Source organism: Nocardia sp. NPDC004340, assembly GCF_053602575.1.
On sequence record NZ_JBSGDW010000002.1, the window covers coordinates 282,745 to 394,571 of the forward strand.

The 111,827-nt window shown below is 68.5% G+C and carries 112 protein-coding genes, 2 tRNA genes, 1 pseudogene and 1 riboswitch (3 of these 116 cut by a window edge); of the genes and pseudogenes, 54 read left to right on the forward strand and 61 right to left on the reverse strand.

What is annotated here, in order from left to right:
* Position 1, forward strand: partial view of an HIT family protein gene (locus ACWEOI_RS08795; protein ID WP_452359299.1) — a 1-nt sliver only. It extends 491 nt beyond the left edge of the window; just 1 of its 492 coding nucleotides falls inside the window; its start codon lies beyond the left edge, outside the window; the stop codon is cut by the window's left edge — 1 of its three bases falls inside, at position 1.
* On the opposite strand, the gene ACWEOI_RS08800 is transcribed toward ACWEOI_RS08795, so the two are convergent.
* A protein-coding gene (locus ACWEOI_RS08800; RefSeq protein WP_452359300.1) for an ATP-grasp domain-containing protein crosses the window boundary here: on the reverse strand, positions 1–288 show its 5' portion. Its footprint begins 3 nt before the window's first position; the window shows 288 of its 291 coding nt (coding positions 1–288); the start codon lies at positions 286–288; the stop codon falls past the left edge of the window. The genes ACWEOI_RS08795 and ACWEOI_RS08800 overlap by 4 nt on opposite strands.
* A gap of 95 nt (positions 289–383) precedes the next feature.
* Here ACWEOI_RS08800 and ACWEOI_RS08805 point away from each other — a divergent pair, with 95 nt between their 5' ends.
* Positions 384–1,043, forward strand: a complete 660-nt coding sequence (locus tag ACWEOI_RS08805; RefSeq protein ID WP_433673471.1) for a DUF6304 family protein — start codon at positions 384–386, stop codon at positions 1,041–1,043.
* A gap of 20 nt (positions 1,044–1,063) precedes the next feature.
* On the opposite strand, the gene ACWEOI_RS08810 is transcribed toward ACWEOI_RS08805, so the two are convergent.
* The 6 genes from ACWEOI_RS08810 to ACWEOI_RS08835 all read right to left on the reverse strand — a co-directional run bounded on the left by ACWEOI_RS08810 (position 1,064) and on the right by ACWEOI_RS08835 (position 4,983).
* Positions 1,064–1,138 (reverse strand) — tRNA-Asp (locus ACWEOI_RS08810).
* A gap of 42 nt (positions 1,139–1,180) precedes the next feature.
* Positions 1,181–1,597: a PIN domain-containing protein gene (locus ACWEOI_RS08815; protein WP_452359301.1), complete on the reverse strand. Its 417-nt coding sequence runs from the start codon at positions 1,595–1,597 to the stop codon at positions 1,181–1,183.
* Positions 1,594–1,812, reverse strand: a complete 219-nt coding sequence (locus ACWEOI_RS08820; RefSeq protein WP_357280055.1) for a type II toxin-antitoxin system VapB family antitoxin — start codon at positions 1,810–1,812, stop codon at positions 1,594–1,596. Before ACWEOI_RS08820 ends, ACWEOI_RS08815 begins: the two co-directional genes overlap by 4 nt.
* A 101-nt stretch (positions 1,813–1,913) precedes the next feature.
* On the reverse strand, positions 1,914–2,738 hold the full coding sequence (locus ACWEOI_RS08825) for an ABC transporter permease subunit (protein WP_433668129.1): 825 nt from the start codon (positions 2,736–2,738) through the stop codon (positions 1,914–1,916).
* The gene (locus ACWEOI_RS08830; protein WP_452359302.1) at positions 2,735–3,631 is read right to left on the reverse strand and encodes a carbohydrate ABC transporter permease; all 897 of its coding nucleotides are present in this window, start codon (positions 3,629–3,631) and stop codon (positions 2,735–2,737) included. The genes ACWEOI_RS08825 and ACWEOI_RS08830 overlap by 4 nt, the downstream gene beginning before the upstream one ends.
* Positions 3,628–4,983: an ABC transporter substrate-binding protein gene (locus ACWEOI_RS08835; RefSeq protein ID WP_452359303.1), complete on the reverse strand. Its 1,356-nt coding sequence runs from the start codon at positions 4,981–4,983 to the stop codon at positions 3,628–3,630. Before ACWEOI_RS08835 ends, ACWEOI_RS08830 begins: the two co-directional genes overlap by 4 nt.
* Positions 4,984–5,340: 357 nt before the next feature.
* Between ACWEOI_RS08835 and ACWEOI_RS08840 the strand changes: the two genes are divergently transcribed.
* The 5 genes from ACWEOI_RS08840 to ACWEOI_RS08860 all read left to right on the forward strand — a co-directional run bounded on the left by ACWEOI_RS08840 (position 5,341) and on the right by ACWEOI_RS08860 (position 10,502).
* Positions 5,341–7,656, forward strand: coding sequence for a carbon starvation CstA family protein (locus ACWEOI_RS08840; RefSeq protein WP_452359304.1), 2,316 nt, complete (start codon positions 5,341–5,343; stop codon positions 7,654–7,656).
* A 7-nt stretch (positions 7,657–7,663) separates the two neighbouring features.
* Positions 7,664–7,903, forward strand: coding sequence for a YbdD/YjiX family protein (locus ACWEOI_RS08845; RefSeq protein ID WP_452359305.1), 240 nt, complete (start codon positions 7,664–7,666; stop codon positions 7,901–7,903).
* A gap of 68 nt (positions 7,904–7,971) precedes the next feature.
* Entirely contained in the window at positions 7,972–9,606 is a 1,635-nt protein-coding gene (locus ACWEOI_RS08850; RefSeq protein WP_452359306.1) for a DNA-3-methyladenine glycosylase 2 family protein, read from the forward strand.
* A gap of 35 nt (positions 9,607–9,641) precedes the next feature.
* A complete protein-coding gene (locus tag ACWEOI_RS08855) occupies positions 9,642–10,160 on the forward strand; it encodes a methylated-DNA--[protein]-cysteine S-methyltransferase (RefSeq protein WP_452359307.1) in 519 nt (172 codons plus the stop codon).
* 69 nt (positions 10,161–10,229) lie between these two features.
* Complete coding sequence (locus ACWEOI_RS08860) at positions 10,230–10,502, forward strand: DUF2277 domain-containing protein (protein WP_433668141.1); 273 nt, start codon at positions 10,230–10,232, stop codon at positions 10,500–10,502.
* A gap of 4 nt (positions 10,503–10,506) precedes the next feature.
* Here the strand turns inward: ACWEOI_RS08860 and ACWEOI_RS08865 are convergent, their stop codons facing one another.
* Both ACWEOI_RS08865 and ACWEOI_RS08870 read right to left on the reverse strand, forming a co-directional pair.
* Positions 10,507–13,752, reverse strand: coding sequence for an AAA family ATPase (locus tag ACWEOI_RS08865; RefSeq protein WP_452359308.1), 3,246 nt, complete (start codon positions 13,750–13,752; stop codon positions 10,507–10,509).
* Between the two features lie 415 nt (positions 13,753–14,167).
* Positions 14,168–15,325 (reverse strand): annotated as a pseudogene (locus tag ACWEOI_RS08870) (exonuclease SbcCD subunit D); the annotation flags it as partial.
* A gap of 135 nt (positions 15,326–15,460) precedes the next feature.
* On the opposite strand from ACWEOI_RS08870, the gene ACWEOI_RS08875 reads away from it, so the two are divergent.
* Both ACWEOI_RS08875 and ACWEOI_RS08880 read left to right on the forward strand, forming a co-directional pair.
* Positions 15,461–16,624 carry a DNA recombination protein RmuC gene (locus ACWEOI_RS08875; protein WP_433668144.1) on the forward strand — a complete coding sequence of 388 codons (1,164 nt, stop codon included), beginning with the start codon at positions 15,461–15,463 and terminating at the stop codon, positions 16,622–16,624.
* A 117-nt stretch (positions 16,625–16,741) separates the two neighbouring features.
* Complete coding sequence (locus ACWEOI_RS08880; RefSeq protein WP_452359309.1) at positions 16,742–17,899, forward strand: DUF6542 domain-containing protein; 1,158 nt, start codon at positions 16,742–16,744, stop codon at positions 17,897–17,899.
* A 149-nt stretch (positions 17,900–18,048) separates the two neighbouring features.
* Here ACWEOI_RS08880 and ACWEOI_RS08885 read toward each other — a convergent pair whose 3' ends face one another.
* Entirely contained in the window at positions 18,049–19,065 is a 1,017-nt protein-coding gene (locus ACWEOI_RS08885) for a 4-hydroxy-3-methylbut-2-enyl diphosphate reductase (protein ID WP_433668148.1), read from the reverse strand.
* A gap of 114 nt (positions 19,066–19,179) precedes the next feature.
* Here ACWEOI_RS08885 and ACWEOI_RS08890 point away from each other — a divergent pair, with 114 nt between their 5' ends.
* From ACWEOI_RS08890 to ACWEOI_RS08900, 3 genes are all read left to right on the forward strand, one after another.
* On the forward strand, positions 19,180–19,884 hold the full coding sequence (locus ACWEOI_RS08890; RefSeq protein ID WP_433668150.1) for a lipid droplet-associated protein: 705 nt from the start codon (positions 19,180–19,182) through the stop codon (positions 19,882–19,884).
* A 266-nt stretch (positions 19,885–20,150) separates the two neighbouring features.
* On the forward strand, positions 20,151–21,377 hold the full coding sequence (xseA, locus tag ACWEOI_RS08895; RefSeq protein WP_433673472.1) for an exodeoxyribonuclease VII large subunit: 1,227 nt from the start codon (positions 20,151–20,153) through the stop codon (positions 21,375–21,377).
* Positions 21,377–21,601, forward strand: a complete 225-nt coding sequence (locus ACWEOI_RS08900; RefSeq protein WP_433668152.1) for an exodeoxyribonuclease VII small subunit — start codon at positions 21,377–21,379, stop codon at positions 21,599–21,601. The genes xseA and ACWEOI_RS08900 overlap by 1 nt, the downstream gene beginning before the upstream one ends.
* A 52-nt stretch (positions 21,602–21,653) precedes the next feature.
* On the opposite strand, the gene ACWEOI_RS08905 is transcribed toward ACWEOI_RS08900, so the two are convergent.
* Positions 21,654–22,235: a DUF4245 domain-containing protein gene (locus tag ACWEOI_RS08905; RefSeq protein ID WP_433668154.1), complete on the reverse strand. Its 582-nt coding sequence runs from the start codon at positions 22,233–22,235 to the stop codon at positions 21,654–21,656.
* A 184-nt stretch (positions 22,236–22,419) separates the two neighbouring features.
* Between ACWEOI_RS08905 and glpX the strand changes: the two genes are divergently transcribed.
* The 3 genes from glpX to ACWEOI_RS08920 all read left to right on the forward strand — a co-directional run bounded on the left by glpX (position 22,420) and on the right by ACWEOI_RS08920 (position 25,839).
* The gene (glpX, locus tag ACWEOI_RS08910; RefSeq protein WP_433668156.1) at positions 22,420–23,451 is read left to right on the forward strand and encodes a class II fructose-bisphosphatase; all 1,032 of its coding nucleotides are present in this window, start codon (positions 22,420–22,422) and stop codon (positions 23,449–23,451) included.
* A 154-nt stretch (positions 23,452–23,605) separates the two neighbouring features.
* Positions 23,606–24,997: an aspartate ammonia-lyase gene (locus ACWEOI_RS08915; RefSeq protein WP_433668158.1), complete on the forward strand. Its 1,392-nt coding sequence runs from the start codon at positions 23,606–23,608 to the stop codon at positions 24,995–24,997.
* 86 nt (positions 24,998–25,083) lie between these two features.
* Positions 25,084–25,839 (forward strand): isocitrate lyase/phosphoenolpyruvate mutase family protein, encoded by a 756-nt coding sequence (locus ACWEOI_RS08920; protein ID WP_433673473.1) that lies wholly within the window; start codon positions 25,084–25,086, stop codon positions 25,837–25,839.
* Between the two features lie 16 nt (positions 25,840–25,855).
* Here ACWEOI_RS08920 and ACWEOI_RS08925 read toward each other — a convergent pair whose 3' ends face one another.
* Positions 25,856–27,034 (reverse strand): FAD-dependent monooxygenase, encoded by a 1,179-nt coding sequence (locus ACWEOI_RS08925; protein ID WP_452359310.1) that lies wholly within the window; start codon positions 27,032–27,034, stop codon positions 25,856–25,858.
* Between the two features lie 103 nt (positions 27,035–27,137).
* Here ACWEOI_RS08925 and ACWEOI_RS08930 point away from each other — a divergent pair, with 103 nt between their 5' ends.
* Positions 27,138–27,866, forward strand: a complete 729-nt coding sequence (locus tag ACWEOI_RS08930) for a TetR/AcrR family transcriptional regulator C-terminal domain-containing protein (protein ID WP_433668162.1) — start codon at positions 27,138–27,140, stop codon at positions 27,864–27,866.
* A gap of 49 nt (positions 27,867–27,915) precedes the next feature.
* Entirely contained in the window at positions 27,916–28,338 is a 423-nt protein-coding gene (locus ACWEOI_RS08935) for a limonene-1,2-epoxide hydrolase family protein (protein ID WP_357091684.1), read from the forward strand.
* Positions 28,339–28,528: 190 nt separating this feature from the next.
* Here the strand turns inward: ACWEOI_RS08935 and ACWEOI_RS08940 are convergent, their stop codons facing one another.
* From ACWEOI_RS08940 to ACWEOI_RS08950, 3 genes are all read right to left on the reverse strand, one after another.
* Entirely contained in the window at positions 28,529–29,386 is an 858-nt protein-coding gene (locus tag ACWEOI_RS08940; RefSeq protein ID WP_452359311.1) for an acyl-ACP desaturase, read from the reverse strand.
* A 185-nt stretch (positions 29,387–29,571) separates the two neighbouring features.
* Entirely contained in the window at positions 29,572–30,972 is a 1,401-nt protein-coding gene (locus ACWEOI_RS08945) for a PhoH family protein (RefSeq protein WP_452359312.1), read from the reverse strand.
* A 243-nt stretch (positions 30,973–31,215) separates the two neighbouring features.
* Entirely contained in the window at positions 31,216–31,587 is a 372-nt protein-coding gene (locus ACWEOI_RS08950) for a DUF488 domain-containing protein (protein WP_452359313.1), read from the reverse strand.
* A 22-nt stretch (positions 31,588–31,609) separates the two neighbouring features.
* Here ACWEOI_RS08950 and ACWEOI_RS08955 point away from each other — a divergent pair, with 22 nt between their 5' ends.
* The gene (locus ACWEOI_RS08955) at positions 31,610–31,882 is read left to right on the forward strand and encodes a hypothetical protein (protein WP_433668166.1); all 273 of its coding nucleotides are present in this window, start codon (positions 31,610–31,612) and stop codon (positions 31,880–31,882) included.
* 14 nt (positions 31,883–31,896) lie between these two features.
* Here ACWEOI_RS08955 and ACWEOI_RS08960 read toward each other — a convergent pair whose 3' ends face one another.
* On the reverse strand, positions 31,897–32,217 hold the full coding sequence (locus tag ACWEOI_RS08960; RefSeq protein ID WP_452359314.1) for a hypothetical protein: 321 nt from the start codon (positions 32,215–32,217) through the stop codon (positions 31,897–31,899).
* 61 nt (positions 32,218–32,278) lie between these two features.
* Here ACWEOI_RS08960 and ACWEOI_RS08965 point away from each other — a divergent pair, with 61 nt between their 5' ends.
* Complete coding sequence (locus ACWEOI_RS08965; protein WP_357280118.1) at positions 32,279–32,587, forward strand: glutaredoxin domain-containing protein; 309 nt, start codon at positions 32,279–32,281, stop codon at positions 32,585–32,587.
* A 60-nt stretch (positions 32,588–32,647) separates the two neighbouring features.
* On the opposite strand, the gene glyA is transcribed toward ACWEOI_RS08965, so the two are convergent.
* Both glyA and ACWEOI_RS08975 read right to left on the reverse strand, forming a co-directional pair.
* Positions 32,648–33,946 (reverse strand): serine hydroxymethyltransferase, encoded by a 1,299-nt coding sequence (gene glyA, locus ACWEOI_RS08970; protein WP_433668170.1) that lies wholly within the window; start codon positions 33,944–33,946, stop codon positions 32,648–32,650.
* Positions 33,947–34,052: 106 nt separating this feature from the next.
* A riboswitch (ZMP/ZTP riboswitch) is annotated at positions 34,053–34,138 on the reverse strand.
* A gap of 286 nt (positions 34,139–34,424) precedes the next feature.
* Positions 34,425–35,621, reverse strand: coding sequence for a DUF885 domain-containing protein (locus ACWEOI_RS08975; protein WP_452359315.1), 1,197 nt, complete (start codon positions 35,619–35,621; stop codon positions 34,425–34,427).
* A 240-nt stretch (positions 35,622–35,861) separates the two neighbouring features.
* On the opposite strand from ACWEOI_RS08975, the gene coaA reads away from it, so the two are divergent.
* Positions 35,862–36,794, forward strand: coding sequence for a type I pantothenate kinase (gene coaA / locus ACWEOI_RS08980; protein WP_357091711.1), 933 nt, complete (start codon positions 35,862–35,864; stop codon positions 36,792–36,794).
* Between the two features lie 74 nt (positions 36,795–36,868).
* On the opposite strand, the gene ACWEOI_RS08985 is transcribed toward coaA, so the two are convergent.
* Together ACWEOI_RS08985 and ACWEOI_RS08990 are read right to left on the reverse strand one after the other, a co-directional pair.
* A complete protein-coding gene (locus tag ACWEOI_RS08985; RefSeq protein ID WP_452359316.1) occupies positions 36,869–37,474 on the reverse strand; it encodes a hypothetical protein in 606 nt (201 codons plus the stop codon).
* Between the two features lie 80 nt (positions 37,475–37,554).
* Positions 37,555–38,382, reverse strand: coding sequence for an isoprenyl transferase (locus ACWEOI_RS08990; protein WP_433668175.1), 828 nt, complete (start codon positions 38,380–38,382; stop codon positions 37,555–37,557).
* Between the two features lie 95 nt (positions 38,383–38,477).
* On the opposite strand from ACWEOI_RS08990, the gene trhA reads away from it, so the two are divergent.
* The 3 genes from trhA to ACWEOI_RS09005 all read left to right on the forward strand — a co-directional run bounded on the left by trhA (position 38,478) and on the right by ACWEOI_RS09005 (position 41,551).
* Entirely contained in the window at positions 38,478–39,182 is a 705-nt protein-coding gene (gene trhA, locus ACWEOI_RS08995; protein WP_357280126.1) for a PAQR family membrane homeostasis protein TrhA, read from the forward strand.
* A 57-nt stretch (positions 39,183–39,239) separates the two neighbouring features.
* Complete coding sequence (locus tag ACWEOI_RS09000; RefSeq protein ID WP_452359317.1) at positions 39,240–40,817, forward strand: adenylate/guanylate cyclase domain-containing protein; 1,578 nt, start codon at positions 39,240–39,242, stop codon at positions 40,815–40,817.
* Between the two features lie 245 nt (positions 40,818–41,062).
* Positions 41,063–41,551, forward strand: coding sequence for a hypothetical protein (locus tag ACWEOI_RS09005; protein WP_452359318.1), 489 nt, complete (start codon positions 41,063–41,065; stop codon positions 41,549–41,551).
* A 65-nt stretch (positions 41,552–41,616) separates the two neighbouring features.
* Here ACWEOI_RS09005 and ACWEOI_RS09010 read toward each other — a convergent pair whose 3' ends face one another.
* Positions 41,617–43,695 carry a thioredoxin domain-containing protein gene (locus tag ACWEOI_RS09010; RefSeq protein WP_452359319.1) on the reverse strand — a complete coding sequence of 693 codons (2,079 nt, stop codon included), beginning with the start codon at positions 43,693–43,695 and terminating at the stop codon, positions 41,617–41,619.
* A gap of 558 nt (positions 43,696–44,253) precedes the next feature.
* On the opposite strand from ACWEOI_RS09010, the gene ACWEOI_RS09015 reads away from it, so the two are divergent.
* The 3 genes from ACWEOI_RS09015 to ACWEOI_RS09025 all read left to right on the forward strand — a co-directional run bounded on the left by ACWEOI_RS09015 (position 44,254) and on the right by ACWEOI_RS09025 (position 46,731).
* Entirely contained in the window at positions 44,254–44,658 is a 405-nt protein-coding gene (locus tag ACWEOI_RS09015; RefSeq protein ID WP_452359320.1) for an alpha/beta hydrolase, read from the forward strand.
* Positions 44,659–44,752: 94 nt separating this feature from the next.
* Entirely contained in the window at positions 44,753–45,547 is a 795-nt protein-coding gene (locus ACWEOI_RS09020) for a maleylpyruvate isomerase family mycothiol-dependent enzyme (RefSeq protein WP_452359321.1), read from the forward strand.
* Positions 45,548–45,678: 131 nt separating this feature from the next.
* Positions 45,679–46,731 carry an extracellular catalytic domain type 1 short-chain-length polyhydroxyalkanoate depolymerase gene (locus ACWEOI_RS09025; protein WP_452359322.1) on the forward strand — a complete coding sequence of 351 codons (1,053 nt, stop codon included), beginning with the start codon at positions 45,679–45,681 and terminating at the stop codon, positions 46,729–46,731.
* A gap of 32 nt (positions 46,732–46,763) precedes the next feature.
* Here the strand turns inward: ACWEOI_RS09025 and ACWEOI_RS09030 are convergent, their stop codons facing one another.
* The 9 genes from ACWEOI_RS09030 to ACWEOI_RS09070 form a co-directional block, all read right to left on the reverse strand.
* A complete protein-coding gene (locus ACWEOI_RS09030; RefSeq protein ID WP_452359323.1) occupies positions 46,764–47,237 on the reverse strand; it encodes a hypothetical protein in 474 nt (157 codons plus the stop codon).
* A gap of 89 nt (positions 47,238–47,326) precedes the next feature.
* On the reverse strand, positions 47,327–47,542 hold the full coding sequence (locus tag ACWEOI_RS09035) for a hypothetical protein (protein ID WP_433668190.1): 216 nt from the start codon (positions 47,540–47,542) through the stop codon (positions 47,327–47,329).
* Positions 47,543–47,727: 185 nt separating this feature from the next.
* Entirely contained in the window at positions 47,728–47,877 is a 150-nt protein-coding gene (locus tag ACWEOI_RS09040; protein WP_433668192.1) for a hypothetical protein, read from the reverse strand.
* A gap of 118 nt (positions 47,878–47,995) precedes the next feature.
* On the reverse strand, positions 47,996–48,313 hold the full coding sequence (locus tag ACWEOI_RS09045) for a DUF1048 domain-containing protein (RefSeq protein ID WP_379279216.1): 318 nt from the start codon (positions 48,311–48,313) through the stop codon (positions 47,996–47,998).
* A gap of 1 nt (position 48,314) precedes the next feature.
* Entirely contained in the window at positions 48,315–48,671 is a 357-nt protein-coding gene (locus ACWEOI_RS09050) for a DUF1048 domain-containing protein (RefSeq protein WP_433668193.1), read from the reverse strand.
* Positions 48,668–48,976 carry a helix-turn-helix transcriptional regulator gene (locus ACWEOI_RS09055; protein WP_433673476.1) on the reverse strand — a complete coding sequence of 103 codons (309 nt, stop codon included), beginning with the start codon at positions 48,974–48,976 and terminating at the stop codon, positions 48,668–48,670. Before ACWEOI_RS09055 ends, ACWEOI_RS09050 begins: the two co-directional genes overlap by 4 nt.
* Before the next feature lie 347 nt (positions 48,977–49,323).
* Complete coding sequence (locus ACWEOI_RS09060; RefSeq protein ID WP_452359324.1) at positions 49,324–50,187, reverse strand: alpha/beta fold hydrolase; 864 nt, start codon at positions 50,185–50,187, stop codon at positions 49,324–49,326.
* A gap of 64 nt (positions 50,188–50,251) precedes the next feature.
* A complete protein-coding gene (locus tag ACWEOI_RS09065) occupies positions 50,252–51,199 on the reverse strand; it encodes a DUF1254 domain-containing protein (protein ID WP_452359573.1) in 948 nt (315 codons plus the stop codon).
* A gap of 210 nt (positions 51,200–51,409) precedes the next feature.
* Complete coding sequence (locus tag ACWEOI_RS09070; RefSeq protein WP_452359325.1) at positions 51,410–52,807, reverse strand: DUF1254 domain-containing protein; 1,398 nt, start codon at positions 52,805–52,807, stop codon at positions 51,410–51,412.
* A 281-nt stretch (positions 52,808–53,088) separates the two neighbouring features.
* Here ACWEOI_RS09070 and ACWEOI_RS09075 point away from each other — a divergent pair, with 281 nt between their 5' ends.
* The 3 genes from ACWEOI_RS09075 to ACWEOI_RS09085 all read left to right on the forward strand — a co-directional run bounded on the left by ACWEOI_RS09075 (position 53,089) and on the right by ACWEOI_RS09085 (position 56,578).
* Positions 53,089–53,466, forward strand: a complete 378-nt coding sequence (locus ACWEOI_RS09075) for a hypothetical protein (protein WP_452359326.1) — start codon at positions 53,089–53,091, stop codon at positions 53,464–53,466.
* A gap of 189 nt (positions 53,467–53,655) precedes the next feature.
* Complete coding sequence (locus ACWEOI_RS09080; protein ID WP_433668199.1) at positions 53,656–55,560, forward strand: alkyl sulfatase dimerization domain-containing protein; 1,905 nt, start codon at positions 53,656–53,658, stop codon at positions 55,558–55,560.
* Positions 55,561–55,642: 82 nt separating this feature from the next.
* Positions 55,643–56,578, forward strand: coding sequence for an SGNH/GDSL hydrolase family protein (locus ACWEOI_RS09085; RefSeq protein ID WP_452359327.1), 936 nt, complete (start codon positions 55,643–55,645; stop codon positions 56,576–56,578).
* Between the two features lie 61 nt (positions 56,579–56,639).
* On the opposite strand, the gene ACWEOI_RS09090 is transcribed toward ACWEOI_RS09085, so the two are convergent.
* Positions 56,640–57,149: a hypothetical protein gene (locus ACWEOI_RS09090; RefSeq protein ID WP_433668203.1), complete on the reverse strand. Its 510-nt coding sequence runs from the start codon at positions 57,147–57,149 to the stop codon at positions 56,640–56,642.
* 285 nt (positions 57,150–57,434) lie between these two features.
* On the opposite strand from ACWEOI_RS09090, the gene ACWEOI_RS09095 reads away from it, so the two are divergent.
* Positions 57,435–58,859 carry an MFS transporter gene (locus tag ACWEOI_RS09095; RefSeq protein WP_452359328.1) on the forward strand — a complete coding sequence of 475 codons (1,425 nt, stop codon included), beginning with the start codon at positions 57,435–57,437 and terminating at the stop codon, positions 58,857–58,859.
* 138 nt (positions 58,860–58,997) lie between these two features.
* Here ACWEOI_RS09095 and ACWEOI_RS09100 read toward each other — a convergent pair whose 3' ends face one another.
* Together ACWEOI_RS09100 and ACWEOI_RS09105 are read right to left on the reverse strand one after the other, a co-directional pair.
* Positions 58,998–60,380: a flotillin family protein gene (locus ACWEOI_RS09100; RefSeq protein ID WP_452359329.1), complete on the reverse strand. Its 1,383-nt coding sequence runs from the start codon at positions 60,378–60,380 to the stop codon at positions 58,998–59,000.
* 42 nt (positions 60,381–60,422) lie between these two features.
* A complete protein-coding gene (locus ACWEOI_RS09105) occupies positions 60,423–60,632 on the reverse strand; it encodes a hypothetical protein (RefSeq protein WP_357091767.1) in 210 nt (69 codons plus the stop codon).
* 139 nt (positions 60,633–60,771) lie between these two features.
* Here ACWEOI_RS09105 and ACWEOI_RS09110 point away from each other — a divergent pair, with 139 nt between their 5' ends.
* A complete protein-coding gene (locus tag ACWEOI_RS09110) occupies positions 60,772–61,464 on the forward strand; it encodes a hypothetical protein (RefSeq protein ID WP_452359330.1) in 693 nt (230 codons plus the stop codon).
* Positions 61,465–61,474: 10 nt separating this feature from the next.
* Here ACWEOI_RS09110 and ACWEOI_RS09115 read toward each other — a convergent pair whose 3' ends face one another.
* A complete protein-coding gene (locus tag ACWEOI_RS09115) occupies positions 61,475–62,521 on the reverse strand; it encodes an AraC family transcriptional regulator ligand-binding domain-containing protein (protein ID WP_452359331.1) in 1,047 nt (348 codons plus the stop codon).
* Positions 62,522–62,692: 171 nt separating this feature from the next.
* On the opposite strand from ACWEOI_RS09115, the gene ACWEOI_RS09120 reads away from it, so the two are divergent.
* Positions 62,693–63,160: a VOC family protein gene (locus ACWEOI_RS09120; RefSeq protein WP_433668212.1), complete on the forward strand. Its 468-nt coding sequence runs from the start codon at positions 62,693–62,695 to the stop codon at positions 63,158–63,160.
* A gap of 219 nt (positions 63,161–63,379) precedes the next feature.
* On the opposite strand, the gene ACWEOI_RS09125 is transcribed toward ACWEOI_RS09120, so the two are convergent.
* Both ACWEOI_RS09125 and mca read right to left on the reverse strand, forming a co-directional pair.
* Entirely contained in the window at positions 63,380–63,667 is a 288-nt protein-coding gene (locus tag ACWEOI_RS09125) for a hypothetical protein (protein ID WP_379095766.1), read from the reverse strand.
* On the reverse strand, positions 63,667–64,548 hold the full coding sequence (gene mca / locus ACWEOI_RS09130; protein ID WP_433673478.1) for a mycothiol conjugate amidase Mca: 882 nt from the start codon (positions 64,546–64,548) through the stop codon (positions 63,667–63,669). The genes ACWEOI_RS09125 and mca overlap by 1 nt, the downstream gene beginning before the upstream one ends.
* A gap of 173 nt (positions 64,549–64,721) precedes the next feature.
* On the opposite strand from mca, the gene ACWEOI_RS09135 reads away from it, so the two are divergent.
* Positions 64,722–65,138 (forward strand): DUF4307 domain-containing protein, encoded by a 417-nt coding sequence (locus ACWEOI_RS09135; RefSeq protein ID WP_357091780.1) that lies wholly within the window; start codon positions 64,722–64,724, stop codon positions 65,136–65,138.
* A gap of 247 nt (positions 65,139–65,385) precedes the next feature.
* Positions 65,386–65,877 carry a transcription elongation factor GreA gene (greA, locus tag ACWEOI_RS09140; RefSeq protein WP_433668214.1) on the forward strand — a complete coding sequence of 164 codons (492 nt, stop codon included), beginning with the start codon at positions 65,386–65,388 and terminating at the stop codon, positions 65,875–65,877.
* Between the two features lie 75 nt (positions 65,878–65,952).
* Here greA and ACWEOI_RS09145 read toward each other — a convergent pair whose 3' ends face one another.
* Entirely contained in the window at positions 65,953–67,098 is a 1,146-nt protein-coding gene (locus ACWEOI_RS09145; protein WP_379274514.1) for a cystathionine gamma-synthase, read from the reverse strand.
* Between the two features lie 95 nt (positions 67,099–67,193).
* Between ACWEOI_RS09145 and ACWEOI_RS09150 the strand changes: the two genes are divergently transcribed.
* A complete protein-coding gene (locus tag ACWEOI_RS09150; RefSeq protein WP_452359332.1) occupies positions 67,194–68,369 on the forward strand; it encodes an acyl-CoA dehydrogenase family protein in 1,176 nt (391 codons plus the stop codon).
* A gap of 74 nt (positions 68,370–68,443) precedes the next feature.
* A complete protein-coding gene (locus tag ACWEOI_RS09155; protein ID WP_433668217.1) occupies positions 68,444–68,791 on the forward strand; it encodes a DUF6401 family natural product biosynthesis protein in 348 nt (115 codons plus the stop codon).
* Between the two features lie 57 nt (positions 68,792–68,848).
* Here the strand turns inward: ACWEOI_RS09155 and ACWEOI_RS09160 are convergent, their stop codons facing one another.
* Both ACWEOI_RS09160 and ACWEOI_RS09165 read right to left on the reverse strand, forming a co-directional pair.
* Positions 68,849–70,054: a mechanosensitive ion channel family protein gene (locus ACWEOI_RS09160; RefSeq protein ID WP_452359333.1), complete on the reverse strand. Its 1,206-nt coding sequence runs from the start codon at positions 70,052–70,054 to the stop codon at positions 68,849–68,851.
* A gap of 197 nt (positions 70,055–70,251) precedes the next feature.
* Entirely contained in the window at positions 70,252–70,899 is a 648-nt protein-coding gene (locus tag ACWEOI_RS09165) for a transglycosylase SLT domain-containing protein (RefSeq protein WP_433668221.1), read from the reverse strand.
* Positions 70,900–71,630: 731 nt separating this feature from the next.
* Between ACWEOI_RS09165 and ACWEOI_RS09170 the strand changes: the two genes are divergently transcribed.
* The gene (locus ACWEOI_RS09170; protein ID WP_452359334.1) at positions 71,631–72,200 is read left to right on the forward strand and encodes a hypothetical protein; all 570 of its coding nucleotides are present in this window, start codon (positions 71,631–71,633) and stop codon (positions 72,198–72,200) included.
* Positions 72,201–72,291: 91 nt separating this feature from the next.
* Here the strand turns inward: ACWEOI_RS09170 and ACWEOI_RS09175 are convergent, their stop codons facing one another.
* Positions 72,292–73,680: a cystathionine beta-synthase gene (locus tag ACWEOI_RS09175; protein ID WP_433668223.1), complete on the reverse strand. Its 1,389-nt coding sequence runs from the start codon at positions 73,678–73,680 to the stop codon at positions 72,292–72,294.
* A gap of 81 nt (positions 73,681–73,761) precedes the next feature.
* Here ACWEOI_RS09175 and ACWEOI_RS09180 point away from each other — a divergent pair, with 81 nt between their 5' ends.
* From ACWEOI_RS09180 to ACWEOI_RS09190, 3 genes are all read left to right on the forward strand, one after another.
* Positions 73,762–74,226, forward strand: a complete 465-nt coding sequence (locus tag ACWEOI_RS09180) for a hypothetical protein (RefSeq protein WP_433668224.1) — start codon at positions 73,762–73,764, stop codon at positions 74,224–74,226.
* 116 nt (positions 74,227–74,342) lie between these two features.
* Positions 74,343–75,560, forward strand: coding sequence for an acetyl-CoA C-acetyltransferase (locus ACWEOI_RS09185; RefSeq protein WP_357280193.1), 1,218 nt, complete (start codon positions 74,343–74,345; stop codon positions 75,558–75,560).
* A gap of 157 nt (positions 75,561–75,717) precedes the next feature.
* The gene (locus ACWEOI_RS09190) at positions 75,718–76,056 is read left to right on the forward strand and encodes a DUF1330 domain-containing protein (protein ID WP_433668226.1); all 339 of its coding nucleotides are present in this window, start codon (positions 75,718–75,720) and stop codon (positions 76,054–76,056) included.
* A gap of 95 nt (positions 76,057–76,151) precedes the next feature.
* On the opposite strand, the gene ACWEOI_RS09195 is transcribed toward ACWEOI_RS09190, so the two are convergent.
* From ACWEOI_RS09195 to ACWEOI_RS09220, 6 genes are all read right to left on the reverse strand, one after another.
* Positions 76,152–77,015: a Bax inhibitor-1/YccA family membrane protein gene (locus tag ACWEOI_RS09195; protein WP_433668228.1), complete on the reverse strand. Its 864-nt coding sequence runs from the start codon at positions 77,013–77,015 to the stop codon at positions 76,152–76,154.
* 141 nt (positions 77,016–77,156) lie between these two features.
* Positions 77,157–78,083, reverse strand: a complete 927-nt coding sequence (locus ACWEOI_RS09200; protein ID WP_452359574.1) for an LLM class F420-dependent oxidoreductase — start codon at positions 78,081–78,083, stop codon at positions 77,157–77,159.
* Positions 78,084–78,097: 14 nt separating this feature from the next.
* Positions 78,098–79,246 (reverse strand): class I SAM-dependent methyltransferase, encoded by a 1,149-nt coding sequence (locus ACWEOI_RS09205; protein ID WP_452359335.1) that lies wholly within the window; start codon positions 79,244–79,246, stop codon positions 78,098–78,100.
* Positions 79,247–79,338: 92 nt separating this feature from the next.
* Entirely contained in the window at positions 79,339–80,766 is a 1,428-nt protein-coding gene (locus tag ACWEOI_RS09210; RefSeq protein ID WP_452359336.1) for an MDR family MFS transporter, read from the reverse strand.
* A 107-nt stretch (positions 80,767–80,873) separates the two neighbouring features.
* Positions 80,874–82,550 (reverse strand): DUF885 domain-containing protein, encoded by a 1,677-nt coding sequence (locus ACWEOI_RS09215; protein WP_452359337.1) that lies wholly within the window; start codon positions 82,548–82,550, stop codon positions 80,874–80,876.
* Between the two features lie 59 nt (positions 82,551–82,609).
* Complete coding sequence (locus tag ACWEOI_RS09220; RefSeq protein WP_452359338.1) at positions 82,610–83,527, reverse strand: ribonuclease Z; 918 nt, start codon at positions 83,525–83,527, stop codon at positions 82,610–82,612.
* A 106-nt stretch (positions 83,528–83,633) separates the two neighbouring features.
* Between ACWEOI_RS09220 and ACWEOI_RS09225 the strand changes: the two genes are divergently transcribed.
* Together ACWEOI_RS09225 and ACWEOI_RS09230 are read left to right on the forward strand one after the other, a co-directional pair.
* A complete protein-coding gene (locus tag ACWEOI_RS09225) occupies positions 83,634–84,104 on the forward strand; it encodes a DUF6153 family protein (RefSeq protein ID WP_452359339.1) in 471 nt (156 codons plus the stop codon).
* 89 nt (positions 84,105–84,193) lie between these two features.
* On the forward strand, positions 84,194–84,844 hold the full coding sequence (locus ACWEOI_RS09230; RefSeq protein ID WP_452359340.1) for a DUF305 domain-containing protein: 651 nt from the start codon (positions 84,194–84,196) through the stop codon (positions 84,842–84,844).
* Positions 84,845–84,944: 100 nt separating this feature from the next.
* On the opposite strand, the gene ACWEOI_RS09235 is transcribed toward ACWEOI_RS09230, so the two are convergent.
* Both ACWEOI_RS09235 and ACWEOI_RS09240 read right to left on the reverse strand, forming a co-directional pair.
* On the reverse strand, positions 84,945–85,232 hold the full coding sequence (locus ACWEOI_RS09235; RefSeq protein ID WP_357092367.1) for a hypothetical protein: 288 nt from the start codon (positions 85,230–85,232) through the stop codon (positions 84,945–84,947).
* Positions 85,233–85,379: 147 nt separating this feature from the next.
* A complete protein-coding gene (locus ACWEOI_RS09240; RefSeq protein ID WP_433668241.1) occupies positions 85,380–86,837 on the reverse strand; it encodes an amino acid permease in 1,458 nt (485 codons plus the stop codon).
* Between the two features lie 288 nt (positions 86,838–87,125).
* On the opposite strand from ACWEOI_RS09240, the gene ACWEOI_RS09245 reads away from it, so the two are divergent.
* Positions 87,126–87,998 (forward strand): hypothetical protein, encoded by an 873-nt coding sequence (locus tag ACWEOI_RS09245; protein ID WP_433668243.1) that lies wholly within the window; start codon positions 87,126–87,128, stop codon positions 87,996–87,998.
* 1 nt (position 87,999) lies between these two features.
* On the opposite strand, the gene ACWEOI_RS09250 is transcribed toward ACWEOI_RS09245, so the two are convergent.
* On the reverse strand, positions 88,000–88,788 hold the full coding sequence (locus ACWEOI_RS09250) for a hypothetical protein (RefSeq protein ID WP_452359341.1): 789 nt from the start codon (positions 88,786–88,788) through the stop codon (positions 88,000–88,002).
* A 24-nt stretch (positions 88,789–88,812) separates the two neighbouring features.
* Between ACWEOI_RS09250 and ACWEOI_RS09255 the strand changes: the two genes are divergently transcribed.
* Positions 88,813–89,745 (forward strand): alpha/beta fold hydrolase, encoded by a 933-nt coding sequence (locus tag ACWEOI_RS09255; RefSeq protein ID WP_452359342.1) that lies wholly within the window; start codon positions 88,813–88,815, stop codon positions 89,743–89,745.
* Positions 89,746–89,751: 6 nt separating this feature from the next.
* Here ACWEOI_RS09255 and ACWEOI_RS09260 read toward each other — a convergent pair whose 3' ends face one another.
* Positions 89,752–90,792 (reverse strand): NAD(P)-dependent alcohol dehydrogenase, encoded by a 1,041-nt coding sequence (locus ACWEOI_RS09260; protein WP_433668248.1) that lies wholly within the window; start codon positions 90,790–90,792, stop codon positions 89,752–89,754.
* Positions 90,793–90,932: 140 nt separating this feature from the next.
* On the opposite strand from ACWEOI_RS09260, the gene ACWEOI_RS09265 reads away from it, so the two are divergent.
* Together ACWEOI_RS09265 and ACWEOI_RS09270 are read left to right on the forward strand one after the other, a co-directional pair.
* Positions 90,933–92,396: a flavin-containing monooxygenase gene (locus tag ACWEOI_RS09265; protein ID WP_452359343.1), complete on the forward strand. Its 1,464-nt coding sequence runs from the start codon at positions 90,933–90,935 to the stop codon at positions 92,394–92,396.
* Positions 92,397–92,401: 5 nt separating this feature from the next.
* On the forward strand, positions 92,402–93,319 hold the full coding sequence (locus ACWEOI_RS09270) for an alpha/beta hydrolase (protein WP_452359344.1): 918 nt from the start codon (positions 92,402–92,404) through the stop codon (positions 93,317–93,319).
* A gap of 18 nt (positions 93,320–93,337) precedes the next feature.
* Here ACWEOI_RS09270 and ACWEOI_RS09275 read toward each other — a convergent pair whose 3' ends face one another.
* The 7 genes from ACWEOI_RS09275 to ACWEOI_RS09305 all read right to left on the reverse strand — a co-directional run bounded on the left by ACWEOI_RS09275 (position 93,338) and on the right by ACWEOI_RS09305 (position 103,239).
* Positions 93,338–93,907 carry a TetR/AcrR family transcriptional regulator gene (locus tag ACWEOI_RS09275; protein ID WP_379274474.1) on the reverse strand — a complete coding sequence of 190 codons (570 nt, stop codon included), beginning with the start codon at positions 93,905–93,907 and terminating at the stop codon, positions 93,338–93,340.
* A gap of 161 nt (positions 93,908–94,068) precedes the next feature.
* On the reverse strand, positions 94,069–95,304 hold the full coding sequence (locus ACWEOI_RS09280) for a cytochrome P450 (RefSeq protein WP_357091854.1): 1,236 nt from the start codon (positions 95,302–95,304) through the stop codon (positions 94,069–94,071).
* A gap of 83 nt (positions 95,305–95,387) precedes the next feature.
* On the reverse strand, positions 95,388–98,060 hold the full coding sequence (locus tag ACWEOI_RS09285; protein WP_452359345.1) for an alkaline phosphatase family protein: 2,673 nt from the start codon (positions 98,058–98,060) through the stop codon (positions 95,388–95,390).
* Between the two features lie 101 nt (positions 98,061–98,161).
* Positions 98,162–99,298, reverse strand: coding sequence for a BTAD domain-containing putative transcriptional regulator (locus ACWEOI_RS09290; protein WP_452359346.1), 1,137 nt, complete (start codon positions 99,296–99,298; stop codon positions 98,162–98,164).
* Between the two features lie 218 nt (positions 99,299–99,516).
* Entirely contained in the window at positions 99,517–101,685 is a 2,169-nt protein-coding gene (locus ACWEOI_RS09295) for an ArnT family glycosyltransferase (protein WP_452359347.1), read from the reverse strand.
* A gap of 231 nt (positions 101,686–101,916) precedes the next feature.
* The gene (locus ACWEOI_RS09300) at positions 101,917–102,786 is read right to left on the reverse strand and encodes a hypothetical protein (RefSeq protein WP_452359348.1); all 870 of its coding nucleotides are present in this window, start codon (positions 102,784–102,786) and stop codon (positions 101,917–101,919) included.
* 93 nt (positions 102,787–102,879) lie between these two features.
* Positions 102,880–103,239, reverse strand: a complete 360-nt coding sequence (locus tag ACWEOI_RS09305) for a hypothetical protein (protein WP_357091868.1) — start codon at positions 103,237–103,239, stop codon at positions 102,880–102,882.
* A 179-nt stretch (positions 103,240–103,418) separates the two neighbouring features.
* On the opposite strand from ACWEOI_RS09305, the gene ACWEOI_RS09310 reads away from it, so the two are divergent.
* From ACWEOI_RS09310 to ACWEOI_RS09335, 6 genes are all read left to right on the forward strand, one after another.
* A complete protein-coding gene (locus ACWEOI_RS09310) occupies positions 103,419–104,666 on the forward strand; it encodes a hypothetical protein (protein ID WP_452359349.1) in 1,248 nt (415 codons plus the stop codon).
* Entirely contained in the window at positions 104,663–105,151 is a 489-nt protein-coding gene (locus tag ACWEOI_RS09315; RefSeq protein ID WP_452359350.1) for a hypothetical protein, read from the forward strand. Before ACWEOI_RS09310 ends, ACWEOI_RS09315 begins: the two co-directional genes overlap by 4 nt.
* Positions 105,152–105,387: 236 nt before the next feature.
* Positions 105,388–106,233: a universal stress protein gene (locus ACWEOI_RS09320; protein ID WP_433668267.1), complete on the forward strand. Its 846-nt coding sequence runs from the start codon at positions 105,388–105,390 to the stop codon at positions 106,231–106,233.
* Positions 106,234–106,311: 78 nt separating this feature from the next.
* A tRNA-Leu gene (locus ACWEOI_RS09325) sits at positions 106,312–106,385 on the forward strand.
* Positions 106,386–106,550: 165 nt separating this feature from the next.
* Positions 106,551–107,693 (forward strand): hypothetical protein, encoded by a 1,143-nt coding sequence (locus ACWEOI_RS09330; protein WP_452359351.1) that lies wholly within the window; start codon positions 106,551–106,553, stop codon positions 107,691–107,693.
* A gap of 28 nt (positions 107,694–107,721) precedes the next feature.
* On the forward strand, positions 107,722–108,576 hold the full coding sequence (locus ACWEOI_RS09335) for a hypothetical protein (protein WP_452359352.1): 855 nt from the start codon (positions 107,722–107,724) through the stop codon (positions 108,574–108,576).
* Positions 108,577–108,604: 28 nt separating this feature from the next.
* Here ACWEOI_RS09335 and ACWEOI_RS09340 read toward each other — a convergent pair whose 3' ends face one another.
* From ACWEOI_RS09340 to ACWEOI_RS09355, 4 genes are all read right to left on the reverse strand, one after another.
* Positions 108,605–108,817 carry a hypothetical protein gene (locus ACWEOI_RS09340; protein WP_452359353.1) on the reverse strand — a complete coding sequence of 71 codons (213 nt, stop codon included), beginning with the start codon at positions 108,815–108,817 and terminating at the stop codon, positions 108,605–108,607.
* A gap of 101 nt (positions 108,818–108,918) precedes the next feature.
* A complete protein-coding gene (locus ACWEOI_RS09345) occupies positions 108,919–109,425 on the reverse strand; it encodes a hypothetical protein (RefSeq protein ID WP_452359354.1) in 507 nt (168 codons plus the stop codon).
* A gap of 11 nt (positions 109,426–109,436) precedes the next feature.
* A complete protein-coding gene (locus tag ACWEOI_RS09350; RefSeq protein ID WP_433668273.1) occupies positions 109,437–110,669 on the reverse strand; it encodes a DUF6973 domain-containing protein in 1,233 nt (410 codons plus the stop codon).
* Positions 110,666–110,959: a hypothetical protein gene (locus ACWEOI_RS09355; protein ID WP_404204479.1), complete on the reverse strand. Its 294-nt coding sequence runs from the start codon at positions 110,957–110,959 to the stop codon at positions 110,666–110,668. Before ACWEOI_RS09355 ends, ACWEOI_RS09350 begins: the two co-directional genes overlap by 4 nt.
* A gap of 178 nt (positions 110,960–111,137) precedes the next feature.
* On the opposite strand from ACWEOI_RS09355, the gene ACWEOI_RS09360 reads away from it, so the two are divergent.
* Entirely contained in the window at positions 111,138–111,485 is a 348-nt protein-coding gene (locus ACWEOI_RS09360; protein WP_404204481.1) for a YbaB/EbfC family nucleoid-associated protein, read from the forward strand.
* Positions 111,486–111,659: 174 nt separating this feature from the next.
* Positions 111,660–111,827, forward strand: partial view of a hypothetical protein gene (locus ACWEOI_RS09365; protein WP_452359355.1) — the beginning only. It continues 183 nt past the right edge of the window; 168 of the gene's 351 nt are visible here — the first part of the coding sequence; the start codon lies at positions 111,660–111,662; its stop codon lies off the right edge, out of view.

A 111,827-nucleotide genomic window follows, 5' to 3' on the forward strand; every position in this document is an offset into this window, starting at 1 on the left:
GAACCCGTCACTCGCCGACGCGTCTCCAGGCCGTGCTGAAGCGAGTAGCTCGCTCCATCGGCGCATGATCAGCTCCGTATAGCGGTCGGCGGTGATGGCGTACGCGCCCAGGGCGTAGCCGTCATTGGCCTCGACCAGTGCGTTTTCACCGGTGGACAGAACGCCGAAGTCGATGCCATATGCGCTGGGGGCGGTGCCCGAACGGTGCTTCAGCCCTTGTTCCAGCAGCATCTCCTTGGGCCGCATCGGGCCCTTCCCCGAGTACTGGAGAAACGCGGTGGCGAACATCAGCCAATCCTGCCCTACCGGACTGCCGGGATTCGTGCGCGAAAGCGAGCGGCATCCAGACGTGCAGCAGGACAATTGGTTTCGTGGAGGGTCGAATGCGGGCGTGGTCGTTTCCTGGCAGTTATGAGGATGGGCGGGGGCGGGTGGCGATCAAGTGGCGGATCGAACCGTACGAGGTGGCGGGGTGGGCGGGAGGGTACGAGATTTCGACGGTGGTTCGGGGGATACCGCTCAGCGGGGGTGATTTGGACTGCATCGAGCCGGATCCGCCGGATCCCCGGGCGCGGGAGGCGCTGTCGCTCGATGATCGGTTCGACGCGCTCACACGGTGCAGGCTCACCGGCGAGTTGCCGTGCACTGTCGTGGTCTCGGGGGTTCGGCGCGCGGAGGTCGTCCGGTTCACGTTGGATCTCACGCCGGATACACAACGCGACAAGCTGCGTCTCAGCTTGACGCTGAATGGCGCAACGTACGAAACCGATTGCCATGCTTTTGAAACCGGGCTACAGGAACTGATCGCGGCGTTGCCGGAGGGCACATCGCTGGTGTGCTGCTACACCTGCCTTTATGCCGATTACTCGCCGGTGAGCGGCCCGATCATGGGCATGCGCTGCTACCGCGAGGCCAAGGAGCAGTACCTCGCCGTCAGGACCGAACCCGATATCTGGAATGTCCCGGCGACCGAGGCAGTCCCCGAAACGTACCTATGTTCGCAGTACCGGGTCCGCATCCCCGGCACCGGTTACCGCGGATAGCCGCCGCGACGACTACTGGGTGGGCATGGAGGCGGGGATCGAACCCGCGACCTTCACACTGACAGTGAGACCTCTACCAACTGAGCTACTCCATGCCCACGTTCACACTATCGGTGGCGTCAATCCAATATGCGCTGCTAACGCGGGGGGTCTGCGACGAAAACGACCGGCTGACGCGTGACGCGCGAGATGGTTGCGAAATCGTGGTCGTCACAGAGGATTGCGAGCCGGTGATGCTCCGCGGTGGCGGCGATCAGCAGGTCGACGGGGCCGGCCGACCGATGTGTCCCCTGCTCGGTCATCAGCTGCTGAACGGCTTCCGCGCGTTCGTACACCTTGTCCGGCATGGCAACCCAGGCGAACAGATCCCGCAGCAGTCGCTGCTTCTCCAGCCTGTCCGCCAAGGACCTTGCCGAATAGAGGAATTCGAGTTCGACGACAGGGCAGGTTGCGATGACACCCGCCGTCAGCTGATCCATCCACGACTGACGGAGCTTGTCCTGCAGGATTCGAAAGAGACCCGACGTGTCGATGAGATAGAGGGCTGGAGTCACTTCCGGTAGGCCGCCTTGTTGTCGAGGAATTCATCGAAGTCGCCGCGATCGGCCATCTCGCCGAGCCGAGCGAGCGCACGGACCCGTACCAGCCGCTGTCCCACTTCGCGAAGCGCGGCGTTGACCGTGTCCTTCTTGGTCTTCGTGCCTAGCACCTCGGCTGCGATCGCGAGAGCCTCTTCATCGATCTCGATCGGAGTCTTCGAGCCGGCCATTGCGCAACCTCCAGATATCCAGGAACTCCATGTCGGATACCCAAGGTTACCAACCGTCGCGACCAGGGACAATGATGCACTCCGACATGGGGTCGGACGGGCTAGCGGCCGCCGAGGCCGGAGAGGGCTATGCCTCGGACGAAGGCTCGTTGGGCCAGGGCGTAGATGAGGAGGAGGGGGAGGAGGATGACGGTGGCGGCGGCCATGAGGAGGGGCCAGTTGGTGGAGTATTGGCCTTGGAGGCGGACGAGGCCGAGGGTGGCGGTGGCGTAGTCGTTGCGTTGGATCATGATCAGGGGCCAGAGGAAGTCGTTCCAGACCGTGATCCAGGTGAGGACCGCGAGGACCATGACGGCGGGTTTGGTGTGCGGGAGGAGGACTCGCCAGTAGGTCTGCCAGGGGGTGCAGCCGTCGAGGGTGGCGGCCTCCTCCAGTTCTACTGGGAGGGTTCGGAAGAACTGGCGCATGAGGTAGGTGCCGAAGGCGCTGCCGAAGAGGCCGGGGACGATCATGGACCAGGGGGTGTCCATCCAGCCGAAGGCGCGCATCAGCAGGAATTGCGGGATGACGGTGACGGTCAGCGGGACCATGAGGGTGGCCAGGTAGCCGAGGAAGAGGGCCTCGCGGCCGGGGAACTCCAGGCGTGCGAAGGCGTAACCGGCCAGGGAGCAGAAGAAGACTTGGCCGATGGTCACGCAAGCCGCGTAGACGACGGTGTTCAGGAGCATGTGGCCGAGAGGGATGGAGGCGAAAGCTTCTCGGTAGTTGGACCATTGGGGATGGGACGGCAGCGGGGCGGCGTCGGTCAGTTCGCCGTCGGACTTCAGGGAGGCCGAGATGGACCAGAGGATCGGGGTGAGGGCGCACCAGGCCACGGCGATCAAGGCCAGGTAGGTGAGGACGGCGGAGGTCAGGCGGCGTTTCATCGGTCCACCTCGGCGCGACGGGCCAACCACTGCTGAATGAGGGTGAAGGCCAGCAGGATCGCGAAGATGATCCACGCAAGGGCCGAGGCGTAGCCGACTTCGTAGAAGCGGAAGGCGTTCTGGAACAGCATGATTCCCAGAACGTAGGTGCCGGTCTCGGGGCCACCGTTGCTGCCGGTCAGCGCGTACGCCTGGTCGAAGGCCTGGACGGAGTTGATGACCGTGATGACGAGGACGAAGGACAGCGCGCCTCGGATCAGCGGAATCGTGATGGAGACGAACCGCCGGAAGCCACCGGCGCCGTCGATCTTCGCTGCCTCGTAGAGGTTTTCGGGGACGCCCTGCATGGCGGCCAGCAGAATCACCGTCGCGAAGGGCACCGACTTCCACACCGTGACCAGGCTCAACGACACCATGGCCCAGTGCGGGTCGGTCAACCACGGGATCGGACCCACGCCGACCCAGCCCAGCAGGATATTGGCGAGACCGTCATCACTGGCGAAGATGAAGCGGAAGACCACCGCCATCGCCACGGTCGACGCCACCAACGGCAGGAACGCGATGGTGCGGAAGACCCCGATGCCCCGCAACTTCCGATTCAGCAGCGCGGCCACGGCAAGGCTGATCACCACCGTCGGCACCAGGGTCAGCACCGTGAACACCGCCGTATTCCGCAGCGCGATATAGAACAGCGGATCCTCGGAGAACAACCGCCGGTAATTCGTCACCCCCACGAACCGCGGCGGACTGAACAGATCCCACGAGTGAAAACTCAGATACAGCGAGAACCCCAGCGGGAACAGCATGAACACCAGGATCGCGGCCACATTCGGCGCCACGAACAGCTTCCCGGCCCGCGCCCGCCGCCGATCCAGCTCCGATCCCCGTCTCATACCGCCGCCCGCAACAACTGGTCGATATCGGAAGACGTCTGCCCGCCCAGCGATTCCGCCGACGCCGCACCCCGCAACACGCGGTTGCAGCCCCGCTCGAGCAGCGCTTCCACCTTGCCCCACAAGGGCGTCACCGCCAGCGGACGAGAATTCTCCGGCCCCTCGGTGAAGACCTCCAGATTCCGCACCCCCGGATGCGCCGCCGCGAACCCCGGCGACCGCATGGCCGACCGCAATACCGGCACGAACAGTCCCGATTCGGCGATGATGGCCTGCCCTTCCGGCCCGGTCGCGAATTTCACGAACTCCCACGCCTGTTCCCGCCGCGGGCTGCTCGCGGCGATGGCCAGCCCGGTGCTGCCGATATCGGTGATCGCCCCCGGTCCCCCGTGCGGCCCGACCGGCAACACCGTCACATCGAAGTCCAGCCCGTCCCGGTCGGTGAACTCCGAGTACAGCCAGTGCCCGCCCATGAGCATGGCGGCCTTCCCGCTGCGGAACAGGTCCTGCGCCGAAACGGACTGCCGGTCACCGACACTGGGCGCGACCCGATGCCGCACCGCGAGATCGGCATAGAACTGGAGCCCTGCCGCGAACTGAGGATCCCCCAGATTCGTGTGATCCGGCCGCACCGGCGGGCTGAACCATTCGGTGCCGTTGTTCATCCCGAAGCAGGCCGCCGAGAAGTACGGCACCCACGCGTCCACGAAACCCCATTGGCGAGTGCGCCCGTCGGGGTCCCGGTGGGTGAGCGTCCGCGCCGCGGCCAGGAACTCGTCGAAGTTCCACGCCTCCGACCAGCGCACCGGCGGCTGGATCCCGGCCTCGGCGAACAGCTTCCGGTTGTAGTAGAGGAACACCCCGGACCATTGCTCCGGCAGCGCGTACTGCCCGCCGCCCCACACGAACGTGTCACGCAGCGTGGCGTACCCGTCGGCCCGCAGCCGCGCCGCGTAATCCGGTTCCCGATCCAGGAATTCACGCAGGTCGGCCAGCACCCCGCGATCCGCGAGCCCCGCGTACAGCAGTTCCCACGCCATCAGCACGTCCGGGCATTTGCCGCCCGCGCAGTAGGTGAGCATCTGCTGCAACGGATCCGGCCCGGACATGATGGTGCGAATCCGGATATCGGGTCGCCGCCGCTGGAATTCGTCGATGATCCGCAGCCGTGTCCGCGCTTCCTCGGGTCGCGCCTGGAAGAAGAAGGTGACCGCGTCGTCGTCCCCGCCCGCGCAGCCGCCGGCGGCGAGCAGCGCAGCGGCCGCGGCCGAGCGCAGCAGGGTCCGCCGATCGAAACCGCCGCGCGCGCCGCCGATCTCCCGCGCGCCGGACGGGCGGAGGTGCTGCGGCATCGCGTCTCCTCTGGTCGCGGACGATCGCGGCGGGGTCATGACTCGGGCGACGGGGCGGCCGGAAGGATATATCCGTGAACTAAACGAACTAATGCCACCACCGTGACGTAGATCTCGAACCAGCATGGCAGCATACGGGGAGCTACCCGCGACACGTCGAAAACACGCGAACTCGCGGGCATGGCACCGGATCGCAACACCCCGCCGAGCCCGGTACAGCGTCCCCCGGGCCAACCGTACCCGGCGGTACGACCTGCAGGTGAACGGCTGGTCAAAGCCGGTTCAGAGGCATGTCGGTTGGGCTACGTTGTGACCATTTGAATCAGTGACCGTTGTACCGCACGGGAGAGTTGGCGCATGGCGACCATCGAGTACCTCCGGACGGATCCCGACCTGCCACCGGTGGGCGTCGTGGACCGGACACCCATGACAACGGCGAAGAAGGGCATCTTCCTCGCCATCGCCGTCGTCGGCGCGATCGCCTGGGCCATCCTCGCGTTCATGCGCGGCGAGAACGTGAACGCGGTGTGGATCGTCATCGCGGCCCTGTGCACGTACGTGCTCGCCTACCAGTTCTACGCGCGGCTCATCGAATACAAGATCACCAAGCCGCGTGACGATGTCGCCACTCCCGCCGAGGAGATGGAGAACGGCAAGGACTACATGCCGATGGACCGGCGGGTCCTGTTCGGCCACCACTTCGCCGCCATCGCCGGCGCGGGCCCGCTGGTCGGTCCGGTGCTCGCCGCCCAGATGGGCTACCTACCCGGCACCATCTGGATCATCGTCGGCGTGGTGCTGGCCGGTGCGGTGCAGGACTATTTGGTCCTGTGGGCGTCGGTGAAGCGCCGCGGCCGCTCGCTGGGCCAGATGGCGCGCGACGAACTCGGTGTGGTCGGCGGCGTGGCGGCCATCGTCGCCGTGCTCGTCATCATGATGATCCTGCTCGCCGTGCTCGGCATCGTCGTCGTGAATGCCCTTGCGGCGACCGAGAACAAGACCACCCACGTTCTCGAGGGCGGCAGTCCGTGGGGTGTGTTCTCCATCGCCATGACCATCCCGATCGCGCTGTTCATGGGCTTGTACCTGCGCTACCTGCGGCCCGGCAAGGTCGGCGAAGTGTCGATCATCGGTTTCGCGGCGCTGATGCTGGCCATCATCTCCGGCAACTGGGTCGCCGGATCCGGTTGGGGCCGTGACCTGTTCACGCTGTCGGGCACCACCATCTCCTGGATGCTGATCATCTACGGCTTCGTCGCCTCGGTGCTGCCGGTGTGGATGCTGCTCGCCCCGCGCGACTACCTGTCGACCTTCATGAAGATCGGCACCATCGGCCTGCTCGCCCTCGGCGTGCTCGCCACCATGCCGGTGCTGAAGGCCCCCGCGGTCTCCCAGTTCGCGAGCAACTCCAACGGACCGTCCTTCGCGGGCAGCCTGTTCCCGTTCCTGTTCATCACCATCGCGTGCGGCGCGCTGTCGGGCTTCCACTCGCTGGTGTCCTCGGGCACCACGCCCAAACTGCTGGAGAAGCAGTCGCAGGCGCGGATGATCGGCTACGGCGGCATGCTCATGGAGTCGTTCGTCGCGGTCATGGCCATCATCGCGGCGTCGATCCTGGACCAGCACCTGTACTTCGCGATCAACACCCCCAATATGACCTCCGCGCAGGCGGCCGCCGACAGCGTCAACAAGCTCGGCCTGAGCGGCAACCCGATCGACGCGCAGTACCTGAACGACGTGGCGGCGGGCACGGGCGAGTCCCGGGTCTACTCCCGCACCGGTGGCGCGCCCACCCTCGCCATCGGCATGACCGAGATCATGCACAAGTTCATCGGCGGCAACAGCCTCAAGGCGTTCTGGTACCACTTCGCCATCATGTTCGAGGCGCTGTTCATCCTCACCACCATCGACGCGGGCACCCGTGTCGCGCGGTTCATGCTCTCGGACTCGCTGGGCAACCTGGGCGGCGCCGCCAAGAAGTTCCGCGACCCGTCGTGGTGGCCGGGCGTGTTCATCTGCTCCGGACTCGTGGTGGCCGCGTGGGGTTCGGTGCTGCTGATGGGGGTCACCGACCCGCTGGGCGGCATCAACACGCTGTACCCGCTGTTCGGCATCTCCAACCAGCTGCTCGCGGCCATCGCGCTGACCGTCGTGCTGGTGATCGTGGTGAAGAAGGGCCTGCTGAAATGGGCCTGGATCCCGGCGGTTCCGCTGGTCTGGGACCTGATCGTCACCATGACGGCCTCGTTCCAGAAGATCTTCTCCGGTGACCCGAAGATCGGCTACTGGACGCTGCACTACAACACCATCGACAAGCAGAACGCCTACATCGCGGCCCGCGACACCGGTCAGCTGCCGAAGGGCATCAAGGATGTCGACGCGCTGAACACGCAGATCAGCAATATGGACAAGATCATCCGCAATACCTTCATCCAGGGCACGCTGTCGATCGTTTTCGCGGTGATGGTGCTGATCGTGGCGCTGGTCGGCATCTGGGTCTGCGTGAAGGCCATCCGCGCGGGCGGCAGCTCGACCACCGAGACCGAGGAAGTGCCGTCGAAGCTGTTCGGCCCCAAGGGGTTCATCACCAGCAAGGCGGAACGGGAGGTCCAGCAGGAATGGGACGCCCTGATCGCCGAGGGCAAGGTCGTCGCACCCGGCGCGAGGCATTGACGCGCCGATGACCACCCCCGACGCCCCGTCCACCGCAGATCCACTGCGGCGGACGGGGCTCGCCCTCATCCGGGCCGTGAAAGCCGTTGCCTGGTGGTTCAACTCGATCCTCGGCGGCAACGATTACGCCCGCTACGTGCAGCATCAGCGCCTGCACCACCCCGGCTGCGCGATTCCCAGCGAACGGGACTACTGGCGCGACCGGCACGCCGCCGCGGACAGGAATCCGGCAAACCGCTGCTGCTGAGCCCGGGTGGCGGTTTTCCGCCGACCCTGATGGCCGATTCCCGCTAGCGCGGGGGCGCTCGGGCTGCCATGGTGGTATGCGTGAGTGCGAACGACTTGGACTTCGAGCGTTGCTACCGCGCCGTGGCCACCCGGGACTCCCGGTTCGACGGTCACTTCGTGACCGCGGTACGCACCACCGGAATCTATTGCCGCCCTTCCTGTCCGGCCATCACCCCCAAACGGGCCAACGTCACCTTCCTGCCGACCGCGGCCGCCGCCCAGCAGGGCGGATTCCGGGCCTGCCGCCGCTGCCTGCCCGACGCCGCGCCCGGGTCACCGCTGTGGAACACCCGCGCCGACCTGGCCTCCCGGGCCATGCGGCTGATCGGCGACGGCGTCATCGAACGCGGCGGCGTCCCGGCCCTCGCCAACGCCCTCGGCTACTCGCAACGCCAGCTCACCCGGGTGCTCACCGGCGAACTCGGCGCGGGCCCACTGGCTTTGGCGCGCGCCCACCGCGCCCACACCGCGCGACTGCTCATCCAGACCACCCGGCTACCCATGTCCGACATCGCGTTCGCGGCCGGATTCGCCAGCATCCGGCAGTTCAACGACACCGTGCGCGAGGTCTTCGCGGTCAGCCCCACCGCGCTGCGCGAGGAATCCCGGCGCCGCAACGGCGACACCCTGCCCGCCACCAACGGGCTGCTCACCCTGCGGCTGCCCTACCGGGAACCGCTGGACCGGTCGTGGCTGGAATGGTTCCTGGCGGCGCACGCGGCGCCCGGGCTGGAGCTGTACGAGAGCGGGGTGTACACGCGCAGCCTGCGAACGCCGCACGGTCACACCACCATTCGGCTGTCGATTCAGCCGGGGCATGTGCGGGCGGCGTTGTCGTTGCAGGACATGCGGGATCTCGCGCCGACCGTGGCGCGCATCCGGCACTTCCTCGACCTCGACGCGGATCCGGTCGGTATCGACGAGGCGTTGACGGCGGGCATGGCGGGGATGCCGCTGCGTGTGGGCCTACCCTGCGAGGTACCCGGGGCGGATCCGACCGCGCAGCGCTCCAACGGTGCCGCTGCCGTGTCGCCTGCGAACGGTGTCGTGCCGCGCTCGAACGGCGATGGCCGGGCGAACGGCATCGTGCTGCCCGCGGGCATCCGGGTGCCCGGCTGCCTGGACGGTCCGGAGCTGTTGCTGCGCACCATGATCGGGCAGCAGATCTCGGTGGCGGCCGCCAATACCCACACCGCGCGACTGGTGCAGCAGCTCGGCGAGCCCATCGACGGGCCCATCCCGCACCTGTTCCCCACCGCCGAGGCCATCGCCGAACACGGCTCCGAGGTGCTCACCGGGCCCGGGCGGCGGATCGAGGCCATCGTCGGCGCGGCCAAGGCCCTCGCCTCCGGGGACCTCGTGCTGCACTCCGGCCGCACCGCCGCCGAACTCCGCCGCGACCTGCTCGCCCTCGACGGCGTAGGGCCGTGGACCGCCGACTACGTGACGATGCGCCTGCTCGCCGACCCCGACGTGCTGCTGCCGTCCGACCTGGTGGTGCGGCGCGGGGCCGCGCTACTCGGCGTGGATCTCACCGCGACGGCCCGCTGGTCGCCGTGGCGCTCCTACCTGACCATGCACCTGTGGAAGCACGCCCTGGCCAACCCCGAGCCGCGGGCCTCCGCGAAAATCGAACCGCTCGGCCGGCGCGCCGCCCAGTGAGCACGCCACCGACTCCCACCTGGAGGACATCCCTCATGAGCTCCGAAAACACGCACGCACCAGCGGATTACGCCACCATGACCACCGTGGCCGGGCCGTTCACGGCCGTGGTGGACGCCGACGGGGTGGTCCTGGCCTCAGGCTGGACCGCCTCGGCGGAGGAACTGCGCGCGCTCATCCACCCCAGCATCCGGCCCGCCGAACTGCGGGCCCGCGATTCGCTCGGACCGGTCTCGCGGGCCATCACCGACTATCACGCGGGTGATCTGACCGCCATCGACGCCATTCCCGTCCGGCAGGTCTCCGGGCCGTTCCTCACCCACGCCTGGGAGATCCTGCGCAAGGTGCCCGCGGGCGAGCCGGTCACCTACACCGACTTCGCGGTCATCTCCGGCCGCCCCGCCGCCACCCGCGCCGCCGCCAATGCCTGCGCCCGCAACGCGGCCGCCCTGTTCGTCCCCTGCCACCGCGTCATCCGCACCGATGGCAGCCTCGGCGGCTTCCGCTACGGGCTGCCCGTGAAACGCTGGCTGCTCGACCACGAATCCGCCTGACCCATACCCTCCCGACCAGCGACATCGCTCTGACCGGGGGTGTCGGAGCCCCGGCGTACGCTCGCAACCATGTGCCGCAACATCCACACCCTGCACAACTTCGAGCCGCCGGCCACCCCGGACGAGGTGCACGCGGCCGCCCTGCAATACGTCCGCAAGATCAGCGGAACCGCCAAACCCTCCCAGACCAACCAGGCCGCCTTCGACCTCGCCGTCGAGGAGATCACCGCGGCCACCACCCGCCTCCTCGAGGGCCTGACCACCAACGCGCCGCCCAAGGACCGCGAGGTCGAAGCTGCCAAGGCCCGAGCCCGAGCCGAAGTCCGGTTCGCCCGCAGCTGACCGGTCAGACGCCGACGGAGGTTTCCAGACGGGAGCCGGTGCGGCCGCGGATGACGTGGAGGCGGCTGGGGATGCGCTGGCGCATTTCGTCGACGTGGCTGACCACGCCGACCACGCGGCCGCCGGAGCGGAGCTCGTCGAGGACGCCCATGACCGAGTCGAGGGTGTCGGCGTCGAGACTGCCGAAACCCTCGTCGATGAAGAGGGTGTCCATGACCAGGCCGCCGGATTCGGCGGAGACGACGTCGGCCAGGCCGAGGGCCAGGGACAGCGAGGCCATGAAGGTCTCGCCGCCGGAGAGGGTTTTGGCGGGGCGGACCGCGCCGGTGTAGTCATCGCGGATGTCGAGGCCCAGGCCGCCGCGACGGCCGCGGGGGCCGGCGGCGTCGGTGTGGACGAATTCGTAGCGGCCGCCGGACATTCGGCGCAGACGGACCGATCCGGCCAGGGCCACCTCTTCCAGGCGGGCGGCCAGCACGTAGGAGCGCAGGGACATGCGGCGGTTGTTCTCGCCGCGGCCCGCGACCACCTCGGACAGGCGGGCCAGTTCGTCGTGAGCGCGCTGCAACGGGGCGATGTGTTCGACGTCGGTCTGCAACTGCGTGCAGAGGGCCGTCAGTTGCTTGACCCGCCGCTCCGCTTCGGCGTGCGCGGCCACCGCCCGGTTCAGTTCCGATTCCGACTGGGCCACAGCGTTTTCCAGCTCGCCCGGATCGCCCGGTTCCGTATCCCCGGCGGCGCGGATCTCCGGTTCGGCGAGGACGGCCTCGGCGTGGGCGCGAGCGCGGTCGGCGGCCACGAGCTCGTCCTCGATCTCCGACTGCTGCGCCGTCGTGCGTGAGGCGGCGTCGACCGTGCGGGCGTACTCGCCCAGCACGGCGTAATCCGGGCCGGACTCCCCCATCACCGGGGGCGCGGATTCCACCAAACCCGCTTCGTACGACAGCTTTTCGACCCGCACGGCGGCTGCGGACACCTGCTCGCGGGCGGTGACGGCTTCGACGCGGGCCGCGCGGACCACACTGGCTTCTTCGACCAGGGCCGCCAGCCGCGCACGCCGCCGCTCGACCGTGCCATCGGCTCCGGCGGCGGCACGCAGCCGCTCGGTGAGTTCGGCCAGCCGACGATCGGTGGCCACGATCCGCTCGGTCGTCGCGCTCACGCGGCTCTCGCACTCGCGCGCCTCGTTCTGGAGCCGGGTCTGATCGGCGCGCAGCGTGTTCAGTTCGGCGGTGAGGCCGTCCACCAGCCCCGCCGCTCGTTTGGACACAGTGAACTGCAGCGTCGAATCGTCCAGCGCCGCAGCCAGTTCCGCCTTGTCGACGTCGCCGCCCCGCTCGACCAGCACCTCGACGGCGCGCTCGAGCTCCGCCACCAGCTGACCCGCCCGCTCCCGGGCGGCCTCCGCCGCCCGTTCGGTGGCCAGCGCCGCGTCCTCGTCCGCCTTGGACACCGCGTGCTCGGCGGGCCGGGCCGGATTCGGGTGCGCGTCGGACCCGCACACCGCGCACGGCTCCCCCTCGACCAGCGCCTCCGCCAATTCCGCGGCCATCCCCGCCATCCGCTGTTCCCGCAGCGCCTGCGTCCGCTTCCACGCCTCCGCGTGCGCGGTCTTCGCCTGCTCGAAGGTGGTCCCCGCCCGCGCCAGTTCCCCCCGCTTCCGCTCCAGCTCGACCGCGGCCTCCGCCGACGTCCGCAACCGCAGGCACTCGGCCTCCAGCCCGGCCAGCGCGGCGGCTGCATCCGCGGACCCACGCAACCGAACCTCGACCCCCGCAACGGCTTCCGGCAACTCGCCCAGCCGCGCGATCAGCTTCGCCGCCCGAGCCGCCAGATCCTTCTGCTCGGTCCGCAGCCCCGACAATTCCCGGGTCAGCTGATTCGCCGACTCGGCATCGGCCCGCACCTCGTCCAGCGCCCCCACCTGCGCGCTCCACCGCTGTACCGCCGCCTCGAGCCCGCCGCCGGAGCCGGCCCGGGGCAGATCGTCCAGCCCACCCGTGCGCGCCGAACCCGTATCGATGTCCGCGCCAAGGTGGTTCGTGCGAAGGTGCGGAAGCTCGTCACCGGCATCCGTGGAGTCCGGCTGGATTCCGGGCGCGGGGAGGTCGGTCAGGTCGGTGGCGAGGTCGGTACCCGCGAGCTCGGTGGCGGCCAGGTCAGCTGCGGCCCAAGTGGTTCCGGGGAGTTCGGCGGTCGCGGGGTCGAGGAGGCGATCGGCGAGTTGTTCGGCGGCGCGGGTGGCGTCGTCGGTGCGGCGGCGCAGGGCGACGGCGGCGGTGCGGGCCTCGGCAAGGGCGGCGGCGACCGGTTCGGCGCGACGAGCGCGGTCGAGCTCGGACTGGCGGACCATGCGCTGGGTGGCGGTCGCCGTGAACTCGGCGAGCTGCGCCTGCGCCGTGGCGCGGCGGCGGAACAGGTCATGGCGGCGGCGCTCGGCCTCGGCGGCGGCGCGGACCTTCGACGAATCCTGCTGGCGCTGTTGGAGGTCCACGGAGGTGGCGGTCAGCGTGGTGCGGGCGGCGGTCAGCAGGGACTGCGACCAGGCGACCGATTCGAGGATGGTGGCGGAGTCGGTGGCGGGCAGACCGGCGGCGGTGCCGACACGGGCGATCAGAGCGTCGATGCCGTGCTTACGGGTGTCGAGCTCGGCGGTGCCGGCGCGGCGCTTGTCGATGAGCCACTGTTCGGCGGTGCCGAAACGTTCGGTGTCGAAGAGCTTTTCGAGGAGCTTCTCGCGTTCCTCGTTGTCGGCGCGCAGGAAGCGCGCGAAATCGCCCTGGGGCAGCAGGACGACCTGGAAGAACTGGTCGGCGCTCATGCCGAGCAGGCGCAGCACCTCGTCGCCGATGTCGGGGATGCGCGAGAGGTTCTGGCCACGGCCGTCCAGCCATTCCAGAGTGGCGACCGAGTTCTCCTTCACCCACCCGGATTTGGCGCGCTTGCTGGGGCGCTGGAATTCCGGGGAGCGGATCAGGCGCAGCGTCCGGCCGCCGACGGTGGCCTCGAGCAGCACCCGGGGCGGGGTCTGCTCGTCGGCGTGATCGGAGTGCAGGCGCTTGCCCTCCTCGCGCGCGCCGGGCACCTTCCCGTACAGCGCGAAGGCGATGGCGTCGAGCACCGTGGTCTTCCCGGCCCCGGTCTGCCCGTGCAGCAGGAACAGCCCGTCCGCGCCCAGCTCGTCGAAATCCACCACGGCCGTCTCGGCGAACGGCCCGAACGCCGTCAGCTCCAGCCGATGCAGCCGCATGCCGTGACCCCTTCCCGCAACGCCTCGACCCATTCGACAACCGATCGCACGCCCGCACCGGCGGGACACGCCGAAATGCCCCGCACCCCAACGCTCACGCGGTCATCCCGTCCGCGGTCTCGCCGGATTCACCCGTCCCGAGACCGAATTCCTCCACATCGAACAACCCGAGCGCCGCATCCGCCTCCGCCGCGTCCGCTCCGCGCACCGACCCGTCGAACCCGGCCGCGCTGACCACCCGCTCCGCCTCGGACGCCCCCGGCCGGGCAGCATCCGCCTCGGCCGGCACGGCAGCATGCTGAACGGCACTCACCTCGGCCGGCACCGCGACCGTCTGCGCGGAAACCGCCTCGGCCGGCACGGATGCACTCTCCACGGGAGCAGCCGCCGCCGCGGGGAACACCGTGCGCTCGTCCGGTGCGGAAACGCGGCGGGGGCCGTCCTTCTCACGGGTGGCGGCGGAGAGGGCGCGTTCGAGCCAGGTCATCTCACCCGCGGTCGGGACGCCCCGGACGTCGGAGAGGAAGGTCTGGGCGATCTCGGTGTCGCGGCGGCCGTGGACGCGTTCGCGGTAGCGGAGTTCCGGGTTGCCCTCCGGGCGTTGCCATTCCACGTGGACGGCGTGCGGGAAGCGGTCGCGCAGCCGGCGCAGCGCGTCCACGGGGCGCGCGGTGTCGGTCAGGGTGGCCGACACATAGTGGGCTTCGGCTTCGGCGTGCTCCGGCGATTCCAGGAGGGATTCCAGCGGTCCGGTGAGCTGGGACAGCCCCCGCACCACCGGGAGATCGTGGCGCCGCACCTCCGCGAGCCCCGAGGCGTCGAGATCCACGATCCACACGGCCTTGCGGTGCGAGCGCTCACCGAACGAGTACGGCAGCGGCGATCCCGAATACCGGACCGACTCCGACAGCGTCTGCGGCGAGTGCAGGTGCCCCAGGGCCGTGTAGTCGATCCCGTCGAACGCCGACAGCGACACCGTCTCCACCCCGCCGACGGAAATGGACCGCTCCGAACCAGTCGCCTCACCGCCCACCACAAACGCGTGCGCCAGCACCACCGAGCGGGCCCCGGTCCGCCCCGCCAGATCCGCACGCACCCGCCCCATGGCCGCGTCCAGAATCTCGGCGTGTGAACGCGCCTGCGGTACACCCAATTCCACCCGGGTGATCTCCGGCTCCAAGTACGGAATGCCGTAAAAGGCAATTTCACCGAACTCGTCGGAAAGCACGATCGGCCGCGCCACATCCGCGATCCGGCAGCGCAAATGCAATCCGCCCGCCGCCGCGAAACTCCCGAGCGCACCCAGCCGAGCCGGCGAGTCATGATTTCCGGAGGTCGCGATAATCGTCGCCCCCGCCGCCCGAATTGCCTCGAATCCTCGATTACACACCGCGATCGCATCCGCGCTGGGAATGGAACGGTCGTACACGTCCCCCGGCAGCACGACCACGTCCACCCCCTCCGCCCGCACCAATTCCGCGATGGCCAGCAGCGAGCACTCCTGATCCGTCAGCAGATCGACGCCGTGAAAGGTGCGCCCGATATGCCAGTCGGAGGTGTGCAGGATCCGCATGTCGGAGAACGCTAGGCGATCGCTCCGACAAATTCATCCGCCCTCGGCGCGTCCCCGGCAACTTCGCACCCCAAAGACACGGCACCGGTGCCGGATTCACGGGATTGTCGGTGTCGTACGGCACTATCACAGGCCATGACCGCACCGATGCTGTTCGCGCTGCTGTTGGTGTTCGTTTCGGGGCTGGCCCTGGGCTGGCTGGGGCATGCCGCGCGGGCGGGACAGCGGGGTGCGATGGCCGAGGCGAGACTGGCGGCCATGCGGGACAACGAGCGGTTGTTGCGGCAATCACTCGGGGCGGCCAGCGAGGACGCGGCGCGGCGGCAGTCGCATGCGATCGGCGCGCTGGTGGAACCGCTGCGCGACGCGGTCGGCAGCCTGGACCGTCATATCCAGGAAGTCGAGCACAACCGCATCAACGCGTATTCCGGCCTGCGCGAACAGGTCGCGGGCATGCAGCGGATGTCGCATCAGTTGTCCACGCAGACCGGTCAGTTGGTGGCCGCCCTGCGCGCACCCCAGGTGCGCGGCCGCTGGGGCGAGATCCAGCTGGAACGGGTGGTGGAGCTGGCCGGCATGGCCCGGCACTGCGATTTCGACACCCAGGTGACCCGCCGCGGCGACACGGTGGTGCGGCCGGATCTGGTGGTGCGGCTGTCCGGCGGCCGTCAGATCGTGGTGGACGCCAAGGTGCCGTGCACCGCGTTCCTCGACGCCGCGGGAACCGAGGACCCGCGCGAACGCGCCAATCATCTGGCCCTGCACGCGCGGCACCTGCGCAATCACGTCGATCAGCTGGCGGCCAAGGAGTACTGGGCGGCCTTCGACCCCTCCCCCGATTTCGTGGTGCTGTTCGTCCCCGGCGATCCGTTCCTCGACGCGGCGCTCACCGCCGATTCCGGATTGCTCGAGTACGCCTTCGGTCGCAATGTGGTCCTGGCGACGCCCACCACACTCATGGCGCTGCTGCGCACGGTGGCGCTGGGCTGGCGGCAGGAGGCGATGTCGGCGGACATGGCCCTGATACAACAACTGGGCCGCGAGCTCTACACCCGGCTCGGCACCACCGGCCGCCACCTGGACCGGCTGGGATCCCAGCTGGGCAAGGCGGTCGACGCCTACAACCACACGGTCGCGTCGATGGAGTCGCGGGTGCTGGTCACGGCCCGCAAGATGCACGATCTCGGTGTCGCGGACGCCGCCCCGCCGGAGGTCCGCAGTATCGACAGCTGGCCCCGCGCGGTCGGCTTCGCCGGAGACGAATATCGGTTCCGTGGCGACGAGGCGGGTGAGGCCTGAGCAACCGCTCGGTCCCAGGGCGCACGCGCCACAGCTAACTCCTGGTTCATGCGATTCGGAATACCTGCCTGATGTCGCCTGCCTCGTGAAACACCTGCATGCCTTAGTGTGCTTGACGTGGCAGTTACCCAACGCGAGCGAACCGAGGTGCCCCCGTCGCACCGTTCGATCCTGCCGTCGGTTCCCGGCGTCTCGGCCCCGATCGCGGTCCTGATCGCCGTGACGTGCACGTTCGTCGGGTTCCTGATCGATTCGATGGGCGGCGACGAGCTCACCGGCACGTTCGCCAGCCTGTACGTGATCGGCTGTCTGCTGGCCGTACTCGCGGTCCGCTTCCGGGGACTGTTCACCGCGCTGGTGCTGCCGCCGCTGCTGCTGTTCATCGCGGTGCCGGTGTCGTATCAACTCCTGCTGGGCTCGGCCCGCAGCTTCAAGCTGCGCGAGATCCTGCTGAATCTGGCCATCCCGCTGGTGAACCGGTTCCCGACGATGGCGCTGGCCACGACGCTGGTGCTGATCGTCGGCGCGGTCCGGATCGCCATGCACCGCAAGGAGGGCAAGGACGGGGTCGACGGCGAGGCCCGCACGCTCCGAGGTCGCGCCACCCGACCCGGCGGCGCGCGCGCCCAGCGCACCCGGCCCGCCGACTCCAAGGACCCCGCCAGACGCCGCTTCCGGCCCGGCGACGACACCACGGGTGCGGGCGTGACCGAACCCACCGAGACCGAGTCCACCCGTTCGTCCCGCCGCGCCGCCGGCCGGGTCGCCGCCGACCCGCCGCGGGTGGGCGCGAACCGGCAGTCCGGGGAGACCCGTCGCCGCTCCCGCGAGGCCGATCCGGCCGCCGCCGATCGCACCCCGCCCGCCACCGAGGGCCGCCGCCGCCCGGCGCGCCCGGACCAGTCCGCCGCCCCCGCCGAGGGCCGCCGCCGCGGCCAGAACGGCGAGCAGCAGCCGCCGCGCACCGGGGATCGCCGCGCGGCCCCCGCCGAGCCGCCCCGCGGCGGCGAGCGTCGCGCCGCCCCGGCCGACCGCACCCGCACCGGGGAACGCCGCGCCGCGCAGCCCGCGCCGGATCCCGCCGCGGGCGACGGCCGCCGCCGGCGCGCCCAGAGTCCCGAGCAGGCCGCGGGACGCGGCGCGGCTCCCGCCGCCAATCCGGCCCCCGCGGCCGAGGGTGGCCGCCGTCGTCGTCCGCAGCCGGGCGAGGTGCCCCCGCATCCGCGTCCGAATGTGCGCTATCGCGAACGCGATTCCGGCCGCATCGAACGCTGACCGCGACACCCGAGCGACGATCGCCGTAGATTTCCGGCAATCACGAAATTCGGGACGAAATAAGATCATCCGGATAGCAATTCGCGCCCGCCACAACGAATGTGGCAGGCGCGAATGTGTTTTCGGAGCCGGATAACCCGGCGGCGGGATTACCCGCGCGCGGCGCGCAGTTCGCGCGGCAGCGAGAAGACCAGCGTCTCGTTGGCGGTGGTGACCGGCACCACCTCACCGAAACCGTGCTCGGCCAGCAGTTCCAGCACACCCTCCACGAGGATCTCCGGAACGGAGGCGCCCGAGGTGACGCCGACCGTGCCGATGCCCTCCAGCCAGGCGGTATCCACCTCGCGGGCGTAGTCCACCAGGTACGCGGCGCGGGCGCCGGCGCTGAGCGCGACCTCCACCAGCCGCACCGAGTTGGACGAGTTGCGCGAGCCGACCACGATCACCAGATCGCATTCGGGGGCCATCGCCTTCACCGCGGTCTGGCGGTTGGAGGTGGCGTAGCAGATGTCGTCGCTGGGCGGATCCTGCAGCTTGGGGAACTTCTGCCGCAGCCGGTCGACGGTCTCCATGGTCTCGTCGACCGACAGCGTGGTCTGGGAGAGCCAGATCACCTTGTTCTCGTCGCGCACGGTGACGGCGTCGACGGCGTCCGGGCCGTCCACCAGCTGTACGTGCTCGGGCGCCTCACCGGCGGTGCCCTCGACCTCCTCGTGGCCCTCGTGGCCGATCAGCAGGATGTCGAAGTCGTCGCGGGCGAAGCGCTTGGCCTCCTGGTGCACCTTGGTGACCAGCGGGCAGGTGGCGTCGATGGTGTGCAGCTTGCGGGCGGCGGCGGATTCGTGCACGGCCGGGGAGACGCCGTGCGCGGAGAACACCACGAGCGCGCCCTCCGGCACCTCCTCGGTGTCGTCGACGAAGATCACACCGCGGTCCCGCAGTGTTTCCACCACATGCCGGTTGTGCACGATTTCTTTGCGGACATAGAGGGGGGCGCCGTGCTTTTCGAGCGCCTTCTCCACAGTTTCGACCGCCCGGTCCACACCGGCGCAATAACCGCGGGGTTCGGCGAGCAGTACGCGCTTGTGCGAAGGACTCAGCGGCGCGCCGGCATCACCCGCCGCGGACCGGACGATTCCGACGTTCAAAGGGATACCCGAGGACATGCCCCACAGAATACGTGTGCGGCCCGGCGCGCATTCGCGCGGAGGTTGGCATCACAATCACTTTTCGTGCGCTGTCACCTTTGCATCACACGGCGTTTCGGGCAGGCTAGGGGCATGTTCCGACCTCCGTTCCTGGCCCGGGTCGCCGCCGGGGCCGCCGTCTACGCCCTCGAGGAAACTCGTCGGCTACCGGCGACCGCGATCAACTTCCCGATCACCGCGATCAGCCAGATGCTGCAGACCACCATGCACCTCCAGCAGTTCGTGACCAGCCTCGCTCTCAAGGGCGACGCCGTCTTCGACCGTTTGCTCACCCAGTCCGAGGAGCAGCCCGCCTGGGCCACCTTCGATGAGGACGATGACGACGAGCAAACTTCCAGCTTCGGCTCCGAATCGGCGTACCGGAGCCGTTTCGACCTCTTCACCGAGCCCGAATTCGCTCCGGTGCCCGCCGAATCGGCCGCGCAGGAGGCTGCCGAACCGGAGGCCACCGAGACCGCCGCGCCCGTAACGGCTGCCAAGGCAGCAACCAACGGCCACAACGGCAGCGCCCCGGCCAAGCTGGAACTCGTGGCCGACGCCGAGCCCGCCCCGGCCGAGCCCGAGGTCGCCGCCGAGCCCGAGACCGCCGTCACCGAGCCCGAAGTGGCGACCCGCTTCGGGTACGCGGACATGACCATCGCCCAGCTGCGCGCGCGACTACGTCAGCTGTCGGTGGACGATCTGGCCGCGCTCCTCGCCTACGAGCAGGAGACCCGCGCCCGCGCACCGTTCGTCACGATGCTGACCAACCGCATCGCCACGGTGACCGCCCAGTAGAGTTCACACGTTCGTCGAAACGCCGGTCGAGGCTCAGGCCACGACCGGCGTTTTGAGACGTATGTCGACGCGACCACTGATCTCGCGCCGACCGGGGTAACTTCCCGGGTACGCCCAAAATCGGTCCGGCACCTGACCGCCGGCACGGGTGCGAAACCGGATACGGCTCTATGCCGCCCGCTAAATACTCGGAGAGGCGGAATTGTGTGAGCACCGAAACGACGCCGGGCGCCGCGAAGCCGCCGAGTTCGTCCGCCGAGAACCCGATGCCGGTGCGGACCATCGCCGTCAAGGTGGCGCAGTGGATCGACCGGCTGGGCGCGGTGTGGGTGGAGGGCCAGATCACCCAGATGAATCTGCGCCCGGGCACCCGTACCGCGTTTCTGGTGCTGCGGGACACGGCCGCGGACATGTCGCTGTCGGTGACCTGCGATCCGGAGCTGCTGCGCGGTTCCGCGGTGCCGTTGCAGGAGGGCAGCCGGGTCGTCGTGTACGGCAAGCTGTCGTTCTTCACCGGCCGCGGCACGGTGTCGTTGCGGGTCACCGAGATTCGCCCGGTGGGGATCGGCGAGCTGCTGGCCCGCATCGAGCGGTTGAAGGCGCTGCTGGCGGCGGAGGGCCTGTTCGATCCGCGGCTCAAGCGTCCGATCCCGTTCCTGCCCAATCGGATCGGCCTGATCACCGGCCGCGCCAGCGCCGCCGAGCACGATGTGGTGACGGTGGCGACGCAGCGCTGGCCCGCGGTGCGGTTCGAGATCCGCAATACCGCCGTGCAGGGCCCGACCGCGGTGCCGCAGATCCTCGAGGCCATCACGGCGCTGGACGCGAATCCCGAGGTGGATGTGATCGTGCTGGCGCGCGGCGGCGGCAGCACCGAGGATCTGCTGCCGTTCTCCGACGAGACCCTGTGCCGCGCCATCGTTTCCGCGAAGACCCCGATCGTCAGCGCCATCGGCCACGAACCGGACAATCCGATCTCGGACTACGTGGCTGACCTGCGCGCCGCCACCCCCACCGACGCCGCCAAGCGGATCGTCCCCGACGCGGCCGCGGAAACCGCGTTGCTGCAGGAGCTTCGGTCGCGCGCCAACGCGGCCCTGCGTGGCTGGGTGGACCGGGAGGCCCGCGCCCTGACCCAATTGCGTTCGCGCCCGGTGCTGGCCGACCCGCTGCGCCTGCTCGACCAGCGTCACGACGAGGTGGAGCGCCTGCGTGCCGCCGCCCAGCGCGCGGTGGATCATCGGCTCTCGGGCGAGTCCACCACCACCCGGCACCTGCGCGAGAAACTCGCGGCGGTCGGCCCGGCCGCCACGCTGGCCCGCGGTTACGCCGTGGTGCAGCGGGTGAACGGCAAGGACCGCGAGGTGGTCCGGGCCATCGAGGACTCGCCGCCCGGCACCCAGCTCCGTATCCGGGTGGCCGACGGCGCGATCTCCGCCGCGGCCCTCGGCTCCCAATCCCTGGCTCCCCGCCCGACCCGGAAGGACTCCTGATGAACGACGACGACCGCACCGAGATCGCCGGCCTCGGCTACGAGCGCGCTCGCGACGAACTGGTGAACGTGGTCAAGATGCTGGAGCAGGGCGGCATGGACCTGGACGAGTCGCTGGCGCTGTGGGAGCGCGGCGAGGCGCTGGCCACCCGCTGCGAACAGCATCTCGCGGGTGCGCGCAAACGCGTGGAAGACGCCCTCGCGCACCGCTCTTCGGCGGAGTAGACGCACCTACGCGGGACGCCCGGACCGGACAGCGGGCCCGGCGTCGCCGGGATCAGCTGCGCGGCAGCGGCTGGGCCTGGCCGATGGCGGTCGACAGTGTGTTGAAGGCCGCCCCGTTGCCCGCGCCCTTGATCAGGATTCGGACGTCGCCGAAGTCGGAGATCCAGGCGGGCTCGGAGCCGGGTTCGGCGAACACGCTCCACTTGTGGTCACCGCGCTGCTCGCTGCCGGTGGCGACCTTCACGGGCGCGTACTTCTTGGCGAGCGCGTCCACCGTGGCGTTGGACTGCGTCAGCTGCATGTAGGTGCCCTCGGGGCTGATGAACCCGACCGTGCTGAGTTCGCCGCCGCCGGTGCCGGTGATGGTGTCGTGGCTGCCGGAGTTGGGGGTCCACTTGTCCGGCCCGCTGTCGGGGAGCGCGGGCAGCCGGATCGGGAACGACAGGTGCCGCGCGTCGTCGGTGAGGGCGGTCTTCACTTCGAAGTTCGGAATCTGGCCCTGTGTCGGCCCCTTCGTGGTGAAGGAGCACTGGCTCGCGATGCCCGCGATGACCAGGCAGATCAGCACCAGCGGGAGCAAGGACCAGATGAGGTCCTTGTAGTCGTTCTGGCTGCGCGGCTTTTGGTACGACACGCACACAGTATCCACGGGCCCCGGATGCGACCCGGCTCACAGTGCCATCTACGAACCCGTCCGTGTGCGGCGTTTCCCGTAAACGTCCACGACCAGGGCGAAAGTGAAACGTCAGTACTTGCATGGAGCCCAAAACCGCAATGCGACAATTTACGCAGCAGTTGACAACAAGGAGGCTCCTCTCATGACCGCATCCAGCCGCCGCGAGGCACCGGACCGCAACCTCGCACTCGAGTTGGTCCGGGTCACCGAGGCCGGCGCCATGGCCGCGGGCCGCTGGGTAGGCCGGGGTGACAAGGAAGGCGGCGACGGCGCTGCCGTGGACGCCATGCGTCAGCTGGTCGCGACCGTCTCCATGCGCGGCATCGTGGTGATCGGTGAGGGCGAGAAGGACGAAGCGCCCATGCTGTACAACGGCGAGCTGGTCGGCGACGGCACCGGCGCCGAGCTGGACTTCGCGGTCGACCCGATCGACGGCACCACCCTGATGTCGAAGGGCTCCCCCGGCGCCATCTCCGTGCTGGCGGTCGCCGAGCGCGGCGCCATGTTCGACCCGTCGGCCGTGTTCTACATGGAGAAGATCGCCGTCGGCCCTGACGCCGCCGATGTCATCGACCTGAGCGCCCCGATCTCGGAGAACCTGCGCCGCGTCGCCAAGGCCAAGAACTCCGCGATCTCGGACCTCACCGTCTGCATCCTGGACCGTCCTCGCCACGCCGACCACATGAAGGCCGTGCGCGAGGCGGGCGCCCGCATCCGCCTCATCTCCGACGGTGACGTGGCCGGTGCGATCGCCACCGCTCGCCCGGAGTCCGGCGTCGACATGCTGATCGGCATCGGCGGCACCCCGGAGGGCATCATCGCCGCGGCCGCCATGCGCTGCATGGGCGGCGCGCTGCAGGCCAAGCTGGCCCCGAAGGACGATGCCGAGAAGCAGAAGGCTATCGACGCCGGCCACGACCTGGACCGGATCCTGTCGACCACCGACCTGGTCTCCGGCGACGACGTGTTCTTCAGCGCCACCGGCGTCACCGACGGTGACCTGCTCAAGGGCGTGCGCTACTACGGTGGCGGCGCCTACACCCAGTCCATCGTGATGCGCGCCAAGTCCGGCACCATCCGCATGATCGACGGCTTCCACCGTCTGACCAAGCTGCGCGAGTACGCGTCGGTGGACTTCGTGGGCGACGAGCACGCCACCCCGCCGCTGCCCTGATCGGCATCGCCAAACTGATTGCCGCCCCGGTGGATACATCCACCGGGGCGGCTTCTTTTCCGGCGCGCGGGTGGCCCTATTCCCGGCCCGCGTGTGCCGATTTCCTCAGGCGTGGCACTCCCGCGCGGCGCGGGACGGGCCTAGGGTCGAATTCATGACCGAGTACCGGATCGAGCACGACACGATGGGTGAGGTTCGTGTCCCCGTCGACGCCCTGTGGCGCGCGCAGACGCAGCGCGCGGTGGAGAACTTCCCGATCAGCGGACGTGGCCTGGAGCGCGCGCAGATTCGCGCGCTCGGCCTGCTGAAGGCGGCCTGCGCCGCGGTGAACCGCGATCTGGGGCTGCTGGACAAGACCAAGGCGGACGCCATCATCGCGGCCGCCAACGAGGTCGCCGACGGGCGCCACGACGACCAGTTCCCGATCGACGTGTTCCAGACCGGGTCCGGCACCAGTTCGAACATGAACGCCAACGAGGTGATCGCGAGCATCGCCGCCCGCGACGGCGTGACCGTGCACCCCAACGACGACGTGAACATGTCGCAGTCCTCCAATGACACCTTCCCCACCGCAACGCATCTCGCGGCCACCGAGGCCGTGGTCAAGGAGCTGATCCCGGCCCTGGATCATCTGCGGCTGGCGTTGCAGGACAAGTCGCGGGAGTGGAAGTCGGTGGTGAAGTCCGGCCGCACCCATCTGATGGACGCGGTCCCGGTCACCCTGGGCCAGGAGTTCGGCGGCTACACCCGCCAGGTGGGCGCGGGCGTCGAACGCCTGCTGGCGACTCTGCCGCGGGTCGGTGAGCTGGCCATCGGCGGCACCGCCGTCGGCACCGGTCTCAACGCCCCCGCCGGGTTCGGCGCGAAAGTCGTTGCGGAACTGACGAAGGCGACCGACCTCGACCACTTGTCCGAGGCCCGCGACCACTTCGAGGCCCAGGCCGCCCGCGACGCCCTGGTGGAGCTGTCCGGCGCCCTGCGCACGGTCGCGATCAGCCTCACCAAGATCGCCAACGACATTCGCTGGATGGGTTCGGGACCGCTCACCGGCCTCGCCGAACTCCAGCTCCCGGATCTCCAGCCCGGCTCCTCGATCATGCCCGGCAAGGTGAATCCGGTCCTCCCCGAGGCGGTTACGCAGGTGGCCGCGCAGGTCATCGGCAATGACGCCGCCATCGCCTGGGGCGGCGGCAACGGCGCGTTCGAGCTGAACGTCTACATCCCCGTGATGGCCCGCAACGTTCTCGAGTCGATCCGCCTGCTGGCCAATGTCTCCCGCCTGTTCGCCGACAAGTGCGTGTCCGGCCTGGTGGCCGACGTCGACCGCCTGCGGCACCTCGCGGAATCCTCCCCGTCCATCGTGACCCCGCTGAACTCGGCCATCGGCTACGAGGAAGCCGCCGCCGTGGCCAAGCAGGCCCTGAAGGAACACAAGACAATCCGCCAGACGGTCATCGACCGCGGCCTGATCGGCGACAACCTCTCGCTCGAGGAACTCGACCGCCGCCTGAACGTGCTCTCGATGGCCAAGGTCGACGGCAACTGACCTTCGGCACCAGCGGCACCGGTGTGAGACCCGGTGCCGGTGGCGCAATCCACCTTTCGCCGACCGACACCATCAGGCAGGATCGAATCATGAGCCTCGAGCAGCAAGCCGCCGACTTTCTCGCTCTGCACCAGCCCGGTAATCCCGTCATCCTGCCGACCGTGTGGGATGCCTGGTCCGCGACTCTCGTCCGGGAGGCCGGGTTCTCGGCGATCACCGTCGGGAGCCATCCGCTGGCGAATTCGCTGGGGAAGGCCGATCGGGAGGGGATGACCTTCTCCGAGGTGACCTCGCGGATTCGGGAGATCACGGCCGCCGTGGACATTCCCGTCTCGGTGGATATCGAGTCCGGGTATGCGCAGAAGCCCGCGACCCTGATCGAGGGTCTGCTGGAGGCCGGGGCGGTCGGTCTCAATATCGAGGACACCGTGCACAGCGAGGGTGGGCGGCTGCGGGAGCCGCAGGAGCACGCTGATCTGGTCGGTGAATTGCGGCGGGCCGCCGATGCGACCGGGGTGCATGTCGTGGTGAACGCGCGCACCGACGTATTCCTGCGTCCCGATACCGGGACTCCGGCGGAGCGGTTGGACAGCGCGCTCGAGCGGTTGCGGCTCGCCGCGGCCGCCGGGGCCGACGTGCTCTATCCGGTCGGCCGGCACGAGCCGGAGGTGTTGCGGCGGCTCACCGGGGAACTGCCGTTGCCGATCAATTCCATCGGCATCCCCACCCAGGGCGGGCGGGAGTACTTCGCCGAATTGGGTGTGGCCCGAGTGAGTTTCGGGCCGTTCCTGCAGAACGCGCTGACCGAGTACGCGAACGGGCTGTTCGGGCCCTGGCGTTGAACCCACGGCGGCCGGCTCAGTGGGAGACCAGGGCCGGGTAGTCCCGCAATTCGATGTCGTTCTTCGCGGAATCGGCGTACTTCAGCATCATGTCGAAGGCCCAGGATCCCAGGAACCAGTTGCGGAGACGCAGGCCCAGGGCGGTTTTCGGGGCCAGGAACGGGCCGGGGCGGGCGTCGTCGGCCTTGCGCAGGTAGCGCTTCATGATGTCCTCGTACCGGGCGAAGGCGACGGTGTGGTCGCCGTCGGCGACGGCCAGTTCCCCGGCCAGGACGTACGCGCCGACGACGGCGAGCCCGGTGCCGAATCCGGCGAGGGTGTTGCCGTACCCGGCGTCGCCGACCAGGGCCACGCGTCCGGACACGAAGTTCTTCATCGTCACCTTGCTCAGCGAGTCCAGGTAGAACCCGTCGAGGTGCGGGAGGTCGGCCAGCATGGCGGGCACGTCGCCGCCCATGCCGGCGAACTTCTCGGCGACGATCCGGCGCTGCTCGTCGAAATCGTCTCGCGAGTAATCGAGTTCGGGCGAGGCGAACATGTACATCTGCGCGGCCTTCGCCCCGCCGTTGACAGCGAGCAGCCCGGGCGCGGTCCAGCCGTGGGACACCGCCCGCTCGCGCGGGGCGTCGGCGTCCTCCCACAGCGACGCGCCCGCGAGCGCGTAGTAGTAACCCCGGTAGGCGAGGAATTCGGATTCGGGTCCGAAGGTCAGTTTCCGTACCCGCGAGTGGATTCCGTCGCAGCCGACGACCAGGTCGAAGCGCCGGGCCGGGGCGTGCGCGAATTCGACGTCCACGCCGTCGGCGGTCTCGGTGAGCGCGGTGACGGTGTCGCCGAACAGGTATTCGCAGGTGTCGGCGGTGTGCTCGTACATGATCGCGGCCAGGTCGCCGCGCAGTATCTCGATGTCGCCGCCGGTGAAGTCGCCGGAGATGAGGGCCCGCTGCTGCCCGGACTCGTCGAGCATGACCATGTCGGTCTTGCCGGTCTGGCGGCGTTCGATGTCGGCGAGCACGCCCATCCGCTCGAGCACGGTCATGTGGGTCTCGCCGGTGAAGTCGATGGCCTGTCCGCCGGTGCGCAGGGCGGGGGCCTTCTCGACCACGGTCACCTGGAAGCCGTAGCGGTGCAGCCAGTAGGCGAGGGCGGGACCGGCGACGCTGGCGCCGGAGACGAGGACGGTGGTGTTGCGCATGATGACCCCTTCAGTAACTGCGTCCATCGGACGCTGTTGATGATTAATAGAGTATGGTGGACGCAGTTAGGTGTCAACCCAGAAATCCGGAAGGATGGCGACCATGCCGGCACCCACCACCCGCGAACTGCTCTGGGGCACCCCCGACCGCCCCCGGCGCGGGCCCAAACCCTCGCTCACCCTCGAGCGGATCGTCGCCGAGGCGGTCGACCTCGCCGACGCCGAAGGCCTGGCCAGCCTGTCCATGGCCCGGCTCGCCGAACGGCTCGGCTGCGCCAAGATGGCCCTGTACCGCTACGTCCCCGGCAAGACCGAGCTCACCGCGCTCATGCTGGACGCAGCGCTGAGCTCGCCGCCGGAGAACCACACCGACCCCGCCGATCCGGAGTCGTGGCGGGCCTACCTGCGGGAGTGGTCCGGAACCTTCTTCGGCAATGCCGTCGCCCATCCGTGGCTCAATGAACTGGCCACCGGCGTCCGGGTGATGGGCCCCAACGAATTGGCCTGGCTGGAGACCGCTCTCGCCGTGCTGGACCGCAGCGGCCTGACCCACGCGGAACGCCTCGACACCGTCGTCCTGCTGCTCAACCACGTGCGCGGGATGGGCCTGCAGACCGGGACCGCGGGCGTGGACCTCGAGGGTGAACTGGCGCGGGAGATGACCGCGGTGTTCCTCACCCAGGCCGACCGCTTCCCGCACGCGGCGGTCGCGCTCGCCGAAGCGGTCCCCGGTACCGAGAGCGCGGCCACGGCGGGCCGCGACAATGCCCTCGACTACGGCATCGAGCGCATCCTGGACGGGGTGGCGTCGCTCATCGCGACACGGCGGTAGTTGCCGGGAATGTCTGTGCCGCGGCCCTGATTCGGCTTACGCTCGGCAGATGGCGGAGCTACCCGAGCTGAAGCAGGATCCGGTCACCACCGTGCGCGAATTCTTCGCCGCGCTGGAGATGAACATCGTGCCCGAGGCCCTCGAACTGGCCGACCCGGGCATCGTCTGGAAGAACACCTCACTGCCCGACGTACGCGGTATCGACCGGGTGCGCTGGGTGCTGGGCCTGTTCAACAACCCGCGCTTCGGCTTCCGGGCCGATATGCACCACATCGCCGCGACCGACGACGGGGTGGTGCTCACCGAGCGCACCGACTACCTGCGGGTGGGCCCGATCGAGATCGCGTTCTGGGTGTGCGGCACCTTCGAGTTCCGCAATGGCCGCATCACGCTGTGGCACGACCATTTCTCGTGGGAGAACGTCCTGCGCGGCACGGCGACCGGCGTGGTGCGCGCGATACTCCCGCACTGAACCGCGAAGGCGCAACGGCTGCCCCGTGAAAGCACAACGCCCGCCACGATTCTCGCGGCGGGCGTCGGCATCGAAACCGCGCACGAGGCGCGGCGTCAGGCTGGGTGCCCCGGCGATTCCGGGGCGCGGCAGGCGGTTCGGTCGCGGCCACCGTTCAGGCGCGTTGACCGATCCACCCGCGTCGGCTGGTTCAGGGGCGCAGGTGGGCCAGTTCGGCGCGCGCCTTCTCCCCGTCCTCGCCGAGGTCGGTGCGGGTGAACACCTTCCACTGCTCGAGCAGCGGTCCGAACACCAGCTCGGGCTCCCGGGCGCGGTCGTAGATCCCGGCCGCGGCTAGCACCTCGTCGCTGGAGCGGCCGTCGGACAGCTCGATCACCGGCACCTGGAAGTCGGCGACGCGATTGGCGATGGCCCGCAGGGTCTGGTCGGGGGCCAGGTCCAGGGCGGCGGAGATCAGGTTGGCGAAGAAGACGGCCTGCAGTTCGTCGTCGGCGGCCAGGCGGTCGGCGATGGACGCGACCATGATGTCGTCGGCGAGGCGGGCGGTATTGCGGTGCCGGACGGCGGCGGCGGCCTCTTCGAAGGCGGCCACGGCGAGCACCTCGAGCAGGTGCATGCCGGGACGGTTGAAGCTGGCGGTCATGGCCGCCATGCGCATGCGCTCCAGCGCGATGGGGTCGACGGCGCGGGTGACCATGAGGAAGTTGCGGATGAGGATCTCGTGCCGGTTCTCCTCGGCGGTCCAACGGCCGACCCACCGCCACCACGGGCCGGTGCGCAGGTACTTGCCCAGCTCACGGTGGTAGGAGGGCAGGTTGTCGGCGATCAGGACGCTCACCGTGAGGGCGGTCTTGGCGACCTCGCTCAGCTCGGATTGCGCCGGGTCCCAGTCGGTTCCGCCCATGGCCTGGAAGTTGCGGCCGTCGGACCACGGCACGTAGTCGTGGGGCTGCCACCCCGGGCTGGCGTCGATATGCCGCGTGAGGTTGTTCTCCACCTCCGTGGCGAGTGAATCCAGCAGGTCCCGATCGGCCAAAACGTTGTGCACGCGAACAACCTAGCGGCAGATCGGCTACCGCGGGGATATTCGCGAGTATTCGTCTTCGCTATGGCCGTTCCCGGGTCCGGGACGTCCGCGCGGGACGCCCCGGATCGGCCGGGCTACTTCTCGGTGACCGCACCCGGCCGGAGAGCGTCGCTCTCCGGCCGGGCGGGTCGACTACCTACCGAATGTCAGGCATTCGGTCCGAACTCCTCCAGCATCTCGGTGACCAGCGCCGCGATCGGCGACCGCTCACTGCGGGTGAGGGTGACGTGCGCGAACAGCGGGTGCCCCTTGAGCTTCTCGATGACCGCGGCCACGCCGTCGTGCCGGCCCACCCGCAGGTTGTCGCGCTGGGCCACGTCGTGGGTGAGCACCACCCGCGATCCGCTGCCCAACCGGCTCAGGACGGTGAGCAGCACATTGCGTTCCAGCGACTGCGCCTCGTCCACGATCACGAAGGAGTCGTGTAGCGAGCGCCCGCGAATGTGGGTGAGCGGCAACACTTCCAGCATGCCGCGCGCCTGCACCTCCTCCATCACCTCGGGGCTGGCCAGCCCCTCCAGGGTGTCGAAGACGGCCTGCGCCCACGGCCCCATCTTGTCGCTCTCCGAGCCCGGCAGATAGCCGAGCTCCTGCCCGCCCACCGCGTAGAGCGGGCGGAACACCACCACCTTCCGATGCGTGCGGCGCTCCAGCACCGCCTCCAGTCCGGCCGTCAGCGCCAGCGCGGATTTACCGGTACCGGCCCGCCCGCCGAGCGAGATGATGCCGACGCTCTCGTCCAGCAGCAGATCGAGCGCGATCCGCTGTTCGGCCGAGCGCCCGTGCAGTCCGAACGCCTCCCGGTCGCCGCGCACCAGCTGCACCCGTTTGTCCGGCGTGACCCGGGCCAGGGCGCTGCCGCGCGGGCTGACCATGCGAATCCCGGTGTGGCAGGGCATGTCCCGAGCCTCGTCGAGATCGATGATCGAATCGGCGTAGAGCTTGTCGACGGTGGCCGTGGCCACCTCGAGCTCCACCATGCCGGTCCACCCGGAGATCACGACATCCTGGGCGTGGTATTCCTCGGCCTGCAGGCCGACCGCACCGGCCTTGACCCGCAGCGGAATGTCCTTGGATACCAGTGCGACCCGCTGGCCCTCGGCGGCCAGGTTGAGCGCGCACGCCAGAATGCGGGAATCGTTGCTGTCGGTGCGGAATCCGACGGGCAGTACCGCGGGGTCGGTGTGGTTCAACTCCACCTGGAGTGTCCCGCCCTGGGTGCCGACCTGCACCCGTTGATCGAGCCGACCGTGCGCCAAGCGCATATCGTCCAGCATGCGCAGCGCCTCGCGAGCGAACCAGCCGAGTTCGTGGTGGTGGCGTTTGGCCTCGAGCTCACTGATCACCACGAGCGGCAGCACCACGTGGTGCTCGCCGAAGCGGGTCAGGGCCCAGGGGTCGGACAGCAACACCGACGTGTCGACTACGAAGGTTTTCGGTCCGGAATCGGACGACTGCGAGGCGCGAACTCCCCGTGTCGTGGGCCGCGGGCTCTGGTCAGAGCCGGCGTCCCTGGTGGGAGCGTTGACGGAGCGTGCATCAGTCACGGTGGGCTCCTTTGCCACTCGCGCGACACCGCGCGAGCGTTCTCGCTGGGCCGGTCAGCCTTGGGGTCGTACGACCCGAGGGCCGGGTGCCGGCCCCCTCGTACTGAGTTGCTCAGTCACGATCAGGACCTCCCGTACGAGCCACACCTACGCGGCCCGCACCCCCGACGCTACCGCCGAATTCGCGATCCGGCCGCCGGACTATCGGGCGCATTCGTGAAGATCGGGTTAACGGGAGTCCCGTTAGGGTGTTTCGCCCAATTCCGCGAGAAGTACCGGGACATGGCTGTGCTCCGGCTCTTTCGTAGCCGTGACCAGGGTCAACGGACCGGTTGCGGCCTCCTCCCGCAGGTGCGCCAGACCTTCGCGGGCCGCATCGGCCCCGAGCTCGATTCGATACTTGCGCTCGAACTCGGCACGGCGTGTCTCCGGCGCGGCGTGATACCACTTGCGAAGTTCGTTCGACGGGGTCACGTCTTTGGCCCATTCGTCAATGGCCGCTTGCTGTTTGCTGATGCCGCGCGGCCACAGCCGGTCCACCAGCACGCGGTGGCCGTCGGCGGCATCGGGGGCGTCGTAGACGCGCTTGACCCGGTATCCCGGTTGCTGTGTCATGTGCTCCATTACAGTCGAGACCATGGCCGAAACTCCGGATCTGGCGACGCTGTCCACCAAGGAATTGCACGACCGCGCCGTGAAGCTGGCCGCCCGCCGCGGCGACGTCAAATTCCTGTGGCAGCTGCTCAAGGCGATTCCCGGCGCCGAGGTGGCGGCGGGCAAGCAGGGTGAGGGCGAGGTCGACATCTGGAACACCGCGGCACTGCTCGACGACTACTTCCACGCCGGGGAAGGCAAACTGGGCGAGGTGCTGCGGCCGATGTACATGGACTACCTCACCAAGCACGCCTGAGGCGTCAGCGGAATTCAGCCGGTCGGCGTGCCGCGCAGTCCGATGAGCACGGCACGCACGAACGGCGCGAATCCCTGCGGCCCCGAGGCGAAGTCCTTCATGTGGACGGTGGTGCGGTCACTGGATTCGAAGACGGCGCGCACGATGCTCAGCCGGTCCTCGAGGTCCAGGCCCGCACCCATGATCACGTGGTCGATCGGGGTGCGCGCCAACATGTCCCGCAGATCGGCCGGCCCGGTGCCCGCGTGGATGTCGACCTCCGGTAGGCCGACGCGCTCGCGCACCTCGTCCACCACGGCCGACTTCAATCCCAGCAGCAAAACGGTGGTCGTCATCCCCGCCTCCGATCCCCTTGCAGCATAGGCCGTTCCGTCGCGGCGGTCCTACACTCCGAGAATGAGCGCTGATGCCACCGCGGAGCTGATCGTCTACCGGCGTCCCGGCTGCCCCTATTGTTCGCGCATGCGCCGGGTCCTCAACCGGCACGGCATCGTTCACCGTGAGATCGACATCTGGCAGGACCCCGACGCGGCGGCGTTCGTCCGCTCGGTGGCCGACGGCAACGAGACCGTGCCCACGGTCGTGTTCCGCGACGGTTCGACGGAGCGCAACTGGGTCAACCCGCATCCCAAGGAGTTGATCGCGACCGTCTCCGCCGACGCTCCCCAGCTCACCGGCGGCCCACGCAGGTTCTGGACCTTCTGAAACGACGAGCGCCCGCCGCGATCGTGAGATCGCGGCGGGCGCTCGGCCGTTCGGCGGGGATCAGCCCAGCAGACGCCAGTCCTCGAGGCCGTCGTACAGCGGGAAGTCCTGAGCCAGCTTGGAGACGCGCTGACGCAGGGAGTCCAGGTCGCCGGAGCCGGTCAGCGCGGCGGCGATGATCTCGGCGACCTCGGTGAACTGCTCGTCGCCGAAGCCGCGGGTGGCCAGGGCCGGGGTGCCGATGCGCAGACCGGAGGTGACCATCGGCGGGCGCGGGTCGAACGGAACCGCGTTGCGGTTCACGGTGATTCCGATCTCGTGCAGGAGGTCCTCGCCCTGCTGGCCGTCGAGCTGCGAGTTGCGCAGGTCGACCAGCACCAGGTGGACGTCGGTGCCGCCGGTCAGGACGGTGATGCCCTTGTCCTTGGCGTCGGTGGCGGTCAGGCGCTCGGCGAGGATCTTGGCGCCGGAGATGGTGCGGGCCTGACGCTCCGCGAACTCCGCGCTGCCGGCGATCTTGAAGGCCACGGCCTTGGCGGCGATGGCGTGCATGAGCGGGCCGCCCTGCTGGCCCGGGAAGACCGAGGAGTTCAGCTTCTTGGCGAACTCCTGCTTGGCCAGGATCAGGCCGGAGCGGGGGCCGCCCAGGGTCTTGTGCACGGTGGAGGACACGACGTCGGCGTGCGGGACCGGCGACGGGTGCAGCCCGGCGGCGACCAGACCGGCGAAGTGCGCCATGTCGACCCACAGGTACGCGCCGACCTCGTCCGCGATCTCACGGAAGGCGGCGAAGTCCAGGTGGCGCGGGTACGCCGACCAGCCGGCGACGATCACCTTCGGGCGGGTGTCGCGGGCGATCTTGCGGACCTCGTCCATGTCGACGCGGTGGTCTTCCTTGGACACGCCGTAGGCGTGCACCTCGTACAGCTTGCCCGAGAAGTTCAGGCGCATGCCGTGGGTGAGGTGGCCGCCGTGGGCCAGGTCCAGGCCGAGCAGCTTCTCGCCCGGGTTCATCAGCGCGGACAGGACGGCGGCGTTGGCCTGCGCGCCCGAGTGCGGCTGGACGTTGGCGAAGTCGGCGCCGAAGAGCTCCTTGACGCGGGCGCGGGCCAGATCCTCGACGATGTCGACGTTCTCGCAGCCGCCGTAGTAGCGGCGGCCCGGGTAGCCCTCGGCGTACTTGTTGGTGAGCACGCTGCCCTGCGCCTGCAGGACCGCGCGCGGCACGAAGTTCTCCGAGGCGATCATCTCGAGGGTGTCGCGCTGGCGAGCGAGTTCGCCGCCCATCGCGGCCGCGACCTCGGGGTCGAGTTCGGCGAGGGACTGGCTGTTCACAGAGGCGCTCGTCTGGGTCGTCACGCCGCCGAGTGTATTGGCCGCCGCCGCGGAGTCGGTCAGTGGGTTCAGGGAATCGTGCATGGCGCACCTCCGTCGTCCGGGTACCCCGAATCGGGATTCGGGGATCGCCAGGCACCCAGGCGCGCGGTGCCGGACTTGGGGTGCTTCCCGGTGGTTACTTCCACCTCGAGTGCGCCAGTCGCGGTCCTCCCATCCTAGCCAACCGCGTTAACAGTCCTTCGAGTGGACAGAATCACAGATCCAGGCTATGGCGGAGCAACAAATCTCGGTAAGGTGACGCACGACTGACCCAGATGGGTCAGTGTCCTTGCCCCTACCCACATTTCGAGGATTCATCACATGCTGTTCAACATCGCGACCGGTGGCCCGACCGACATCCTGTTCACCCTGCTCCGCACCCTGTGCACCGCCTCCAGCGGCGGCGCGTCCTGCAACGCCTGGGGTGCCTGACCCTTCCGGACTTTTCGGGGAGTACCCCTCACATGCGGCGGATCGCGCCGGGTGTGAGGGGTTCGTCCAACAGACGGCGGAACCGCTCGGACCGCTCGGCGGCATCGCCCGCCCGATCCAGCCAGCCGCCCAGCAGTCGATAGCCCTCCACATAGGTGGAGATGTAGGCCCGCCACAGCGGTGAGGACAGGAAGCGCAGCGACTGCGTGGCCCGCTCCGGCGTGACCAGGCTCCAGCGCTGCAGATACTCCGCGACCTCGGTCGAATCACGCTTGCGGTCGTGCAGCAACAGCGCCGCATCCTGGCGGACGCTCAACAGGTTCGCCGACGCCGTCGAAATCCGCTCGGCGCGTTCACCATCGAAACGCAGTCCGAGATCGGCGTAGATCTCCTGCGCCCAGCGGCCCCAGCCCGGGCCCACGATCGACTTCAGGGCCAGATCGGCCAGCCCCTCCGCCATCAGGCACTGCGGGGTGTTCACCACGAACAGCGTCTGCTCGTCCTGCCCGGCGCCGACCAGTCCGGCCTCCTTGCGGCAGTGCTCGGTGTGGTGGCCCGGGTAGGACTCGTGCGCGATCAGCCCGGGCAGATGCGACAGGTGCTGCTTGAGATCGGAGTTGATGGCCACCCGGGACTGGTAGTCACCCAGGTAGTAGTTGAAGCCCGACCACGGCTTGTCGCCCACCACTTCGTATTCCACGTGCTCGTTGTCGGGCAGCGGGTAGCGGTCGCGGACCAGCTCGCGCAGCGCGCCGGAGAAGGCGGCCACGCATTCCCGCAGGCGTTCGGGCGGGATCTCGTCCTGGCGGCGGTGCGCGGAGATGCGATCCAGCAGCGGGCCGTCGCCCGGCAGCACCTCGTCGAGCTGCCGGTGCGCCTCGCGGTAGTCCTCGGTGTCGCCCGGGGCGATGTCCACGTCGAAGTAGGCGCTCACCTCGTCGACGAAGGAGATGTCCTCCCCCGCGAACTTGCGCCCGGAGCACTCCAGCGCCCGCAGGTGGACGTCGAGGAATTCGACCCGTTCGCCGGACAGGCCCGCGTCGGGCAGTTCCTTGCGCAGGCCCGCGGCCCGGTGCGCGAGCTCGCGCGGTTCGGGCACGGGCGCGTTCTCGACCTCGCGCCGCAGGGCCGGGTCACCGGTGTAGGCGTCGACGAACCCCTCCTCCAGCCGGTCGAAGGCCAGTCCCAGCCGCAGATACTCGGTCACCAGGGGATGCGCTGCCATATCTCGACCCTAGGGGATGCGGTGCGCGCGAGCGGCCCGGATCCCGGTGCCGCGCAGCCTCACCCGACACGCCCGACGGCTGTGATGTCGCCTATCTCACTCTGGTTACCGGCCAGTAGCAACACCTGGTGTTCACCTCGATGTTGGAGCCGAGCACAATTCGGCTATGCGTGGAGTGTTGGCGACGCGGAGCGAGTGTCAGATCCGAGGACACGAGTGTCGAATGCAAGGACACGAGTAATGGCACGGATGAGCGAGCCCAGCCCCTACGTGGAATTCGACCGCAAGCAGTGGCGCACCCTGCGCAAGGCGACTCCCCTGGTGCTGACCGAAGAAGAACTGGTCGGCCTGCGCGGTCTCGGGGAGCAGATCGACCTCGAAGAGGTCGCCGAGGTCTACCTCCCACTGGCCCGACTCATCCACCTGCAGGTCGCGGCGAGGCAGCGCTTGTTCGCCGCCACCGCCACCTTCCTCGGCGAGACCCACCCCGACCGTCAGGTGCCGTTCGTCATCGGCGTGGCGGGCTCGGTCGCGGTCGGCAAGTCCACCACCGCGCGTGTGCTGCAGGCGCTGCTGGCACGCTGGGACCACCATCCGCGGGTGGATCTGGTCACCACCGACGGATTCCTGTACCCGACAGCCGAACTCACCCGGCGCGGCATCATGCACCGCAAGGGCTTCCCGGAGTCCTACGACCGGCGCAAGCTGCTGCGATTCGTCACCGAGGTGAAATCCGGTGCGTCCGAGGTGTGCGCGCCCGTCTACTCGCACATCGCCTACGACATCGTGCCCGGCGAATACCACTGCGTGCGCCAGCCCGACATCCTCATCGTCGAGGGCCTCAACGTGCTGCAGACCGGTCCGCGCCTGATGGTGTCCGACCTGTTCGACTTCTCGGTCTACGTCGACGCCCGCATCGAGGACATCGAGAAGTGGTACGTGCAGCGCTTCCTGTCGCTGCGCAAGACCGCCTTCCAGGACCCGAACTCGCACTTCCACCACTACGCGAACTTCAACGACCAGGAAGCCACCAACCAGGCCAAGGAGATCTGGCACAACACCAACCGGCCGAACCTGGTGGAGAACATCCTGCCGACCCGGCCGCGCGCGACCCTGGTGCTGCGCAAGGACTCCGACCACACCATCAACCGGCTGCGGCTCAGGAAGCTCTGAATCTCGTGCCTCGCTGCGTGTCCGCAGCGAGGCACAGGGTGGGGGGCGGTGAGTCCGAACGTCCAGGTGATGGGTCAGAGCGTCCAGGCGGCGTCCAGGCGCGCGCCCACATCGATGTCGGTGGCGGCCTTGATGTGCGGCTTCTCGATCTCGGTGGCGATGTAGCGCGCCACGAATCGGCGGATCTCGTGATCCACGCTGGCGATGATGCGCAGCAGCTCGCCGCGGCGGGTGGCGCTGGCCACATTGATCCGCACATTGCTGGGCTGCGGGTCGGCGATCTCGATGAGGACCCGCAGAGGTTCGGCGGTGCGGACCGTCAGATGCAGGTGGATGGTGCCGTCCACCCGGAACGGGTAGCGGTCCACCGCGAGGTCGATGAGCAGGTCGACCTTGAGCGGGATCACCAGGTCGAACGAGATGATGTCGTCCATTTCGCGATCGAGCCGGGGCTGCCCGAGCCGCACGGTCGCCGAGAGTTTGGCCAGTTTGCCCGGTCCCGCGCCGATCGGCCCGAATTCGAAGGCCTCCCCGGTGAGCTTCCCGAACGCCCCGGCGATCCGCTCCGGCGAGGCGGCGTACTCGAGGAATCTCCGCCCGAATTCCTCGTAGCTCAGGTACGGCACCGCGACGACCTGGGATTCCGCTAGACCACTCGAGTCCTCACGCAGCTCGCTCATACCACCAGACGGTACGGCAGCGACCGTCCCGCGAACGTCGAAGCCGTTGCACTGCAACGGAACCGTTGACCGACTGTTGTCTACACGCCGAAGCGGCGGTGCCGGGCCGCGTAATCACGCAGGGCCCGCAGGAAATCCACCCGCCGGAACTCCGGCCAGTACGCCTCGGTGAACCAGATCTCCGAATAGGCGCTCTGCCACAACAGGAATCCGGACAAGCGCTGCTCACCGGAGGTGCGGATGACCAGATCCGGGTCGGGCTGGCCCGAGGTGTAGAGGTGCTGGCCGATGGCGTCGACGGTGATCGACTGCACCAGATCCTCGCCGGTCTCGCCCGCGTCCATCTCCTGGCGGACCAGGGAGCGGACGGCGTCGGCGATCTCCTGGCGGCCGCCGTAGCCGATAGCCACATTGACGTGCACGCCGGTGCGGCCCTCGGTGCTCTTGGCCGCCTCGCTCAGTCGCCGCGCGAACTCGGCGGGGAGCTGATCGAGCGCGCCCACGATGCGGACGCTCCAATCCTGTTCCGGCGCAGACAGTTCGTCGACGACGTCGGTGATGACCTCGAAGAGGGTCTCCAGCTCGTCGGAATCGCGGCCCAGATTCTCGGTGGAGAGCAGGTAGAGGGTCACCATCTCGATGCCGGCCTCACCGCACCAGCCGACCAGCTCAGCGATCTTCAGCGCACCGACCCGATGGCCGTGCGAGATGTCGCTGAACCCGTTCTCCCTGGCCCAGCGGCGATTACCGTCACACATCACGGCGACGTGCCGCGGATGTTGCTTACCCGCCAGCTGCCTGGCCAGCCGTGCCTCGTATACGCGATATGGGAGTCCACGCACCTGACCCACAAACTTCACGGCCGCAACCCTACGCCCCCGGAACGGTTGGCGGAGCGACCGGGACATAGCCGCGAAACATGGGAGGCCCTTGGTGACGACACCCACTCGACGGGCGTGAACGATCCAACCTACGGTACCGTAGGTTACCGAGGAGGAAACTAATGGCCGAGGCAGTGCAGCCCGTCGAACCGGTGGGTCTCATCGAAACCGTCCGCGACGAACTGACCCTGATCAAGCCCCGCCTACGCGGCTGGATCCATGCCTGGGCCGTCGGTGTCGCCGCCATCGCGGTGATCGTGCTGGTGTCGGTGGCGAGCACGGTGTCCGGGAAGGCCGCGTGGTCGACGCTGGTCTACGGCATCACCGTGTGCGGGGTGTTCGGGATCAGCGCCACCTATCACCGGGTGAACTGGAAGACCGCGCGCGCCCGCATGTGGATGAAGCGGGCCGACCACTCGATGATCTTCCTGTTCATCGCGGGCAGCTACACGCCGTTCGCGCTGCTCGGGGTGCGCGGGACCGCCGGGAACGTGCTGCTCGCCATCGTGTGGGCGGGCGCGCTGGCCGGGGTGGCGCTGAAGATGCTGTGGCCCACCGCCCCTCGCTGGGTCGGGGTGCCGCTGTATCTCTTGCTCGGGTGGGCGATAGTCCCGGTGGCCGGGACGCTCATCGGCAATGTCGGCTGGACGCCGGTGATTCTGCTGCTCGCGGGCGGCATCGCCTACAGCGTGGGCGGCATCCTGTACGCCGCGCGCTGGCCCGATCCGTGGCCCGAGGTGTTCGGCCATCACGAGTTCTTCCACGCCGCAACGGTGATCGCGGCACTGTGCCACTACGTCGCGGTCTGGCTGGTCCTGCTGAGCTGATCGAGTAATTCCCCACAAAGGTGCAATCTCGGCCGAAAGTTCCCTAGAGTCTGCGACGTGACCAGCAGACTCATCCTGTGGGCGCTGCGGGCGCCGGGGGGTCTGTCTGCTGTCGTCATGGCGTGCAACCTCGGCGGCCTGGCGGTGATCACCACCGAACTGTTCCTGAGCGGCTTCCTGAGCCGGCTCGGTTCGAACTGGATCTCCACCTTCATCGGGGTGTCGATCTATCCGGCCATCGGCGCCCTCGCGGGCATTGTGCTCGCGGTGCGCGACCGGCGGCACTACTTCGGCTGGCTGGACCAGCATCGGCCGCCCACCGAACACGAGGCCCGGCGACTGCTGCGACTACCGCTGGCGATCACCATCCGGGCGCTGGCCATCTGGCTGCCGGGCGTGATCGTGGCGGCCGCCATCTTCGCCCACGCCACCGAGGACCGCAGTTTCCCGGTGGTGCTGTCGATGTTCACCCTCGGCGGGCTGGAGTCGGCGGCGCTCACCTATCTGATCGTGGACCGGCTGATCCGGCCGACCATTCCGGTGGTGGCCGAGGTGCTCGACGAGACCGCGCACTGGAGCAATACCGTGCTGGCGCGAGTGCTGGTCACCTTCGCGGTGGCGGGCGCGGTGCCGCTGCTCATGCTGATCACCGTGCTCGCCGATCCGTCGACCGACAGTGACGACCGCATCCGGACCGGCATCTATCTGGCCATCGTCGGGCTGTCCGCGGGCGTGGTGGCGACGGCGGCGCTGGCGCGCGCGGTGGCCACGCCCATGCACACCTTGCGTGACGCGCTCGACCGGATCGCGCACGGCGATCTCGAGGCGCGGGTGACCATCAACAGCACCAGCGAGATCGGTCGGCTCGAGCATTCGGTGAACGAGCTGGCCGCCAATCTCAGTGAGCGCGAGCGCATGCGGACCGTCTTCGGGCGGCACGTGGGCGACGAGGTGGCGGAGCGGGCGCTGTCCGGCAGCCCCAGCCTCACCGGCGACATGAGGGAGGCGACGGCCCTGTTCGTGGACGTCACCGGTTCGGTGGCGCTGGCCACCGAGCTCGCCCCGCACGACTTCGTGGCCAAGCTCAACCGGCTGCTGACCATCGTGGTCGCGGCCACCGAGGACAACCACGGTCTGGTCAACAAGTTCGAAGGCGATGCGGCGCTGTGCATCTTCGGCGCGCCCATCGCCCTCGACGACAATGCCACCCCCGCGCTGAAGGCGGCCCGCCGCATCCGCGACGAGGTGGCCGCGCTCGGCGAACTCGAGGTGGGCATCGGCATCGCCCGCGGCTGCGTGTTCGCCGGTGACGTCGGCACCGACACCCGCCTGGAATTCACGGTCATCGGCGACGCGGTCAACGAGGCCGCCCGCCTGACCACCGAGGCGAAACTGGTCCCCCGCCGGATTCTGGCCTCTCAGGCGGTCATAGAAGCCGCCTCCGACGCCGAGCGCACACAGTGGATCCTGCACGACACTCTCCACCTCCGCGGCCGCAAGGAACCCACTCCGGGCTGGACCGATGTACCGGCCGTCGTGCCCGCGTCCCCCGCGTCGATCCACCGCAACGGCACCGCCCCGCAGGACGACCCCCGGCCGGCCGCACCCCAACCCCCGGAACCCGCCGATCGCTGATCATTCATTCCGCGCGAACGTGGGGTGCGAACTCGACGGGACCTGGCAATACTTCGATGAAACAGATGACCTCAACACGCACCGGACTGTAAGACCGCCCAGTACCTCCGGGCAACGGAATATGCGCGTTGGCTATACCAGGCCCATCCGCCGGGCCCTTCGATCCCACTGTCGTACTACCGGATCGGCGAGGACTCGTACCCGAGGGTGATTCCCAGCGAGACCGAGAGCCCGACAGTGAGTGCATGGAGGAGATCGGCGCGTTCGAGCGGAAGTCGGCGGCGGGATGGGAGCGGCCCGAGCGGGCGGTGCTCGCGTATCGGGCGGTGGTGGTGGCCCTGGTCGCCGGAGTGGCGGAGACGCTGGTGCGGGCGGCCCAGGTGCTCGAGGATCCCGGGATCGGACTGTCGGGTGTCGCGGCCGGGCTGGGGGTTCGGGCGGCGATCTATTTGACGGTGTTCTGGCTCGCGGCACGCATGTTGTTCGGAAGCCGATGGGCGCGCGCGATTCTCGTGGTCGGACTGGGTACCGTCGGGTTGGCTTCGCTGGTGGCGGAGCCGCTGAGCGCGCTGCTCGACGCTGATTCCACGGGTGCGCTGTTCACCGGCTGGACCCCGGCCTCCGTGCTGATCGGGCTTTTTCGCGCCGCACACGTCCTCGCGGTGCTGGTCGCCGTTCCGGCCGCCGTGCTGGCGGGAAACCGCGTCCAGCCCATGCGATCTCGCGTGGCCTGACAATCCAAACCCGCGCCCGCTCCTCAACTCGGCGGCGCGGGCGCGGGAGGACTGCGGGCGAACCGTCAGGCCGATTGCGGCGGAAGCAGACCGGCGCGGACGTCTTCGACCGTGGTGACCGGGAGGTCGCAGACCGAGCCGCGGCAGATGTAGGCGGCGGAGGTGTCGCGCACCGGCGGGCGGTCGGCCAGCAGGGGCTGGGAGTCGACGGCGCCGGAGACGATGACCGAGCCACCCGGAGCAGCGGCACGGGCAGCGGCCACCAGCGTTGCGGCCCAGCCGGATTCGCCGTCCGGGCCCGCCGAGATCGCCACCTGGATGGGCCCGCGCAGCGCGGCCTCGGCCACCGCGAGCCAGTGCCCCGCCGAGCGGGGCGCACGAGCCAGCAGAACCGCACCCCGCGCGAGGGTTTCGTCGGCGAGCTGCCGGTAGCGGGAAGCCCGATCCGGGTCGGCGAGCGCGGAGGCCGTGAGCAGGGCCTCGGCGAGAACCGAGGTCCCCGAAGGGGTTGCGCCGTCCAGCGGATCGCGCGGCCGGGTCAGCAGGGTCTCGGCGTCGTCGGCGGTGTCGAACCAGCTCCCCAGGGTGTCCGCGTCGGCGAAGTGCGTGATGGCCGCGTCGAGGACGCGCTGCGCCTCGGCGAGCCAGTCCCCGCCGGCGGTCTGATGCAGCGCGAGCAGTCCCAGCGCGAGCCAGGCGTAGTCCTCGAGCACGCCCGCCGCCGTACCGGGCACACCGCCCAGCGAGGCGCGGCAGACCCGGCCGGCGGTCACATGGGTGTCCAGCAGGAACCGCGCGCACCGGACCGCCGCCGCGATCCACTCCGGATGCCCGTGCGCGGCACCGGCTTCCGCGAGCGCGACGATGGCCATCCCGTTCCAGGCGGTGACCACCTTGTCGTCCCGCTCGGGTTGCGGCCGCTTTTCCCGCGCCGCCGACATGGCCGCCCGGATGGCCTCGAATCGCTCGTGGTCCACGGGTTTCGGGTCGGTGTACCGCGTCAGCACCGAGGTGCCGTGCTCGAACGTCCCGGCCGTGGTGACGCCGAAGATCTCCGCGGCCCAAGCCCCGTCGAGCGCTCCGAGTACCCCGTTGAGTTCCGCGGGCGTCCAGACGTAGGTGGCGCCTTCCACCCCGGGCTGCCCCGGTTCGAGGTGGGTGTCGGCGTCCAGCGCGGACGCGAACGCCCCCTGCTCGGTCCCCAGATCGGTCATGAGGAACTGCACGGTCTCGCGAGTCACCCGCAGCGCCAAGGATTCTCCGCCGCGCTCGCTGCCGGGCGCGTCGAGCCCGCGTCGGGCCAGGTGCGCGTACACCCGCACCAACTGCGCGTTGTCGTACAGCATCTTCTCGAAGTGCGGCACCACCCAGGCCGCGTCCACCGAGTATCGCGCGAACCCGCCCCGCAGCTGGTCGTAGATCCCGCCTCGGGCCATCGCCTCGCAGGTGAACGAAACAGTCTGCAGCACACCGAGATCCCCGGTCAGTTCATGGTGCCGCAGCAACCCCTCCAGCAATGCCGACGGCGGGAATTTGGGCGCACCCCCGAACCCGCCGTGCTGAGCGTCCACATCCTTCGACACGGCCGAGACCGCGTGCTGCACCAGGTCGGCGCCGATCCCGACCCCGGCGTCCGGCAACCCCGCCGTCTGCTGCCGCAACGCCTCCCCCACCTGCGCCGCCGCCGTATTCACCTCGTCCCGCCGATTCCGCCACGTCTCCCCCACCGCGGTCAGCACCTGCGCGAACGACGGCATCCCGTGCCGCGGCGTCTTCGGGTAGTAGGTCCCGCAGTAGAACGGCTCCCCCTCCGGCGTCAGGAAGCACGTCATCGGCCACCCGCCCTGCCCGGTCATGGCGACGGTGGCGTTCATGTACACCGCGTCCAGATCGGGTCGTTCCTCCCGATCCACCTTGATGCACACGAAGTTCTCGTTCATGAGCTCGGCGGTGGCGTCGTCCTCGAACGACTCGTGCGCCATCACATGGCACCAGTGGCAGCTGGCGTACCCGATCGACAGCAGGATCGGCACGTCCCGCGCGGCCGCCTCGGCCAGCGCCTCCGCATCCCATTCCCGCCAATGCACCGGATTCCCGGCATGTTGACGCAGGTAGGGCGACGTCGCGATCCCCAGTCGGTTCATGACCCCAGCCTTCCACACCCCACCGGGAGCACAAGGGCCCCGCTCGGCCTTTCATCGGCGCGATAAATCGGCACACCATCGAACGGGCAGCCCGCTCCATCTCATCCCTCCCACCCGGAGCAGCAGGTCGAGCTGCTGGAAGCGCTCGCGAGCGAGTTCGAGCTGTCGAATCCAGAACGTCACGGTCCAGTCAGGCCCGGTCATGGCACCCTGACATCGGTAAAACCTTTGTGCACGAACATATTTGGACTGAATATCAGCAATGACGGCGCATCTGAATATGGGGGAAAACCCCGATTGTCGCGCTTCGCGGTTCCGAATAACGTCAGGAATTGTGTTGGAAGACCACCGATTCCGCACTCGATCAGTGCGAGCAGCCGGAATCTCGGGGTTGATCGCCGCCACGGTGGTATCCAGGTCGGCCCGCGCGGTACCGAAGCATTTCGAGTCGCCTGCCCGCCGCGGTACAAGCCCGGCTATACCGAGGACTTCAGCGAGTGGATCCCCGGCTCCCCGTGGGGATTGTTGACCCCAACAGCCGATGACGCGATCGCATCCGTGGAATCGTCGACCGCTGTGGTGTGCGGTGACGTCGAAGCGCAGCGCGACCCCGGATGGTATTGGCGCAATGTCGAATTCAGTCGCGTCGACCAGCCGGTATTCGGACCACTGGTCAACAACATCTCCCCCTGTGCCTTCTGGCCCGCGCCCGTCGAACCACGCACCGACGTGCACAACGCCACCCCTGTGCTCATCGTGCAGGCCACCGGCGATCCGGTCGCGGCATACCAAGAAGGCGTCGGCCTGCACCGAGCCATGACCGCGTCACGGTTGGTGACGCTTCAAGACGCCATCGTGCACGGAGCATTCACCGTCCCGAGTAGCTGCGTGAGCCAGGCCGTCGAAACCTATCTCCGCGACGGCGGGCTGCCTGCGACTGATCTCGCTTGTCCCGCCGACTGATGTTCGATACGACCATATCCACGGCTCCCACACCCCGCAGGAGGAGACCGCGATCCACCCTGGAGGTGATGCCCCCACCCGATAAGATCCCAGGGTGAGCGCGACTGCTGACCACCTCTCGGCGCTGCGCATCGAGCGACAGGCCGTGCTCGACTACTGCGCCGATCTCACCGATGCCGAATGGCGGACCGACAGCCGGGCGGCGGGCTGGAGCGTGAAAGACGTTGTCGCGCATATGGCCGCCGACCTGCGTACCGTCGTCACCCCGGCCGCGCTCACGTTCATGGCCACCAGGGACGTGGAGAGCCTCAACGAGCGGGCGGTGGCGGCGTCGCGTCGGCGGTCGCCGGCGGAAGTCGCCGAGGGCTTCGCGACCTGGACCCGAGTCGGCACCGCCGCCCTCGCCGTCATGAGCGCGCCCGGTCTCGGCCGCGTCCGGCTGCGGGTCGGTGAGCTCGGCCGCTACCCGACGCGCCTCTTCCCGGCGATGTTCCTCTTCGACTGGCACACCCACCTGCGCCACGACATCGCCCCGGCGCTGGACCGCCCGCACCCGCCGACCGACGAACGGCGGGTGGCCTCGATCCTGGCCTGGTTGACCAGCCTGCTGGAGCAGTCGCACCGCGACCGCCTGGCCTGGCTCGACGCCCCCGTCGCGATCACCTTCAACGGCCCGGGCGGCGGCACTTGGCGCATCGAACCGGATCCGGGCCGCGGCGTGCGCGTGCGGCGCGGGGAGCAGGAGGGCGCGGCTACGCGAATTACCGCTCTCGCCACGGAATTTCCCCTCTGGGGCACGACTCGCGCCGCCTGGCGCGACTGCGAGGTGTCGCTCACCGGCGACACCGATCTCGGCACTCGCCTACTCGACGACATCGATCTCGTCTGAACCGACCAGCCGGTCGTCTACCGCAAACCCCACAGGTTCGCGCGGATCCTGCGGGACAATTCTCGGGAAGCCGCGCCCGCGGAATCGCGATCGAGACCGTGCGCGACCACATCGGTGAAAGCCGGGGAACAATGCGCGTATTCGACCACCGCGGCACTATCCGGCTGCCCCTGGTCGTTCTCCTGATCGGCCTGCTGATCGCGACCGCGTCCCCATCGACCGCCGGGCCCGACGAACCCGGCCGGATCGACACCGGCATCTACACCTCCGGCGTACTGACGTACAGCTACGAGGCTTTCGTGCCGGGCGACCTGCCGGAGAACCCCGCGCTCGTGGTGATGATCCACGGGTGCAAGACCACCGCCGAACAGCAGCATCGCGCCAATCTCCTGGATCCGATCGCTCGCGGCGGCGGGTTCGTGGTCCTCTATGTCGACGGCAGCCCGTTCCATCTGCTGCAACAGCGCTGCTGGTCGGGGCTGCTCGCGCCCGCTGTCGAGAGCCGGGCTTCCGGTGATGCCGCCGCGATCGCGGCGATGACCCGGCTCGCCATCGAGCGCTACCACGTCGATTCCGATCGGGTCTACGCGTTGGGGATGTCCTCCGGGGCCTACGAAACCACGCTGCTGGGCGCGTATTTCCCGGACCTGTTCGCCGCCATCGGCGTGCACTCGGGTGCGGCGTTCGATCATGGCGCGCTCGGCTGCGTGGGCCCGTATCTGCCGACCGTGTCCACCGGACAACTGGCCGCACAGGCATTCTCCGCCGAGAGGCAGCATCGCAGGGTGCTCCCGGTCATCGGATTCCATGGCGATGCCGATCCAGCGGTGCCGTACGAATGCGGGCGCGAGGTCATCGAGCAGTGGCGACAGACCGACAACCTGGTACTCACCGCCCAGGCCGACCCGCATGGGATTCCCCCGCAGCCGACCGGCATCACCGATGGCGTCGCCGACAGACCCGAGGGCCTTTCCTACACCGTCGAGTCCTGGCAACAGCACGAAACGAACTGTCCCACACTGCAATTGTGGACGATCCACGGTATGGCGCACTACTGGTCGGGCGGTTCCGCCGATCCCGACTCCGCCGAGTTCACCGACGCCCGTGGCCCGAACGCCTCGCGGGCGGCGTGGGACTTCTTCTCCCGCATCCACCGCACCGATATGGGCTTCCGCTGCGCGTGAGCCGCGGCCGCTGTGATGCGTTGCGGCAGTTGTCAGATGGCGCTGCGGCTGAATCGGTAGGTGGCGTTGCTCGTGCTGGGAGCGGCGTTGTCGGTGCTCGGAGTGTCCGCGCCCGGGCCGGTGTAGGAGAAGGAGCCGGATTCGTTGGTCCGGCACCGCAAGGTGACCGAGTAGGTGACCGGTCCCGCGGCGGCCGCCTCGGTGGCGTCGATGACGGCGACGCCGGGCTCCGGTGAGGTGTAGGTGTAGGTGCTGTCGTGCCACACCCCGGTCCCGGCCACCAAGTACTGCAGGGAGCTCTGGCTGGGGAACCGCACGATGGCCATGGATTCACCGTTGGCGGCGGCGGGGACGGACCGTGAGCCGCCGTACAGGATCAGGTACTGGTTCGTGGTGTCGGCGGGGACGGTACACCCAGCGGGATCCGCGTGTAGCGGACCGGTAGCGGGAAGAATCCACGCGAGAGCGGTGACGCCGAACGCGGCGACACGGACGCCGGCCTGCATAGCTGCTCCTCTCCGTTGAATGACCGCACCGCACGACGAAGCGCGCACGGCGCGGAGGTGTCGAATCTCGTTCGGGCACAGCGGATCGGCTACGGGAAGCACCAGTTCAGAGTGGCCGATCCCGGAGTCGGGATGTGGACACAGATGTTCACCCAGATGTAAGGGGCGTCCACGTTCTGCACCGCAACGGGCCGGTTCACGGGCGATGCCGTGGTCTCACTCGCGGACGCCGGCGCGGCCGCCAAGGCGACGAGCGGGACGGCTACCGCGGCGACCACCGCTGAGCGGGCGATTCCTGCAAGCATCTCATCAGCTCCTACGAATCGAGAACGATGATGACGAGCTCGGACAGACTGCGACGAGGACCGACGCTAGGCCACCGAGGCAGTGATTTGCCACCTCTTTGCTACCGACTTGTCCGTTTCGTTATCGCCCAATCTTTCCCACTCACCGACTCGGCCCGCCCCCAGAGCCACGTGCCGCGCCGGGCTCACCTGTGGCGATGCTCGGCGAACAACACCCAGGTCGCCAGGGCGGCGAGAGCGAACAGCAGGATCGCGGTCCCGATGGCCACCGCGGGACCGGAGTAGGTCGGAACCGTCTCCGATGCCATCACGGCCGCCACGCTGTCGAACGACATTCCGATCACCTCGTTCCTCGGCCGACATCGCTTCCGAAGATCCATGATCCGCGCCGAATCCACGGCCGGCACACATCTTTACGGGATGCTGACGGCCGCGGCGGCTTCGCCGAAACGATCAGTTGGCCGCGTCCTTGCCGACAGACTCCTGATAGATGTCGGCGTAGGTCTGCGAGTCCCGGATCAGATCATCACAGAATGCCGCGACGTCGGGGCCGATCAGCTCCATGACTCCGGTGCCGGCCGCGGCGCCTTCCTCGAAGAAATCGAGAAGTCCCGAAAGCAGATTTCCGCCGACCAGATCGACCGGGCCGACCTTGAAGAAGTACTTCTGTATCTCCTTGTAGACGATCTGATAGTCCGCCGGGAGCGCCTTGACCCGCGCGACGTGCGCTCGCCACTCCCGCTTACCTTCGATGATGTCGCGGATGCCCACGTTATCCTCCTAGCCGGCCGAGTTTCTTGGCGACGTTGTCGTTGAGCTGCTGACGCCATTTGTCGCGATAGCCCTTGGATCCTTCGCCGCCCGCGATCGCCGCGCAGAAGCCCTTGATGTCGTCGCCCACCACCTCGCGAACACTCTGACCGTCCGCCGCCGCCGCCTCGAGCAGCCCCAGGGCGCCGTCGAGGATCGGCATCAGGTTGCGGCCCGAGAAGTCCGAGTAGGGGTAGAGCTGAATCTTGATCGCGTCCCATGCCGTTCGATACTCGGCGGGGAGCGCCTCGGCCCGAGCGTCGAAGGATTTGTACTCCTTGGTGAGATCGCCGCCGGTGACCGTTTCCCAGAACTTCATTTCCCACTCCCCTTGAGCTCGTCGATCCGCGCCGAGACGTATTCCCATTTCTCCCAGAACGTCGAGAGTTCCTTACGCCCTGCTTCGTTGAGCGAGTAGAACTTTCGCGGCGGACCGACTTCGGACGGCCGCTTGGAAACATCGACCAGGCCGTTCTTCTCCAAGCGCACCAGGATGGCGTAGACGGTGCCTTCGATGACGTCCACGAATCCCAGTTCATTCAGCCGCCGCGTAATCGCGTAACCGTATGTCTCCTGGTTGCCGATGATCTCGAGAACACACCCTTCGAGCGTCCCCTTGAGCATCTCGGTCAAGTTGTCCGTAGCCGCCTCCTCTCCTCGGACCACGCTATTCGGTGGTACTGACTACCACTAGACTGTAACGCAGAGTAGCGGTAGTCAGCAATACCAAGTAGCACCGAGGCGGCGAGCCCGCCCAGCCCTCACCGTTCCGGCGATGCCTCAGCGCCCATCAGCCGGCGAAGCGCGGCGGCGCGACTTACTCGGGCCGCTACGCGGGGACGATGCGCTCGGAGACCGCGTCTTCATAGCGCGCGCCCCAACCTGTTCGGCGTAGCGACGCTGACATTCCCGAATCGACTACGAGGACAGCGGAATTGGGGCGATTCGGGAGGGTCGTCATGGTGTCGATGTCAGGACCCGGCCACCCCGAGACTCAGGAATTCGGTCAGGGCAGCGGCGACGGCGTCGGGGTTCTCCAGTTGCGGGTAATGCCCGGTGACCGGTGGTTCGTCGAGGACGGTGATCGTCGCGTGCGGGAGGCGCTCACGCAGCCGGGGCAGCACGTGGGCGCCGCTGACCGGGTCGGCCGGGCCCCAGACGAACAGCAGTGGGCCGGGGTACTGCTCGAGCGCTTCGCGCCACCGGTCGGCGTGCTGGCGGCGCTCGTCGATGTAGTGGAGCAGTCGATGTTGGACGCGTTTGCCCTCGCTCATGGTGGTGGCGAGCCACATGTCGTGGAGCAGTTCATCGCTCACCGGGCGACCGAGGATCTCTCGCAAGGACTTTCGGTACATCCGCTCGGAGGCCAGGTGCTGGACCACGGCGCCGAGTGGACTGTGCAGCAGCTTCTGCACACGCGTGGGCCGGTGCAGGTCGGGGTACAGCCCGCCGTTGAGGAAGGCTGCCGAGGTGATCCGGTTCGGGTCGCGGTGCAGTAGTTCCTGCGCGACCGAGACCCCGTAATCGTGCGCCACCAGCGAGGTCGGCCCGATCCCGAGCCGCTCCCACAGCGCCTCCACGATCGACGCCTGCTCGGTGATCAGATAGTCGTGCCGCACCGGTTTCGCACTGGCCCCGAACCCGAGTAGATCCAGAGTGGTCACCCGGCAACCGGATTCGACCAGCCGCGGCACGATCGGCGCCCAATCGTGCGACGAGGTCGGGAAGCCGTGCAACAGCGTCACCGGACGGCCGTCGACCGGCCCGTCCTGCCGGTGGAAGATGTCGTGACCGCTGATTCCACCGGCGATCCATTCATCGAGCCTGGGCTGCATCGTCGCGGGTCCTCCTGGGTTCGGCCGCCGGGGCGCGCGCGGCCGTTCCAGTGTGCCCGACCGCTCAGCGGATGGGCTCGGCCTGGGGGAAGGTCCAGGTGCCGTCGAGGATGTTCTGGTGGGGGCGGTAGAGGCGGACCATGTAGTTCCAGCCCGGCATGATGGGCAGGCAGTTGGGGATCTGGCCGTCGCAGCCGCCGAACTGGATGTCGACCGAACCGTCGGGGTTCTTCTTGGCCGTGGTGCCGTTGACGGTGTACGAGTTCTGCGGGTTGGCCTCGTAATAGCCCTGGGCGTTGTACAGGCTTACCGACCAGAAGCCGTCCACGGGAACGTCTTTCACGTGCAGCTTGTAGTTGACCTGGCCGTTGTTCTCCGCCGGGGTGCCGTACACGTAGAGGGCGTCCTTCTCCGGGTTGCCACCCCAGCCGGACGCGGCATTGATCAGGTGGCGGACCTCGTCGACCTGGCCGCGCGGACCGAAGGCGGCCTTGGTGTCGGGCATAGTGGAGGCCAGGGCGAGCAGTGCGTTGCGGACCATGTCCTGGCTTGCCTTGTCCCACTGCGGAATCTCGAACGTGCCGGGGCCGCCGGACTGTTCGAAGCCGACCTGGTCCTGCAGCTTGTGGACGGCGTCGATATCGGCCGGGTTGTTGGGGTCGACGAAGGTCCGGATGCCGAGCATCACGTACCGGGTGCCGACCTTGTCCTTGTCGAAGGTGTACTTGCCCGCCGTGTAGCTGACATGCGAGGTGTATTCGTCCTCGTCGATGGCCTGCAACGACATGAATCGACTGCCCGCGTCGGGCATGGTGACGGTGACCGGACCGGCGTCGAGGTCGACGATCACGTTGGAGTACAACGTGTCCCGGTTGGCACGCACCACGGCCTGCGCATCGATGGGCATCAGCTCGCGGAAGTGGTTCCACTTGCCGAACGCGCCCTCCTTGACGCCGATGTCGAACTGGCGGTCGCTCTCGGCGCGCACGAAATTGTCCGCGGTGACGGTGATCGGCTTGCCCAGCGGGTATTCCGCGGCCTTCGTCGCCGACGCGCCCGCGGCGGTCGAGGACGGGGAGCTGCTCTTCGAATCGGACGAGCTGTCACACCCGGTGAGCGCGAAGGCGGTCAGCGCGGCCAGGCCGATCGGCAGCGCCGATGCGACACGCAGCTTGCCTCGCCGAGATTGTCCTGCACGGGTATTCACCATCGGTCCTTCCGGTCAGGAGAGCTGTTCGAGTTTCGGCGGCTGCCAACCACCGTCCGCGGCCTGGGATTTGGGCGCGTACAGCCGCATGGTCAGGGAGAACTGCCCCGAGGCGGGGATGGGCAGCCAGTTGCCCTTGGGGACCAAGTCGCCCGGATCAGCGCTCTGGACCGCGATTTCGAGAGATCCGTCCGGCCCCTCGGTCGGCTTGATCTGATGACCGACCGAGTAGATCTGCGCCGGGTTGTCGACGAGGTGACTCGCGCCGTCATAGGCCGTGATCGACCAGAACGCGTCGACCGGCGGCTGCTGCCCGGCGGCGAAGCGAATCCGGAATCGGCGCGGAGTGCCTCTGTCATCGGCCACGCCGTAGACGGTCGGATACAGCGCGTCCTTGGACAGATTCGCGCCCAGCCCCTGCATGGCGACCAGCGCGCGCTGACCGTAGTTGGTGCCGTACGCACCGATGGTGGGGTCGAAGATCCAGCCGTTGGCGTCCTCGGCCGCCGGATTCTTGTAGGTCGGAATCCGCTCCGACCCGGTCTTGACGGCCGTGTTCAGCACCTCGGCGGACACGCCATTCACGCTGCCGCCCTTGGTGATTCCGATGCTCGCGAACCGCTTCAGCGCGTCGGCGTCGGCGGCCGCGGGCGGATTGGCCGCCATCAGCTTGGTCATGCGGTCGAAGAAGGCCGGTCCGTCCATCTGCGCGACCGTCTTGGCGGCGTCACCGCTGTTGGCATTGGGCAGACCCGGATCGCCCTGCACCGCGGCCGGATCCTTGACCCAGGTGCTGAGCGGAACCAGCTTCAGCTGCCGCTGCAATTCGCGCACGCGGTCGACATCCGACCCGCCATTGAACTGCAGACGTCCGGCGACCCACACGGTCCCGGTCGGCACCTGTAGCTGGGTCACCCCCTCGGGCAGCTGCCCCGACCATCCAGGACCGGTGATGGCGTAGGTGAACGGCGGCGAGTCCGAGCCCGACTTCACTTGCGGGTGCACGCTACTGGGGTCCTGCACGGTGTTGGACCAGGCATCCATGATCTGCATCAGCCAGTAGCGGTCGGACTCCATGGCCGGGACCTGCAACACCATCGGCTCGGCCCGTACATCGAGCCAGGCGAACGAGTAGAGGGTGTCCAGATTGAGCCGCACCACCGACTTGTCCTCGGGCGTCGGCGGTTCGCCGTGGAAGAAGCGGTTGGTCGGAGCCGCGTTCTCCCGGGTCACGTCCATGACGACCAGCGGATAGCCGAACACGTAGGCGTCGGTGGCGATCGCGGCCGGATCGCTCGAGGCGGCGCTGGTCGAACTCGCGACCGAACCGCTGCTGTCCGAGCTGGAGCAGGCTGCCAGCCCGACCGCGCTGATCGCGGCGATCCCGAGCCCCAGGGCGGACCGTCGCGACACGAGGGCAAACTCCCGATGCTCGCTACTCTTCTCGAAGTTCACGGACACACGACCCTTCTGCGACGTCAACGAACGGGCGTCGATAACCGATAGAGCTGGACTTTTCCCTGTACCAAGGAGAGAGTCTAGGAGAGACTAGTTCCAACTGGTTGTATTTTTTCGCACCGAAATCATCTAAACAGGGTGAGTGGCAATTGATCAGCTACCGACACTCTCGCACTACCGTCGGACCCGTCGGCAGTCGCCACATCCCGATGTCGTGAGCTACAAGGAGAGCCCCCGTGCGCCCGCTACGCGTCCCGATCACCCTGGCCGTCTCCGCCGCCGCGTCGTGCGTGCTCGCCGCCGCGCCCGCGACGGCCCAACCCCGGTTCACCCCCGAACCCGGAGGCGTGATCAAGGTCGAGTCCGCGCCCGGCGAATGGTGGAAGTGCGGGCTCTACAGCGTCGACCCGCCGACGGTGCGCGGCCTGCCGCCGGTCGTCAACTATCCGCCCGGTTCCTGGTCACCCCCCGGCGGCGACCCTGCCGTTTCGGCCACCGACTTCACGACCGGCCCCGCCTACGCCCAATTCCAGCCCGGCGCAACGGTGCTCGCCGACTGCGTCAGCCAGTATCTGCCGGTGTTCTGGCTCCAGGTCCTGCACGCCGGCGAATAAGGAGACTCGCATGTTGATCCTGCTGGGCATTCTCGCCTCGCCCCTGATCGCCCTCACCGCGCCCATCTGGGCGCCGATCCTGCTCATCACCGAATTCGGCGGCGCTCTCGCCGTCACGCCCTGACACCCGCTCCGCGAAAGCGAAACACCGATCTCGCCGGATCCGCCCGGCGGAACAGGAGGCAAGCAGTGAGCACGACGACCGAACCGAGCCAGTTCATCATCGATCAGAACAAGCGACTGAGCGCCGATCTGCCCTTCGGCGACACCACCGACCAGCAGGACGCCGACCGCGGCTTCATCGCCGCGCTCGAGCCCGGCGTGGTCAAGGACGCCGACGGGAATGTGGTGTGGGACAACGACTCCTACAGCTTCCTGAACGGCGCCTGCCCGTCCTCGGTGAATCCGAGCCTGTGGCGGCAGGCCGGGCTGAACATCCGGCAGGGCCTGTACGAGGTGACCCCGGGGATCTACCAGATCCGCGGCCTCGACCTGTCGAACATGACCCTGATCGAGGGCGACACCGGCGTGATCGTGATCGACCCGCTCATCTCGGCCGAGACCGCGAAGGCGGGACTCGACCTGTACCGCGCGCACCGCGGCGACAAGCCGGTGACCGGCCTGATCTACACCCACTCGCACGTCGACCACTTCGGTGGCGCGGACGGCGTCACCACCCAGGAGGACGTGGACGCGGGTCGCCTCCCGGTGATCGCGCCCGCCGGATTCCTCGAGCACGCGGTCGCCGAGAACGTCTATGCCGGAACGGCGATGGCCCGCCGCGCCGCCTACATGTACGGCGCGGCGCTCCCCCGCGGCCCCAAGGGCCAGGTGGGCGCGGGCCTCGGGCAGACCACCTCCACCGGCACGGTCACCCTGATCGCGCCGACCCACGACATCACCGAGACCGGTCAGGAGATGACGGTCGACGGGGTCCGCGTCGTCTTCCAGATCACGCCGGGAACCGAAGCGCCGTCGGAGATGAACTTCTACTTCCCCGGCCACCGCGCACTCTGCATGGCGGAGAACGCCACCCACACCCTGCACAATCTGCTCACCCTGCGCGGTGCGCTGGTGCGCGACCCGCACGTCTGGTCGCAGTACCTGACCGAGTCGATCAACCTGTTCGGCTACGAGTCCGACGTCGTGTTCGCCTCCCACCACTGGCCGACCTGGGACACCGAGCGCCTGGTGGAATACCTTGCGCTGCAACGGGACCTGTACGCGTACCTGCACGACCAGACGCTGCGGCGCCTGAACCAGGGTTATGTCGGCAGTGAGATCGCCGAAGCCATCGAGCTACCCCCGGCCATCGCCGGGTCCTGGCACGCGCACGGCTACTACGGCTCGGTCAGCCACAATGTGAAGGCCATCTACCAGCGCTACATGGGCTGGTTCGACGGCAATCCCGCGCACCTGTGGGAGCACCCGCCGGTCGAATCGGCCACCCGCCATGTGGAATTCATGGGCGGCGCCGACGAGGTGCTGCGCAAGGCGCGCGCGGCCTACGACGCGGGCGACTACCGCTGGGTCGCGCAGGTGGTCAACTACGTCGTCTTCGCCGACCCCGCGAACACCGCCGCGAAGTCGCTGCTCGCCGACACCTACGAACAGCTCGGCTACGGCGCCGAGAACGGCACCTGGCGCAACTTCTTCCTGATGGGCGCCTACGAACTCCGCAACGGCAATATCGGCACGCCCACCCAGACCACCTCCCCGTCCATGATGGCGGCCCTGACCATCGACCAGGTCTTCGACGCCCTCTCCCTGCGGCTCGACGGCCCCAAGTCCTGGCACGAAAAGGCCATCAGCGACTGGGTTTTCACCGACGAGAAGCGCACCCACCGCCTCGAACTGCGCAACGGCGTCCTCATCCACTTCGACCGCCGCGAGGGCGACAAACTCCCGCCCGCCGACGTCACCTTCACCCTCACCCGCGCCACCCTGATCGGCGTCCTGCTCGGCGGTCAGGACATCAGCACGGCCGTCAAGTCCGGCGCGCTCACCATCGACGGTGACGCCCAGAGCTTCGTCAAACTCACCGCCCTGTTCGACGAACCCAACCCGGATTTCGCCATCGTCACCCCCGAATAAGCGGTTCCGCCGTACGGGTCGCGCTAGGATCTGGCGACCCGTACGGGCGCCCGAATCTCTACCGCACGAAATGCCGAGGACCATGAGCCGTTTTCTCTCCGCCGTCGCGATGGTCTTCGGAGGGGCGGCGCTGATCAGCGGCCTCACCGCACCGGTGGCCGGGGCCGACACCGATCCGGCGGCCTCGAACGGCGGGAAGACGCTGGTCGTCATGGGCGATTCGAATACGGCCAATGCCACCTGGTCGACCATGCAGCCGCAGCCCGCCGGGGTGGCCTGCCCGCATCTGCCCACCTCCTGGCCGAATCAGCTGGCGGATCGAATGGGGTTGTCGGCGACCCAGGATGTCGCGGACGTGTCCTGCGTCGGCGCGTACATGTGGCGGCACGGGGAGGACCACTTCTGGACCGCGCTCACCGAGGCGCGACAGGCGGCCGCGGACGGGGCGTTCGGGCCGCGGACCAAAGCGGTGCTGCTGCAGTTCGGTCTGAACGATGCCTGGGGCGCGGACCATGCGGCACAGAACGAGCTGGTGCCGTGCCTGCTCGATGTGCTGCGCGGGTGCAGCACGGCCGACGCCGCCACCAACGCCAATCCGCCCGCGCTGCTGACCGGGCAGGACTACGTCGACCACCTGCGCGACATCGTCACCTACATCCGCTACTACGCGCCGAACGCCCGGATCGTGCTGGTCGGCTACCAGGAGCTGCACACGCCGGGTGACCAGGCGATCTGCATGGGCGTACTGGGCGTTCCGGTCGGCCTGCCCCGGGCGGGAGCCGTCACCGACGTGTTCGACAGCCTCCGCACCGCTCCGCGGGACGGGGCCGCCGCGCTCGGGGTCGAGTACTTCGATGCCGCCGCGGTCACCGCGGGCCACGGACTGTGCTCCCCCGACCCGTGGCTGAACGGCATCTTCACCCCGGGTCCGGACTGGTACGGGCAGCCGGGCCACCCGACCGTCCAGGGCGACGCCGCCGTCGCCCAGGGCTTGCACCAGTTCCTGACGGCCCGATGAACGAAGGCTCCCACCCGAATCCGAGATTCGAGTGGGAGCCCGATCGTGGCCGAATTCGACGCTAGGGCACGACGACGTCGAGGTTGACCGGGACGTTCGGGCGGTCCGTGCGGATGGTCAGGTGCACGCGGCCCGGTCCGGTGTCGACCGGGAAGATGGCCGGATAGGTGCTGTTCTGCCCCGCGGCGATGAAGCGGGTGACGCTGCCCTGCTGGCCGGTGTCGGCATTGGTCCAGTCGATGACGGCATTGACGTCACAGGCCAGCAGTGTCGGGGCCCAATTGCCCAGCAGGGAGAAGCCCTGGCTGATGCGCAGGATCACCGAGTGTGAGGCGCCCGGCGCCTCGGAGTACTGGTAGAGCGGGCCGTCGAAGGCCGTGCCGCCGACCGAGAACATGCCCGCGCAGACACCGTTTCCGACGGTGAAGACCGGGCCGGTGTTGAAGCTGTTCTGCACGCAGGAACGCGGTTCGGTGTTCGACCAGCCCAGCTGACAGGGGCCGCCGGGTTCGGCGCCGGCCGGTGCCGCGGCGACGGCCGCGCCGGCTCCGAGGATGGCAACGGCGGTCAAGCTATTGATCGTTCGTTTCATCATCGGCCAATCCTCACAGCCCACACCGGGTCGATGTCAACTGTCTCCGGCGCGTGTCCCCGCCCGAATTCGCCGAAAGTTCCGGCGCCGACGGCCTTTTCGCGCAGGCCAACACCCGGATATATACCCATACCCCCTATATGTATGAGAAGGGTCACACTGCTCCGGGCTGTTCTTCACATACCCCACGGGGGTACCAATGGACGGGTTGGAACAGCCAGTGGCCACCCGGCCGCCCGATACCTCTGCCAGGGAGTGATTCCTATGTCCACCCACACCACCGCGCCACCCCCGTCGCGGCGCTGGATCGCCTTGGGGCTCATCGCCCTCGCCCAGTTCATCGTCATCATGGACACCTCGATCATCGGCGTCGCACTGCCGGAAATGCAGGACGCGCTGGGCTTCTCGCAGGAGAACCTGTCCTGGGTCTTCAACGCCTACGTGGTCGTGTTCGGCGGCCTGCTGCTGCTCGGCGGCAAGCTGTCCGACATCGTCGGCGCCCGACGGATCTTCCAGACCGGCTGGGGCATCCTCGCGGTCGGTTCACTGGTCGCCGGGCTCGCCGGAAACGCCGCGGTGGAACTGATCGGACGCGGCGTCCAGGGCGCGGGCGCGGCCCTCATCGCACCCTCCGCCCTGACCCTGCTCATGATGCTGTTCGGCGGCAATCCCGGCGAACTGACCAAGGCCTTCGCCGTCTACGGTGCGGCCGCGCCCGCGGGCGGCACCGCCGGTGTGTTCCTGGGTGGGCTCATCACCCAATACGCCTCGTGGCCTTGGGTTTTCTACATCAATATCCCGATCGCGCTGGTAGCCCTGCTCGCCGCCCCGGCCCTGGTGCCCGACGGCGCGATGGCCCCGCACGCCTCGGTGGATCTGCTCGGCGCGGTGACAGCGACGCTCGGACTGGGCGCGGCGGTCTTCGGTGTGGTGCGCGGAGATTGGTCCGCCACCTCCACCTGGGTGGTGCTGGCCGCGGCCGTCGCCCTGCTCGGCGCGTTCATCGCGATCCAGGCCCGCCGCCGCGAACCGCTCATGCCGCTGAGCATCTTCCGCGCACCCGACCTCGGCGCGGCCAACCTCGCCCAGGTACTGCTGGGCGCGGCGTGGGTGCCGATGTGGTTCTTCCTGAACCTGTATCTGCAACAGGTGCTGGGCTATTCGGCCTTCCCGTCGGGCGCGGCGCTGCTGCCCATGACCGCGCTCATCATGGTCGGCATGATCGCGATCTCGCCGAAACTGTTCGCGCGCTTCGGCGCTCGCACCATGACGGTCGCGGGCCTGGTCATCCTGGCCGCCGGACTGGCGTGGCTGTCGTTCATCCGTCCCGACGGCAACTTCTGGATCGACGTGCTGCCCGGTTCGCTGGTGGCGGCGCTGGGCATGTCGCTGGCCTTCATTCCCACACTGCAGACGGCCATTTCGGCCGCGCCGCCGCAGGAGGGCGGCCTCGCCTCGGGCATCGTGAACACCGGCTACCAGATCGGTTCGGCCCTGGGCCTGGCCGCGGTCACCGCCATCGCGGCGAACGCGGGCGCCGACCGGCTCGGTGACACCGCCGCCCTGACCGACGGCTTCTCGGCGGCGTTCGTCACCGCCGGCATCGTCGCCGTCGGCGCGGCGGCGCTCGCCCTGGCGACCTTCCGGTCCCCGGCCCGGCGTGACCAGGAGGTCTCGGCTGCCGCCTGACATCCGAACAGCCGCGACCGAATCGGCGATGGCTCGGTGGGATTCTTCCCACCGAGCCATCGCCGGAACTACTTCCTCTCGATCGTGCCGCTCGGCATCCCGCTGCGCCTGGTCACCGCGTCCTTCTCGTCGACTCGATCACGAACGGCTGATCTCCGGCGTCAGGGATTCCCGCGCCATGGTGGCGAGAGTCCCCGCCTGCTGGATGATCTCGGCCAGCGCCGAGGTCACGCCCTGAGCCCCGTTGAGCACCGTGAACTGCCCGACGTGCTCGAACGGCTTCGCCGCCGCGGCCACGATCTCCGGCAGGTGCTCGGCGATCTGCTGGGCGATCACCGCCTCCTGGTTCTGGCTCATCGCCTCGGCGCGCTGCTGGATGCCCGCCGCCTCCGCGGCCATCCGGGCGCGCACGGCGTCGGCCTCGGCCAGACCGCGCGCCTTGATCGCGTCCGCCTCGGCCTGACCGGTGAGCCGGGTCGCCTCGGCCTGCGCCGCCGCCCGCGCCTTGATCGATTCGGCCTCGGCGAGGGCCTGCAACTTCGTCTGCGCCGCAGCGGCTTCCGCGCGCAGCCGGGTCTCCGCGGCGTCGGCCTCGGCCTGACTGATGCGGGCGTCACGGGCCGCGGTGGCCAGAGTCGTCTGCTTGTAGGCCTCGGCGTCGGCGGGCTTGCGCACCTCCACCTGGAGTTGCTGTTCCTTCTGCTGCGCCTCGAGCTGCGCGACCTTGGTCGCCACCTCGACCACCGCCTGCCGGGCGGTCGCCTCGGCCAGCGGGCCCTGCTGCTGGGCGTCCTTGGTGGCCCGATCCACCTCGGCCTGATATCCGGCCTTCTTGATCTGGGTGTCGCGCACCGACAACGCGACCTCCGCCTGCGCCGCCTGCTCCTGCGCGATGGCCTCGCGTTCGGCATTGGCGCGCGCGATGCGGGCGTGCTGCTCCACCTCCGCCTGGTGCGGAATGGCCAGATTGGCGATGTAATTCGATTCGCTGGCGATGGACTGGATCTGGAACGAGTCGATCACCAGGCCGAAAGACTCCATCTCGTGCGAGCAGCGGTCCCGCACCTGCTCGGAGAACTTGTCCTGATCACTGATCATGTCCTCCACGGTCATCGAGCCCGCGATGGCGCGCAGATGACCGATGAACACGTTCTGCACCTTGGTCTCGAGCTCGTCGGTGGGCCGGTCCAGGAACCGCCGCGCCGCATTGGCGATCGAGGTGTAGTCGTCGCCGACCTTGTACATCACCACACCGGTCAGCTGCAGATTGATCTTCTGCCGGCTCACGCACGGCACCACGATCTGGGATTCGTGCGCCTCCAGCGAGATTCGCCGCACCTTGGTCAACCCCGGCGCGACCAGGCACCCGCGCCCGGTGACGATCCGGAACCCCATACTCTCTCCCGACCCGCCCGGCCCCGATCCGGCTCGGAAACCCGAGATGATCAGCGCCTCATCGGGTTCGGCCACGCGCCACGCGAGCCGCAGCAACCCGATTCCGGCCAACAGAACAACGAACACCAACCCGACCAAACCAATGACCAGGATGTCCACGATGCACCTTCATTTCACGGGAACGACTTCGACGGTCCGGCCACCCAGACTGCCGACCACGAGCACCTGAGCGTGCTTGGGAATCGTCGACTCGCTGTCGGCGGCGCGCGCCAGGAACCGTTCGGACCCGGCCCGCACCTCGATCAACACCTCGCCGAGGTGGTCGGGGGTGATCGCGGCCGTCACCCGCGCGAACTTGCCGATCACGTCCGCCGCCATCAACCCCACCCCCCGGAACCGCAGCTGTTCGACACCACAAACGCTAATCCCGCGCCGGACAACCGGAAATTTCCTTTACGAAAAACTAACGGGTGCAACCGGTCAGCGGGCTCCGATACGGACCCTGCATGATGGGTTCATGCTCCCCACCGACCATCTCGCTCAGGTAGACCGTCGTCCCGCCGTGATCGACACCCCGCTCGGGATCGTGGGGTTCGGCGTCACCATCGGGTCGGAGCTGCTGCCCGCCGGTCCGAACACGCTGTGGCGCTTGCCGAACGGGTCGCATCTGCACCGGTGGCGGCATCGGGACGCCACCGTCGACCTGCTGGTCGGGAGCATCGAGATGCCCGCCTGGGACGGGGGCGCGCCAGTCGCGCTGTGGGCCGGGATCTGGCAGGTGAAGGCGCACAGCGCGGTCCCGGGACTGGTCTTCACGGCCGAATTGACCGATCTGCCCGCCGGGACCACCAGCGGACCGGACACCGGGGAGTGCCTCGCGGCGGTGAGCATCGAGAACGACCACTTCATGGTGTGCATCGGCGGCCCCGACTCCGAACTGCTGGCCATGCAGGCCGAGGACGCGCGCCTCATGCCCGGCAGCTGGGCGCACCGGATCCACGCCGACGACCACGACGCCGAATACGGTGTCCGCTACCGGGATCCGGCCCGGATCGAATGGCACCTGCCCGGCCTGGCCACCGATGAGGCCGCTCGCCTGTGCGTGGCCACCGCCTGGTGCCCGCGCGACGACGACCGCCCGGCCGCCTGGTTCGCCGTCGACATCCCCCTCGACACCGCCTACCTCCACCTCACCGCCGACCCGGCCTGATCCGGCCCGGTCACCGCACCAGGCCGCGGCGGAAACCCGCGGGCGACTGGCCGGTCCAGCGGCGGAAGGCCCGGGCCAGGACACGGTGATCGCGATAGCCCAGACGCAGGGCCACCACGCGCACCGGCACGGCCGGGTCGCGCAGCAGAGCGAGCGCCGTATCGCGCCTGAGGGTTTCGAGTTCGGTGCGCCAGCCGGTGCCGTGCTCGGCCAGGCGGCGTTGCAGGGTGCGTTCACTCAGACGGAGAGCGCGGGCGACCTTCTCCAGGCGGACGCCGTCCCCGCCGGAGTCCGGCAGCGTCGCGTACAGAGCCGCGCGGAAAGCGTCCAGCCACCCCGGTTCGGGCGCGATCGAGTTGATGACCTGCTGGGCGTGCGAGCGCAGGATCGCTTGCAGGACAGGGTCACTCGCGGTCTGACCGGCATCGGAGCCCATGAAGGTGATGGCGTCCGCTGCCCGGCCGAAGTGGAGGTTCGCGGTGCCGAGGGCGCGGACCAGGTAGCCGCGGTCCGCCGGGGCCGGGTGGGTGAAGTCGACGCGGACGGGAAGCCCCGCCGCGCCGAAACTCTCGGCGGCGCGGCGCACGATCACGGCCATCACGAATTCCCGGTGCACAGCCTGCGCGGCGCCGGCGTGCGGGAAGATGCCGTAGCGCACGGTCAGCAGCGCGCCGTCCTCGATCACCTCGAGGTCGACGCGGCGGTCGCAGATGGCGTTGTTGTAGCGCGCGGCATCCCGCAGGCCCTCGGCGAGCGTGGGCGCGGTGCCGATCAGGTAGTCCCACACATTGAGCCGTCCGCGCTCGGCCCGCTCGGCGGCCAGCACCCCGGCCTCGGGACCGGCCAGCCCGTACAGCAACTCCCACAGCCGCGACACCTTCAGGGTCGAGATGCGCAGCGCGTCGTCGGACAGCAGCGCCGGATCCTGGCCGAGCAGCCGGGCGAGCTGCTCCTTGTCGGCCCCGGCCCGCAGGGCCGCCTCCACCATCACCCCCACCACATGGGAGGAAACGGTATTGGCCGCGTCGGCGGACCGGTCCAGGGTCGGCGTAGCCATGAATGCCACCTTCTGACGAGATCGAGCGTGGACTCACCGCAACCACATACCCCCCAGAGGTATTCCGACACCGGCGTTTCGAGCGCCATTCCACGCCACGGCGGCCGGGAAGTGGCATCCTTGCGGGGTTCCCGCCCGACGACACCGCGCGCACCGAATCAGGAGCCACCCATGGCCGGACTCGTCCGCATCCGCCACGTCAAGCTGCCGGTCAGCGACCTGGCGCGCAGCGTCGCCTGGTACACCGACCTACTCGACCTGCGCCTGGCCGGGGAATTCCGGGAAGAGGGCGACCTGCGCGGCGCGCAGCTCATGCACCCCAGCGGATTCGGCATCGCGCTGCGCGAACGCGAATACTGCCCCGGGCAACCGGACCTCGGCGGGTTCGACGTCTTCGCGCTGGAAGTCGACTCCGTCGACGACCTGCACGCCTTCGCCGCCCGCGCCGACGAACTCGACTACACCCGCGGCGAGGTCTTCGACCGCGGCGAATACGGCGCGGTCCTCGACCTCTTCGATCCGGACAACACGGTGGTCCGGCTGCTCGCCAACAACCCCTTCCACGCCGGGCGATTCCTCGGCGTGGACACGGACGGCAAGGGCGGATTCACCCTCTACGACCAGCCGACCCTGGAGTGATCCCGCGACCCGGAACGAGACCGGCTCAGCCCAGGCGCTTGCGGACAAAGCCCGCGATCCCCTCGGTCGTCCCGGCGGGCTCGGCATCGCGATTTCCCTTTCCACTCCGGCGTTTTCGCTCTCCGGTGCGGAAACGGCAGCGTGACCGGAATTGTTCCGAGTACCGGGAAACGACAGCGCCCCCGGTCCGTGGACCGGGGGCGCTGCGCATCGTCAGGGTCAGGCCGTGCCGTTGGTGGCTTCCGGCTTGGACTCGCTGCGCGGCGACGCGTCGTCGTCCTCCTGCGCGGCGATTCCGTGCTCGGTGCCCTCGTCGGCTTCCTGATCCGCCTCCGGGTGCTCCGGGGAGAACTCGGCGGGCAGGTTCTTGATGTGCTTGTTCATGTTCCGGATGAGCAGGATCGTGCCCGCCAGCAACACCAGCACGATGACCAGGCCCAGCGGCGACGCCTTGCCGAACTCCGGGCCGGTCGGCGAGTTGTTGGTCTGGGCGAGCAGGGTGAGCATCATCGGGCGGCGTCCTCGGTGTCGGCGTCGTCGATGCCCGCGAACAGGTCGGTCTCCGGGATCGCGGTCTTGACGCGGGTCTTGGCCAGCTCGAACTCCTCGGTCGGCCACAGCCGCTGCTGCATCTCCGTCGGCACCGCGAAGAAGGCGCCGTTGGGGTCGATCTGGGTGGCGTGGGCGCGCAGCGCGTCGTCCCGCGCCGGGAAGTACTTGGCGCACTCGACCTGGGTGGTCACCCGGGCCATGATGTCGCCACGCTCGGCGGCGTACTTGCGCATCCGGTCCATCCACTCCTGCATGGGGAACGGTTCACCGATGCGCTCGTACTCGGCGGCGAAGATCTCGAGCCGGGCCAGGCTGAAGCCGTGGTCGTAGTACAACTTCAGCGGCGTCCAGGGCTCACCCGCGTCGGGGAACCGCTCCGGATCGCCGGCGGCCTCGTACGCCGCGACCGACACCTGGTGGCACCTGATGTGGTCCGGGTGCGGGTAGCCGCCCATCTCGTCATAGGTGGTGATGACGTGCGGCCGGAACTCGCGCACCACCCGCACCAGCGCCTCGGCGGCCTCCGCCAGCGGCACCAGCGCGAAGCAGCCATCGGGCAGCGGCGGCAGCGGATCGCCTTCCGGCAGACCGGAATCCACGAAACCCAGCCAGGTCTGGCGGACGCCCAGCGCCTCGGCGGCGGCGGCCATCTCCTCGCGGCGGACCTCGGTGATGCGGTCCTTGATGCCGGGGGTGTCCATGGCGGGGTTCAGGATGTCGCCGCGCTCCCCGCCGGTGAGGGTGACGACCAGCACCTCGTTGCCTTCGGCGGCATAGCGCGCGGTGGTGGCCGCGCCCTTGCTGGATTCGTCGTCGGGATGGGCGTGCACCGCCATGAGGCGAAGACCACTCACTTCTCGTTCACCTCACCGATCACGTTTTCACCTCGTAGCGTCGAGCTGTATCAATTGGCACGTGCCGAGTCCAGACACAGGCATCGGATATCCATTCCCTATAGTTCCATCCGATCGTTGTTTGTTCCGACCTACCCCCCGGGAGCGTCCCCGATATGAGCGAAAGACCGGCCGACAGGTACGGGATCAAGCCGCGGAAGAACCGCCGCTGGCTGCCCTGGGCCCTCGGACCGATCGTTCTCGTCGGCGGACTCGTGGTCGCCTACCTGGGCTTCCGCACCTACGGGCCGCAGGACATCGAACCGGAACGCCTCGGCTACACCGTCGTCGACGACTCCACCACCACCATCGAATTCAAGGTGACCCGCAAGGATCCCGGCACCGCGGTCGCCTGCATCGTGCGCGCCATGGACGGCGACACCGACGAGGTCGGCCGCCGCGAGATCCTGGTTCCCGGCTCCGACGCTGGCACCGTCCGCATGGACACCACCATCAAGACCGCCCGCCGGGCCGGCGCGGCCAATGTCTACGGCTGCACCGAGCATGTGCCGGCCTACCTGCGCGCCGGGTGAAAAGTCGGGTATGCGACCCGCATTGCCGCTTCTACCAGCGCATTTTCAAATCGTGCTAAAATGACGCGATACACGGTTCCGGCGTTCGGAGCCGTGTTTGCTGCATTGACGGCCGGCGCTGTCGGGACTCTCCCCAGGGATCGCTCTGGCTGTCCACTGCTGCTGTGTGCCCATCTCCGGATGGGTTTCAGCAACGGGCATCAGGGAATCCCGGCTTGCCGGGGACAACTACTAGGGAGTGATCGAGATGACTGAGACCGTGACTTGGCTGACCCCGGAGTCGCACGAGAGGCTCACGAGCGAACTCGGCGCGCTCATCGCCAACCGTCCCGTCATCGCGGCCGAAATCAACGAGCGCCGTGAAGAGGGCGACCTCAAGGAGAACGGCGGTTACCACGCGGCGCGTGAAGAGCAGGGCCAGCAGGAGGCGCGTATCCGCCAGCTGCAGGAACTGCTGAACAACGCCAAGGTCGGCGTCGCGCCCACCAAGTCCGGCGTCGCCCTGCCCGGCTCGGTCGTCAAGGTCTACTACGACGGTGACGAGTCCGACACCGAGACCTTCCTCATCGCCACCCGCGAAGAGGGCCTCGGCAGCGCCGACCTCGAGACCTACTCCCCCAGCTCCCCGTTGGGCGGCGCCCTCATCGACGCCAAGGTCGGCGACACCCGCGAATACACCCTGCCCAATGGCAAGACCATGAAGGTGACCCTGGTCTCCGCGGAGCCCTACCACAGCTGATCAACCGCTGTATCGGCCGAGATGCAAAGGAAGCGCCGCACCGGAATCCGGTGCGGCGCTTCTTTGTGCTGAGACCTAGGCCAGGGCCTGCTCGATGTCCGAGAGCAGGTCGCTGATGTCCTCGATGCCGACCGAGAGGCGGACCAGGTCGGCCGGGACCTCGAGCGCGGAGCCCTCGGTGGAGGCGTGGGTCATGGCGCCCGGGTGCTCGATCAGCGATTCCACGCCGCCGAGGGACTCGGCCAGGGTGAAGATCTTGGTCTTGGAGCAGAACTCCAGCGCCGCTTCCTTGCCGCCGTGCACACGCACAGAGATCATGCCGCCGAAGCGTCGCATCTGCTTCTGCGCGACGGTGTGGCCCGGGTGCTCGGGCAGGCCGGGGTAGATGACCTGGGCGATCTTGGGGTGGTTGGCCAGGAACTCGGCGATGGTCTCGGCGTTGTCGCAGTGCCGGTCCATGCGCAGGGCCAGGGTCTTGATGCCGCGCAGGGTGAGGAAGGCGTCCATCGGGCCGGGGACCGCGCCCGCGCCGTTCTGCAGGAACGCGAACTTGGTGTCCAGCTCCTGATCGTTGGTGATGAGCGCGCCGCCGACCACGTCGGAGTGGCCGCCCAGGTACTTGGTGGTCGAGTGCAGCACGATGTCCGCGCCCAGCAGCAGCGGCTGCTGCAGGTACGGGGAGGCGAAGGTGTTGTCCACGACCAGCTTCGCGCCGCCCGCGTGGGCGACCTCGGCCAGCGCCGCGATGTCACCGACGTTCAGCAGCGGGTTGGTGGGGGTCTCCACCCACACCAGCTTGGTGTTGGGGCGCATGGCCGCGGCCACGGCGTCCACGTCCGAGATCGGCGCGACCGAGTACTCGATGCCCCACTGGGTGAACACCTTGTCGATGAGCCGGAAGGTGCCGCCGTAGGCGTCGTTCGGGATCACCATGTGGTCGCCGGGGCGCAGGTTGGCCCGGATCGCGCAGTCGGTGGCCGCCATACCGGAGGCGAAAGCCCGCCCGTAGGTGCCGGATTCGAGCGCGGCCAGGTTGGCCTCCAGCGCGGTCCGGGTCGGGTTGCCGGTGCGCGCGTACTCGTAGCCGCCGCGCATGCCGCCGACCCCGTCCTGGGCGAAGGTCGAACTCGCGTAGATCGGCACGTTCACCGCACCGGTCTGAGGGTCCGGATCGAACCCGGCGTGCACCGCCCGTGTGGAGAAACCCAGCTGATCGCTCATGCGAACAGCCTAAGGACGCGGCCGGTCCGCCCCGCCTCCGGGTCGGTATCGGCGCGGCGTTGTGGGCGTCGCGCGGGCGGTCCTATCGTGGGCGCATGGTCACCGTAGACGAGCTGTTCGCCATCGACTCCCTGCTCAGTGACGAGGAACGCGCCATCCGCGAGACGGTGCGCGCGTTCGCGGCGGAACGGTTGCGGCCGCGGGTGACCGAATGGTTCGAGGAGGGGACCTTCCCGGCGCGGGAGCTGGCTCCGGAGCTGGGCAAGCTCGGGCTGCTGGGGATGCACCTGGAGGGATACGGGTGCGCGGGCACCTCGGCGACGGCGTACGGGCTGGCCTGCCTGGAGCTGGAGGCCGTCGACTCCGGAGTGCGCAGCATGGTGTCGGTGCAGGGCTCGCTGGCCATGACCGCCATCCACAAGTACGGGTCCGAGGAACAGAAGCTGCGGTGGCTGCCGGAGATGGCGGCCGGGCGGGTGATCGGCTGCTTCGGGCTCACCGAACCCGACTTCGGATCCAATCCGGGCGGCATGCGGACGCGGGCGCGGCGCGACGGGGACGACTGGATCCTCGACGGCTCGAAGATGTGGATCACCAACGGGTCGGTGGCCGATGTCGCCATCGTGTGGGCGCAGTCGCGCGAGGGCGAGCGGGACGTGATCCGCGGCTTCGTGGTGCCCACGGACACACAGGGATTCAGTGCCCGGGAGATGAAACACAAACTGTCCCTGCGGGCTTCGATCACCGCGGAACTCTCTCTCGACGGCGTCCGGCTGCCCGCCGACGCGCAGCTGCCGGAGGCGCGGGGATTGGCGGCGCCGCTGGGCTGCCTGTCGGAGGCGCGATTCGGGATCATCTTCGGCGCGCTCGGCGCGGCCCGCGACTGCCTGTCCGCCGCGATCGAATACTCACGCACCCGTGAGGTTTTCGACAAGCCCCTCGCCGCCTACCAGCTCACCCAGGCCAAACTCGCCGACATGGCGCTCGAACTCGGCAAGGGTGAACTGCTGGCCGTGCACCTCGGGCGGCTCAAGGACCGGCACGTGATCTCCAACGAGCAGATCAGCGCGGGCAAGCTGAACAGCACCCGGGAGGCCATCCAGATCGCGCGCGAATGCCGGACCATTCTGGGCGCGAACGGCATCACCCTCGAGTACCCGGTGCTGCGGCACGCCAACAACCTGGAATCCGTGCTCACCTACGAGGGCACCGCGGAGGTGCACCAGCTGGTGCTGGGCGAGGCGCTGACCGGCTCGAAAGCCTTCCGCTGAGCGGGACTTCCGGAGGAATGCGTGATATATCACACTCGATCCGCGGGCCGCGGGCGGGTTGCTAGCATCGCCGGGTGTTTGTGCCCGGCTCCGCTCTGCTCGTCGTCTCGGCGCGTAAAACCCTGAATCGACTGCAGCGCACCCACGGAGCCCCCGCCCTGGAAGCCGCGGCAGTCTTCCCCGGCGTCAGCGCGGTCATCGACCAGCACGCCGCCGCCGTCCGCGACATCCTCGACCTGGGCGTGGAGAACTCCGGCCTGGTCCCGGTCAGCGTGCTGCTCGCCGGGTACGCCCGCGGCATCCTCGAGGACCTCCGCGAAGCCGAACACGCCGCGCTCCCGCGCTCTCCGCTGGACTGGCAGGACGCCGACTGGCTGCACCTCCGCCTGGCCGCCGTCTGCTCCCTCGCCCGCGCCTCCTGAACCCCGAAACGAGATCAGGGAGCCGCTGAGAGCTCCCTGATCCCGAAAGAGCGTCGGCTACATGTCGCCGCGATCCTGGTCGCCGTGCCGCGGTAGCTGGCCGCCCCGATCGGGGCGCTGCGCCGGGGGCGTCGGCTGATCGTTCTGGGGCGTCTGGCCGGATTGCGGTGGCATCTGGCCGCTCTGCGGTGACGGCATCCGGCCGGTTCCGGGCGCGGGCATCTGACCGGTCTGTTGCGGAGGCATCTGCCCGGTCTGCGGCGGAGGCATCTGACCCGGCTGTTGCTGGGGCATCTGACCCGGCTGTTGCTGGGGCATCTGACCCGGCTGTTGCTGGGGCATCTGGCCGCCGCCCTGCCCGTATCCGCCCTGCTGCTGATACCCCTGCGGTCCGTAACCCATTGCGCCACTGCCGGGTTCGGCCCATTTACCCGGAGGCATCTGGCCCATGCCCTGACCCGCCATGGTCGGCTGCTGCGCCATGGCGGCCCGTTGCGCGGCCATGGCCTCCTGCTGGGCCTGGCGCTGGCGCGCGGCGTCCTCGCGGCCGCGCTGATACGCCTGGGCGTGGCCCTTCACCTCGGGCATCTCGCCCTCGATGGTGTCCAGCCAGCCCGACCATCGCTGCTGCATGGGCCGGATCAGTCCGCCGCCGACACCGACGACGAGGATGCCGCCCACGGTGGCCAGGACGGTGATGAGGATCGGCATGGTGACCGAGGTTCCGACGCCTATCTGATTGAGCGCGGCGATGATGCCGATGCCCCAGATGAACACGGCCGCGATGCGTCCCAGCATGCGGCCGTAGTCGAGGCCGCTCAGCATGTTCGACACCATGTCCTGGACGACGCGGGCGATGGCGCCGGCGATACAGATGATGATGATGCCGACGGCTAGTCGCGGCAGCCAGGCCACGACGGCGTTCAGCATGGTGCTCACCGGATTCGGGCCGAAGACGCCGAAGCCGAGTTGCAGGGTGATCAACAGCACCGCGTAGTACGCCAGCTTGGCGATGATGCCGGTGGCGTCGTAGCTGCCGCGGGCGAGCATGTCCTTGATGCCGCCGCGTTCGACGAGGCGATCGAAGCCGACTCGGTGCAGGATTCGGGTCACCAGCCGGGCCACGAGTTTCGCCACGAACCAGCCGATGAGCAGGATGACCAGGAACCCGACGAATTTGGGCACCCAGGTGGCGATGGAACTCCACGCGTCGGAGAGCCCTCGCCCGATCTGGATATCGATAGCCGAACTCGAGGTGTGCATGACCCCGTCCCTTCGCTATCTGTTCCGGCCGGGTTGCCGGAACTGCTCCACGGGGCCGTTATACGCCGAGTCGATCCTCGGATCCGGCTGTTTGCGAAAGTGTTGCCCAATCGGATCGGACAGCCGCCCAAAGACGACGAATGGCCCGCCCCTCATCGGGCGGGCCATCGTGTGTCGTCGAACGCCGGAGCGGTGGATCAGTACGCGCTGTTGACGTTGTCCATCGAGCCGTAGCGGTGCGCCGCGTAGTTGCAAGCGGCGACGATGTTGGCGACCGGATCCCAGACGTCGAAGGGGGTGCCGTCGACGTGGTAGGCGGCGAAGGTCGGGTCGATCACCTGCAGCAGGCCCTTGGACGGGATGCCCATGGCGGCGTTCGAGTCGTACAGGTTGATCGCCTGCGGGTTGCCGCTGGACTCCCGGATGATATTGCGGAAGATGCCGTCGTAGCTGCCGGGGATGCCGCGCTGGGCCATGATGTCCAGCGCCTGGCGGATCCAGCCGTCCAGGTTGTCGGCGTAGACCGGCGGCGCGGGGGCCGGGGCCGGGGCCGCCTCGGGAGCGGGAGCGGGCGCGGGGGCCACCTCGGGCTGCGGGGCCGGCATGGGGGCCGGAGCCGGAGCGGCGGCCTGGTGCTCGCCGGCCGACGCGAACTTGACGGCCGCGGCGGGCGCGGTGGCGGCGGCCAGGGTCTGCTTCAGCGCAGCGGGCTCGACATCACCGTTGGCGGCGCCGGCGGCGGTGAAGATGGAGCCGAACACGCCGAGGGCGAGAGCGGCGGCACCGGCCGTCCGAGCGGTGGCAACTACCTTGCTACGTTTGGCAGGGTCACTGAGAGCAGACATAACATTCTTGGGCATGGCGAATTTGGATTCCTGTTCGGTTTCGGGCTCGCGGGCCTGAAATGGCAGCGCTTGGTCACGCGGGCGTCTACCGACGCTCACCTGCACACTGCGGGCTGTTGTGGATGCTGTTGTGAAACCCGTTACGGGTCAATTGAATTGGCGCCCTACCTAGAGGGCTGCAGCGAGGACGACGGCCTCCCGGCCGTGGCCCTCAGCGCACCGATGTGGTGATCACGTTCCGCATGTGTGTTCACATCTCCTTGCGCCATCCAGACTTGCGGTCTGTTTCCGACAAGGTCACAGCTTGGTTGCGCATAGTGAACACAGCTTGAATCAAAGGTTAACGAAAAGTGAACTGGCCTCAGATGCACGTCCGGGACCTGCATTAATACATGCGGTGACCTGGTGATTCAATTGAAACCGTTAAGTGTTTCAGATCACAGAACAATTTCGCCCTCCGATCGCGATATACCGACATTTGGCATATTTCGCGGCGTTTACCGTCGTTTCGGATGCGTTTGGTAACGGTCCAGCAAATCACATCAGTTATCTCAAATCACACACGTCGCAGTTCTCACGGCCGATAAAGACCCCGCAACGATGTACCGCGCCGATTAGCGTCGGAACATGGCATCCATCCAGGTCACCGAGGTGCTGGCGGCCCTGTCGCTCACCGTTATGCGACCGAATCGCCCGAGGGCGCGCCCGTCGCGGTCCGCTCGGTCTGCGAGGTGAGCCGGGCGCTGGGACCACGCCTGGGGCGGCCGGAGGCGGCCGTCCTGGCCTCACCGAGGTCAAGGCACGCTGGGACCGGCCTCGGCGCACCCGATCGGCGCCGCGGGGACCAGCTCTCGCTGCCGGGCCGCATCCTGCACCTGGCCGAACAGGCCATGCTCGCCTGCCGCGGCCGCGACCGCGACCGGGCGGCGAGTCTGGCAGAGCTGCGCCGCCGCGCGGGCGGACACCTGGATCCCGACCTCGTGGCGGTGTTCGCCGCCGACCCGGACGCCGTCTGGGGCGTACTGGACCAACCGGACCTGCTGACCGCGGTGGTGAGCGCCGAACCCGGGCTGCCCACCGTGATCCGGCCGCAGGACCGCGATCATCTGTGTCGGTCCCTGTCCATCGTGGTGGATCTGAAAGGCCGCTACCTGCTGGGACATTCGGCGCACGTGGCCGAACTCGCCGACGCCGCAGGCGAACTCGCGGGCCTGACCGCCGCCGATCGGGCGAGCCTGCGCGCCGCCGCCCTGCTGCACGACCTCGGCCGCGCGGGTGGATCTGCTTGTCCCGCACCATAATTCACCAGCAGCCGCATTACTGGTCGAGCACAAGACGAACCGCCCGCCGGAACCTTCACGGTTCCGGCGGGCGGTGAGACTTCGCGGTCGGCTAGACCAGCACGTCGGTGCTCAGGAAGCCCAGCAGGTCGTGGCGGGTGATGACGCCGACCGGCTTGCCGTCCTCGACCACCATCAGGGCGTCGGTGCTCTCGAGCAGCTTGGTCGCGGCCGAGACCAGCTCGCCCGCGCCGATCAGCGGGAAGGCCGGGCTCATGTGCATGGAGACCGGGTCGGTCAGCTTGGCGCGGCCCTCGAACACGGCCGAGAGCAGATCGCGCTCGGTGACCGAGCCGGCGACCTCGCCCGCCATCACCGGCGGCTCCGCGCCGACGACCGGCATCTGCGAGACGCCGTACTCGCGCAGGATCTCGATGGCGTCGCGCAGGGTCTCCTGCGGGTGGGTGTGCACCAGGTCCGGCAGCTCACCGGACTTGCCACGCAGCACGTCGCCCACGTGCACCTCGCTGGCGGTGCCGTCCAGGCGCGAACGCAGGAAGCCGTAGGAGCTCATCCACTGGTCGTTGAAGATCTTCGACAGGTAGCCGCGGCCGCCGTCCGGCAGCAGCACGACCACCACGGCGTCCGGGTCGCGCTCGGCGACCTTGAGCGCCGCGACCACGGCCATACCGCAGGAGCCGCCGACCAGCAGGCCCTCCTCGCGGGCCAGGCGGCGGGTCATCTCGAAGGAGTCGGCGTCGGAGACGGCGATGATCTCGTCCGGGATGGCCGGGTCGTAGGCGGTCGGCCAGAAGTCCTCACCGACACCCTCGACCAGGTACGGGCGGCCGGTGCCGCCGGAGTAGACCGAGCCCTCCGGGTCCGCGCCGACGATCTTGACCTTGCCGCCGGAGATCTCCTTGAGGTACCGGCCGGTGCCGGTGATGGTGCCGCCGGTGCCGACGCCCGCCACGAAGTGGGTGATCTTGCCCTCGGTGTCGCGCCAGATCTCGGGACCGGTGGTCTCGTAGTGCGATTCCGGGCCGCCCGGGTTGGAGTACTGGTCCGGCTTCCAGGCGCCCGGGATCTCGCGGACCAGGCGGTCGGAGACGTTGTAGTAGCTGTCCGGGTCCTCCGGCGCGACCGCGGTCGGGCAGACCACGACCTCGGCGCCGTAGGCGCGCAGCACGTTGCGCTTGTCCTCGCTGACCTTGTCCGGGCAGACGAACACGGTCTTGTAGCCGCGCTGCTGCGCGACCAGGGCCAGGCCCACACCGGTATTGCCGGAGGTCGGTTCGACGATCGTGCCGCCGGGCTTCAGCAGCCCGGCCTTCTCGGCGGCGTCGATCATCTTGACGGCGATGCGGTCCTTCGAGCTGCCGCCCGGGTTGAGGTATTCGACCTTCGCCGCCACCAGTCCCGAGTTCGGCCCCACCACGGAGTTCAACCGGACGAGCGGGGTGTTTCCGATCAGATCGACGACATGGTTAGCGATGCGCATACCCATCATCGTTGCAGAAAGGAGATGCGGGCCTTCGCGCACGTCGGCGATATCACGCTTGCCGGAAATTACCATCGCCCCATGAGGATGCCGACGAGCTTGGCCGCCGCCTCCCTGCTGACCGTTCTCGGCAGCACGACCATGATCATCTCCGCCGCTCCCGCCCACGCCGGAACCATCGAGTTTCCGCAGGTCCCGAGCATGTACCACGATGCGATGCTGTGCGGCGGCAATATCCGATCCTGGGCCGACACCAGCCCGCAGTGGCCGGGCCGGGCGATCTTGAGCGTGCAGGCGCTGCCGGTCGCCGGGTTCGATCCGGGCGAGTTCTCCTTCGCTCCGATGTGTGAGACCACCGCCACCGTCGCCTGGCGCAATATGAACACCGGCGCCGCCGGCGAATATCGAGTTCCCGTCCTCGCCGGCTTCTACGGCAGCGAGCACTACGCGTTGTTCCAGGACACCGGACCCGGCCACATCGTCGTCACCGTCTACACCGACATGGCGAACATCCCGTCCCACAGCGCTTTCGACGTGCCCGCCTGACCGAGTGAGCGATATCCCACAGACCAGTGGATGGGATACGGGCATACCGGATGTAGGACGCTCAACACACCCGTCGTAAATTCGAAGAGGATCACCCCAGCAAAAAAGGAGTCCTCATGGCTGAGGCCGTCATCGTTTCGTACGCCCGCTCGCCGATCGGCCGCGCCGGCAAGGGTTCTCTGGTGAGCATGCGACCGGACGATCTGGCCGCGCAGATGGTGCAGGCCGCCCTGGACAAGGTGCCGGGCCTGGACGTCAACGATGTGAACGACCTGCTGCTGGGCTGCGGCCAGCCCGCCGGTTACGCCGGTTTCAACATCGCGCGCTCGGTCGCCGTGCAGCTCGGCTACGACTCCCTGCCGGGCGTCACCGTCAACCGCTACTGCTCCTCCTCGCTGATGACCACCCGCATGGCGTTCCACGCCATCAAGGCGGGCGAGGGCGACGTGTTCATCTCGGCCGGTGTCGAGACCGTCTCCAACTTCCCGAAGGGCACCGCGGACGGCTGGCCGGACAGCCACAACCCGCGCTTCGCCGACGCCGAGGCCCGCACCCAGGCGACCAAGGCCTCCAACGCCACCTGGACCGACCCGCGCGCCGAGGGCCTGCTCCCGGACGTCTACATCGCCATGGGTGAGACCGCCGAGAACGTCGCCACCTTCACCGGCATCTCCCGCGAGGACCAGGACCACTGGGGCGTGCGTTCGCAGAACCGCGCCGAGGAGGCCATCAAGGCCGGCTTCTTCGAGCGTGAGATCACCCCGGTGACCCTGCCCGACGGCACCGTCGTCACCACCGACGACGGCCCGCGCGCCGGCACCTCCTACGAGAAGATCTCGCAGCTGAAGCCGGTCTTCCGCGAGAACGGCACCATCACCGCCGGTAACGCCTGTCCGCTGAACGACGGTGCGGCGGCGCTGGTCGTCATGTCCGACACCAAGGCCAAGGCCCTGGGTCTGACCCCGCTGGCCCGCGTCGTGGCCACCGGCGTCTCCGGCCTGTCGCCCGAGGTCATGGGCCTGGGCCCGATCGAGGCTGTGCGCAACACCCTGAAGAACGCGAACATGACCATCAACGACCTCGACCTGTACGAGATCAACGAGGCCTTCGCCGTTCAGGTCCTGGGTTCGGCTCGCGAGCTGAACATGGACGAGGACAAGCTGAACGTGTCCGGTGGCGCCATCGCCCTGGGCCACCCGTTCGGTATGACCGGCGCCCGCATCACCGCGACCCTCATCAACAACCTGCAGACCCACGACAAGCAGTTCGGTCTGGAGACCATGTGTGTCGGTGGCGGCCAGGGCATGGCGATGATCATCGAGCGCCTGAGCTGATCACTCGGCACTGACGCGGGCCGCTCGACCTCACGGTCGGGCGGCCCGTTTCGTTTTCCCGGGCCGGACCGGCGGCATTACCCGGCAGGTAATCGACTTCGTTCCGCGTTGGCGGAAACATCAAGGGCAGCACAGCAATCCGATCGAGGAGCTCGAAATGCCCGGTTACGCCATCGCCAATCTGTGGGACGTGGACCTCAACGCCGACATCGTGGAATACCTGGAGCGCATCGACTCCACGCTGGAACCGTTCGGCGGCAGGTTCATCGTCCACGGCGGCACCCAGCGGGTCATCGAGGGCCCGGTCGACGCGATCGCCATCGTCATCGAATTCCCCGACCACCAGGCCGTTGTCGACTGGTACGAGTCGGACGCCTATCAGGCGATCCTGCCGCTGCGCGTGCGGAACTGCTCCAGCATCGCGATCCTCGCCGACCACTGCGGCGCGGATCACGTCGCCACCGACGTGCTGAAGGAGGTGGTGACCAACGAGTGAAGCTGTTCTCAGGCTTGGCTACACAGCAGTGGGCGGGCACCGGATTCCCGATGCCCGCCCACTCGCGTATTCAGCTGTCCGTCAGCCCTTCCGGACTACCGGTCCTGGAAGTAGCTCAGCAGGCGCAGGATCTCGAGGTACAGCCAGACCAGGGTGACGGTCAGGCCGAACGCCACGCCCCAGGCCGCCTTCTCCGGAGCCTGGGCCCGGATGAGCTGGTCGGCGGCGTCGAAGTCCAGCAGGAAGCTGAAGGCCGCGACACCGATGACCACGAGGCTGAAGACGATGGCCAGCGGGCCGCCGTCACGCAGGCCGAAGCCGCCCGAGGTGAAGAAGCCTGCGACCAGATTGCCGAGCATGAGCACCAGGATGCCGATCATGGCGCCGACGATCATGCGGGTGAAGCGCGGGGTGACGCGGATCGCGCCGGTCTTGTAGACCACGAGCATGCCGAAGAACACGCCGAAGGTGCCGAGCACCGCCTGCGCGATCAGGCCCGAGCCACCGACTCCGCCGATCTGCACATTGGTGAACAGGAACGAGAACGAGCCCAGCAGCAGGCCTTCCAGCGCCGCGTAGCTGAGCACCAGCGCCGGGTTGTCCTGCTTGCGGCCGAAGGTCATGATCATGGCGAGCGCGAAGCCGCCGAGACCGCCGACCAACAGGAACAGCATGGCGAGGCCGTGGTTGGCCGAGGTGAGCGCGTAGGACAGGATCGCCGTCAGGGTGACCACGCCGAGGGTGATGCCGGTCTTCTGGACGACATCGTCGATGGTCATCGGACGGGTGGTCGGCACGGCCGGCTGGTAGGGCTGCTGGTACCCGCCCGGGTACTGCGGCGGCTGCTGGCCGTACTGGTTGTTGGGGAACTGTCCGGCTCCAGGCGCCGAGCCGAAGCCGGCATAGCCGCCCTGCTGCGGCTGCAAGTTCCGGAAGACCGGGTTGGATGTGGAGCGCATTTCCGTGCGTCCCTTTCTGGAGTCGCGGCTCACGTCGGTCGTGGCCAGTGAAGCTACTCGTCCAACGCGTGGTGGGGGCCCGGAGTTCCCGAACCCCACCAGATCAGACCAAACGGACTTTACCTCAGCTTTACCGAAGGATCAGTTCAGTTGACCCATCACACGAGTGGCGATCAGCTCCAGGTGATCCAGATCCGACAGGTCCAGCACCTGCAGGTAGACCCGGCGCGTCCCGGCGATCTCCGCGTAGCGGCCGAGCTTGTCGACCACCTCGTCCGGGCTGCCCGCCAGGCCGTTGGCCCGCAGCTCGTCCACCTCGCGCCCGATGGCGGCCGCCCGCCGCGCCACCTCGGCGTCACTCGCGCTGACACAGGCGACCAGGGCGTTGGAGAAGGTGATGTCCGCGGGATCGCGGCCGATGTCCTTGGCCGCCATGCGGACCCGATCGAACTGGTCGGCGCTGGCCTCGGCGGACTGGAACGGCACATTGAACTCGGTCGCGTACCGCGCGGCCAGGCGCGGGGTCCGCTTGGCGCCCATGCCGCCGATGATGACCGGGACCCGGTCCTGCGCGGGCTTGGGCAGCGCCGGGGAATCGGTGAGGGTGTAGTGCTCGCCCGCGAAGGAGAAGGTCTCCCCCACCGGCGTCGACCACAGGCCGGTGACGATGGCCAGCTGCTCCTCGAAGCGCGGGAACTTCGCGGCCGGGAACGGGATGCCGTAGGCGGCGTGTTCGGCCTCGAACCAGCCCGCGCCGAAACCGAATTCGACGCGGCCGCCGGACATGGCGTCGACCTGGGCCACCTCGATGGCCAGCACGCCCGGGTGCCGGAAGGTCGCCGAGGTGACCAGGGTGCCCAGCCGGATGCGGCTTGTCTCGCGGGCCAGCCCGGCCAGGGTGATCCAGGCGTCGGTGGGGCCGGGCAGGCCGTCCGCGTCGCCCATCTTCAGGTAGTGGTCCGAGCGGAAGAAGGCGTCATAGCCGAGGTCCTCGGCGGCCTTGGCGACCGTGCGCAGGGTGTCGTAGGACGCGCCCTGCTGGGGTTCGGTGAAGATTCGAAGATCGATTCGTCCCATGAACCCTATTGTTCGGCGTCGCGCAGACCACACACCGACCGGGTCACGGTGAATTTGCGATTGCGGCCCATCACATCGGTTCTGCCGACCATGCGCTCCATGACGCTGCGGTAGTTCAGGTGCGTGTTGTAGACGGTCCAGAGTTCGCCGCCGGGGCGCAGGACGCGGCCGGCCTGCTGGAACATCTTGATGGCCGAACCGGTGTGCACGGCCGCGCCGATGTGGAAGGGCGGATTGCACAGCACCAGGTCGGCGCTGTTGTCCGGGGCGCTGGACATGGCGTCGTCGCGCAGCACGGTGACCCGGTCGGCGACATCGTTGGCGGCGACGGTGGCGCGGGTGGAGGCGATGGCGGCGGCGGACTGGTCGGTCGCTGTAACCCGAATGCCGGGGCGGGCCTTGGCCAGGGCGACCGCGAGAATGCCGGTGCCGCAACCCAGATCGATGGCGTCACGGGCATCGGGCTTCATCCGGCGCAGGTGGTCGAGCAGGAAGCGGGTGCCGATGTCCAGGCGCGGGCCGGAGAAGGCCGCACCGTGCGCGACCACCTCCAGGTCCTGTTCGTCGAGGCGGTTGCGCACCGGAAAGCGGGGTTCACCAACGGGTTTGGGATCGGCCGCGAGCAGGATGCGGGACTTCTGACGGCCGCGGCTGGCGCGCACCGAGCCGAAGGATTCGGCCAGCACCTCGTTCATGGCCGGGGTCAGGTACTTGTCGCGGCCGCCGGCGAAGACCTCCACCTCGGGCAGCGCGAAACGCGCGATGGCGTCGGCGGTCTCGGCCAGGCCGGACAGGGCGCGCGGCAGCCGCCACAGCACCACGCGCACATCGGTGAGGAGGTCCGGGCCCAATTCCTCGACGGAATAGCGCTCGGATAGTCCGACAATTCGGGCATTGTTGGCGAGCGCCAATTCTCCGGTCAGCAAATCCTGATGCACGCGCACGCCGCGCAGGTCGTGCGCGGCGATCGCGCCGAGCGTCAACGCGCCGTAGCCGTCGTCGATCACCGCCACCCGCTGGTCTCCCACGGCGGCCAGCGAATCGGCGGCGACATCCAGCATGAGCCGGTCAGCGGCATCGACCGCGTACAGGTTCACCGCTTCGACATCCGGATACCGCCGCAGCCGGCGCAATACGTCCTCGACCTCAACCACACCTACAGTGTGCTAGATCATTGCCGGGCTATTCCATTCGGCACCGCCGGTGGCCTTTTACCGAAATGAAATGACCTGTGCGCAATTCTCGTTCACGCCGAATGGATTTCCGCCGCGCTCCCGTCGCCCCGCGGCATGAACGCGGCCGCCCCGATCATGACCGCCGCCATCATGGCCACGCCGACGAAGACCAGATGCACCGCGGGCGCGAGATCGGCCGCGGCCGGATGGTCGGCGTCGCCCAGGCGCGCGTTGACGACCGCGCCGAACACGGCCACCCCGACCGCGCTGCCCAGCGAACGGGCGAACATATTGGTGGCGGTCACCACACCGCGCTCGGACCATTCGCTCTGCGACTGCGCCGCGATCAGGGTCGGGGTGGCGACCAGGCCCATGCCCATCCCGACGATGAAGCAGCCGATGGCCACCTGCGCCAGGCTCGAGCCGGCGCCCACCAGCAGCAGTGACGCCGCGCCCACGGTGGCGAGGACGGTGCCGATCATGGCGGTCGATCGGAAGCCTATGCGCAGGTACACCTTCCCGGCCTGGGACGCCGCCAGCGGCCAGCCGAGCGTGAGCGCGCCCACGGTGAGTCCGGCGATCATCGCGCCGCTGCCCAGCACGCCCTGGGCGAAGGTCGGCACATACGAGGTGAGCCCCAGCAGGATCGCGCCGACCAGCAGGGAGACCAGGCTGCTGGCCATCACCACGCGGCGGGTGAAGATCCACAGCGGCAGAATCGGATTCGCGGCCCGCCGCTCCACCCGCGCGAACGCCACCAGCGTCGCCGCGCCGCCGCCGAACAGCGCCAGGCTCACGGCCGAACCCCAGGCCCAGGCCTGCCCGCCCTCGAGCAGCGCCAGAATCAGCGCGCCCGCACCGACCGTCAGCAGCCCGGCTCCGAGATAGTCGATCCGATGGCTCTGCCGCGGAGCGCGTTCGGTGAACTTGCGCTGGATCATCCAACCGGCCAACGCTGCCAGCGGCAGGTTGACCAGGAAGATCCACCGCCAGCTGACGTATTCGGAGAACACCCCGCCCAGCAGCGGACCCACCACCGAGGAGGTCGCCCACACACTGGCCAGGTACGCCTGCACCTTGGCCCGCTCCTGCACGGTGTAGACGTCGCCGGCGATGGTCATCGCGATCGGGCTGACCGCGCCCGCCCCGATGCCCTGCACCGCCCGGAACACGATGAGCCCGAGCATGCTGGTGGCGAGCCCGCACAGCAGCGACCCGAGCGCGAAAACCCCGATCCCGAACAACATCACCGGTTTCCGCCCCACCATGTCGGCGAGCTTGCCGTAGATCGGCACGGTCACCGCCTGCGCCAGCAGATAGATGCTGAACAGCCAAGGGAACTGCGCGAATCCGCCGAGCTGGTCGGTGATGGTGAGCACCGCGGTGGCGATCACCGTGGAGTCCAGCGCCACCAGCGACGTCGACAACATCAACGCGGCCAGGATCGGCCCACGCTCCGACCGCAATCCGATCGACGACTTCACATCCGTAGCCGTCACCGGCAACCCCTCTCCACAACCCGACTCACCATGGAGTCGAACGCACCGCCCGGTCCGCTATTCCCCCTCCCGGTTCCCGGCGCGAATGCCCCGCCACATCTGGCGGATCAGAGGGTGGCCGCCAGGTCGCGGAGGACCGGCAGGCTGACCGAGCCGGCGCCGAGGACCTTGTCGTGGAAGGCCTTGATGTCGAAGGCGGTTCCCAGGCGGTCGGCGACCTGCGCGCGCTGGCGGCGGATCTCGAGCTGACCGACCTTGTAGGCGACGGCCTGGCCGGGCATGGCGATGTAGCGGTCGATCTCGACGCGGATCTCCTCGACGCCGACGGGGGCGTTGGCGACCATGAAGTCGATGGCCTGCTGGCGGGTCCAGCCCTTGGCGTGCAGGCCGGTGTCCACCACCAGGCGGCAGGAGCGCCAGGAGTCGGCGGCCAGCATGCCGATGCGGGCGAGGTCGTCGGGATAGAGGCCCATTTCGTCGGCGAGGCGTTCGGTGTAGAGCGCCCAGCCTTCGACGAAGGCGGTGTTGGAGAACGACATTCGCTGGAAGGGCGGGAGGTGATCGAGCTCGTTGGCGATGGTGAGCTGAAGGTGGTGGCCCGGAATCGCCTCGTGGTAGGCGACAGCCGCGGTCTCGTAGCGGTTGCGGGTGCCGGGCTCGCGCAGGTTGACGTAGTACGCGCCGGGACGCGAGCCGTCGGCGGCCGGGGGGAAGTAGTAGGCCGCGGGCGCGTCGGCGGCCAGGAAGTCGGGAACGGGCAGGATGTCGCAGGATTGGCGCGGCAACCGGCCGAACCAGCGGGGCATCTCGGCCTCGGCGGCCGCCAGGCAGGCGCGGGCGTCGGACATGATGTCCGCGGCGTCGGTGTAGCGCAGCGCCGTGTCCTCGCGCAGCCGGGCGAAGATGGCGGTCTGGTCGGTGAGACCGAACTCGCGCCCGCCGATCTCCTCGTATTCGGCCCGCAGCCTGGCCAATTCGTCCAGGCCCAGCTGGTGGATCTCGTCCGCGCCGAGGTCTGGCAGGGTGGTGTGCCGTTGCAGCAGGCGGCGGTAGATGTCCGCGCCGTCGTCGCCGAGCCAGCACAGACCGGGCCGCTCGTCGGGGCGGGCGACCGGCCGGAGCTCGGTGTCGAGCGCCTCCCGATAGGCGGCGAACGCGGGACGGATGACATCGCGCGCGACCTCGGTCAGCTCGGCGCGCCAAGCGTTTTCACCATCCCAGTCCGCGGGCCCGGCGAGGGTGACGAAGGGATCGTCGGCCAGATTTGCGGACAGATACCCGTCGAGCTGATTGATCGACCGCTCGATGGTGATGTGCGCGGGCGTGCGCCCCGCGGCGAGCCCCGCCCGGAACCGCTCCACAGCCTGCCCCATCAGGGTCCCGAACTGCCGATACCGCAGCACCAGATTGCGCGCGTTCTCCGGCGCGGGCGCGTTCACCTGCGGCGCCATGGTCAACATGGACGAGTGCACCCCGGTCATCTGATCCGAGGCCATCTCCACCGGCCGCCACTCCAGATACGAGACCGCCGAAGCCAATTCGGTCCGCAGCAGACTCCGCGTGGTGCGGTCCTCCGCACTCAGCCCCGCCGCGTCCAGCGCGTCCACCTCGGCGAGCAGCCCCCGCCAGGTGCCGAGCAACCGCTCCTCCGACCCCGCCGACAGATCCTCGATCCGATCATCGAATCGCCTGTCCCCCAACAGGGTCGCCTCACTGGGCGCGGACTCCAGCATGGCGTCCCAGTACCGGTCGGCGAGTGCGATGAGCTCCTTGTGCGCGTCCATGCCGACCATCATGCCCGCGCCTGCCCCCGCGGCGGGGCCGCCGCGAAACTTCGCACCCCTCAGCGGCGGGGCGGCACCGGGATTCGCATGAGGTCCTCTGCCACCACGATCTCGCCGTCGAAATGGGCTCGGGCGTCGGCGAGATGCTGGTCGAGGGTGCGGTAGCGCTGGGAGTAGTGGGTGAGGACGAGGGTGCGGACGCCGGCACGGGCCGCGACCCGAGCGGCCTGACCCGCGGTGAGATGGCCGTATTCGACGGCGAGCTTCTCGTCGGCGTCGACGAAGGTGGCCTCGATGACGAGCATGTCGACACCCTGGGCCAGGTCGTACACGCCGTCGCAGAGGCGGGTGTCCATGACGAAGGCGAAGCTCTGGCCCGGTCTGGCCTCGCTCACCTCGTCGAGAGTGACGATGCGGCCGCCGATCTCGACTTCACCGCGGCGCTGTAGTTCGCCGACGACCGGACCCGACAGGCCCAGTTCGCGCAGCCGTTCGGGGATGAAGCGCAGACTGTCGGGCTCGTCGAGGCGGTAACCGAACGCCTCCACCGGATGCGAGAGTCGCGCGGCCCGCAGAGTGAAATCGGCTCCCGGTGGCGGTAGTTCGCCGTTGTCGGTGATCGGGTGCGGGTGCAGTTCGACCTGGCGGTTGTGGGCGGAGGAGTCGACCAGCCGCTCGTAGAAGACTTCACCCGAGGCGGGGAAGTAGACGTCCACCGGGTGCAGCGCGCCGTCGAGGCTGATGCGGCCGAGCACACCGGGCAGCCCGAAGCAGTGGTCGCCGTGGAAGTGGGTGACGCAGATGCGGGTGATACCGCTGGCGGCCACGCCCGCGAAGCTCATCTGCCGCTGGGTGCCCTCCCCCGGGTCGAACAGCAGGCCCTCGCGGTCCCAGCGCAGCAGGTAGCCGTTGTGGTTGCGCTGTTTGGTCGGTACTTGGCTGGCCGTTCCGAGAATGACCAGTTCGCGCTGTGACACGGCCGCCAGGCTACCGGCCGCCCCGCCGATCCTCGCGGCGGCGAGTCCGGCGCGTCCCGGCGGAGATACCGAGAGGGGGTATGACCGGCGTGAGTAGAATGTCCGGGTGGTCGAGCAACGGTCCCCCGGCACCCGGTTCATCCGGGCCTTCGGGCTGCTCGCACTGCTGGCCGGATTGGTGGCCATGCACGCCCTCGTGTTCGGCATGAACCACGACGGCACGAGCCACGATTCCGGTTCCGCCATGAGCGCGATGGCCGATTCGCACGATGCTCCGATCTCTCTGCCCGACGCGCTGCTGGAGGCCGCACCGATCGCCGTGGTGTCGGCAATGGATCAGTCCATGTCCATGCCGGGCTGCGGCGGTGACTGCGGCAATGGTCACGCCGGTATGCACGGCTGCCTGTTCGTCCTGACGGCCTTGCTGCTCGGCCTCGGGCTGGCGCTGCTGGCCTGGGCCGGACCCGGCCGCCGCGACACGCTCGTCTCGCCCCCGCGCCATCCGCGCGGATTCCCCGCCCGTCCACCTCCGTGGACGGTTCTCTCCCTGGCCGACCTGGCGATTCTGCGGATCTGATGGGCCCGCCGCGCCGCGTTACCTCGCGCGGACGCGGAGTTCGGCATGCCCGGATCCGGATCACTCACCACACCCCAAGGAGTTCAACCATGTTCAGCACCCGTCTCGAGTTCGCCCTGATCGCCGCCACCGCCGCCACCGCGCTCGTCGCGGCGGGCTGTAGCAGCAATGACAACGAGGGCTCGAAGGCCACCACCACGACCGCGGCCGTGGATCACGGGACCATGCCCGGCATGGATCACGGCAAGACCAGCACCTCGGCGCAGGCGGCCACCCGCAGCGATTTCAACGACGCCGACGTGACCTTCCTGCAGATGATGTACCCGCATCACGCGCAGGCCGTGGAGATGGCGAAGCTGGTGCCGACCCGCTCGCAGAACCAGGAGCTGCTCACCCTGGCCAAGGCCGTGGAGGCGGCGCAGACCCCGGAGATGCAGCAGATCACCACGCTGCTGCAGAGTTTCGGCAAGCCCGCCCCGTCCGCCGACATGGGCGGCCACGCGGGCATGGACGGCATGATGACCAAGGATCAGATGGCGAAGCTGGAGAGCCTGTCCGGCCCCGAGTTCGACAAGCTGTGGATGCAGATGATGATCGAGCACCACAAGGGCGCGATCACCATGGCGAACACCGAACTGACGCAAGGCACCAACGCCGATTCGAAGGCCATGGCGCAGGCCATCGTCGATGCCCAGCAGCAGGAGATCGATCAGATGAACAAGATGCTGGCCCAGGGCTAGGTGTCGAAACGCGAACGGGTGCGCCGGTTTTCCGGCGCACCCGTCGGGGGCGTCTCGCAGGCGTTCGGGGCGGAGGACCCGAGCTACGAGATTTGTCCTGCTAGCTGCCTATGACAGCGTTCATGATGGTGCCGGCGCTGGTGGCGGTCGCGCCGCCGATCATGGCTCCGGCCACCATCTTCGGTGACTCGAGCCCGCCGCCGCTCCACTTCTCCCAGGCGAACCGGCCGCCGCCGTAGGTGATGGCGGTGACGCCGGACAGCATGGTGAACCAGGTGAAGTAGCGGACCAGCTTCATCAGCTTGTCCGCCACCGGCGGCGTCTCCGGGGTGGGGTTGCCGATCTGCGCGACAACCGAGGTGTAAGCGTCATGCACGGCGAGGAGCATGCTCACGATCGGTTCCTCTCGGGATGCTGAAGCGGTGCTGATGGGCGGAACTTGTGGCACAACTCTCACTATTCGAGAGCAATTGAACCGCATTCCGGGAGGTGAATCCGTGACGACACACCACCGGCACCGAACCTGAGCACCCGATCAGCTACCGGTTTTCACATCTCGGCTGTTCAGCAGGGAGTGCCGGCGCCCGTAGGCGAAGTACACGACCATGCCGATCGCCATCCAGATGACGAACCGCAGCCAGGTCTCCACCGACAGGTTGAGCATCAGCCACGCGCAGGCCAGCACCGACAGGATCGGGATGAGCGGCACCAGCGGCACCCGGAATCCGCGCGGCAGGTCGGGGCGGGTGCGGCGCAGCACGACCACGCCGATGGACACCAGCACGAAGGCGAAAAGCGTGCCGATATTGACCATTTCCTCGAGCGTGCCGAAGTCGACGAACCCGGCCAGCACGGCGCAGACCACGCCGACGATGGCGGTGATCCGGACCGGGGTGCCCTTGGAGCCGGTGTGGGCGAGCTTGCGCGGCATCAGGCCGTCGCGGGCCATGGCGAACAGCACGCGGGTCTGGCCCAGGAACAGCACCATGACGACGGTGGTGAGACCGGCCAGCGCGCCGATGGAGATGAGGTTCTTGGCCCAGGTGACGCCGTGGATGGCGAAAGCCGTCGCGAGCGTGGCGTCGTTGCCCTGCAGGTCCTTGTAGGACACCATGCCGGTGAGCACCAGCGACACGGCCACGTACAGCACGGTCACGATGGCCAGCGAGCCCAGGATGCCGCGCGGCACATTGCGGGCGGGGTCCTTGGTCTCCTCGGCGGCGGTGGCGACCACGTCGAAGCCGATGAACGCGAAGAACACGATGGAGGCCGCGGCGAGCAGGCCGTACCAGCCGAAGTGACTGTTGCCGCCACCGGTGACCAGCTGGAACAGGGTCTGGTGCACCGCGCTCGCGCCGCTGTCGGCATTGGGGACCGATTCGGGGACGAACGGCTTCAGGTTGGAGGCCTTGAAGTAGGTCGCGCCGACCACGACCACCAGGGCGATGACGGCCAGTTTGATGGCGACCGCGACCGCGGACACGCGCGAGGACAGCTTGGTGCCCATGGCCAGCAGCACGCCGAGGATGGCGATGAGCAGCACCGCGCCCCAGTCGAACTTGACCGATCCGATGTGCCAGATGGGCTGGGTGTTCAGGACCGTGCCGAGATACTGCGACCAGCCCTTGGCCACGACCGAGGTGCCGAGCGCGAATTCCAGGATCAGGTCCCAGCCGATGATCCAGGCGACGAGCTCACCGAAGGTGGCGTAGGAGAAGGTGTACGCGCTGCCCGCGACCGGGACGGTCGAGGCGAACTCGGCGTAGCAGAGGGCGGCCAGGCCGCAGGCCACGGCGGCGAACACGAAGGCCAGCGAGACGGCGGGCCCGGCCATGTTGCCCGCGGTGCGCGCGGTGAGGGTGAAGATGCCCGCGCCGACCACGACCGCGACGCCGAAGACCGTGAGGTCCCACGAGGTCAGATCCTTGCGGAGCTTGGCGTCCGGATCGTCGGTGTCGCGGATCGATTGTTCGACCGACTTGGTCCGGAACAATCCGCTTCCGCGCGGGGCAGCGGGACCGGCAGTGTCTCGCGGGGAGTCCGATAGCGCCACTATCTCTCCTAAATCTGGCTTCTCGGCAACAAAGCAGTTCTCACCGATCGGTCACCGGCAGGCTCCCGACCGGTATGCCGTCGCTGGTGGCCGGAGTTATCGGCATCACACGAAACCGTAGCATCGGCTGGTACGTACCAGTTCAGCAACCGGCTGGACAACACCAAGGTCCCTGCGTGCCGTCACCGCGCCACGCCGGGAACCGTCGGGTCGGATTACTGTTTCGGTATGGGTGTCGGGGGCCAGGCCACGGGCGGTGATCCCGAAGCGCTGGACCGGGTGCTGGCCGGCGCCCGGGGAGTCCGGGTCCGCGAGATGCCGGGCGACGCGCCGACCCTGATCGAGGAGCGCGACCCGGTTGCCGTGCGAGCGCTGCGGGAGGCGCTGCGCGTCTCCGACCTGCCCGGCTTCGTGTGCATGTGCTGGGGCGATGTGGTCCTCGACTTCTTCGACGCCGGCGAACGCCCCCTCACCTCCGTGACCCTGCATCACGGCTACTCGATCCGCTGGCCCGGCTGGCCGCAGGACGCGCGGCTCGCGGACGGGATGCGCTCACTGGAATGGCTGGCGGTGCGCGGCGTCGCGGTGCCGCTGCAGGAGTTCCGCGCGGCCGAGCGGCGCCAGGCCGAGAGCGACCGCATCGCATACCGCTGGGTGGCCGAGATTCCCGATCCGCTCATCCCCTTCGCCGGACTCTTCCTGGATACGTCCACCACCGGCGGCGGTCTGACCGGGCCCCAGGTGGAGGAGGCCCGCGCCCTGCTCCTCATGACGTACCCGGATCCCGTCGATCGAATCCTCCGACTGTGCGCCTGGTTCGCCGGAGGCACCGGGAGGTACTCGGGATACCCTGCGCACGAACGCATTCCGGCGCAGTTCCTACTGCTGGAGGACCACGCCGATTTCGCGCGGGCGGTGGAGCTGGCCGACGAACACGCCACCGCTGGCGCCGTCCGCTACCTGCTCAGCTGGGATACCCGGAAGCGCTTGGCCCACCTGCTGGCCGCGCTCTCCCCGGGCGGCCGCCGCAAGATTCTGGTGCACGCCCGGGACACGGAAGCCCGCCGCTGGCTACAACGCCGCATCGCGGGATTGCAGTAGATCAGCCGACCGGGGCCGGGCGCAGCAGCTGCTCACCGCAGAAGCGCCGGACCACTTCCTCATCGCTGAATTCGGACTCGGGAACGCCCTTTTCGTCGTCGACGCGGCAGGTGCTGTGACCGTCCTTGTCGTAGGTCCGGATGATCTCGGCGACGAACACCAGCTTCGATCCGACGAACTTCTGGAATTCGATGTACTTGTCCGCGGGACCGTTCTTGGCCTCCCCCGCGATGTAGCCGCTCGCCGTGCGATCGACTCCGATGCCGAAAACGCGTCCGGCCTCGACGAATTCGAGCTTGTCGGTCTTGGGCCGGAAGATGACGTAGTTCGAGTTCCCCACGATCGCCGTGGAGATGGGCACGATCAGCTCGTCGCGACCGTCGACGTCCAGGTCGGCCAGGTAGGGCTCGGAGGGCACCTCGGTGTCCTGGACGTACAGGTTCTGAAGGGACTTTCCGTCGCTCCCCGTGACTTCGATGTTCGTCCGGTTGTGCCCGCCGGCACTCGCCTTGTGCCGCACGATGAACGAGAGCCCCGCGCTGTCGCGAGAGGTCAATCGGCAATCCGACAGCACATCGTGTGCGCCCGCGCCCGCGCCGGGGATATCACCGCATATCGGCAGGGCTGCCGCGTCCACCGTCGTGGTCGGAGCCGGTTTGGTGGTCGTCTTCCCCGCGACCGGCGTCGAAGTCGACGCCGGAGCCTGCCGATCCGCGATGGTGTCGCCGGACCCGCAGGCGGTGAGCAGCATGCATGTCGTGATGGCCAGCATCGGCCAGATCCTCCCCATGCCGTGGAGATTAGCCTGGATTCCATGGTCGAGTTTCCCGAGAGCAACGTGGGTCCGAAGTTCAAGGGCAAGCGGGTCGGGTACTTCCGCGAGTCGGCGGGGTATCGGCGGTACGCGCAGGCGTACCAGGACGGGTTCGAGCAGTTGCCGCCGGCACGCGAGACGGTCGATGTGCCGACGAGTTTCGGCGTCGTGCGGGCCTATCGGTTCGGCGACGGGGACGCGACGCCGCTGGTGCTGTTGCCGGGACGGCAGGCCGCGACCCCGCTGTGGGCGGCGAATCTGCCCGGGTTGATGGCGGTGCGTCCGGTGATCACGCTGGATCTACTGGGTGAGCCGGGATTGAGCGTGCAGTCCAAGCAGTTGACCGACGACGCGGATCAGGCGACCTGGCTCTCGGAAGCGCTGGCCGAGTTGGAGTCTCGGCCCGTGCACGTGCTGGGGGTGTCGATCGGCGGGTGGTCGGCAGTGAATCTGGCGGTGCGCCACCCGGAGCGGGTCGCGTCGCTGATCACCTTGGACGCGCCGTTCGTGTTCGGCGCGATGACCTGGAAGATGATCGTCATCTCGCTGGGCTCGGTGCTGCCCGGCATGCCGGAGAAGTGGCGCAATGCTTTGCTGAGCTGGATCTCGGGTGGCGTGTCGGCGCCGCAGGACATGCCGGAGGGGCGGTTGATCGCGTCGGGCATGAAGGACTTCGCCGCGTATCTGCCGATGACGAATCGGATTTCCCGGGAACAGCTTTCGGCGCTCGCGCAGCCGTATCTGGGCATCTTCGCGGGCCGCAGCATCGTGCACAATTCCCGCAAGCTGGCAGACCGGGCACGAAAGCTGGTGCCCGGCGGCCAGTTCGAGGTGTGGCCGGACGCGTCGCACGCCATCAATGGCGAGTACCCCGACGAGATCGCGGCGCGGGTCGCGAAGTTCCTCGGCGAGATCGAGCCCGCCGAGGACTGATTTCGTCTACGGCACCAGGACGGCGCGACCCCGGATGTGCCCGGCGTCCAGGCGGCGCAGAGCTTCGGGGCCGTCGTTGAGGTCGAAGCGCTCGACCTCCATGTGGATCTTGCCCGCCTGCGCGAGGGCCACGCAGGCGTGCAGGTCGCCACGGGTGCCGCCGAGCGACTTGCGCACGGTCGCGCCCCAGGGCCAGCCCGGGCCGCCCGCCGGTCCGGCGGTGATCTCCGGTGCGCCGCCACCGATTCCGACCATGCGATAGGCGCCGTTGGGGGCGACGGTCTCGCAGGCCAGTTTGGCCGTGGCGTCGACGCCGACGAAGTCGAACACGGCGTCCGCGCCGCGTCCGTCGGTGAGGTCGAGGATCTGCTTGGCGGTGTCGGCGCCGGAGAGGAAGCCGATGTCGGCGCCGCAGTCGCGGGCCAGGTCCAGCTTCTCCTGGGCCTGGTCGACCGCGATCACCCGGACGCCCGAGGTGGCCTGCAGGATCTGCACGCCCACGTGTCCGAGTCCGCCGATGCCGATGGCGACGACGGTGCCGCCGGGCCGCAGGGCTTCCCGGGCGCCGCGAATCGCGTGGTACGCGGTGAGGGCGGCGTCGGCGACGGGGGCGGCTTGCACGAAGTCGAGGTCGCCGATGGGCACGAAGGCGCTGGCCGGGATCCGCATGTATTCGGCCATGCCGCCATCGAGGACCAGGCCGGGGGTGGGCGGCATGGCGACGCGGCCGGCGGCGAGGCAGACGTTCTCGTTGCCGCTCACGCATTCGCGGCAGACGCCGCAGGTCCAGAACAGGTAGACCAGGCCGCGTTCGCCGATCTCGCGGCCGTTGACGTCGGAGCCGATGGCCTCGATGGTGCCCGCGACCTCGTGGCCGAGGGTGAGCGGGTCCTCGCGCAGCTGGATGGGGAAGTTGACCAGCGTCAGGTCCGAATGGCACACGCCCGCCGCGCCGACCTTGATCAGCAGGTCGGTGGGTCCGATGTCCGGTACCGGGATGTCGTTGATCTGCACCTTTTCCGGGCCGGTCCACTGGAGTGCGCGCATCGTGTTTCCTTGCCTAGACGTTGTGACCTGGCACACACGGTAACACTCACTTTACATTGCGTCTAGCGAATGACGGAATGTCTACCGATATTCGCCAAACCCTTCCCGACCCGAAAGACACGTGTCTAGGCTGCCGTCCCATGAACTCACCGCGGATCGCCATCGTGGGCGCCGGAATCTCCGGCATCTGCATGGCCGTGGCCCTGCAACGCGCCGGATTCCCCGAATTCACCATCTTCGAGAAGGCCCACGACTACGGCGGGACCTGGCGCGACAACAGCTATCCGGGCCTGGTGTGCGATGTGCCGTCGCGGTACTACCAGTTCCGATTCGCTATGAATCCCGAATGGACGCAGCTGTACTCGGCCGGACCGGAGATCAAGGACTACCTGGTCGGGGTGGCGCGCGAACACGGTCTGCACCGCAACACCCGCTTCGGCGCCGAGGTCACCGGCGCGGTGTTCGACGACGACGGCTGGCAGGTCACCACCGGTGACGGCGTCACGGAACGCTTCGACTTCGTGCTGTGCGCAACGGGTTTCCTGCATCACCCGACCCGGCCCGACATTCCCGGGATGGACGACTTCGACGGCCCGGTCATGCATTCGTCGCGCTGGCGGCACGAGGTCGAGCCGCGCGGTAAGCGGGTGGGCGTCATCGGGACCGGGTCCACCGGCACCCAGCTGGTGGGCGCGCTGGCGGGGGTGGCCTCGGAAGTCGTCCTGTTCCAGCGCACGCCGCAGTGGATCCTGCCGACCGTGAACCGCCCGTACACCACGGTGTCCAAGCGGCTGTACAGGCTGGCGCCCGCCCTGGGCCTGGTCCCCTACTGGTTCAATCGCGCGGCGTTCGCGGTGTTCTCGCAGGGCCTGGTGCGTCCCGGGCGGGTGCGCAAGCTGATCCAGTGGGTGGTGGAACGCCATCTGCGCTCGGTCGAGGATCCCGAACTGCGCCGCAAGCTGACCCCCGACTACCAGGCCATGTGCAAGCGGCTGGTGGTCTCCGACCGCTTCTACAAGGCGGTGCAGCGTCCCGATGTCACGCTGGTGACCGAGCACATCGACAGCGTCGAGGCGCGCGGTGTGGTCACCGCGGACGGCTGTCTGCGCGAACTCGACATCCTCGTGCTGGCAACGGGATTCGACTCACACGCGTTCATGCGCCCGATGGCGATCACCGGCGCCCACGGCCGCACCCTGGACCAGGCGTGGGCGGACGGGCCGCGCGCCTTCGAGGGCGTCATGATGCCGGACTTCCCCAACCTGTTCATGCTGGTGGGCCCGCACAGCCCCTTTGCCAACCACCCGCTGACCGCGGTCGCCGAGGCGCAGTCCGCGCGCATCGTGGGCTGGCTGCGACGCTGGCGCGCAGGCGAATTCACGACCATCGAGCCGACCCACGCCGCCACCGACCGCTACAACGCGCGGATGCGCGCCGCCGCTCCGAGCACGGTGTGGACCACCGGCTGCACCAGCTGGTACCTGGGCAAGGACGGGCTGCCGGAGCTGTGGCCGTGGACGCCGGGCCGTTACGAGAAGCTGATCCGCGGCACGCCCGATCCGGTGGATTACCATCTGAGGCACAGTGTTCCGAGCGGGAAGTGATGATCGTGGAGAAAGCAGTCTGGCGCTTCGTTTCCCGCCTGATCGGCCACTGGATGTTCGGCCCGGCCCCGGATTGGAACCGGGTACGCGCCCGGGTCGGTGCGAGCACCACCTTCGCCCGCGCGCCGCGCGGTGTCGCCGTCACGGCCGGTCGGCTCGGCGACGTACCGGTCGAGACCCTCACGCCGCGTGGGGCTCCCGCCGACGCGGCGGTGCTGTATCTGCACGGCAGCGGCTATGTGATCGGCAACTCGAGCATGGTCCGGCCCCTGACCGGCGCGCTGGCGGCGGCCATGGGCACGACGGTCCACTCCCTCGACTACCGCTTGGCTCCCGAGCACCCGTACCCCGCACCCATCGAGGACACGGTGGCGGCCTATCGAGCGCTCCTGGAGCAGGGCATTCCGGCCGAACGCATTGCCGTGGTGGGCGATTCGGCCGGTGGCGGGCTGGCGCTGGATCTGGCGATGCGGTTGCGCGACGAAGGTCAGGCGCAGCCCGCGATCCTGGGACTGATCTGCCCGGTGCTGGATCTGTCCGCGAGTTCTTCGGCGTTCCACTGTGATCCGAGCGGGGAGCCGCTGCTGAATCCGCCGTTGATGGCGCAGTTCATGGACGCTTACCTGCCCGGTGTTCCCGAGCAGGAGCGGCACGCTCGTTCCCCGCTGTATCGGGACATCACCGGTCTCGCGCCGATCGTGATGCACTCGGCGGGTGACGATCTGCTCGCCGGCGACGCGCGGGAGTTCGCCGCGCTCGCCGCGAAAGTCGCCGCGCCCCTGCGGCATCGCGAGTTCCCGCATCTGTGGCACGTCTTCCATGTCCTGCCGATGCGGGTAGCGCGCGAGGCGGTGGACGATCTCGCGACCATGCTGTCGGACCGGCTCTTCGGCCATCACCTCGGCCACCGGACGGGCCGCTGACCGCAGCCGAAGCCGGGCTCAGACGAAGGCGCGGCTGACCACCGGCACGACGAATTCCTCGAGCATGGCGCGTTCCTCGGCGTCGTCCCGGCCGGGGGCGGCGAGGAAGGACACGATGATCCGGGTCAGCCAGCGCGCCAGGCGGCTGCGCTCTGGGTCGGTGAGCGGCGTGGGCGCGAACAGCCCCGCGGCGATGGATTCGATGACGTCGGAGTCCTGACTGATGCGCCCGGCCGCACCGGATTCGCCGGGCCGGAACCAGGCGATGAGCATGGGGTCGGCGCGGACCGCGTGGATCGAGCCGAGCATGGCGGCCACCACCCGTTCGCCCGGATCCTCGACGGCGGCGACCTGCTCGAACACGCCCGCGGCGATGCGGCGGGTGGCGCGGTGCACGAAGGCCAGGCGCACGGCCTGCCGGTTCTCGAAGTAGCGGTAGAGGGTCGCGCGGGAGCATCCGGCGGCCTTGGCGATATCGCCCATGCCGACCGCGGCGACGCCCCGCTCGGCGAACAGGCGCGCGGCCGCGTCGAGAATGCGTTCGGCGGCCAGGTCGGCCCGTCCGTCGGCCAGCCAGTCTCGGCTCATGCGGTGTCCCTTCCCATCCGGTCCGGACCCGTTCGCGTGTCCCGTGTTCCGGTCACGGGTCCGGTGGCGACATTGACGCCGGACCCGTTCCCACACACTCTGCCCGCGCGATACGAGGGCGGTGCAACCGGGCCGTCCGAGGCTGCGGACGGCCCGGAGTCTCAGGCCTGTGCGCGGAACGGCACCGAGATCGGCCAGCGCACGTAGTTGCCGTGCGCCCACTGCACCGCGTCGAGGTCGACGGTGAAGTCGGGGCAGCGCGACAGCAGTTCCTCCAGCGCGACCCGGGCGACCATGCGCGCGGCGGCCGCGCCCAGGCAGTGGTGGTGGCCGTGGCTGAAGGTCATGATCCGCTTGGGGTTGCGGCGCACGTCGAGTTCGCCTGCGGTGGGGCCGAATTCGCGTTCGTCGCGGTTGGCCGACCCGTAGCACAGCAGCACGCGCCGACCCTCGGGGATGGTGACGCCGTGCAGTTCGATGTCGTGGGTGGCGGTGCGGGCCAGGCCCTGCACCGGGGAGGTCATGCGCAGGAATTCCTCGACCGCGTCGGTGATCAGGGCCGGGTTCTCGACCAGCAGGCGACGCTGTTCGGGGTAGGCGGTGAGCAGTTGCACCGCGCCGCCGAGGTTTCCGGTGGTGGTGTCGTTGCCGCCGGTGATCATGGTGAAGGCGAAGCCCAGGATGGCGAGCAGGCCCTCGTTGTCGCCGTCCTCGCCCAGCCCGGAGGCCAGCAGGTGCGAGATGGTGTCGTCGCCGGGTTCCTTGCGGCGGCGGTCGATGAGTTCGCTGAAGTAGCCGACCATCTCCCCGACCGCGGTGAAGGCGTTCTGGTCGCCTGCCGCCAGTCCGGCCCCGGCGACCGCGCCGCCGACGATGTTCTCGGTCCAGTCGTCGAAGCGGCCCCGATCCTGTTCCGGCACACCGAGGTAGTGCGCCACCACCATGGTGGGCAGCGGCTTGAACAGCTCCTTGACGATGTCGCCGCCGCCGGCCGCGCGCAGCCGTTCGATGCGTTCGATGACGAAGGCGCGCACCTCGGGCTCCACCGAATTCACCTGGCGGGGAGTGAATCCCGGCGAGACGCGGCGACGGAAGTCGGTGTGGTCGGGCGGGTCCATGAACACGAACGGCTTGGCCGCGCCGAAGCCGGCGGCCACCAGGTCCACGTAGTCGACGGTCAGTCCGGAGGCCGAGGAGTAGTTCTCGGGTTCCCGGGCGGCCGCGTACACGTCCGCGTGCCGGGTCAGGACGTAGAAGTCGTCGGATTCGCGGCCTTCGGGGACGACCCGGTGGACCGGATCATGGTCGCGCAGTTGGGAATACATGGGATACGGATCGCGCCAGGTCTCCCCGGATCGCAATTCGAATCGCACCGCATGAGACGCCATTGAACTCATGAACCGACCGTAAGACAAAACACACAGTATGTCTAGAACCTGTTGCAAAGTTGTCCTGATGTACCAGGCGGTCGGATCCGTTCCTAGAGCACCCGGAAACGCACCGGATGCGCGAGCGGACGACCCCCGTCATCGAGGTGATGCAGCAGGTAGGAGCCGGTGGGCAGCGGTCCCGGCCGTGGGACGGGATCGACCGCCGCCACCTGCCGCACACCGGCCATGGGAGGGCTTCCGGCGTCCGGGGCCGCCTGCTCGGTGACGCCGAGGACCACCTGATCCCGGGTCACCCCGTTCCCCAGGGCGAGGCCGCGCAGCACCGGTGTCGCGGGGACGGCGGTGGTGAATCCGCCGGGATCGGCGTAGACGGCGAGCCGGTGCCCGGCCACCGCCTCGGCGAGGCCGTAGCTCACGACGAGATCGCGGCCGGGCTCGTACAGGGATCGGTCCAGCAGCAGCCGGGTGAAGGGCGCGGCATCGTCGGCGGTCTTCCCGGCCGCGCCGGTCTCCACGAAACCGCGGACGCGGCACAGGAATCCGGCGTCGGCGGAGGCGGACACCGACAGGTCGTACCAGCCCGCGCCCTCGGCGGCGCTCTCGCAGAGCATGTCCCGGCGCTCCGTCGACCCGGCGGCGATATCGATGGTCCAGGGTCCGTCACCTCGGTACGCGTTCGAGACCACCCGCACCGAAACAGGCTGCTTCCCAGGGTTTTCGAATGTCCACGCCAGTGCGCGCTTCCCGGAGCCCGCGGCGGTGGCGGTGACCCGCAGTCCGCCGCACGGCCCGCCGAGGTCTCCGGCGAATCGGCGCTGGAAGCCGTCCGGGCCGTAGAGGGTGTAGTCGTAGTGGCCGTTCACCGCCGGCAGGTCGTGGGTGACCGAGCCACCGCCGGCGAGGTCGAAGCGGGTCGGCGTGAAATCGGTGGCGAAAGCGTTGGGGTACACCAGGCAGTGCGCCGCCGCGGTCCCGCCATTGTCGATGGTCAGCGTGATCCCGCCATCGGCCCCCGGTGCGCAGCGCGCCTGTAGTCGGTACGGCAGCGGCACCCGCGACCGGCTGCCGCTCTGCTGCTTCGGCATTCGCTGTACGAACGGAAGCGGTTGCGCCACACCGGACATCGGCTGTTCGGCGCGGGGTGAGGCGTTCGGCAGGATGAGGGTGCGCCGGGAGCCGAAGTCGAACAGCGAGGAGAGGTCGCCGCACATCTGCCGCCGCCACGGGCTGATATTCGGTTCGGCGACGCCGGTGACGCGTTCCAGGAACTTCAGAACCGAGGTGTGGTCGAACAATTCGGAGGAGACCGCCTGCTTGCTCCACGGCGACACGACGATCGCTGGTGTCCGCGCGCCCAGGCCGACATTGTGGCGGCCGAAGTACTCGCCCGGGGTGCCCGGCGGCGGGGTCGGGGCCGGGATGTGGTCGAAGTACCCGTCGTTCTCGTCGTAGTTGAGGATGAAGACGGTCTTGTTCCACACGTCCGGGTGTTCGGCGAGCGCCTCCAGCACCCCGCGGACCAGGGCTTGACCATTGCGCGGGCCCATCACCGGATGCTCGCAGTCGACGTAGGGCGCGACGATCCAGGACACTGTGGGCAGTCGCCCGGTGGCCACGTCGGTGCGGAACGACTCCACCAGGGTGCCGGTGCGCGAACGCAACAGCCCCCGCTCCACCAGTGCGCGCTGCCCGGCCGACAGCTCGTCCATGCCCCGTTTCAGGGCGGCGACGTAGGCGGGTTCCAGGCTCGGATCCCGTTCCAGGTCGGAGTAGTAGCGGAAGAAGTTCTCGAAAGCGACGCCACGGCCGCCGTTGGTGTACTTCAGCGCGGTGCGCGCGGCCTCGCGGAACGGCAGGAAGAAGTCGAGCGCGTTGTCGGTGTAGTTGTCCCACTCCTGGTAGACGCGCCAGCCGATGCCGCGGTCCTGGAGTCGTTCGGCGTAGGTGGTCCAGGGCAGGCCGAAGATGATGTCGTTGACGTAGCGCCCGGCGTCAGGGCTGAGCAGGGCGTCGTAGAGGAACAGATTGCCGGTGCGCGGCCCGACCAGTCCGGCCAGCGCGGCGGCCACCGGCGGCGGGAGCGCGCCGGTCAGGCCGTGCACCAGGCCCAGGACCGCGTCCACGATGCCGGTGACCGGCAGGCTGCGCATCCAGCGCAGTTTCAGGTCGTCGGAGAACAGCGAGACCTGCAGGTTCTCCGCGTAATTGTCCAGGGCGAGCGGGTTTTCCACGGTACCGGTGAACAGGTACATGCGATTGGGGTCGGTGGGCCCGTTCACCGAGCAGTGGTAGCCGTCGCACAACGTGAACGCCTCGGCGAGCTGGTAGTAGAAGCCCAGGCTGTCGCGGTCGTAGCCGACCATGGTGCCCTCGCCCTTGGCCTTGATCCAGCCGTCGTTGCGGCCGTCGGCGAAAGCATCGTGGCCGGTGCGGGTTCCATGGTCGGTGCCGTCGATGTTCTGCAGCGTGGTGGTGTACGGCAGGACGACCCGGCCCCCGTCGGGCTGGTGGAAGACCGAGCGGCCGGTGGGCAGTTGCAGCGCGTTCAGGTCGGCGTATCCGCGGACGCCGGGCATGGACCCGAAGTAGTGGTCGAAGGAGCGGTTCTCCTGCATCAGGATCACCACGTGCTCGATGCGGTCCCAGCCGCCGGGCGGGGCGGGTTCGGCCCAGGCCTGGGCCAGGCTCGGCGGGAGCATGGACATGGCTCCGGCCGCACCACCAGCATGCGCGGCGTGCTTCAGAAAACGCCTCCGATCCATGGCATCCCCTAATGAGCATCGGAACGGCTATCACGAGGATCGCCGACCGACCTTGGGGATTCGTGGCGGTGAGGGGGCTCACCGGTGAAGGGTCAGTTAATTCAACCGGTGCTGTCATCGGTGCGGACCAGCACGAACACCAGTTCCGTGTCGCCGATGCGCAACACCGCTCCGTCGGACAATAACCCGCTGTCCACGATGCGCGCACCATCGACATACACGCCGTTGGAGGAGTGCAGGTCCTTGATCACCCAGGTGTGACCGTTGTCGATGAGCAGGGCGTGATGGCGGCTGACCCGGCCGTCGGCGAGCGCGATGTCGTTGTCGGACAGGCGACCGATCCGGGTGGTGGAACCGACCACCGGGTGGACGTGCCCGGACCGGTCGCGCAGCAGCGCCTGCGGTTCGTGCCAGCTGCGGTCCACGATGGTGGTGGCGCGGGTGGCCGAGGCGGCGGCGACCTGGCGCACGCTGAGCGGGTCCTGGCGCAGGATGCGCGATTCCAGTTCCCGGATGCGGTGGCCGGGATCGATGCCGAGCTCCTCGGCGAGGATGCCGCGCAGACGGCGGGCCGCCTCGAGAGCGTCGGATTGGCGGCCGGTCATGTAGAGCGCGGTGATCAGCTGCTCCCACAGCGATTCCCGCAGCGGATGGTCGCGGACCAGCAGGTTCAGTTCGGCGACCACGCCCTCGGCGCGGCCCTGCGCGATATCGGCCTCGGCGCGGGACTCGATGACGCCGATCCGCTCGTCGTCGAGGGCGACCGCGTAGGCGTCGGCGAAGCCGAGTCCGCGCAGGTCCGACAGCACCGGGCCGCGCCACTGCGCGAGGGCGTCGGAGAGCGCCTCGGTGGCGGCGCCGAAGCGTCCGGCGGCCAGCGCGCGCATGCCGTTCTCACGGCGGGTCCGGAAGCGGAAGACGTCGCAAGCCGAGTCCTCGACCACGATGCGGTAGCCGGTGCCCATGTGCTGGAGCATGGTCCGGGCGTCGATGCCGCCGTCGCGCAGCGGTTTGCGCAGGTTGGAGACGATGGCGTGCAGGCTGACCCGCACGTCGGGCGGCGGATTGTCCTCCCAGACGGCGCTGGCCAGCGCGTCCACCGAGACCGGCCGGTTGGCGTTGATGGCCAGGTAGGCCAGCACCGCCCGCTGCTTGGGCCCGCCCAGCTGCTGTGCCACCCCGTCGATGGTCAGCTGCACCGGACCGAGCACGCCCACCCGCGCCCGCACCCCATCCATCGCCGACCTCCCGTCGGACCCGATTTCTCGCCCGTCACTGTAACTTCGCACGGCCGCCCCCGCCCTTCGCATCCACCGAATTCGTCTTACCGAACTGGTCGGTCCCGGTCGCGATTTCGTTCCATCGGCCGGGTACTCAGAAGCATGCACCGGTGCGGGCGGCTTTCGGGAGGGTGCCTGCACCAGTGCATGCGAGCGATAGGGAAGGGCGGTCGGGGTCAGGGGTTGAGGTCGTAGACCTCCACCGAGCCGACCATCGTCACCGGATAGTTGGCCTTCACCCAGGCGGTGATCTCGGCGCCGGTGGTTCCGTTGGATTCGGAGCCCTGCCCGCCGGGGTTCTGCCCGCTCGGCTGCTGACCACCCGGCTGTTGGCCGTTCTGGTCCTGGCGGGGCTGGTGTCCGCCACCGGTGTGGGTATTGCCGCCGGGCTGGGGGTTGGTCGGCTGCTCCTGGTTCGAGGTGCCGCCGGGCTCGGACTCGTTGCCCTGACGGGGGCGGATCAGCAGGTAACCGATCTGATGGTCGGCGACGTACTGCTGGAACTGGGCCAGCGTCGGCGACGGGTCGCGGCCGCTGAAGCCGCCGATCGCGAGCAGCGCCTTGCCGGTGGTCAATTCGAGGGTGCCGACATCCTGCGCGCCGATCGCGGCCGCCGCCCAGCGGGCATCGCTGCCGTCGACGAGCGAGACGATCTGCGGATCGGCGACCCCGCCGCGCTGTCCACCGCCGTATTGGCCTGGGCCACCGGCATTCTGGCCGGGACCGCCGCGCTGGCTCCGGGCCGGGCCCGCGATCGGGCTGCCGCCATTGTGCACGCCGGCCACGGTCTCGAGGGTGTAGGCGGTGGGGCCGAGCAGCCCGGCCAGCAGCGCGAACACACCGATGGCGAGGGTGAACCGCGGCAGTTTCGGGGCGATCAGCAGCGTGGCCGCGGTGACCACCGCCAAGGCCATGAGCGTCCAGCGCAGCCACGGCAGCCATTCGGGTGTGCGGTGCAGGAGCACGAACGACCAGATGCCGGTGGCCAGAGCCATGACCGCGAGGGTGACGCGTGCCGCGAGATGGGTTCGGCGCTGCCACAATTGGGTCGCGCCGATGCCGAGGACGGCGGCCAGCGCGGGGACCAGTTCCATCGAGTAGTAGGAGTGGAAGCTGCGGCTCATGTAGCTGAGCACGATTCCGGTGACCAGCAGCCAGCCGCCCCACAGCAGCAGGCCCGCGCGGACGCGATCGGTGCGCGGCTGCCGACGGGTCAGCCACAACCCGGCGATCAGTGCGATGAGCGCGGCGGGCAGCAGCCACGAGAACTCGGTGGCCAGTTCGCCGGAGAACAGACGGGTGATGCCGGGCTGCGAACCGAATCCGCCGAAGCCGCCGCGCATTTGGGAGGGATCGGGGTGCGCGCCCGGAGTGGGCAGGGCGGAGGCATTCGGCACCGCCGACGGGGTAGGCACGGCGGACGGTGTGGGCACGGTCGACGGCATGTTTCGAGGTCCGCCGCCGCCACCGTTGTGGTTGCCCAGGATCCGGCCGAGACCGTTGTAGTCGACGGCCAGCTCCCACAGGCTGTTACTGGTGGATCCGCCGATGAACGGCCGCGAGCTCGCGGGCCACAGTTCGACCAGCGCCACGTACCAGCCCGCGGAAAGCACCAGCGCCACGCCCGCGGACGCCAATCGCGTGATGCGCGTGAGCCATCCGCCCGCACCGGCCACCAGCACCACCAGCGCCAGGCCGGGCAGGACCAGGAACGCCTGCATCATCTTGGCGAGGAAGCCGAACCCCATGAGCACGCCCGCGCCGACCAGCCAGCCGGTGCCGCTGGACCAGAAGCGTTGTCCCGGTGCGTCGATGGACCGCACCGTGCAGTACGCGGCGGCCACCAGCAGCAGCACCATGAGGGCGTCGGGGTTGTTGAAGCGGAACATCATGGCCGCCACCGGGGTGACCGCCAGCGCCGCACCCGCGATGAGCGCGGCCGCGGGTCCGGCCCAGCGCCGCACCGCCGCGATGAGCAGCGCGACCGACGCGACGCCCATCAGCGCCTGCGGCACGAACATCGACCAGGCGTTGAAGCCGAAGATCCTGCCGGACAAGGCCATCACCCACATGGCGGCGGGCGGCTTGTCGACGGTGATGGAGTTCTGCGGGTCCAGTGATGCGAACAGCAGCGCCTTCCAGCTCTGGGTACCCGACTGCACGGCCGCGGCGTAATACCCGTTGCCCCAGCCCGCGCCGCCGAGTCCCCACAGGTAGACGACGGCGGTGGCGATCAGCAGCGCGGCGGTGGCCGGTAGTTCCCAGCGCGGCCGCCCACCGGCCGGGGACACGTCACCGTCCTTGGGTACGGCCGCATCGTCCGCAACACCGGTGATGGTCGACATGCCACCCGCTTTCTGCTGTTCCAGCCCGATTTTGTCTCTGTCGTCGCGGAGCCTATGCGGCGGGTTTTGACCACAGCTTCGAGACGGCTGGGAGTTCCCTGTGAGGGCCTGAACTGCGAGAAGAGGCGCAGAAAAGCCGGAAGGGCACCCGCTGTGGCGGGTGCCCTTTCCAGGTATCCGGTCGTGCTTGTCAGTGACGGGCTGCCTCGAGAGTGCTGGGAACCTCGAGGATCAGACCGTCGGGAGGGTGAAGGCGGCGGTGCGGACCTTGTCGCCGTGCTTGAAGTCCAGGAACAGGCGGTAGGTGCCGCGTCCGGGAACCGCGGTGTGGAAGGTGACGTCCGGGCCGGGCGCGGTGACGCCGTCGCCGGGCTCGCCGTTCGGGTGCACGTGGACGTAGGCCAGGTCCCCGGCGCGCAGGATCACCAGGTGGCCGTACGCGGCCAGGTAGGGCTGCAGGTCGGTGACCAGCTCGCCGTCCTTGCGCACGGTGAGGGTGAGCAGGCGGCCCTCCCCCGCGACCAGGTCGCCGTCCAGGGTGACCTCGTAGCCGTCGACCGCGAAGGTGCGGTCGGGCTGCGGCGCGGTGCCCGGCCGGTAGTCACCGGCGATGGCGAAATCCGCTCCGAGCGTGATGGTCCGGCCCAGGGCGCGGGGCGCGATGTCGGTGAAGGCGCGGTAGGCGCCCGCCTCGGGGAGATTCAGGCGGACCGTCCAGGTGCCGTCGGCCTGCCGTTCGGGGTGCACGTGCCAGAAGCCGGTGAGCTCGCGCTGCACGACGATCAGGTGCAGTTCCTTGTCGTGGATGGCGTCGAACTCGGTGACGGGTGCGCCGTCCGGGCCGAGGATGCGGAAGCGGAACTCGGTTTCGCCTGCGGCGACGACCTTTTCGGCGAGATCGAGGGTGTAGCCGTCCTGGGTGACCTGGAGGCCACCGGGGACTCCGGCGTCGTGGCCGCCGTGCGCGTGACCGCCGTGCCCGGGGTGGTCGCCGTGTCCGGCATGCGCGTTGTGATCGGCGTGAGCCGCGTGCTCGGTGTGTCCGGCGTGCGCGCCGTGGGCCGCGTGGTTGCCGTGTCCGGTGTGGGCCTGGGTGGTCATTTTCTCGTCCCTCTCAACTGCTTTCACTGCCTTACGGAAGATCAAGTTAATACCCCCCAGGGGTATCTGCAAGAGGTGTCGATGTGAACTGGGTCACCGCGATGGCAACCCCCGCGCCCAGGACCGCGCGGGCAACTCCCCCGTCGCGTAGCGGGCGTACGTGTTCTCCGGCGTCACCGTGATGACATCGGTGACCGCCACCAATTCCGCGGGCACGCAACCGCCTTCGAAATGCTCCACACTGGGCACGATCACGGCCTCCAGGGCGAGCCGCGAGACGAGCACCCGCAAACGGTGGACCGGCCGGTCGGTCCATGGCCCGAAGACCACCGTTTTGCGCAGGTCATACCCCAGCCGGTGGGCCATGATACGAATCCGGGCCTCATCCCATTCGCGACGTTCGCCCGAAATGTCGCTCCGCAACCATCCGATGGCGTGGGGTTCCGATGTCATGGCTATTCCTCAGGTGTGCTCACTGACGGCGACTGTGCCGACTTCAACGTTGGTCCGCCGAATCCGATTGATCGATGGCGTGCGATGGGGAAAGTACGGGGCAAATCAGGGTCAGGGCGGCACGGCAAATCCGTGGAAGACCTATTCTCGGGAGAGGTCCAGCAGAGAGGCCGCATGCCGTGACCGGACGGAACGAGCTGCTCATCGAGGCTCGACTGCGCATGGAATCCCCCGGTGCGCCGGGACATTCGATGACCCGACAGGAGTTGGCGAACGCCGTCAACGATCACGTCTTCCGGGCCACCAGCAAGCGCGGGGCCGTCGACGAACGACACGTCGGCAAGTGGGAGCGAGGCGAAACGACATGGCCCAGAAAGCATTACCGGTCCGCGTTGCGGGCCGTCCTGAATGTGGCGACCGATGCCGAACTCGGGTTCAGCACTCCGCGTCGCGCGGCGGATGACGCGGGCGTGAACCGCAAGCAGTTCCTGTCCAGCGCGCTCGTGGTGACCACGAACGCGGTGTTGTCGAATTCCGCGCCAACCGAATCCGAGCTCATCGACACCCTGGCCGGGCCGACCGCCAACTACCGGCGGATGGAATCCTCGGTGCCCTCGGATCGGCTGGCACCCGTGGTGGACGCGCACCTCGCGCTGGTGGCGGGTGTGGTGCGAGATCGACTACGCACCTCCGGCGGGTTCCGGGCGCTGTCCGAGATCGCCGGACTGGCAGCGTGGCTGGCGGCCGACCGCGGGGACGACGCGGCGGCGCGGCGGCGATACGTGGAGGCCATCCGGCACGCCGAGCGGACCCATCATCCGCTGCTGGTCTCGTACATGACGGCGAGTCTCGGGCACTACGCGGTCGAAATGGGTGACGGCCGAGCGGGTTTGACCTTGTTGCGCACGGCCGCCGGGCAGTTGGGGTCGGATGCTCCCGACAGTGCCGGGGCATGGATGTCGTCGTTGCTGGCCGTTGCGTACGCGGAGACGGGTGATCGGGCGGCGGCGCTGGGCGCGTTGCGGCGGGCCGAGCGGCTGGTGGATCGGCAGCGCGGGGAACCGCGGTGGCCGTGGGTGTTCGTGTTCGACGGGCCCAAGGCGGCGCGGTATCAGGCCGGTGCGCTGGCCCGGCTGGGTGATCATCGGGCGGCGCGGGTGGCGTTCGAGACCGCGGACGCCGCGTTCACCGCGGAGAAGCCGCGGGCGCTGGCCAAGGTGGAGCACGCGCGGGTGCTGGCCCGCGGCGGCGACATCGAGGCGGGCTGCGCGCTGGCCGCCGAGGCGCTGACCGTGGGGCTCACCTATCACAGTGAGCGAATCACCAGGCTGGCCAGGACATTCCGCGCCGATCTGCCCGCGCGTACCGTCGAGGCCAGGGCGCTCGACAACGCGCTCGCGACTCTGTACGGACGTGACGATCGATGACGAGCGTCGCCATCACCGGTCACCGCGGGTTGCCCGCGGCCACCCTGGCGCTGGTGGATCGGGCGCTGCGGCTGGAGGTCGCGGCGCGCGTCCGGCCGGGCGGGCCGGGGCTGACCGGCGTGAGTTGCCTGGCGGACGGACCGGATTCGCTGCTCGCCCAAGCGATTCTGGATGTGGGCGGGCGGTTGATCGCGGTTATTCCGGCGTGGCGGTATCGGGCGAGTCTGCCCGCTGCCCACCATCCGGTGTACGACCGGCTACTCGCCGCGGCGGATCGGGTGATCGCCCTGGATCGGGAGGAGTCGAATTCCGCGGCGCACCAGGCCGGGAGTCTGCGCATGCTGGACGAGGCGGATGAACTGCTCGCGGTGTGGGACGGGCTGCCGGCGCGGGGTTTCGGCGGCACCGCCGATGTGGTGGCGACGGCTCGGGCCCGAGGGCTGCCGATCACGGTGTTGTGGCCGCCCGGCGCCGAGCATCCCTGAGCGCGGCTTGACCTCAACAGCGGTTCAGGTATCAGGCTGTCCCCGGGTCGCCTCGCGACCCGCGCCCGCGGCCGCGCCGAGCCCGTACACCCCTCGTCGCGGCCGCGGGTTCTTCGGTGAGGCATGTCGCGGTGCCGCTCGGACGCTCCCCGGCGAGGGCGGCGTAGGGTCGGTAGCGATCGTTCAGCTATCCCGCAGCCGCACCGTGTGATTCGCCGGTGGGAGAGGACGTAGCAATGTCGACCGGGGAAACCGTGATCGTCGCCGTGGACGAATCGGCGGGCTCCGCCGTGGCCTGGGCCGCGCACACCGCCGCCCTGCACCACGCGCCGCTGCACCTGCTGCGGGTCCTGGAGATCACCCCCGATCAGGGTCTGGGCCTGGGCACCGCGATCACCACCCAGGACTACGACCGCCTGGAGGAGCACGGCACCTGGCTGCTGCAGACCGCGGCCCAGGCGGCCGCCGAAGCCTCCCCCGGCCTCACCGTCACCACCGAACTGACCACCGGCGCGGTCGTTCCGACGCTGCTGGAGCGCACCCACGGGGCCCGCATGCTGGTCGGCGGCGCCCGCGGCGGCGGCACCCTGCGCCGCGCCCTGCTCGGCTCGGTCAGCTCGGTCCTGGCCCGCCGCGCCCACTGCCCGTTCGTGGTGGTCCGCGACGGCGTCCCGCTACCCCCCGACCTCCCGACCCGCCCCATCCTGGTCGGCGTCGACGGCACCCGGATCAGCGAGCCCGCCATCCGAGCCGCCCTCGAGGAGGCCTCCATCCGCGGTGTGGCCGTTATCGCCCTGCACGCCGAAGGTGCCTCCGACGACCCCGAAATGGACGCCCTCGACGACTACGTCCTCGCCGAATCCCTCGCCGGCTGGCAGGAGCGCTACCCCTCTGTCCGCATCGACCGCGAAACCACCCACGACACCCCCGAACGATCCCTCCTCGCCCTCTCCTCCGGAACCCAACTCCTGGTGGTCGGCACCCGAGGCCGAGGTGGCTTCGCCTCCAAGGTCTTCGGCTCCACCAGCCAGTCCCTCCTCCTCTCCGTCCAAACCCCCATCATGATCGCTCCCACCCCATAGCCCCCGCCCCTGTGAACCCTCCCCCACCCGAATACCTGCTACCCGTACGGACGTACGGCTCGGTAGTCTGACCCAGACGCCCCCGTAGCCCAATTGGCAGAGGCAGCGGACTTAAAATCCGCCAAGTGTCGGTTCGAGCCCGACCGGGGGCACAGACCTGTTATCGGAATCGGCCCAAGCCATATCCGGTGCGGCGTAATATCTCAGCCGGGCTGGTAGCCCACGTCTTCGCATGCTGTCCGAAGTAGGCCTTACCGCTGAACCGAGAGCTTTCCCATCGAAATGATCTGACGGCACCTGCCATGGGAGAGGCGACCATGCTGCTCGATCACACGAAACAACACATCACAGCCGTGACGCGAGCGTCCGGGCATCTGGATCTGTTCGCGATCGGGAACGACGACAGACCCGTCACCACATTCTGGAGCGCCACCGACGGCTGGCGCGGCGAGTGGATGACCTTGCCGGGCAACACCCTCATCGACCACCGGACACAACAGATCACCGCGATCGCGCGCCAACCCGGGGTTCTCGATCTGTTCGCGATCGACAGTCAGGGGCGGCCGATCACCACGTTCTGGAGTGCCGCGAGTGGATCTCCGGATAATCCGACCGGCTGGCGCGGCGACTGGATGACGTTGCCCGGCAACACCTTTCTGGATCACACCACGCAGCGCATCACGGCGGTGGCGCGCAAACCCGGAAACCTCGACCTGTTCGCCATCGGCAACGACGGCAGGCCCGTCACCACGTTCTGGACCGCGACGGACGGATGGCGGGGTGACTGGATGACGTTGCCCGGCAACACTTTTCTCGACCACACCACCCAGCGCATCACCGCCGTCGCCCGCAAACCAGGCAACCTCGACCTGTTCGCCGTCGGCAATGACGACAAGCCCATCACCACGTTCTGGACCGCCACCGACGGCTGGCGCGGCGACTGGATGACACTGCCGGGCAACCCCCTGATCGACCACCGGACACAGCAGATCAGCGCGGTGGCCCGCAAGCCCGGCAACCTGGACCTGTTCGCCATCAACAACAACGACAGGGTCATCAGCACGTTCTGGAACGCCGCCGACGGCTGGCGAGAGGACTGGGTGACCTTGCCCGCTACCCTGGGCGGCGATACCCGGCTGGTCCTCGACCACACCACCCAGCAGTTGACGGTGCTCGCGTCGAAGCCGGCCGGCGTCATGTTCGTCACGGCGGTCGCTCCCGACGGGCGGCAACTCGGCAACGGCTGGAGTGCCCGGGGCGGCTGGGGCGCCTGCTGGGGCCCGGTGCCAGGGACCACGCTGCTCGATCACCGGACCCAACAGCTCGCCGTCGTCAGCCGAAAGCCGTTCCTCCTCGACTTCTTCTCCATCGGCAACGATGACAGGCCGATCTCCATAGCCTTCAGCGGCGCGGGCGAAACTGGTTGGAGCGGAGACTGGTTCGCATTGCCCTCCCATTGACCACCACACCGGCAGGCAGGTATCGACCATGTCCGAGTGGAACGAAATCGACAAGAACCCGGCGACCCGCGCGATCACCGTCGGGAGCAGGCTGTATCAACTGCACGACACCGGCGCTGTCTTCCGCTTCACCGGTCCCGCGCTGACCGGCTGGGAGCAGCTGGACAGAAATCCCCTCACCACGGCGATCGCCGCGAATGACACCGACCTGTACCAAATGCATGAGACGGGTGCACTTTTCGTGCTCGGGCCCGACGCGGCCCCCTTCACCGGTTGGCAGGCAATCGACGCCAACCCGGTGACATGCGCGATCGCCGCCTCCGCCGACCGGCTCTATCAGCGTCATCAGACCGGTGCGATCTTCCGCTACACGGGAACGCCGTTCACCGGCTGGGAATTACTGGACCGCAACCCCGCAACAGTCGCCATCGCGGCCGGCGGCCACGACCTCTACCAGCTGCACGAAACGGGAGCGATCTTCCGCTACACCGGAACCCCACTCACCGGCTGGGAACTACTCGACCGCAACCCCGCAACAGTCGCCATCGCCGCCGGTGCCAACAAGTTCTACCAATTACACGAAACAGGCGCGATCTTCCACTACACCGGAACCCCACTCACCGGCTGGGAACAACTCGACCGCAACCCCGCAACAGTCGCCATCGCCGCCACCGCTGGCGAGCTGTACCAATTGCACGATACCGGAGCGACATTCCGTTACACCGGAACACCTTTCACCGGCTGGTCCACAATGGGCCAGACCCCCACCCCGACATCCGACACCTGGTGTACCGCGATCGCCGCAAGCCATCCACCCGACTTGTTCGTCGACATCGTGTTCCAGCTCGCCGGATTCGGCCCGATCCTCCAATTCCACGAGTAACCCGCGAGTCAGGCCCTGAACGGCGGCCTCAGTACGTTCTGAGTCCTCCGCTTTTGGCGTTCAGCATGGTTTCGTGGGTCAACTCCGCCGTCAGCGCCTTGCTCGAGCCGAGCGGCTCCGGCTCACTGTCGAGGCGGATTTCGGATTGACATGCTTTCGCGGCAGGCTTGTCAGGTTTGGCGGCGCATCCGGCCAGCAGTGGAGCGATCAAGATGCCGACAATGAACGTGGCTGGTTTCACTTGCCTCGCACTCACTTTCCCCTGCCCGGAAGCCGCCGAGTGTCGGTTCGAGCCCGACCGGGCACACCAGTTTTCGATGAAGCGTGACGTCGGTGAGGGCCTCAGTAAGTTGCGAGTCCTCCGCCTTTGGCGTTCAGCGTGGTTTCGTGAGTCAGCCGCTCGCCGGGAAGGAGTAGCAGGGGCATGCTCCCGGTGTGCCACATCACGGACTGCACCACCTGCCGGTCTTTGAGGAAGACGTAGTAGCCGAAAGGCGCAGGATCGGAATTGATGGTGGGCGGCAGCCCCTTCCAGCAGGTGCCCGCTGGGGTTTGCGCGGTCTTGTTCATCCAGTCATCGTTGTAGGCTTCGGCGGCCTCGATCATCGTGTCCCAGTCATCGGACCAACCTGCCGTGTGAGTGATCTCGCCGAGGCTAATGGGTTGATGCCCTCGACCGGCGGTTTCGAGTTCCTTCGTCAGCGCCTTGCTCGAGCCGAGCGGCTCCGGCTCCTGGTCGAGGCGGATTTCGGATTGGCAGGTTTTCGCAGCGGGCTTCGCCGGTTTGGCAGCGCATCCGGCCAGCAGTGGAACCATCAGAATGCCGACAACGATCGGAGCTGGTTTCACTTGCCTCGCACTCACTTTCCCTTGCCCGGCAGTGGGATGTCCACTTGCTCGGGACTCGTCGTCGCTGTCCAAGGAACGGTATTGCTGAAGGCGATCTGGGCGGGAGCATTGTCGCCATTGGGGCTGTGGATGACGACGGTGTCGCCCTTGTCGACCGCGGCGATGACCGCTGACTTCAGGTCGTCCTTCGATGCGTTCATGTTCGCCAGACCGATCTGACGACCGACATCGTTGTTCTTGAGGTCCATCGCCTCGCGCTGCGGACCGTTTCCACCGACACCTTCATGAGCGGTGGCGTACTGCTTCGCCCAGTCGGCGCCGAACTCCTGGGTCATACGTGCGTTCCAGTAGGCATGCCGGGCCGCATCCCCATGACCGTCATCCTTCGATTTCGGATTCACGTCGGTGTACTTGTTGTTCTTCCCGAACTCTTCGGCCTCGTCCTTGATGTCGTTGAACTTCATGTAGTTCATCGGATTGCCGCCGTAGGCCGGGTTGCAGAGTTTGTCCATCGCGGCCTTTTCCTCGACCGTCATCTCTACCGGCTGCATGTCGGGCTTGTACAACCTGATCAGGTTCAGCGTGGTCGAGTCGGGCCAGACCACGATCTCGGACTTCGTCGCGTCCACCTGGTATTTCAGGAGGATATCCCGGAGCGCGGCGTCCTCCGGGATACCGGCCAGCACCAGCTTGACAGCATCGGACACGTGCTCGAGTTGCGTGGCGAGGTCGCGCGCGCCGATCTTGTCGGTTGCCTGCACATCCCAGAATGCCTGCTTGAGACTCGCACCCAAGCTGAGGCAGGCGGCGGTCTTCCAAGCGACGGAAGCCGGGTTGCCCCAGGTCTTTTTGATGGTCTCCCAGTTCGAGTCGTATGACTTCACGTCGCCGGTCTCGTCGTCGTAGAAGAGGTTCCACTCCGAGTCTTTGACGTCGTCGACGGCCGACTGCAAACTCTTGATATCCGATTGCAGTGCGGCAGCGGTGGTGTCGATCTGCTTGTGGATGGCATCGAGAACGTCACCGCTGGTGACTGCCTCGTTCTTCAACTTGGTCGACATGGTCCGGGCGGCGTTACCGCCGGCTTCACCGAAGTACGGGTCGGAACCCTGAATTGCCTTGTCGGCATTGAGGGATTCGGCCTCGAGGGTGATACCGGCGTTCATCGCGTCCGCGCCGGCGAAGCGCGCCGAATCGAGCTTCCACCCGAGCACCGTGGAGATGGTGATCTTCTCCCCGCTCACTTGATCCCCTTGAATCCGGCCACATTCGCCTCTTCCATCCCATCGACGGTGCCGGCCGCGTTATCGGTCAGAGTCGCGAACTGGTCGAGCCTGCCTTGATGGAGCGTCACCACCCGATCCATCGCCTTGAGCACGCTCTGGACGTTTTTCGCGAAGGCGGAGAACGGCATCGCGCCGGGAGCGGCGTCACGGTTGTGCTCGCCGATCGGGTTCAGTTTGCCGATCGCACCGGCATGGGTGCGGGTATCGGTCGCGAGCCCACGCAACTTTTCGGGATCGAAGGCAACCATGTCTACCGTCCCACCAACAGCTTTCGCTTCATGAATCCCCCAGCACTAGCCATGCGCTGCTGAATAGTAGCGGTCGGTATGTACTGGGAACAATCCGACGCTCGGTGTCGGTACAGTGTCGGGCAGTCGGGGGGAGACATCCCGGCATGGACGATCCGGAAAAAGGGGAGCGAAGCACGTGGACCAGCGTCGCGCGCGGGCCGAGAAGATCGATGAGGCCATCGGGGTGGTCCGAGCCCAGGCTCGCGCCGCGGACCGGAGCATGGCGATCGAGGTGGATGCCTACGGCCAGATCACCCAGATCAGGCTGGCACCGCACGCCGCCGCGGAGGGGACCCAGCAGCTCGAGCGGACCATCATCGAGCAGTACCGGGCGGCGCGCGCCGATGCGGAAGCGCAGGCCCACAAGGTGTACGAACAGTTCCTCCGCGACGAGAAGAAGAACGCCGTACAGGCGACGCCGCCGCCGCAACCCGAATGGGCCGACCAGGACGACCTGCAGCCGGTCAGGCTCTGGACCAACTGAGGCGGCTACCGGCGGGCTCTGGGGCGTCGCCCGGTTCCGGCGATGCGGGACAGCAGAGTTTGGCGGGCGGCTGATCCGGTCTTGGCGGGAACGGCTTTCACATTCCAGTGGGCCTTAAGGATTCGGCAAGCGGGGGCGGCGAGAGTTCCTCGCATGAACGGGAATCGTGGGGCCGTGCTGGAAGCGGTCGGGGGCTTTGCGGGTGGAATCGTCGGGGCGGTAATGGGTTTCGCCTACCCGTGCGCGATCATCGTGCTTCAGCGGAGCGTGGGGATTACCGACCCGCACCGGGCCGCTACCGTCACGGAGGACGGGCCGGTGGAGTACGGGGTGGGGTCGGTT

Bases quoted from the DNA above. Each gene is read 5' to 3' on its own strand.
- ACWEOI_RS08805 (WP_433673471.1), top strand. From the start codon at position 384: ATGCGGGCGTGGTCGTTTCCTGGCAGTTATGAGGATGGGCGGGGGCGG.
- ACWEOI_RS08820 (WP_357280055.1), bottom strand. From the start codon at position 1,812: ATGGCCGGCTCGAAGACTCCGATCGAGATCGATGAAGAGGCTCTCGCG.
- ACWEOI_RS08825 (WP_433668129.1), bottom strand. From the start codon at position 2,738: ATGAAACGCCGCCTGACCTCCGCCGTCCTCACCTACCTGGCCTTGATC.
- ACWEOI_RS08830 (WP_452359302.1), bottom strand. From the start codon at position 3,631: ATGAGACGGGGATCGGAGCTGGATCGGCGGCGGGCGCGGGCCGGGAAG.
- ACWEOI_RS08835 (WP_452359303.1), bottom strand. From the start codon at position 4,983: ATGCCGCAGCACCTCCGCCCGTCCGGCGCGCGGGAGATCGGCGGCGCG.
- ACWEOI_RS08840 (WP_452359304.1), top strand. From the start codon at position 5,341: ATGGCGACCATCGAGTACCTCCGGACGGATCCCGACCTGCCACCGGTG.
- ACWEOI_RS08845 (WP_452359305.1), top strand. From the start codon at position 7,664: ATGACCACCCCCGACGCCCCGTCCACCGCAGATCCACTGCGGCGGACG.
- ACWEOI_RS08850 (WP_452359306.1), top strand. From the start codon at position 7,972: ATGGTGGTATGCGTGAGTGCGAACGACTTGGACTTCGAGCGTTGCTAC.
- ACWEOI_RS08855 (WP_452359307.1), top strand. From the start codon at position 9,642: ATGAGCTCCGAAAACACGCACGCACCAGCGGATTACGCCACCATGACC.
- ACWEOI_RS08860 (WP_433668141.1), top strand. From the start codon at position 10,230: ATGTGCCGCAACATCCACACCCTGCACAACTTCGAGCCGCCGGCCACC.
- ACWEOI_RS08865 (WP_452359308.1), bottom strand. From the start codon at position 13,752: ATGCGGCTGCATCGGCTGGAGCTGACGGCGTTCGGGCCGTTCGCCGAG.
- ACWEOI_RS08875 (WP_433668144.1), top strand. From the start codon at position 15,461: ATGACCGCACCGATGCTGTTCGCGCTGCTGTTGGTGTTCGTTTCGGGG.
- ACWEOI_RS08885 (WP_433668148.1), bottom strand. From the start codon at position 19,065: ATGTCCTCGGGTATCCCTTTGAACGTCGGAATCGTCCGGTCCGCGGCG.
- ACWEOI_RS08890 (WP_433668150.1), top strand. From the start codon at position 19,180: ATGTTCCGACCTCCGTTCCTGGCCCGGGTCGCCGCCGGGGCCGCCGTC.
- xseA (WP_433673472.1), top strand. From the start codon at position 20,151: ATGCCGGTGCGGACCATCGCCGTCAAGGTGGCGCAGTGGATCGACCGG.
- ACWEOI_RS08900 (WP_433668152.1), top strand. From the start codon at position 21,377: ATGAACGACGACGACCGCACCGAGATCGCCGGCCTCGGCTACGAGCGC.
- glpX (WP_433668156.1), top strand. From the start codon at position 22,420: ATGACCGCATCCAGCCGCCGCGAGGCACCGGACCGCAACCTCGCACTC.
- ACWEOI_RS08915 (WP_433668158.1), top strand. From the start codon at position 23,606: ATGACCGAGTACCGGATCGAGCACGACACGATGGGTGAGGTTCGTGTC.
- ACWEOI_RS08925 (WP_452359310.1), bottom strand. From the start codon at position 27,034: ATGCGCAACACCACCGTCCTCGTCTCCGGCGCCAGCGTCGCCGGTCCC.
- ACWEOI_RS08930 (WP_433668162.1), top strand. From the start codon at position 27,138: ATGCCGGCACCCACCACCCGCGAACTGCTCTGGGGCACCCCCGACCGC.
- ACWEOI_RS08935 (WP_357091684.1), top strand. From the start codon at position 27,916: ATGGCGGAGCTACCCGAGCTGAAGCAGGATCCGGTCACCACCGTGCGC.
- ACWEOI_RS08950 (WP_452359313.1), bottom strand. From the start codon at position 31,587: ATGACACAGCAACCGGGATACCGGGTCAAGCGCGTCTACGACGCCCCC.
- ACWEOI_RS08955 (WP_433668166.1), top strand. From the start codon at position 31,610: ATGGCCGAAACTCCGGATCTGGCGACGCTGTCCACCAAGGAATTGCAC.
- ACWEOI_RS08960 (WP_452359314.1), bottom strand. From the start codon at position 32,217: ATGACGACCACCGTTTTGCTGCTGGGATTGAAGTCGGCCGTGGTGGAC.
- ACWEOI_RS08965 (WP_357280118.1), top strand. From the start codon at position 32,279: ATGAGCGCTGATGCCACCGCGGAGCTGATCGTCTACCGGCGTCCCGGC.
- ACWEOI_RS08975 (WP_452359315.1), bottom strand. From the start codon at position 35,621: ATGGCAGCGCATCCCCTGGTGACCGAGTATCTGCGGCTGGGACTGGCC.
- coaA (WP_357091711.1), top strand. From the start codon at position 35,862: ATGGCACGGATGAGCGAGCCCAGCCCCTACGTGGAATTCGACCGCAAG.
- ACWEOI_RS08985 (WP_452359316.1), bottom strand. From the start codon at position 37,474: ATGAGCGAGCTGCGTGAGGACTCGAGTGGTCTAGCGGAATCCCAGGTC.
- ACWEOI_RS08990 (WP_433668175.1), bottom strand. From the start codon at position 38,382: ATGTCCCGGTCGCTCCGCCAACCGTTCCGGGGGCGTAGGGTTGCGGCC.
- trhA (WP_357280126.1), top strand. From the start codon at position 38,478: ATGGCCGAGGCAGTGCAGCCCGTCGAACCGGTGGGTCTCATCGAAACC.
- ACWEOI_RS09005 (WP_452359318.1), top strand. From the start codon at position 41,063: ATGGAGGAGATCGGCGCGTTCGAGCGGAAGTCGGCGGCGGGATGGGAG.
- ACWEOI_RS09010 (WP_452359319.1), bottom strand. From the start codon at position 43,695: ATGAACCGACTGGGGATCGCGACGTCGCCCTACCTGCGTCAACATGCC.
- ACWEOI_RS09025 (WP_452359322.1), top strand. From the start codon at position 45,679: ATGCGCGTATTCGACCACCGCGGCACTATCCGGCTGCCCCTGGTCGTT.
- ACWEOI_RS09030 (WP_452359323.1), bottom strand. From the start codon at position 47,237: ATGCAGGCCGGCGTCCGTGTCGCCGCGTTCGGCGTCACCGCTCTCGCG.
- ACWEOI_RS09035 (WP_433668190.1), bottom strand. From the start codon at position 47,542: ATGCTTGCAGGAATCGCCCGCTCAGCGGTGGTCGCCGCGGTAGCCGTC.
- ACWEOI_RS09040 (WP_433668192.1), bottom strand. From the start codon at position 47,877: ATGTCGTTCGACAGCGTGGCGGCCGTGATGGCATCGGAGACGGTTCCG.
- ACWEOI_RS09050 (WP_433668193.1), bottom strand. From the start codon at position 48,671: ATGAAGTTCTGGGAAACGGTCACCGGCGGCGATCTCACCAAGGAGTAC.
- ACWEOI_RS09055 (WP_433673476.1), bottom strand. From the start codon at position 48,976: ATGCTCAAGGGGACGCTCGAAGGGTGTGTTCTCGAGATCATCGGCAAC.
- ACWEOI_RS09060 (WP_452359324.1), bottom strand. From the start codon at position 50,187: ATGCAGCCCAGGCTCGATGAATGGATCGCCGGTGGAATCAGCGGTCAC.
- ACWEOI_RS09085 (WP_452359327.1), top strand. From the start codon at position 55,643: ATGAGCCGTTTTCTCTCCGCCGTCGCGATGGTCTTCGGAGGGGCGGCG.
- ACWEOI_RS09095 (WP_452359328.1), top strand. From the start codon at position 57,435: ATGTCCACCCACACCACCGCGCCACCCCCGTCGCGGCGCTGGATCGCC.
- ACWEOI_RS09105 (WP_357091767.1), bottom strand. From the start codon at position 60,632: ATGGCGGCGGACGTGATCGGCAAGTTCGCGCGGGTGACGGCCGCGATC.
- ACWEOI_RS09110 (WP_452359330.1), top strand. From the start codon at position 60,772: ATGCTCCCCACCGACCATCTCGCTCAGGTAGACCGTCGTCCCGCCGTG.
- ACWEOI_RS09115 (WP_452359331.1), bottom strand. From the start codon at position 62,521: ATGGCTACGCCGACCCTGGACCGGTCCGCCGACGCGGCCAATACCGTT.
- ACWEOI_RS09120 (WP_433668212.1), top strand. From the start codon at position 62,693: ATGGCCGGACTCGTCCGCATCCGCCACGTCAAGCTGCCGGTCAGCGAC.
- ACWEOI_RS09125 (WP_379095766.1), bottom strand. From the start codon at position 63,667: ATGCTCACCCTGCTCGCCCAGACCAACAACTCGCCGACCGGCCCGGAG.
- mca (WP_433673478.1), bottom strand. From the start codon at position 64,548: ATGGCGGTGCACGCCCATCCCGACGACGAATCCAGCAAGGGCGCGGCC.
- ACWEOI_RS09135 (WP_357091780.1), top strand. From the start codon at position 64,722: ATGAGCGAAAGACCGGCCGACAGGTACGGGATCAAGCCGCGGAAGAAC.
- greA (WP_433668214.1), top strand. From the start codon at position 65,386: ATGACTGAGACCGTGACTTGGCTGACCCCGGAGTCGCACGAGAGGCTC.
- ACWEOI_RS09145 (WP_379274514.1), bottom strand. From the start codon at position 67,098: ATGAGCGATCAGCTGGGTTTCTCCACACGGGCGGTGCACGCCGGGTTC.
- ACWEOI_RS09150 (WP_452359332.1), top strand. From the start codon at position 67,194: ATGGTCACCGTAGACGAGCTGTTCGCCATCGACTCCCTGCTCAGTGAC.
- ACWEOI_RS09160 (WP_452359333.1), bottom strand. From the start codon at position 70,054: ATGCACACCTCGAGTTCGGCTATCGATATCCAGATCGGGCGAGGGCTC.
- ACWEOI_RS09165 (WP_433668221.1), bottom strand. From the start codon at position 70,899: ATGTCTGCTCTCAGTGACCCTGCCAAACGTAGCAAGGTAGTTGCCACC.
- ACWEOI_RS09175 (WP_433668223.1), bottom strand. From the start codon at position 73,680: ATGCGCATCGCTAACCATGTCGTCGATCTGATCGGAAACACCCCGCTC.
- ACWEOI_RS09180 (WP_433668224.1), top strand. From the start codon at position 73,762: ATGAGGATGCCGACGAGCTTGGCCGCCGCCTCCCTGCTGACCGTTCTC.
- ACWEOI_RS09185 (WP_357280193.1), top strand. From the start codon at position 74,343: ATGGCTGAGGCCGTCATCGTTTCGTACGCCCGCTCGCCGATCGGCCGC.
- ACWEOI_RS09190 (WP_433668226.1), top strand. From the start codon at position 75,718: ATGCCCGGTTACGCCATCGCCAATCTGTGGGACGTGGACCTCAACGCC.
- ACWEOI_RS09195 (WP_433668228.1), bottom strand. From the start codon at position 77,015: ATGCGCTCCACATCCAACCCGGTCTTCCGGAACTTGCAGCCGCAGCAG.
- ACWEOI_RS09215 (WP_452359337.1), bottom strand. From the start codon at position 82,550: ATGGACGCGCACAAGGAGCTCATCGCACTCGCCGACCGGTACTGGGAC.
- ACWEOI_RS09230 (WP_452359340.1), top strand. From the start codon at position 84,194: ATGTTCAGCACCCGTCTCGAGTTCGCCCTGATCGCCGCCACCGCCGCC.
- ACWEOI_RS09235 (WP_357092367.1), bottom strand. From the start codon at position 85,232: ATGCTCCTCGCCGTGCATGACGCTTACACCTCGGTTGTCGCGCAGATC.
- ACWEOI_RS09245 (WP_433668243.1), top strand. From the start codon at position 87,126: ATGGGTGTCGGGGGCCAGGCCACGGGCGGTGATCCCGAAGCGCTGGAC.
- ACWEOI_RS09250 (WP_452359341.1), bottom strand. From the start codon at position 88,788: ATGGGGAGGATCTGGCCGATGCTGGCCATCACGACATGCATGCTGCTC.
- ACWEOI_RS09255 (WP_452359342.1), top strand. From the start codon at position 88,813: ATGGTCGAGTTTCCCGAGAGCAACGTGGGTCCGAAGTTCAAGGGCAAG.
- ACWEOI_RS09260 (WP_433668248.1), bottom strand. From the start codon at position 90,792: ATGCGCGCACTCCAGTGGACCGGCCCGGAAAAGGTGCAGATCAACGAC.
- ACWEOI_RS09265 (WP_452359343.1), top strand. From the start codon at position 90,933: ATGAACTCACCGCGGATCGCCATCGTGGGCGCCGGAATCTCCGGCATC.
- ACWEOI_RS09275 (WP_379274474.1), bottom strand. From the start codon at position 93,907: ATGAGCCGAGACTGGCTGGCCGACGGACGGGCCGACCTGGCCGCCGAA.
- ACWEOI_RS09280 (WP_357091854.1), bottom strand. From the start codon at position 95,304: ATGAGTTCAATGGCGTCTCATGCGGTGCGATTCGAATTGCGATCCGGG.
- ACWEOI_RS09285 (WP_452359345.1), bottom strand. From the start codon at position 98,060: ATGGATCGGAGGCGTTTTCTGAAGCACGCCGCGCATGCTGGTGGTGCG.
- ACWEOI_RS09290 (WP_452359346.1), bottom strand. From the start codon at position 99,298: ATGGATGGGGTGCGGGCGCGGGTGGGCGTGCTCGGTCCGGTGCAGCTG.
- ACWEOI_RS09295 (WP_452359347.1), bottom strand. From the start codon at position 101,685: ATGTCGACCATCACCGGTGTTGCGGACGATGCGGCCGTACCCAAGGAC.
- ACWEOI_RS09300 (WP_452359348.1), bottom strand. From the start codon at position 102,786: ATGACCACCCAGGCCCACACCGGACACGGCAACCACGCGGCCCACGGC.
- ACWEOI_RS09305 (WP_357091868.1), bottom strand. From the start codon at position 103,239: ATGACATCGGAACCCCACGCCATCGGATGGTTGCGGAGCGACATTTCG.
- ACWEOI_RS09315 (WP_452359350.1), top strand. From the start codon at position 104,663: ATGACGAGCGTCGCCATCACCGGTCACCGCGGGTTGCCCGCGGCCACC.
- ACWEOI_RS09320 (WP_433668267.1), top strand. From the start codon at position 105,388: ATGTCGACCGGGGAAACCGTGATCGTCGCCGTGGACGAATCGGCGGGC.
- ACWEOI_RS09330 (WP_452359351.1), top strand. From the start codon at position 106,551: ATGCTGCTCGATCACACGAAACAACACATCACAGCCGTGACGCGAGCG.
- ACWEOI_RS09335 (WP_452359352.1), top strand. From the start codon at position 107,722: ATGTCCGAGTGGAACGAAATCGACAAGAACCCGGCGACCCGCGCGATC.
- ACWEOI_RS09355 (WP_404204479.1), bottom strand. From the start codon at position 110,959: ATGGTTGCCTTCGATCCCGAAAAGTTGCGTGGGCTCGCGACCGATACC.